Below are 114,428 nucleotides of genomic sequence, written 5' to 3' on the forward strand. Positions count from 1 at the left end.
TTTGACCGTTTCGCCGGTCTCGTTGATGCAAGCCTGCAGCACGACGGAGAAGCGCGAATGGTCGTCGAGCGCGGTCAGCGGATGCAGCCGGCCGCCCTGCCGCAATGCGACATGGCCCTTGAAGTCCATCTGCCACAGATCGTTGGGGGCGGCATGCTCGAAGCGCCCGAACGGCTTGGCTCCACCCCCGAGCAAACCCAGCTCGACGCCATTGCGGTGCAGGATCCCGGTCACCGTGGAAGGTGCAGGCGAACCGGTTCCCTCGCGCTGCAGGACCTTGGAGATCTTGCGTCCGCCCCAGGCCGGGTGCGCCCGGCGCATGCCAAGAACCGCCGCCTCGACTGCATCCGGGCTGCGCGCCGGGCTCGTCGCTGGACGGCGCGATTGCTCCGCAAGCCCGGCTTCGCCATAGGCGCGATACCGCGCGATCAACTTGTGACCACAGGTTCGGCCAATCCCGAAACGACGACAAAGCGCACTGACATTGCTGCCATCCTGCACCGCAAGACGCACAAACTCCAACTTCCCATCCATCACGCTGGTGTTCCCAAATGGCATCGCGAACCTCCCGGCGCAAAGCACGCCAAACTGTTCGCGATGTCCTCGCACACCTGTTCGCGATGTCTCCGGTCCAAACAGGGGGGAGATTGGATGTCGCGAATCCCTTCGCCAATCGCCAACGTTGCAGGAAGAGCCTTGGCGGCGAAGCTGCCGATCTCCCCCCTTGCGGGCCTGTTGCAAAATTGTGTGGATGTGATTCCCTGTTTTTGAAACGGGGATCTTGCGATGACGACGAAGCCGAGCGGTCAGTTCAGTTTTGTGGAGGCTCTGCTGCCGCAGGGTCTTGGTCGGAGCGGTCGCCTGGACCGGTTGTCGTTGCTGGTGAAGTGGTATCGCTTCGAGAAGATCCTGGCACGGCTGCGCTCGCCGGCCGGACCAGGCCGGCCTGCCTACAATTCGTTGGTGATGTTCAAGGCGCTTCTGCTGCAGTCCTTGTATGGACTGTCGGACAGCGAACTGGAGGAGGCGCTCGCCGATCGGCTGTCGTTCCGCCGCTTCGTTGGGCTGACGCTCGAAGAGACGGTGCCCGACCACACCACGCTCAACCGCTTTCGCAATCGTCTCGTCGAGGCGGGGCTTCTGGAGAAGCTGTTTGGCGAACTGGACCGTCAGTTGGACAAGGCCGGCTGATCCTGCGGCGCGGTACGATGCTCGATGCCACGGTGATCGAGACGGCGGCGGCACGGCCACCCAGTGGAACGGCGCACGAGGCCGGCGAGGCTGGCGATCCCGATGCCGGCTTTACACGCCGGCAGGGCAAGCCTGGCTCCTCCTATGGCTACAAGGCCCATGTCGGTGTCGACCAGGGCTCTGGCCTGATCCGCCGGGTGAGAACGACAGCGGCCAACGTCAACGACACGGTCGAGGCAGATCATCTGATCTGTGGCGACGAAGGCGCAGTGCTGGCGGATGCGGCCTATCACACCAAGGCGCGCCAGGTATTGCTGAGGGAGCGCGGGATCAAGCCAAGACTGATGCGGCGCGCCAACAAGCATCATCCGCATCTGCCAGCGCGCCTGAAGCATTTCAACCGGCTCATTGCGCGGCAACGCTTCGCCGTCGAGACGACCTTTGCCACCTTGAAGAACCGCATGCGGCTTTGCGCCATCCGCTACCGCGGCTTGGCCAAGGCGGCAGGACAGATCCTCATCGCCGCCATGGCCTTCAACATGCGCCGCTGGGTGACGCTGGCGACCTAATACAGGGTCGCATTGCGCCCGAAATCCGCCGAACCCGTCAAACCCCAGCCAATCCGGCCTCAAACCCGAGCCGCAAGGCACCCCACATTGGCCTGACCCTCCCTCCTTGCCCCTATAACTTAATAACGCAACGGGCCCGCAAGGGGGGAGATTGGCCGGCAGGCCAGAGGGGGGTGTGAAGGATCGCCAGCCTACGGAATGACGGAAGGCCGTTCAATCCTTCGACTGTTGGATCAGCCCATAGAGATTGGTGCAGCGGGCGCCGGAGCGGCAATAGGCGAAGACCGGGCCGTCGAGTTCGTCGAGCGCTTCGGCCTGATCCCCGACATTCTCGGCCGTAATCTGGCCGCTGATGACGGGGATGTAGCGGAAGGCAAGCCCTGCGGCTTCGACCGCTGCCTTGACGGTGTCGGCAGAAGGCTGGCCGGGCTGTTCGTCATCGGGCCGGTTGCAGATGACGCTCTTGAAGCCGGCTTCCTTGATGGCGGCGACGTCCTCAGGCTGGATCTGGCCCGAAACCGAATAGTCCTCGCTGATTTCGCGGTATTCCATGGCAGCATCCTCGCAAACTGGTCAGGCGGCAGTCTTGCCACTCCCCGACATGGGCGGCAATCCATACCGAAGGAATTCTCTGCCAAATAGACACTGCGTGCCGGAAAATCCAACCGGGCCGATGCGGCCCGGCTGGACAATCCTTCATACTCAGCTGCCGAGAATGGCGCCTTTGATCTGACGGATGTTGTTGTGCATCATGTCGATATAGGTCGCAGCCGGGCCGTCGGGCTGCGACAGCGCATCCGAATAGAGCGTGCCGCCGACCTTGATGCCGGTTTCGCTGGCGATCTGTTCGATCAGGCGCGGGTTGGTGATGTTCTCGACGAAGATCGCAGCCGCCTTGTCCTGCTTCACCTGATTGACCAGTTTGGCGACGTCTGCGGCGGATGGCTCGGAGTCGGTCGAGATGCCTTGCGGGGCGAGGAAGGTCAGGCCATACGCGTGTTCGAAATAGCCGAAGGCGTCATGCGAGGTGATGACGACGCGCTTGCTCTCCGGGATCGAGGCAATCGCAGTTTTCACTTCACCTTCGACCGCGTCGAGCTTCCTCGTGTAGGCGGCGGCATTGGTCTGGTAGCTGACGCAGCCGTCCGCATCCGCCGCGCAGAAAGCCTCGGCGATGTTCTTCACGTAGATCCTGGCGTTGGCGATCGACTGGAAGGCGTGCGGATCGGTGACCGTCTTGCCGCCGCCGGTGCCGGCACCTTCGGCCGCGTCGGCGTCGGCGAATTCAGGCTTGAAATCGATCGGCGTCACGCCCTTGGTCAAGGTAATGATAGACGCCTTGGTGGCGCTGGCATCGACCAGCCGCTGCAGGAAACCTTCGAAATGCAGGCCGTTGACCAGCACGATGTCGGCCTTGGCCATGGCCACAGCATCGGCCGGGCTCGGCTCGTAGACATGGGCGTCGCCATCCGGCCCGACAATGGTGGTGACGTCGATGCGGTCGCCGCCGACATTTTTGGCGAAATCGGCAATGACGGTGAAGCTGGCGACCACTTTCAGCGGTGCCGCCAAGGCCGACGATGCGCCAAAGGCGGTTAATGTTATAACGCTCATAGCCAAGGCGGCATGGATCGATTTCAGCATAGACGGGTCTCCTTCTAGGGGCGGGGATCAGGCCGTTCTGTGACGGTGATGGATGATGCGCGCGCGCAGAATGCCGCGCGTGCCAAACAGGATCGAGGCGAAATAGACGACGCCGGCCGACAGGATGATGGCCGGGCCGGACGGCAGCGACGCGTGATAGGACAAAAGCAGCCCGGCGACGCAGGACGCGAAGCCGATCAGCACCGCCAGCACGCACATCGGCTCGACGCGAACTGTCCAGAAGCGGGCGGCTGCGGCCGGCAGCATCATCAGCCCAACCGACAGAAGCGTGCCGAGTGCCTGGAAGCCGCCGACAAGGTTGAGCACGACAAGGCCGAGGAAGATGAAATGCACCGGACTGCCGAGCCGGCTGACCGAGCGCAGGAACAGCGGGTCGAGGCATTCGGCGACCAGCGCCCGCCAGAAGATCGCGAGGCTGACCAGCGTCACCGCGACGATGCCGCCGATCAGCGTCAGGGCCTCATCGTTGAGCGCCAGCACGGTGCCGAACAGCACGTGCATGAGATCGACGCTGGAACCGCGGATCGACACCATCAGCACGCCGATGGCGAGCGAAATCAGATAGAACGCCGCCATCGAGGCGTCCTCGCGCTGGATGGTGAAGCGCGAGACGGCGCCGGCGCCGAGCGCGACGATGACGCCGGCGATCAGGCCGCCGATGGTCATCGGCAGGATCTCCAGTCCATAGAACAGGAAGCCGGCGGCTGCACCGGGCAGGATGGCGTGCGCCATCGCGTCGCCCGACAGGCTCATGCGTCGCAGCATCAGGAAGACGCCGATAGGGCAGGCGCCGAGCGACAGCATCAGCGAACCGATCAAAGCCCGCTGCATGAAGCCGAAATCGGCGAAGGGCGCGATGACAAGACCGTAAAGCATGTCCATCAGGCAGCCCTCGGTCCGACGCCGTGTTGATGGTCATGGTGATCGTGGCCATGGTGATCGTGACCATGAGCGTCCTCGCCCGGCTCGCACCAGGGTGCATTTTCTTCCCAGGCTTCGTGGAAGCGGCGGGCGCGCAACAGGTTATCAGGCTTCAGCGTTTCCCTGGTTTCGCCCCAGGCGATCGGCTGGCGGGCGAGAAGCAGCGTTTCGGGGAAATTCTGCCGCACCAGGTCCAGATCGTGCACGACAACCATGATGGTGCGTTCCTCGCCATGCCAGTGCTTGATCAGGGCAATGAGGTCGCCGACCGTCTTGGCGTCGACAGCATTGAAGGGTTCGTCGAGCAGGATGAGGTCGGCGTCCTGCAGCAGGACACGCGCAAACAGCGTGCGCTGCAACTGGCCGCCCGACAGCGTGTCGATCGGCCGCTTCTCGAAACCGCCGAGGCCAACCGCCATCAGCGCCTTGCTGACGTCTTCGCGATCTTCCTTGGTGTAGCGGCCAAGCAGGCCGCGCCGTGGCCACAGGCCGAGCGAAACCAGATCCACCACCCGTGCCGGAAAGGAGCGGTCGAGCTCCGATTGCTGCGGCAGATAGGCGGCACGTACACCGGGCGCGCGGATAACCTCGCCGGCCATCGGCTTCAGGACGCCGACAATGCCTTTCATCAGCGTCGATTTGCCGGAGCCATTGGCGCCGACCACAGCGGTCAGCGAGCCCTTGCGGATGGTGCCGTCGAGATGATGGATCGCCGGATGGCTGCCGTAGCCAAGCGTCAGGTCGCGGAATGTCAGGCAGGTATTTGTCATTCTGCGATCCGTAGGCGGCGAAATCCGGCTGCTGGCAGCGGCCGACTGGATATGTGATGTTATTACATTAGTCAACAAGCCAATCCGGCGGAATTGCGGCCGCAGGGTCAACTTGCCGTGTTTGCACATCCATATGCCATTGGCCCAAGGGGATTCGACCTGACGATCTTGCCCGAAGCCGGTCGCGACTCTAAAGAAGCGCAACCGCCACAGGAAGGAACCATCCAATGAGCATTCGTCGCATCGATGTTGGCCCGCGCATGAGCCAGATCGTCATCCATGGCAATACCGTCTATCTGGCTGGTCAGGTTGGCCAGCCAACCGGCAACGTCGCTTCGCAGACCAGGGACATCCTGGCGGCCATCGACGAACTGCTGGCCAAGGCCGGTTCCGACAAGACCAAGATACTGCAGGCGATCATCTGGCTGGCCGACATGAGCACCTTTGCCGAGATGAACGCGGAGTGGGACAAGTGGGTGCCGCAGGGCAACACGCCAGCCCGCGCCACCGGCGAAGCAAAGCTCGCCACCCCGGATTATCTGGTCGAGATTATTATTACCGCGGCGATTTGATCGGCGGCCTTCTACCTCCCCCTTGTGGGGAGGTCGGACCGAAGGTCCGGGTGGGGGTCGGCGCCGCTGCCCTCCGCTATGGCTCCGGGCGTTCGGCGTTCGAAAAGCCAAATCGTTGGCTTTTCGCCAGCCTGCGGCTGGACACGCCTCACCCCTGCGACGGCCTGAACCTTGCCACCAGCGTGTGGCTCTCGGCTGCGTAGGTAAAGCGTACATGGGTGACCGGATGTTCGGCGCTCCATGTCCGTCGCTCTACCACCAGGCATGGCGCGCCGGCTTCGATGTCGAGTGCGGCCGCTATATGCCTGTCGGCGGCGACAGCGCGAATCCGGTGCTCGGCTTCGCTCCACGGCACGCGGCCGATCAGCCATGGCCCTGGCGCTATGGCCAGGAATTCCTCATCGGCTGCTTCAGGCACGGCGGTGAGGTTGATCAGCCGCTGCTCATGCGCGAACGGCCGCTCGCCGGCGAAATGCCCGCATTCCAGCGCCAGAACCGGTCCGGCCAAGCCCAATTCCAGCGAGGCGCGGTCCCCGGCGCTGCTGCGCCTTTTGTGTCGCATCACGCGCTCGTAGCGATAGGGCAGACCGAGCGCTTCGACCTCGATGCGGATATCGTGGATTTCCAGCACCGCCGCTTGCGACTGCGGCCGGCGCACAAAGCTGCCTGAGCGGCGGCGGCGTTCGATCAGCCCGGCCTTGGCAAGCTGTGACAGCGCCTTGTTCACCGTCATGCGCGAGCAATTGTATTGCACGCTCAATTCGTGCTCGAACGGGATGCGATGGCCGGGCGCCCAGGCCCCGGACGTGATCTTCTCGCTAATGTCGGTCAGGATGCGCTGGTGCAGCGAGCCGCCACCTTCCGCTACCACTGTGTCGGCCATGCTCATGCCGAAAGCGCCGTCATCACGCTGCGAAACCGCCCGGCGATGGCCTCTCGCTTCACATGCCTGCCGCCGCTGACCTGTTTGAGCCCATGCACCCAGACGCAGTCGACCTTGCCGCCATTGGCGAAGATCCAGGCGTCGAGAATTGCGTCGCCGGTCTTGCCGGCCAGCGAGGGATTTTTGGGATCGAGCGAGACGAGATCGGCCGAGGCGCCGGCGGCGATCGCGGAAGCACCGGCGCCAAGCGCGACGCTGCCACCGTCGAGTGCGGCGTCGAACAGCGCGCGGCCAGTCGAGCCGCCGGCGACCGCCAGCACATTACGGGCGCGGCGGGCGAGGCGCTGCGAATATTCGAGCTGGCGCAACTCGTCCGGGAGGCCGATGAGCACGTTGGAATCGGAGCCGACCCCGAAGCGGCCGCCATGGTCTCTGAACAGTGGCGCTGCAAAAGTGCCGTCGCCGAGATTGGCCTCGGTGATCGGGCAAAGGCCGGCGATGGCGCCACTCCTGGCCATGGCAACGGTTTCAGCATCGGTCATGTGCGTGGCGTGGATCAGGCACCAGCGCTTGTCGACCTTGGCATGCCCAAGCAGAAATTCGACCGGCCGCGCGCCCGACCAGGCAAGGCAATCCTCGACCTCTTTCACCTGCTCGGCAATGTGGATGTGGATAGGCCCATCCGGTGCTATGGCAGTCACCTCAATCAGTTCTTCCGGTGTCGCGGCGCGCAAACTGTGCGGAGCGACGCCGACGACAGCCTGATTCAGTGCACGAACCGATTCGCGGCATTTCTCAACAAGCCGCGAGAACCGATTCACATCGTTGATGAATCGCCGCTGGCCTTCGTTTGGCACGGCACCGCCGAAAGACGAGTGCGCATAAAACACCGGCAACAGCGTCAGGCCGATGCCCGTCTCGCCGGCCGCGGCCGCAATGCGTTCGGCCATCTCGGCGAGGTTGGCATAGGGTTTTCCATCGCGGTCGTGATGCAGATAGTGAAATTCGCCGACGCGGGAAAAACCGGCCTCCAGCAACTCGACATAGAGCTGCGCTGCAACCGCCTCGACCTGATTGGGCGTCATCGACAGGGCGAAGCGGTACATCACCTCTCGCCAGCTCCAGAAACTGTCGGCGGAGGGGCCGCGAAGCTCGGCAAGGCCGGCCATGCCGCGCTGGAAGGCGTGGCTGTGCAAATTGGGCATGCCGGGCAACAGGATCGCGTGGCGTTCGTCGTCGGCTGTCGCAGCGGCACCAGGCTGAACGGCTGTAATGCGCCCCTCGGCCAGGGTGATCCGCACATTATCGCGCCAGCCATTGGGAAGGAGCGCCTGTTCCGCAAAGATCGCTGCCACTTTTCTCTCCGGTTCTCTGTCTCTCATGCGATGATGGCACTTGCAGTGCGTTTCGATATGTATATACATAATCGTCATCGATTGAAACGGAAAAGATGATGGCTGGACAGAGCAAAAGCCGGGCAGGGGATCTTCGTCTGTGGCGCAATGCGCGGCTCGCGACCATGGCCGCAGGGTCTGCCGGACTTGGCATCGTCGAACACGGCGCGGTCGCTTCGCGTGACGGCCGCATTGTCTATGCCGGCCCCGAGTCGGAGCTGCCCCCAACACTTGCCCAGGGCGTCGAGACGATCGATTGCGAGGGCCGCTGGATCACACCCGGCCTGATCGACTGCCACACCCATCTGGTCCATGCCGGCAACCGCGCCAACGAATTCGAGATGCGGCTGGCCGGCTCCACCTATGAAGAGGTCGCCCGGGCCGGCGGCGGCATTGTCTCCTCGGTCAAGTCGCTGCGCGCCGCCAGCGAAGACGAACTGGTCACTCAATCGCTGCCGCGCCTCGATGCGCTGATCGCCGAAGGCGTGACCACCGTCGAGATCAAGTCCGGCTATGGCCTCGACCTCGAAAACGAGAAGAAGTCGCTGCGTGCCGCCCGCCAACTGGGCGAGCAACGGCCGGTGACGATCCGCACGACCTTCCTCGGCGCTCACGCGCTGCCGCCGGAAGCCAAGGGCGACAAGGACGCTTTTATCGATCTGGTCGCCAATGAGATTCTTCCTTCGGTTGCCGCCGAGGGGCTGGCCGATGCCGTCGACGGTTTCTGCGAGGGCATCGCCTTTTCGCCGGAACAGATGGCGCGCGTCTTCGATGCGGCCAAAGCGGCCGGCCTGCCGGTCAAGCTCCATGCCGACCAGCTGTCCAACCTGCATGGCGCCGAACTCGCCGCCCGCTACGGCGCTCTGTCGGCCGACCATCTCGAATACACCGATGATGCAGGTGCAGCGGCGATGGCCAAGGCCGGAACCGTGGCGACGATCCTGCCCGGCGCCTACTATTTCATCCGCGAAACCAAGAAGCCGCCGATCAGCCTGTTTCGCCAGCACGGCGTCAAGATGGCTGTCGCCACCGACAACAACCCCGGCACCTCGCCGCTGACCTCGCTGCTTCTGACCATGAACATGGCCGCGACCCTGTTCGGCCTGACCGTCGATGAATGTCTTGCCGGCGTCACCCGCGAGGCGGCCCGCGCGCTTGGTTTGCTGGAAGAAACCGGCACGCTTGAGGTCGGAAAGTCCGCCGACCTGGCGATCTGGGACATCGAGCGCCCCGCCGAACTCGTCTACCGCATGGGCTTCAACCCGCTGCATGCCCGCATTTGGAGAGGACAATGACCGAACTGACCCTGAAGCCCGGCAATGCGACGCTGGCGGACTGGCGCGCCATCTATCGTGGCGCCGTGCCCAAGCTGGACAACGCCTGCCGGCCAAAGATCAAGGCGAGCGCCGAGGCCGTCGCCAGGATCGTCGCCAAGGGCGAACCGGTCTATGGCATCAACACCGGTTTCGGCAAACTGGCCAGCGTCCGCATCCCGGCCGAGGATCTCGAGACCTTGCAGCGCAACATCGTTCTGTCGCACGCCGCCGGCGTCGGCGAGCCGATGCCGGTTGCTGTCTGCAGGCTGATGATGGCGCTGAAGCTCGCCAGCCTGGCGCAGGGCGCGTCCGGCGTGAGGCCGCAAACCATCGAATTGCTGGAAGCAATGCTGGCCAACGACGTCATCCCGGTGGTGCCGGCGCAGGGTTCGGTCGGCGCCTCCGGGGACCTTGCCCCGCTGTCGCACATGACCGCGGTGATGATCGGCGTCGGCGAATGTTTTACCCCGCATGGCCGTTTCCCGGCCAAGGTCGCCTTCGTCTCACATGGACTGGAGCCGGTGACACTGGGCGCCAAGGAAGGCCTGGCGCTGCTCAACGGCACCCAGTTTTCGACCGCCTATGCGCTGGCCGCCTTGTTCGAGGCCGAAGTGCTCTATCAATCGGCGCTGGTCGCTGGTGCCCTATCGACCGACGCGGCAAAAGGTTCTGACGCCCCCTTCGATCCGCGCATCCATGTGCTGAGAAAGCATCCCGGCCAGATCGAGACGGCCGACGCCCTGCGCAATCTGATGGCCGGCAGCGCCATCCGTGAATCACATCGGGTTGGCGACGAACGCGTGCAGGATCCCTATTGCCTGCGCTGCCAGCCGCAGGTCATGGGCGCCGCACTCACCGTGCTGCGCCAGGCGGCCGACACGCTGGGCACCGAAGCCAATGGCGTCACCGACAATCCGCTGATCTTCGCCGAGGACGACACCGCGCTTTCCGGCGGCAATTTCCACGCCGAGCCGGTGGCCTTCGCCGCCGACATGATCGCGCTCGCGGTCTGCGAGATCGGTTCGCTGTCGGAACGCCGCATCGCCATGCTTGTCGATCCGGCACTTTCGGGCATGCCGGCCTTCTTGACGCCGAAGCCCGGTCTGAACTCCGGCTTCATGATCCCGCAGGTGACGGCGGCGGCTCTCGTCTCGGAAAACAAGCAGAAAGCCTATCCGGCCAGCGTCGATTCGATCCCCACATCGGCCAACCAGGAAGACCATGTTTCGATGGCCGCGCACGGTGCGCGCCGGCTGATCGGCATGGTCGAGAACGCCACCGCGGTGATCGGCATCGAACTGCTGGCCGCGGCCCAAGGCTGCGATTTCCATGCGCCGCTGGCCTCGAGCGACGCCCTGGAGGCAGTGCGCAGGCTGGTCCGGGCCGAAGTGCCGCATCTCGACAATGACCGGCATTTCCACCCTGACATGGAAAAGGCCATCGCCATGGTCCGCACTGGCGCAACCATCAAGGCCGCTGGCGCGATAGCGCTGCCGTCGATTTCGGGAGCGGTATGATGACCGCCACGCCCTGGCTCACCGTCACGCCCGGCACGACCCCGCTGCTGGTGTCGATACCACACACCGGCATTGACCTCGCCGGCCTTGAGAATCGGCTGGTCTCGCCCTGGCTCGGCCGCCGCGACTGCGATTGGTGGATCGATAATCTCTATGACTTTGCTGCCGGCCTCGGGGCGACGGTAGTGCACACCGCGATCTCGCGCACCGTCATCGACGTCAACCGCGATCCCTCCGGCGCCTCGCTTTACCCCGGCCAGGCGACGACCGGCCTTTGCCCGACCGAGACTTTCGATGGCGACCCGCTCTATCGCGAGGGCGAAGAACCGGGGCCGTCGGAGATCGACGAACGTCGCGAGAAATTCTTCGTGCCCTACCATGCCGCCTTGCAGGTCGAGATCGACCGGTTGCGTGGCTTGCACGAAAAGATCGTGCTCTATGACTGCCACTCGATCCGTTCAGTGCTGCCGCGCCTCTTCGAAGGCACGCTGCCGGTTTTCAATCTCGGCACCAATGACGGCAGGAGCGCCGATCCGACGCTGCAGGCGATGGTCGGCCAGATCATGGCCGAAACCGGTGAAACCTCTGTCATCAACGGCCGCTTCAAAGGCGGCTGGATCACACGCCATTTTGGCCAGCCGCAGCAAGGTGTGCATGCGCTGCAGATGGAACTCTCCAACCGCGGCTATATGCGCGAGCCCGATGGCAAGGGCACGCCGGACAACTGGCCGGTGCCTTACGATGCAGAGTTCGCAGCACCGATCCGCGCCACCCTGCGGAAAATCCTCGAGACCGCGACATCCTGGGCGCGCGTCTGACATCAGGTCCTTTATGGAGTGACGCCATGAACAATCCTCGCCACAACATCCGCGAAGTCCGCAGCCCGCGCGGCACCGAAATCAGCGCGCGCTCCTGGCTGACGGAAGCGCCGCTGCGCATGCTGATGAACAATCTCGACCCGGATGTTGCAGAAAATCCCAACGAGCTGGTCGTCTATGGCGGCATCGGCCGGGCGGCGCGCACCTGGAACGACTTTGACCGCATCGTCGCCTCCTTGAGGACGCTGGCCGATGACGAGACTTTGCTGGTCCAGTCCGGCAAGCCGGTCGGCGTGTTCCGCACCCATCCCGACGCCCCACGCGTGCTGATCGCCAACTCCAATCTGGTGCCGCACTGGGCGAATTGGGAAAAGTTCAACGAGCTCGATAAGAAGGGCCTGATGATGTACGGCCAGATGACGGCCGGCTCGTGGATCTACATCGGCACGCAAGGCATCGTGCAGGGCACCTACGAGACCTTCGTCGAGGCCGGCTGCCAGCACTATGGCGGCAATCTCCGGGGAAAATGGATCCTGACCGGCGGTCTCGGCGGCATGGGTGGCGCCCAGCCGCTCGCCGCCGTCATGGCCGGCGCCTGCTGCCTCGCGATCGAATGCAACCCGGACTCGATCGATTTTCGCCTGCGCACCCGTTACGTCGACGAGCGCGCCGACACGCTCGACGAGGCGCTGGAAAAGATCGAGCGCTGGACCAAGGCCGGGGAGGCGAAATCGGTCGGCCTGCTTGGCAATACGGCCGAGATCGTGCCGGAGATATTCAGGCGTGGCATTCGCCCCGATATGGTCACCGACCAGACCTCGGCGCATGATCCCATCAACGGCTACCTGCCGAAGGGCTGGACGATGGCCGAGTGGCGCGAGAAGCGCGTCAGCGACCCCAAGGAAGTCGAGAAGGCAGCCCGCGCCTCCATGCGCGAACATGTCGAGGCGATGGTGGCGTTCTGGAACGCCGGCGTGCCGACGCTCGACTATGGCAACAACATCCGCCAAGTGGCCAAGGAGGAGGGCTTCGACAACGCTTTTGCCTTCCCCGGCTTCGTGCCGGCCTATATCCGTCCGCTGTTCTGCCGTGGCATCGGGCCGTTCCGCTGGGCAGCTCTGTCGGGCGATCCGGAAGATATCTACAAGACCGATGCCAAGGTGCGCGAACTGACACCTGGCAACACCCACCTGCACAACTGGTTGGACATGGCGCGTGAGCGCATTGCCTTCCAGGGGCTGCCGGCGCGCATCTGCTGGGTCGGCCTTGGCGACCGCCACAGGCTCGGCCTCGCCTTCAACGAAATGGTGGCCAAGGGTGAGCTGAAGGCGCCTGTCGTCATCGGTCGCGATCACCTCGATTCCGGCTCGGTCGCCTCGCCGAACCGCGAAACGGAATCGATGAAGGACGGCTCGGACGCCGTGTCCGACTGGCCGCTGCTCAACGCGCTGCTCAACACAGCGTCGGGTGCCACCTGGGTGTCGCTGCACCATGGCGGCGGCGTCGGCATGGGTTTCTCGCAGCACGCCGGCATGGTCATCGTCGCCGACGGCACGCGCGAAGCGGCCAGGCGCCTGGAGCGGGTGTTGTGGAACGACCCGGCGACCGGTGTCATGCGCCACGCCGATGCCGGCTACGACATTGCCGTCGAGTGCGCCAAGGAGCACCAGCTCAACCTGCCCGGTATTCTCGGCTGATTGGCTGAACCGATGCGCATCCTGCGGGCAGCCGAATACCGGTCGATGCCGTGGAAGAACGGCGGCGGCGTGACGACGGAAATCGCCGTCTCGCCCACTGGTGCCGGGCTCGACGATTTCGACTGGCGCGTGTCGATGGCGCGTGTCGAATTGAGCGGTCCTTTCTCGCAATTTGCCGGGATCGATCGCACCCTTGCCGTGCTCGAAGGCGAGGGCATCGTCCTCGAGATCGCCGGCCACCCGCCGACATCCATAAACAGGACGACTGCCCTGTTTTCTTTCTCTGCCGACGTGCAGACCTCGGCCGCGCTGATCGGCGGACCGATCACCGATCTCAATGTCATGACCCGCCGAAGCCGGATGACGCATTCGGTCGAACGCCTGGTGATTTCGGCCCCCGTGGAAATCCGGACTGGAGCCGGCACAACGCTCATCCTGTGCTTGAACGGCGACGTCAGCGTGCCCGCCGCTGAACCGGTTCGCCTCGGACCGCTCGATACGCTGCGGTCCGGTCCGGTCAGCACCGGCCTGCTTGTCCAGCCCGCCCATGAGGCAACGCTGTTCGTGATCCGGATCTGCGCCGTCGCCGGCAACGATTAACGCTTGTTTCCAAACATGATCGCGGTACCGGCGAAATATAGCGTAAGCTGCTGGCGGCATCACGAAAAAGCCTGAATCCTCTCCGCCGATCTGGCTTGGCGGGGAAGTAGGGTGCTTGTCTTTGAGTCTTGCTGAGAGATGACGCCCTGTCGCGGTGCGGAAACAAACTTTCGCCAAGTGGGGTTTATGCAACCAATTGCATTTGAACCGGTTTTAGGGCCATTGCCGTGGCGGTGACGCCGCTCAGTGCCCGCTTACGGAATTTTCAATGAATATTCAGACGAATCCTGCCCAAATCGAGAAGACAAGCGCAAGCTTCCCGGCCATTACCGAAGAGCCGATCCGTTCCAATTACCTGCCCGAAGAGCGCCTTCGGCTGCTTGGCGAAAGCCTGGCAAAAGGCGACCTCACGGACCTGTTCGGCCTGACGCCCTTTGATTTTCAGGCCCGTATCCGGGATAGCGCCAAGAAGATCCTGGAAGTCTACCGGTCGACCAATGCTGCGCAGGCGAGGGGCGAGACGATCACGCCGGCGGCACAATGGCTGCTCGACAACAATTACCTGGTCGAAGAGACCATTTTCCAGGTCAAGCGCGACCTGCCGCGCCGGTTCTATCGTCAGTTGCCGACGCTGAAACTGCCTGACAACGGCACTGTGCCGCGCGCGCTGGCGCTGGCCTGGACCTATGTGGCGCATTCGGACAGTTCCGTTTCGGCGACGATGTTCAAGTCCATCGTCCAGGGTTTCCAGTCGGTCGAGCCGCTGAAGATCGGCGAACTCTGGGCGCTGCCTTCGCTGTTGCGCTTCGTCCTGATCGAAAATCTCCGCCGGCTGGCCGTCAGGGTCAATCGCACCCGCCAGATGCGCCAGATCGCCAACGATGTGGCCGACAAGGTCCTGGCCACCGACGACAGCGCCGACCGGCAGGCGATCCTGTCCAACTTCAGCGCCCACGCGCAGGACACCACCTTCGCCACCCAGCTGCTCTATCGGTTGCGCGATGGATCGCAGAATGCCGGCAAGGCTCTGGAATGGCTGGAAGGCGAGCTTGAAAAGACCGGCTCCGATGCCGAGGAAATCATCATTTCCGAACATCACACGCTGTCCAGCGGCAATGTGACAACGGGCAACATCATCCGCGGCCTGCGCCTCATCAACGACGTCGACTGGACGGTGTGGTTCGAAGGCGTCAGCCGCATCGACACCGTGCTGCGCGAGCGCACCGATTTCGCCGCGCTCGACTTTTTTTCGCGCGATCAGTACCGGACCGCGATCGAGGAATTGGCGCGCCGCTCGAACCTTTCGGAATATCGCGTTGCCGAGAAGGCCATCGAGCTGGCCGGCCACGCTGCTAGTGATGGCGATGGCGACGTCGTTTTAACCGGGTCCGCCCACACCGATGTCGGCTTCTTTCTCGTCGGCCCACGCCGGCTAGAGCTGGAGAAGGCGATCGGCTACCGGCCCACCATCAGCCAGACGGTCAAGCGTGCCTTCCGCAAGACCGGGTGGCTCGGCATCGTCGTACCCGTGTTTGCGCTGACGGCCCTGCTTCTCGTCCTCTCCGGCAACGCGCTTGCCAATCTCGGCCTGTCGGTGCCCTCGATCGTCCTCATGCTGGCGCTTTTTGCCGTGCCGGCCAGCGAGGGCGCGCTCGCCTTCTTCAACACGGTCGTATCGCTGTTCCTGAAACCGACGCGCCTCGTCGGCTACGATTACCGACACGGCGTGCCGCCCGAGGCGCGCACGTTGGTGGTGGTGCCGTCGCTGATCGGCTCGCGCGACGATGTCGAGGAAAACATCCGCAACATCGAGGTGCATCATCTCGCCAACACGGCCGATGAAATCCATTTCGCGCTGCTGTCGGACTGGCCAGACTCGAAGACCGAGATCGATGCGGCGGACACCGAAATCCTCGAATTCGCCCGTACCGAAATCGCCCGTCTCAACGCCCGCTATCCCTCCGAAGGCGCGCCGCGTTTCTACATCCTGCACCGGCGCCGGCTCTTCAACGCGGCGCAAGGGGCCTGGATGGGCTGGGAGCGCAAGCGCGGCAAGCTGCACGAGCTCGATCTTCTGCTGCGCGGCGACAGCGACACCACGTTCCTGCCGCTCGACGTGCCGCTGCCGGAGAACGTCGTCCATGTGATGACGCTCGATGCCGACACGCGCACCACCCGTGACGCAGTCGCCACCCTCGTAGGCAAGCTCTGCCACCCGCTCAACCGGCCGCATTTCGATGCCAGCAAGCGCGTCGTCACCGCCGGCTACGCGATCCTGCAGCCGCGCATCACCGCGTCGCTGACATCGGGCGACGATGCGTCGTTCTTCCAGCGGGTGTTTTCGGCCAATCGCGGCCTCGACCCTTATGTCTTTGCCGTGTCCGATCTCTATCAGGACGTCTTCGGCGACGGGTCCTTCACCGGCAAGGGCCTCTATCATGTCGACGCCTTCGAGGCCGCGCTGCAGGGCCGCATCGAGGAAAACACCATCCTCAGCCACGATCTGCTGGAAGGCGCGCTGGCGCGCGCGGCGCTGGTCACCGACGTCGAACTGGTCGAGGACTATCCGACCCGATACTCGGTCGACGCCTCGCGCCACCATCGCTGGGCGCGCGGCGACTGGCAGCTGCTCGGCTTCATGCTCGATCCGCGCTCCGGCGTGCCGGCGCTGTCGCGCTGGAAGATGATCGACAATCTGCGCCGCTCATTGACGCCGATCTTCTGGGTGATGGCGGCGATCGCCGGCTGGACGCTGCTGCCCTTCACGCAGGCCGCGCAATGGCAGGCCCTGCTGATCCTCAGCCTGTTCATGGCGCCGACATTCGACATCGTCAACGCCATCCTGCCCAAGAGCGGCGACCAGACGCCGCGCGGTCATTTCTCGGCCCTGGCACGCGACGTCGCCTTCGGCACCGCCATGGTGGCGCTGAAGATCGTGCTGATGGCGCACAACGCCTGGATGATGGGCGATGCCATCGTGCGCACGCTCTACCGGCTGTTTGTCAGCCGCCAGAACCTTTTGGAATGGCGCACCGCCTCGCAGGCGCACAAGGCGGGCGACAACGATGTCGGTTCCTATTACGGCATGATGTATGGCGCCGTGATCATCGGCTTCGTCGGCCTTGCCATTCCGGTGCTGGCCGATTCGACCGGCGCCTTCGTGGCCTTCTTCTTCGCCCTGTTCTGGATTGGCTCGCCGGCCATCGCCAGCTGGATCAGCCGTTCGGCTGAAACCGAGGATCGGCTGCGCATATCGCAGGCCGACATCCACACGCTGCGCACGGTGGCGCGGCGCACGTGGCACTATTTCGAAAGCTTCGTGACGGCAGAACACCACCATCTGCCGCCCGATAATTTCCAGGAAAGCCCGGCGCCGGTGGTGGCGCCACGCACTTCGCCGACCAATATCGGTGTCTACCTGCTGTCCGTCGTTTCCGCCCGCGATTTCGGCTGGATCAGCCTGTCCGACGCCATCACCCGCATCGACGCCACCATGGCGACGATCGAGGGCATGCCGCGTGAGCGCGGCCACCTCTTCAACTGGTACGACACGACGACACTGAAGCCGCTCTATCCGCTTTACATCTCGGCTGTCGACAGCGGCAATCTCGCTGGCCATCTGGTGGCGGTGGCGGCGGCCTGCGCCGAATGGGCCGAAGCGCCCTCCGTCCATCTCCAGGGCGATTTCGAAGGCATTCTCGACACGGTCACCATCCTCAGCGAAAGCCTCGATGATTTGCCCGACGACCGCCGTCAGTTGCGCCCGCTGCGCCAGCGTCTCGCGGACCGTCTCGACGGCATGCGGCGCGCTGTCGACACCATCAAGGCGCAGCCCGAAATGGCGTCGATCCGCACCATCAACCTGGCTGTGCTGGCCGGCGAGATCCGCAAATTGGCCACCGCCATCCATACCGAGGCCGTGTCGCCCCAGAGCGACGTCATCGTCGACTGGGCGGCAAGGCTGGAAGCCACCTGCGAAGCGCATGTCCATGACGCGCACAGCGACGACAATGCCGTCGAGGCGCTGCGTGCCAAGCTGCTCACCTTGCGCGAGCGCACGCGCCGCTACGCCTTCGAGATGGATTTCTCCTTCCTGATGCGGCCGGAGCGCAAGCTGTTGTCGATCGGTTACCGGGTCGAGGAGCACCAGCTCGACGAAAGCTGCTACGACCTTCTGGCTTCCGAAGCGCGGCTGACCAGCCTGTTCGCCATCGCCAAGGGCGACCTGCCGACCGAGCACTGGTTCCGGCTTGGCCGGCCGATCGTCGAAATCGGTTTCCAGGGCGCCCTGATGTCCTGGTCCGGCTCGATGTTCGAATACCTGATGCCGCCGCTGGTGATGAAGGAGCCGCAGGGCTCGATCCTCAACCAGACCAGCAAGCTGATCATCAAGCGCCAGATCCAGTACGGCCGCCAGAAGAACGTGCCGTGGGGCATTTCGGAGGCCGCCTACAATGCGCGCGACCGCGAACTGACCTACCAATACACCAATTTCGGCGTTCCAGGTCTCGGGCTGAAGCGCGGCCTTGGCCAGAACACGGTGATCGCGCCTTACGCCACCATACTGGCGGCCCAGTTCAATCCGCGTGAAGCCGTGCTGAATCTCGCCCGATTGCGGGAGATCGGGGCGCTCGGCCGCCACGGTTACTACGATGCCGTCGATTTCACGCCGCAGCGCGTGCCGGAAGGCACGGATCATGTCGTCGTCCAGAACTACATGGCCCACCATTCGGGCATGTCGATCGCGGCGGTTGCCGACGCCATCTTCGAAGGCCGCATGCGCGACCGCTTCCACAGCGACCCGGTCATCGAATCGGCCGAACTCTTGCTGCAGGAGAGGGCGCCGCGCGACATTCCGACCGCGACCGTCAGGACCGAGGCCGACGAACGCTCCAAGGACGAGACCGAAGTCGACAGCCCCGACACCCGCATCGTGCTCAATCCGCTGCAGTCGCTGCGGTCGACCAACGTCATGTCGAACGGCCGCTATTCGGTGATGGTCACCGCGACCGGCTCGGGCTACAGCCGCTGGGGCGATCTCTCCGTCACACGCTGGCAGCCGGATCCGACCGAGGACCGGCTCGGCTCCTACATCTTCCTGCGTGACGCAGGCTCAGGTGACTGGTGGTCGGCTACAGCCGAACCGAAGCGCGCCGCCGAGGAAAAGGCGCAGACCTTGTTCTCCGACGACAAGGCGAGCTTCGTCAAATCGGTGGGCACGTTGCGCTCCGAGGTCGAATGCATCGTCATCTCGGAAGGCAATGGCGAGGGCCGTCGGGTCACGCTCTACAATGACGGTCCGTCCGACCGTCACATCGAAGTGACCTCCTTTGCCGAACTGGTGCTCGGCCTGGAGGCGTCCGACAACGCGCATCCGGCCTTCTCGAAGATGTTCGTGGAAACCGAAATCTCTGCGAACAACGCGGCGATCTTCGCCACGCGGCGCAAGCGCGAGACCAGCGAGCCCGATATCGCCATGGTGCATTTCGTCACCGATCCGTCCGGGTCGGCGCGCGATGCCGAGGCCGAGACCGACAGGCGCGCCTTCATCGGCCGTGGCCGTACCATCGTCGATGCGGCCGCTTTCGACCCGGGCGCCAGGCTGGGCGGCCATTCAGGCTTTACGCTCGATCCCGTCGCGTCGCTGCGCCGCCAAGTGCGCGTGCCGGCCAACAAGAAGATATCGCTGACCTTCTGGACCGTCGTCGGCGCTGGCCGCACCGAGCTGGACGAAGCCATCGCCCGCCTCGACCATCCGGAGAGCTTTGCCCGCCAAGCCATGCTTGCCTGGACGCGCAGCCAGGTGCAGACCCGCCATATGGGCCTCAGCCTGACCGATGCCGCCAATGTGCAGAAGCTGGCGCGCTACCTGATCTATCCGGATCCGTTCCTGCGTCTTCCCGCCGAATCCATCGCCTCGGGGCTGGGCAAGCAGTCGAGCCTGTGGCCGACAAGCATTTCCGGCGATTTCCCGATCTTCCTGGTCAGGATCGGCGATGTCGCCGATCTCGAAATCGTTGCCCAGGCGCTGCGTTTCCAGGAATATATGCGCACCCGCGGCATGATGATCGACTTCGTCGTCGTCAACGAGCAGGCGTCCTCCTATGTCCAGGACCTGCAACGGGCGGTCGAGACGCTGTGCGAAAACAGCCGCCTGCGCGGCAAGGAGCTCGGACCGCGCCAGCACATCTTCGCGGTGCGCCGCGACCTCATGGACGAGACCACCTACAAGACGCTGCTCGCTGTCGCCCGGGTGGTCCTGCACACGCGCAATGGCACCATCTTCGACCAGATCGAGCGCGCCGAGGCGGCGGCTCTGCAGGCGCGGGACGCTCTGGCAGCATTGCCGATTCCGCGTGAATTGCCGTCGCCGACACCCACGACGCATGCTCCTGCCTCGCAGGCGGTGGCCAATGTCAGCGCCGATGGCAGCGGGCTCAGCCAGTGGAACGGCTTTGGCGGTTTCGACGGCGACGGGCGGCACTATGTCGTGCGCCTGGCCGGCCGGCGCACGACGCCGCAGCCGTGGATCAACGTCGTCTCCAACGCCTCGTTCGGCTTCCATACCTCGGCCGAGGGCGCCGCCTTCACCTGGAGCCGAAACAGCCGCGACTACCAGTTGACGCCATGGTCGAATGATCCGGTCTCGAACCGGCCGGGCGAGGGCCTCTATATCTACGATCAGGCGAGCGGCAAGGCATTCTCGCCGCTCGCCGCCATGGTGCGCGATCCCTCGATGACCTACGAGGCTTGGCATGGCCAGGGTTTCTCGACCTTCCGCTCAAAGCGCGGACCATTGTCGATGGATCTCACCCATGTCGTCGATCCGGTCGATCCGCTGAAGATCTCACGGCTGCGCATCCAGAATTCCGGCTCGGTGCCGGCGCGGCTGCGTGTCTATGCCTATGCCGAATGGGTGCTCGGCGGGCACCGGTCGCGCACGGCGGCAACCATCGTCCCGTCGCGGGATGCCGCCAGCGGCGCGCTGCTGGCACAAAACCCCTACGGGCTGGATTTCGGCGAGCGCGTTGCTTTCCTCGCGGCCGACGGTGGCGTCCATTCGGTGACGACAGACCGATCGGAGTTCCTGGGCCGGCATGGTTCCAGCGAGCTACCCCAGGCGGTGCTGAGTGGTGCGGCGCTGTCTGGCCGTGTCGAGGCCGGTGACGATCCGTGCGCGGCGATTGCCCGCGATGTCGAGATTCCGGCTGGCGGCGACGTGACGCTGCTCTGGCTGCTCGGCGACGCCGAGTCCGCCGAGGAGGCTAGCGCGCTGGTGCAAGAGCACCGCGTCAAGGATTTCGACCAGCGGCTGGCCGACAATGAGCGCGAATGGCGCGGCTTTCTCGACACCATCCAGGTCGAGACGCCTGACAAGGCGCTCGACGCCATGGTCAATCACTGGCTGCCCTATCAGAGCCTGGCCTGCCGCATCCGTGCCCGCTCCGCCTTCTATCAGGCCAGCGGTGCCTTCGGCTTCCGCGACCAGTTGCAGGACACGCTGGCGCTGCTGGCGCATGACCCGCAACTGGCGCGCGACCAAATCCTCAACGCGGCGCGGCGGCAGTTCCCCGAAGGCGACGTGCAGCACTGGTGGCTGCCGCGCACGGGTGCTGGCGTACGCACGCTGATCTCCGACGACGTGGTCTGGCTTGCCCATGCCACGGCGCGCTATTTGCTGGTCACCGGCGATGCCACCATCCTCAAGGAACAATTGGCGTTCATCGATGGACAGCCGCTGGGCGAGGGCGAGCACGATGCCTTCTTCACCCCGGAAATCTCGAAGAAGACAGCGACGCTCTACGACCATTGCGCGCGTGCGCTCGATCTCGCCATTAAGCGCAGCAGCCCCGCGGGCCTGCCGCTGATCCTCGGCGGCGACTGGAACGACGGCATGAACCGCGTTGGCGAGCACGGCAAGGGCGAGAGCGTTTGGCTCGGCTGGTTCCTGCTGAAGACGCTGGGTGATTTCGCCCCCGTCGCCAAAGCCGAGGGCGACGCCAAGCGAGCACAGGCCTGGGCAAAGCATGCCGATGTTCTGAAGCGGGCGCTTGAGAGCACCGCATGGGACGGCGAATGGTACCGGCGCGGCAGTTTCGACGACGGCACCCCTTTGGGGTCTCGCAACTCGCAGGAGTGCAAGATCGACTCGATCGCCCAGTCCTGGAGCGTGCTTTCGGGAGAGGGCGATCCGGCACGGTCGACGACCGCGATGGAGCAAGCAACGAAGCTGCTCGTCGACGACAAGCTGAAGATCGTCAAGCTGTTCACGCCGCCCTTCGCAAGGACGGAAAAGGACCCGGGTTACATCAAGAGCTATCCGCCCGGCGTGCGCGAGAATGGCGGCCAGTACACCCACGCCGCCACATGGTTCGTCATCGCGCTTGCCGAGATGGGACAGGTCGACGAGGCCTATCGCTGTTTCTCGATGCTGAACCCCGTCAACCATGCGACCGACGAGGCCACGGCCGAGCACTATCGTGTCGAGCCCTATGTCGTGGCGGCCGATATCTATGCCGGCGACGACAATGCAGGCAACGGCAAGGGCGGCCGTGGCGGTTGGACCTGGTACACCGGCTCTGCCGGCTGGCTCTACAGGGCTGCGGTCGAAGGCATTCTGGGCATCGAACGGCGTGGCAAGCGTGTCCAGTTCAAGCCGAAGCTGCCGAGCCACTGGGACGGTTACTCGGCAAATCTCAAAATGCTGGGAGCGGAACTCAGGGTTCGCGTCATCCGCGACAATAAGGCCAAGGCCGTGTCGCTGGAGGTGAATGGGGCAAAGACCAAGGTTTCGGCAGTCGAACTGAAGGACGGCGAAGTTGCCGAGGTGGTCATCCGGATCCCGGCTTAATGCAATGTTGCTCAAAAACTATGCGCTCGGGCCTGGGATCCGGGGCGCGACTTTTGCCGCCACGGCGGGATGAGAGGCCGTCCCGCCTGGCGTTGCCGCCTGCCGATTGAAGGACATGCCACCGAGGAGTGCATGAAATCAAAGGCTTGAGGCATCCGACAGGGGCGCCACGAGCAGTGAGAGTTTGGCCTCCCTTCACCTGGAAGGGCGCCCTGCAGCTTTGTTTCGCTCTATACTTCGCAAAAGGCGATTTCGGCCTTAGTCATCCGCCCGACATTGTTGCTGATTAAAATTGTGGCAGCACGTGCCAACTGCCATGATTTCGCCGCATGCCTGACATTTTACCTGTCTTCTCAAACCGTTAGGTGATCACGGCAGATTTCGGAACGTCGCCATCTTTTGTTCGCTCTAAGGGAACTGAAGGGGTACACGGCCATTGTTTTGCGACGTATCAACCGGTACGAATAAAATGATGCAGTGCACAATAAACAGCGTGGCGGAGTAACTGGGGTGACCCTTCTGCAAATCTACTGGCGAGCTCTCGGTTATCTGGCCGCAGACAGGAAACGCGTTGCGTTGATCTGTTCGGCCAACGTGGCTCTCGCCATCGTAGCGCTTCTCGAGCCGATTATGTTCGGTCGCGTCATCGGCGCCATCTCCGAGCGTGGCTCTGTCTTCACCACGCTGGTCATGTGGGCCGGTCTCGGCGCCTTCAACATCGTTGCTTTCGTCATGGTGGCGCGCGGCGCTGACCGCTTCGCCCATGCTCGGCGCAGCGAAGTGCTGTGCCAGTCCTTCGAGCGTGTGATCACCATGCCGCTCGCCTGGCACCATCAGCACGGCACCTCCAATGCGCTGCACACGATGCTGCGCGCCGTCGAAACCCTGTTCAGCCTTTGGCTCGAATTCATGCGCCAGCATCTGTCCACGGCTGTCGCCCTCGTGCTGCTGGTTCCGACCGCGATCAGCATGGACCTGCGCATGTCGCTGGTGCTGCTTGGCCTCGGGCTGCTTTATGTCGGCATCGGCCGGATGGTCATGCGCCGCACCAAGGCGGGCCAGGCTGCGGTCGAGCGTCACTACCACAAGGTGTTCGCGCATGTGACCGACTCGGTCAGCAACGTTGCGGTGCTGCAGAGCTACAATCGCCTCGGCCACGAGGCCGATACGCTGCGCCGCTACGTCAAGAACCTGCTCGACGCGCAGAACCCCGTGCTCGACTGGTGGGCGCTGGCCAATGCCTTGCACCGTCTGTCATCGGCAATCTCGATGCTGATCGTGTTGTCGATCGGCTCCTATCTTGTGACTCGTGGTCAGTTGGGTGTCGGCGACGTCATTGCCTTCACCGGTTTTGCCACGATGTTGATCGCTCGCCTCGACCAGATGTCGGCTTTCGCCAACCAGATTTCCGAGGCCCGTGCCAAGCTCGAGGATTTCTACCATCTCGAGGACTCCGCGGCTGATGCCGCCGAGCCGGACGGCCTACGCGATCTTGCCAACGTTACCGGCCATGTCCGCTTCGAGAATGTCGGCTTCGAATTTGCCAATTCCGGCCAAGGCATCGACGACGTGTCCTTCGAGGTGCAGGCGGGCCAGACCGTCGCCATTGTGGGCCCGACGGGCGCCGGCAAGACCACGCTCATCAACCTGCTGCAGCGTGTCTTCTCGCCGTCCCATGGCCGTATCCTGATCGACGGCATCGACACCCGTACCGTGACCCGCAAGTCGGTGCGCCATTCGATCGCCACCGTGTTCCAGGATGCCGGGCTGCTCAACCGCTCGATCGAGGACAACATCCGTGTTGGCCGCGCCGATGCAAGCAATGACGAGATTCATGCCGCCGCCAATGCGGCTGCCGCACAGGACTTCATCCTGTCCAAGAGCAATGGCTACGACACGGTGGTTGGCGAACGTGGCGGCCAGCTGTCGGGCGGCGAACGTCAGCGCATCGCCATTGCCCGCGCCGTGTTGAAGGACGCACCGATCCTGGTGCTCGACGAGGCGACCAGCGCGCTCGACGTCGAGACCGAGGACCGCGTCAAGGAAGCGATCGACGAACTGCGCCGCGACCGCACCACCTTCATCATCGCCCACCGCCTGACCACCGTTCGCGACGCCGATCTGGTCGTGTTCATGGACAAGGGCAGGGTGGTCGAGATGGGCGGCTTCACCGAGCTGTCGCTGCGCAATGGCCGCTTTGCCAGCCTGTTGCGCGCCGGCGGCCTGCTCAACGACGAGGAAGTCCGCCGCCTCAGCCGCACCGTACAGCAACAGCAGGAAGCAGCCGCCTGAGCTTCTTTCTCCGACCTCCCCTTGTGGGAGGTCGGACCATAGGTCCAGGTGAGAGTACAGGCACGGCCGCCCCAATTGCGTCTGCGACACCACGCTCGATTGCCCCGAACGCCGCGGCGGTTTATGTAGAAACGCATGAGCGACACGACTTCACGCCTGACCGGCTGGATGGATCTCGCCAACCCGACGCGCTTCGTCGGGCTGGCGGACAAGGTCGTGCCGTGGCTGGCCACGATCGCCACACTCATCCTCGCCGTCGGGCTCTATATGAGCTTCGCCGCGCCTGAGGATTTCCAGCAGGGCATAACCGTCCGCATCATGTACATCCACGTGCCTTTCGCCTGGCTGGCCATGATGTGCTACACGCTGATGGCGGTCTCGGCGCTGGGCACGCTTGTCTGGCGGCACCCGCTGGCAGATGTCGCGCTGAAATCCGCAGCCCCCATCGGCGCCGTCTTCACCGCGCTGGCGCTGATCACCGGTTCGATCTGGGGTAAGCCGATGTGGGGCACCTGGTGGGTCTGGGATGCGCGTCTGACCTCGGTCTTCGTGCTGTTCCTGATGTATCTCGGCATCATCGCGCTGACCCGCGCACTCGACGACGCAAGCCGCGCCGCCTGGGCCGCCGCCATCATCACGCTGGTCGGCTTCATCAACATCCCGATCATCAAATTCTCGGTCGACTGGTGGAACACGCTGCATCAGCCGGCCTCGGTGTTCCGCATGGGCGGCTCGACCATCGATCCCAGCCTGCTATGGCCGCTACTGGTGATGGCGCTCGGCTTCACCGTGCTGTTCTTCGCGCTGCACCTGATGGCGATGCGCACCGAAATCCGCCGCCGCCGGGTGATTGCCACGCGCAGGGTTGCGGCACGGCAGGCCGAGCGGTCCGCCAACTGACGCGCGTCGACTGTAATTTTCGCTTTCGCCAACGTCTATCTCTGAGCAGTGAGTGGGGCGCTGAAGCTGCTGATCTCCCCACTTGAGGGGGAGATGGCCGGCAGGCCAGAGGGGGCGCTGTCCCGCCGGCGTGCTGAAGATACTGCGGCGTTTCGCTGGCCTTGACGATGACCCTCACCCCATCCTTCCCCGCGCCGCCACGGGCAACGTTTCCAGCACCGTGTCGCCGTCGACCAGATTGACCTCGTTGAACAGGTTTGTGACGACGCAGCAATGGTCGGGCACGACACGCACGCGCTCGCCGATGCGCAGCTTGCCGTCGCCCGAAAGCGTGACGGTGCCGTGCTCCTCGCTCAGGCCCGTCACCCGCGCTCCCGACACGCCGAGCAACTCGCCAAAATCGGCGAGACCCAGCGTATCGCTGGACAGCGCCTTGCTCCCGGCATCGAGGATAGCGCGCGTCGCTGTGGGATGGCTGACCACCGTCGACAGCACCGTCAGCGCGCAGTCGTCGAGGCCGCCGACGCCTTTGGCGACCTGATAGCGGTCGAGATAGATGTAGGTGCCTGGACGATACTCCGTGACAACAGATGTATCGCTGGAGCGCCACATATCCGGCGTGCCGCCGCTGGAGATGCGTTCGCAGGCGAGGCCCGACGCGGCAAGTGCCTGCTTGGCCTCGGTGAGCCAGGCTTCGGCCTCCGCTGCCCGCCCGGCGGCCGGGTAGGTCATCAGTCCGCCGAAGGCGAGGCCGCCGGCTCTGTCGATCTGTCTTGCCAGCGCGACCGCTTCATCAGCCGACTGCACGCCGCAGCGGCCCATGCCGGTGTCGCATTCGACCAGCACCTGCAAGCGATGACCGGCATCGGTGAAGGTGGTTGCCAGCCCTTCGAGCGTCTCCATGCTGTCCGCTGTCACCGACAGGGTGACGCGCCCGTGCAGCCCCAGAAGCCGCTCCAGCTTGGCGCGCCCAAGGATGTTGTAGGGAAGAAAAATATCGGTCAGCCCGGCATCCGCCATCACCTCGGCCTCGCCAATCTTCTGGCAGGTGATGCCGACGGCGCCGGCCGCCACCTGCTTCTTCGCCCAGTAGGGCAATTTGTGCGTCTTGATATGCGGCCTGAGCTTCAGCCCGTTCTTGTCGGCATGCGCCTGGGCGCGGGCAATGTTGGCTTCCGCGCGCGTGGTGTCGATCAGGATGGATGGCGTATCGAGATCGTGAACGGTCGGCATCATCTTTCACCCCATGAGGAATCCGCGGGTTTTATGGCCCTGAAAATCCGTGATGTCACGCGGCCAGCGAAGCGGATTTGTGGTCCATGCGCCTAAGCGCAACGCCGGACAGGCGGCGAGATGGATCGACACCGCATCGACGTTCGGCTATGCGATTTGCCAGACAAATCGATACGAAGGGGTCATGATCATGAAGCGCTCCGCCATCAACGACATCATCCGCGAAGCCGACGCTTTCATCCGCTCGTTCGGCTACATCATGCCGCCCTTCGCCTATTGGTCGCCGCAGGAGGCGAAGGCGCGTCAGGTCGACTCGTCGGCCGTATTCACCTCGCGGCTTGGCTGGGACATCACCGATTACGGGCAAGAGAAATTCAGGGAACTCGGCCTGTTCCTGTTCACCGTTCGCAACGGCCGCTACGAGGACATGAAGAAGGGCATGGGCATGCTCTATGCCGAAAAGATCATGATCTCGCGCAAGGACCAGCTGTCGCCGATGCACCGCCACAACATCAAGGCCGAGGACATCATCAACCGTGGCGGCGGCAAGCTGGTGCTGGAACTGTTCATGCATGACCGCGACGGCGGCATCGATCCCAAGGCCGAGGTCTCGGTGCCGGTCGACGGAACCATCCACAGGCTGCCTGCGGGTGGGCTCCTGAAGCTCGACCCGGGCCAGAGCGTCACGCTGCTGCCCGGCGTCTGGCATGCCTTCTGGGCCGAGGGCAAGGACGTGCTGATCGGCGAGGTCTCGACCGTCAATGACGATCTCACCGACAATGTGTTTCGCGAACCGATCGGCCGTTTTTCCAACATCGACGAAGACGTTGCCCCGATCCACCTGCTGGTGTCCGACTATGAGAAGTGGCTGGGGTAGGGGGCGCCGCCCCATGCCTTCGGTGACGCCAGCCCCACGATCGAAAGCGGGTTAGCCGGTAGCGCCTACCTACTGCGATCCTTGTTCGACCGATCCTGCCGCTTCGTCCTTGAAGACGACCTTTGTGCCTTTTTGCACTTCGGAGGCGAGGTCTTCGGCATCCCAGTTGGTCAGCCTGATGCAACCATGCGAGAAGGTCTTTCCGATCTTGCCTGGGTCCGGCGCCCCGTGAATGCCATAACTATCGATGGACAAATCGATCCAGACCGATCCCACCGGATTGTTTGGTCCGGCAGCGATCGTGAAGGGGCGCTTGGTCTTCACCCCCTTGAAGGCAAACTCTGGATCGTAGTGATAGGTTGGGTGGCGCACCACGCGTTTGACCTCTGCCTCGCCACTCGGCGCGGGCTTCTCCTGGCTCCCGATCGAGGCGGGGTACGTCGCAAGCACTTTGCCGGAAGGGTCGAGCACGCGAACCTGGCGAGCGCTCTTGTCGACCTCGACGTTCCCAATGTCTTGCGGCGGATCACCTCGGGCGACAGCTGGCACCAGCAGCTTTTGCCCCGCCTTTCTGAAGCCGATGCCGGGATTGAGCCGTTCAAGCAGCTGCTCGCTGATGTGGAAGCGCTCCGCCATCTTTTCCAAGGCATTGTGATAGGCGAGCCGGGGCAGGCGGGCCATCCTCTCCATGCGCGCCGGAATTCGCCTGGTGAACGGTCCACGCACATCCTTGCGCGTCAACTCGTAGGTCTCAAGCGCGGGGCGCGAGGATGTCGCGACCAGCTTGTCCCATGTCTCGCGGGTAAGCTTGCCGTCGGCAGGCAATCCGTTGGCCGCTTGAAACGCACTGACTGCCCGGGTGAAGTTCTCTGCTTGGCGGCCGTCGATCAGGCCTGGCGAGAAGCGTGCACGATCCAGGAGGATTTGCGCCTTCAGCACGGTCACACTGACGCCTTTCGCTTCGCTGCCGTCAAATTGGGCGTTGTTGACGGTGGCCGCGTCCAGTTTTGCCGCCGCCGTTGCATCGCATGCCATGACGAGCATGGCGGCCGCGGCAAGAACGAGCCTGATCATGGAGGTCACACTCCTGTATGAGCACCTGCTTCTATGACGTCGCACGGCCGATCTGGTTCCATTTCCCTGCATCTGAGTCCGGCTGCCGAGTGCCGATGCGCCGCAGCGAACCCGGACCAGGAGCACCCGGCGGTGGCGCGGGTGCATTGTTGATAAGGGTCCGCCATCATCAAGATGGATGGCGACTCTCGTCAGCGCCTGTGTTGGCAATGGGCCAAGGTCCCATTGAGCGCCTGTTTTCATAGGCTCAGTGACCGAGGAGAGCCAGGATGACATTTCCTGCCCAGAAGGACAGAAGACCGGCTCAACCAGCCGAGGATGAGCGCCAGGCACGGCTGGAGAAAACAGCCAGGCTCAAGCAGCTTCGGTCCTATGCTTCCTGGCTTTCGTCTGACCCAAACGCCCAGCTTCACGATGAGATAGACTGCTCCGTGCTGATCGACGAAGGCGTGGAACGACGCGGCATGGAGCCTTGGCTGATCGGCAGGTGACACGACCGGGCGGCGAGGTTTCCACCGCCAACGACGATCGGCCGACAATTTGTTTGGCGAGCCGATCGGCCGCAACAGTGGCGACAGGCTGACTTCGCGTCAGTGACAGCAGCCTTGCTGCGCGCTCGTCCTGCACAGGCAGGACGAGGTGATCGGCACATCCGCCTTGGCCATCGCCGCGGCAAGGCTTGTCTGCAATATCGGCAATTCATCAGTCTCGCCGCGCCGTTTCAGGCATTCTACCAGCCCGTGCAGTGCCCAGACATTGTTCGGATGTTGGGCGCAGCGCTGCACCGTGCCGCTCAGGCCCAGGTCGTCGCGATAGACCTGTTCTGCTTCTTGCGCGTTGCTCTGGTCGAGAAGCAGCGCCGCCAGCGCATGGCGCGGCGGGTGCATCCAGGCCCACGGTTCGGTGTAGGACAAATTGTCGTCAAGCTCGACCGCCTGCCGCAAATGGCCATAGGCCTCGTCATGCCGGCCCTGGTGGTACGCCAGCTCGCCGTCGAGCAGAGGGACACCGACAGCCAGCGAAGCCTGCGCCGGGTTGCTGAGGAAGCGCCGCTCGGGCGCAATACCTTTCAGATGCCGATGGAACTCTTCGCGCTCGCGCTCGGCCTCAGCAAATTGCCCAAGCGTCGCATGCGCGACGCCCTTGGCGTAGTGCTGCATGGCCGCCGTCAGCACATAGAGGCCGGGCTCCGCGGTTACAGGCTCGTCGATGATCTCCTGCCAGCGGCCGAAGCGCACTTGCACATGCGATTTCATCGCATGGTAGCCTTCCACCGTCTGCGTGAGCTTGGGCCGGCCCTGGATGGCGACCACCTCGCGCGTGACCAGGCTGCGCACTCTGTCGGCGGCCCACAGTGCAGGCCGGTACTGGCCCGACAACATGCAGGTAAACATCATCAGGTGCAGATCGTGGCAGCAGCCCAGCAAATAGTAGGTCGGCTCGTCCGCATAGGCCAGATAGAGGTCGTTGGCGCGCACCGCCTTTTCGCTGGCACGTTTGGCTTTCTCATACTCGCCGCACAGCACATAGATGTGCCCCGGCATGTGGTTCATATGTCCGGCATCGGGGCACATCTCGCCGAGCAGATCCGCCGAGCGCATGCCGCGCTCCGGCATGGTGGACATTTCCAGGAGATGAATGTGCAGGTGGACGATCGCCGGATGTTGTGCCGCGCCGGCTTCATCGGCAAGCCGGATCGACCGCTCGCAGACATCGAGCGCCTCGACGACATCGGAATTCGGAGCCGGCGCGCCGGTCTTGAGGTTCCACAGCCGCCGCACCGTGCGCATCATCAGCGCTTCGACCAGCAGTGCCATCACATCATGGTCGTCGGGAAAGTCGCTGTACACAAGCCGCATCGCGGCGGCATAGGCGTCACCCCACCGTTCGAATTCCTCGGGGCTCACCCGGTGCGGCTTCTGGAAGCGGGCGGCCAACGCCTCGATCAGCCGCTTCTCGATTTCGTTGGCGGCAACCGCATTGGCCCGCGCAAGCTGGACATGCTCGAAGCAGCGCTTGGCCGCGCTGCCGGCCTCGGCCTCGCCATGCTCCTTCCAGGTCAGATTGTAGAAAGGTCCGGCGGCATAGGCGATGCCCCAATGAACCATCGGACAGTCAGGATCCGTCTCCAGCGCCTTCTGAAAACACTTGATGCCTTCCTCATGGTTGAAGCCGTAGCACCAGTTGAGGCCGATATCGAACCAACGCTGGGTTTCTGCCGAGCGAGTGGAGATGGGGCGGCGGTAGGTGCCGAGGTCGAAGCGGTCCATGTCTTCCATTCAAGTTTGGGCTGTTGTTCTAGATATTGCCACCACTGCTAGCTGGTCCTTAAGCGGCGCTTCATTTTTGCCAGCCGGCTAGCTCTGGCAGGTCGTCGAGCCAACTTTTTTCCGTCATCAAGACATCGCCGGGCTGCGGGTCAGTGGCGTTTTGAATGAGCCAGTCCATCCACTTCCGATAGGCAGCCGGGTCCAACTGAGGCGGCAACACCTTGGCCTTGGCCAGCATGCGTTTGCGGAAACTCACCTGCCTGCGGAGTTTGGTCGTCGTGAATTTGATGGCCTTGCCCTGGTATTCGACCGTCCAGCGCTCATCGCCATGGCTGGTCAGCCTGTCGATGGCGAAACCGACGTCCACCGGCCTATCCCGCCACGGAAGCTCGATGGCATTCTTCCTCAGATCGAGTGCCCATCGCCTGTAGTCGGTTCCGGCACGCTGGGGCGGCAGCACCCCAGCCTGTTCGAGTATCTTCCTGCGGAAGGTCGGCTGCTTCTTGAGCTGGCCTGTCGTCAGCTCGACGCGATGCCCACGGAATTCGACATGCCATCGGATCCTCCCATTGCCGAAATACTTCACCAGCCTGTCGATGACGAACTCGTCATCGGAGAGCGTCAAGCAGCCCTCCTTGATGCTTTCGAAAATGTACTGGCTGTCAGTGAGCATGACGCGGCATTGTGCTGGAACCTTCATGAAGCTTAGCGAGTAGCACGCGCCGGCGGCAACGATCTTTTTCGCTCCGGGAATCTCGACCGGCTCAATTGCGGGCAACTGCGGGTAGCGCCCGTAAAAGCCCGGTACTGTGCGTAACTGACATAGCGATGCAGATGAAAACGATGCCAAATTGGCGTGCTAAATCATCGGTTTGCTTGTGGGATTTTGGCTGGGGAACCTGGATTCGAACCAGGACTAACGGAGTCAGAGTCCGTGGGTCTACCGTTAACCTATTCCCCAGCAGGCGCGGTCATGAACCGTGCGGGCCGAGCGGGCAAGCCGCTGTGAGCGCTGCCTTGTAGCCGCCAGCGGAAAATAGTCAAGCCTGCTCTGTGGTTCAATGGCAGGTTTCGTCAGGTGATTTCAGACACCACTCTTCAGATGCCGGCGCGCGGCCCCCAGTCCAATCCCGCGCCTCAAGGCTCCGTCCGGCTGAACTGCGAGCGTTCGAAGAACAGCACCACCCCCAGGCCCAGAATCAGCGGGATGATCAGGTAGAACAGCCGGAACACCAGCAGCGCCGCCAGCACGCCGACCGGATCCATGTCCGACAGGCCGGCGAGAAACACCACCTCGAACACGCCGAGCCCGCCCGGCGCATGCGAGATCTGTGCGATCGAGAAGGAGACGAGGAAGACGCCGAGAATGACGAAATAACCGGGATTGTGGGCTGCTGGCAGGGCAAAGAAGATGATCGCGGCGGCGGCCAGCAGTTCGATCGGGCCGATCAGCAACTGCCGGGCGACGATCGGCAGCGCCGGATAGTGGAGCTGAAAGCTGGCGATCTTCAGCGGGCGCAGATGCAGCCAGCTGCCGAAGACATAGGCGGCGACGAGCAGCAGCATCGCGATACCGGCCGCTTCCGACAGGCCATGATGAGCGATGCCGGAAAACCGGTCGAGTACCTCTGGCTCGAACACCAGAACGAGGCCAGAGGCGAGAATCGTCGATAGCACGAAGGTGATCCAGCAGATCGCCACCAGCACGCCGACATCCTGACCGGTCAGGCCTCTGGTGCCGTAGGCGCGATAGCGGATGACGGCGCCGGAAAACACCGAACCGCCAATGTTGTGCGACAGCGCATAGGTCGTGAAGGAGCACAGCGTGACGAACAGCCACGACACGCGCTTGCCGATATGCAGGAGCGCGATGTGGTCGTAGCCGGCAAGCGAGGCATAGGCGATGACCGAACACAGCGCGGCAAGGACCCAACCCCGGGTCGGAATGGCCGTGATACCGTCCCAGACGTCGTCGAGTGAAACGCCGCGCAGTTCGTGCCAGAGCAGCAGCAGCGAGAAGATCACGGCGGCGATGCCGACAACCGGCCAGAAATAGCGTCTCCAGTTCATTGCCTGCCAATTCATTGCCTGACTGCCATGCGTTGCGGGTCCGCTTCCTTTTCCGTGGCTGGTGGGAGGCCGGCTTGCCGGATTCTTCCGCTCATTTCAGAAATGCCTCATCGAAGCCGGCTATTCAACCGCGAACCCTTGTCGCAGCGGCGGCCGGCAAGATTTGTCCGTCGTGAGCGGCCGAAAGAGATGCCGGCAGGCGTAGCGCCGGCATCTGCGGCGTGCGGGTTCATTACGCGGCCGCACCGGAACGGCGGTTTGCGGCCTGCCGGCAAAATTCGGCACGCGGCTCTTGGTGATCGGGCGCGGCGCTGTTAGTCTGGCGGCAACTTAAAACACTGAAGCGCCTGCTGCGTCCATCATAGGTTCGCGCGGCGCCGGAAGGAACGACAGTGGAAGACCACGACACCGGCGCCGGCGCGCCGGAGGTGGGCGTGTCCAGCGCTTCCCAGGGGTCGGCTGGCCCGGGGAACGCAAGCTGGCAGCAACGCCGCCCGACGGAGCTCCGCTCCGCGGACGGGCAGGCGGGCGACGCACCCCACAAAGGCAAGCCCAAGAAGCGGCGCAAGCGAAGGCGCGGGCGCAAGGTTTTTGCGCGCGACGAAGCACGTCCCACGGAGAATCGATCGCCGGCGCCGGGCAAAACCGGTGTCCCGGCGGCGGAGTCCCACAGACCGGCGGAATCGGTGGCCTCGCCCGCCGCTGTAGTGCCACGGCCGGAACAGAGCGCCCGTCGGCCGCCGGTCCAGGAGCTTCCGGTGTTTGCGGCTCTTGACCTCGGCACCAACAATTGCCGGCTGCTGGTCGCCGTGCCGACGCGGCATGGCCAGTTCCGCGTCATCGACGCTTTTTCTCGCATCGTCCGGCTGGGCGAGGGGCTCACCGCCAATGGCCGGCTCGGCCAGCCGGCGATGGACCGCGCGGTCGAGGCGCTGAAAATCTGCGGCGACAAATTGCGCAACCGCAAAATCAGGAAAGCCCGGCTGATCGCCACCGAGGCCTGCCGCACGGCCGAAAACGGCGTCGAGTTCATCGACCGTGTCGAACGCGAGGCCGGCCTGAAGCTTGAGATCATCGACCGCCAGACCGAGGCGCGGCTGGCGGTGTCCGGCTGCGGCTCGCTGGTCGAGCGGGACACCCAAGGCGTCGTCCTGTTCGATATTGGCGGTGGTTCGTCGGAAATCGCGCTCATCGATCTCGCAGGCCGCCGTTCGCCAAGGCTGGCCAATCATATCGTGTCGTGGACGTCGCTGCCGGTCGGCGTCGTCTCGCTGGCTGAGCGCTTTGGCGGCCGCACGGTGACGCGCGAGATCTTCGCCGCCATGGTCGACGATGTTGCCGGCCGGCTGGCCAGCTTCGACGGTCGCGATCGGCTGAGCCATCTCAAGGCCAGCCCGAATTTCCATCTGCTGGGTACGTCAGGCACGGTGACGACGCTGGCCGGTGTCCACCTTGAACTCGAGCGCTATGATCGCCGCCGTGTCGACGGGCTGTGGATGGACCGCGACAGCGTCGACCGCATGGTCGAAAGACTGGTTGGCTGGGATTTCCAGCAGCGCTGCGCCAACCCTTGCATCGGTGCCGATCGCGCCGATCTGGTGCTGGCCGGCTGTGCTATCCTCGAAGCGATCCGCGCCGTGTGGCCGTCCGAGCGGCTGCGAGTCGCCGATCGTGGCCTGCGCGAAGGTATTTTGAGCGAGCTGATGGCCGATGATGGCGTCTGGCGCAACGATGGGCGTGGCAGAGCGTGAGCCCGAACCGAAGAAATAAGCAATGACCAAGAAACCGGAAAAACCAGGATCAGCCAGCATTCGCGTGCTGAAGACGCGGATCAAGAAGAAGAGCGGGCTGAAGGAATCGTCGCGCCGCTGGCTGCAGCGCCACATCAACGATCCCTATGTCCAGCGCTCCAAGGCTGACGGCTATCGCTCGCGCGCGGCCTACAAGCTGATCGAGATCGACGACAAGCACCATCTGCTGAAACCCGGTATGAAGGTCATCGACCTCGGCGCCGCCCCCGGCGGCTGGTGCCAGGTCGCGGCAGCGCGGACGAAATCGACGGCCGACAAGCCGCATGTCATCGGCATCGATTATCTCGAAATGGACGCCGTGCCCGGCGCCCCGGTGCTGTTGATGGATTTCCTCGATCCGCTGGCGCCGCAAAAGCTGGCCGAGGCGCTGGGTGGGGATCCGGACATCGTGCTGTCCGACATGGCGGCACCGACCACCGGCCACAAGCGGACCGACCATATTCGCACCATGCATCTGTGCGAGGTGGCAGCCGATTTTGCGCTGTCGGTGCTGAAGCCGGGCGGGCATTTCCTCGCCAAGACTTTCCAGGGCGGCGCCGAAAACGAGTTGCTCTCCATGCTCAAGAAGAACTTCCGCTCCGTGCATCACGTCAAGCCGCCGGCGTCGCGGGATGAATCGGTCGAGCTCTATTTGCTGGCCAAGGATTTTAAAGGGCGAGAGGCCGGTCCGCCGCCAGGCGGATCGGAACGTCCAGTGGACGTTCCGAAGGACTCGAGCGCCCGGAGCCATAGCGAAGGGCCGGAGGACGACGAGACGTAAAGCCAGCCGCATCAGTTGCCGGGCGGGCTCACCGTTTCCAGCGTCTTGGGCACGGTCAGCCGGCCATGGCCCGAGATGGCGTTTCCGGCATCGGGCGCCAGCCGCATGAACGACAGGGACGCGGCGGCGGAAATCGCCGCGACGACGAAGAACGCGGTGTGGAAATCCGCCAGTGTCAATGACCTGTCGTTCAGGCTCGTCGATACTTCCAGGATTCCGCCGGCCAGCGCCACGCCGAGCGCGACCGACAACTGCTGGAACACCGCTGTAATCGGCGTCGCCTTGCTGGTGTCTTCAGCCGAAACCTCGGCATAGGCGAGCGCATTGACGCCAGTGAAGAACATCGAGCGGATGAAGCCGCCGACGAGCAGCATGGCCAGCATCAAGAGATAGGGTGTGTCGGGTGTGAACAGGCCGTTGATGGCGATCGAGGCGGCGGCGACCAGCGAACCGACAACCAGAACGCGGCGGAAGCCGGCGACGCGGAAGATCAGCGCGGTGACGAATTTCATGCCGATGGCGCCGATTGCAGAGACGAAGGTGATCATGCCGGACTGGAACGGCGTCAGCCCAAAGCCGATCTGGAACATCAGCGGCAGCAGGAACGGCACAGCACCAATGCCGATGCGGAACAGCCCGCCGCCAAGCACCGAGGAGCGGAACACCTGGTTGTGGAACAATTCGAGCGCCAGCAGCGGGTTTTTGGCGTGGCGCGCATGCAGCAGATAGAGCGCGCCCGATACGAGGCCGACCGCTACGGTGAGGACACCGACGATTGGCGGCAGATAGGGCAAGCTGACCACCGACAGGCCGAACACCACGCCGGATGCCGCCAGCCCGCTCAGCACGAAGCCGATGAAATCAAGTGGTGGGGTCTGCGCGGGTTCGGTCTCCGGCAGGAAACGCGTCGCCAGCCAGATGCCGATCAGACCGATCGGCACATTGATCAGGAAAATCCAGTGCCAGGTGAAGTAGGTGGTGATGAAGCCGCCGACCGGCGGGCCCACCAGCGGTCCGACCAGCGCCGGAACGGTCAGCCAGGACATCGCCGCGACGAGTTCGCTTTTCGGTGTCGCGCGCACCAGCACCAGCCGCCCGACCGGCGTCATCATGGCGCCGCCGATGCCTTGCAGGAAGCGCGACACCACGAAAGCCGGCAGTGAACCGGAGAGGGCGCAGGCGATCGACCCGACGATGAAGACCGCGATCGCGGCGCGAAAGATATTCTTGGCGCCGAAACGGTCTGCCATCCAGCCGCTGATCGGAATGAAGATCGCCAGCGATACCAGATAGGCAGTCAGCGCCAGCTTGAGCGCGATCGGGCTGGTGTGGATGTCGACGGCGATCGCCGGCAGCGATGTCGCGATGACGGTCGAATCCATGTTTTCCATGAAAAGGGCGACCGCCAGTATAAGCGGAATGGTGCGGTTCAAGGAACGCGTCCAGACTTGAATGTTGCGTTGCCGGTTGCATGTCGGCCTTGAGGCGGGCGGTTACCATGCCTTCGCCGGCATGTCGCATTAATTTGCTGTCACTTTTGTGCGACCGGCAACCACAGGTCGCATCCCTTCGCCGAAAAGTCACCTTTCCGGGAGCGTGAAATCATCGGCTTTTCATCGGCGCCCGGACGTGGTACCAGCCAGCGCCAATCCTGAAAGGGAAGAAACGAGTCGGCGCTGTCCATTCCGGTCCAGCGCTTTTTTGTATTCCCCCACCGCGTTTTATATTCAAGGGACTGGCTATGGCAAAAATCATCGAAACGTCCACCGGCGCATTGGCGCTGACCTTTGACGACGTGCTGCTACAGCCCGGTCATTCCGAGGTCATGCCCGGCGAAACCGATGTCCGCACCCGCATCGCCGGCGACATCGACCTCAACGTGCCGATCCTCTCGGCGGCGATGGACACCGTCACCGAGGCGCGGCTCGCCATCGCCATGGCCCAAGCCGGCGGCATTGGCGTCATCCACCGTAATTTCTCGCCGGCCGAACAGGCCGAGCAGGTGCGGCAGGTCAAGAAATTCGAATCCGGCATGGTGGTCAATCCCGTCACCATCGGCCCCGACGCGACGCTCGCCGACGCGCTTGGCCTGATGCGCAGCTATTCGATCTCGGGCATTCCGGTGGTGGAGAACGGCGGCAGCGGCGGCCACAAGATCGGACGGCTGGTCGGTATCCTGACCAATCGCGACGTGCGCTTTGCGTCCGATCCGGCGCAGAAGGTCCATGAGCTGATGACCCGTGACAACCTGATCACAGTCAAGGAGAACGTCGACCAGGACGAGGCCAAGCGGCTTCTGCATCAGCACCGCATCGAAAAGCTGGTGGTCGTCGACAGGCAGGGCAATTGCGTCGGATTGATCACCGTCAAGGACATCGAGAAGTCGCAGCTCAACCCGCACGCCAGCAAGGACTCGCAGGGCCGCTTGCGTGCCGCCGCCGCCACCAGCGTTGGCGATGACGGTTTCGAACGCGCCGAGCGCCTCATCGATGCCGGCGTCGACCTTCTGGTGATCGACACCGCGCATGGCCACTCGCAGCGCGTGCTGGACGCGGTGACGCGCGCCAAGAAGCTCTCCAACTCGGTTCGCATCCTGGCCGGCAACGTCGCCACCGCCGCGGGCACGCAGGCGCTGATCGACGCCGGTGCCGACGCCGTCAAGGTCGGCATCGGTCCGGGTTCCATCTGCACCACCCGCATCGTTGCCGGCGTCGGCGTGCCGCAGCTTTCCGCCATCATGTCGGCTGTCGAGACGGCGCACAAATCCGGCGTCTCGGTGATCGCCGATGGCGGCATCAAATATTCCGGCGATCTTGCCAAGGCGCTGGCCGCCGGCGCCAGTGCCGCCATGATCGGCTCGCTGCTGGCTGGAACCGACGAAAGCCCTGGCGAGGTCTATCTGCACCAGGGCCGCTCCTTCAAGGCCTATCGCGGCATGGGCTCGGTCGGCGCCATGGCCCGTGGCTCGGCCGATCGCTACTTCCAGGCCGAGGTGCGCGACACGCTGAAACTGGTCCCGGAAGGCATCGAAGGGCAGGTTCCCTACAAAGGACCTGTGTCCGGCGTGCTGCACCAGCTTGCGGGCGGCTTGAAAGCCGCTATGGGTTATGTTGGTGGCCGTGATCTTGCCGATTTCCGCGAGCGCGCCACTTTTGTGCGCATATCCAATGCCGGACTTCGTGAAAGCCACGCCCATGACGTCACGATTACCCGCGAAAGCCCGAACTATCCCGGCGGAGCCTGACCAGTACGAGCTCGGGCGGAACCTGACGGCAACGATCCTGCGGCTATCGCGCCACGCAGGCGCGCTCTGTTTCCTGTCAGGGGTGGTTTTCATCGCCATGACGGCGCTGGAATTCTTCTATTTCCGCCAGTTGAGCGGCGGCTTGCCGTCACTCGACATGCGCATTTTAGGGTTTACGCCGGACGAAGGCATGGCCTGGCTGACGGCGCTCGGCCGGCGCGGCGGCGAGATCATTCTCGTCTGGCATTATCTGACCTTCGATCTGTTGTTCCCGGCGCTGTTGTCGGTCACGCTGGTCAGCCTCATCCTGGCCACCGGCCGGCGATTGAAGGCTTTCCGCGTGCTGCCGGCGCAGCTGCAGTCGATTTTCGCGTTGGTCCTGGTGCTTCCCTACACGCTTGCACATTACGTTCAGAACTTTGCGGTGGCGCGGCTTCTGTCCGATTTCCTGTCGGCCAACCCGGACTCGCTGTCTTTCGCCTCGGCGCTCACCGTCACCAAATTCGCGCTTTTCGCCATACCGGTGATCGTCATTGCGGCCTTCTGGCTTGCAGGCCAGAAACGCCAGGCCTGATGCCGCACGCGAAGCCCAACCGGGCAGGGGGCACTTGATGAACCAGACCACGATCTTCTGGCCCGTTCTCGCGCATGTGCTGCTGATCTACATCGTATACTGCGTCCTGGGTCGCCGCAGATACGGCGCAGTCAGGTCAGGCGAGGCGAAACCCGGTCAGTTCAAGGTGCGTTCGACCGAGCCGGCCTCCAGCGTCACCGTTGCCGCCAATCTCACCAACCAGTTCGAACTGCCGGTGCTGTTCTATGTGCTGTGCCTGACGCTGCACCTGACCAACGGCGTCAACTATCTGACCCTGGCGCTGATGTGGATTTTCGTCGCGTCGCGCTATTTCCATGCCTGGGTTCACCTGACCAGCAACAATCTGCTGCTGCGCAGCCGGTCATTCTTCGTCAGTGCGGTGATTCTTCTGCTGGGATGGATCTGGTTCGCGCTGCACCTGCTCGGCGCGGTCTGAGCAGAGCAGCTCTCCCTTCCCCATTTGCGGGAGAAGGAAAGAACGCTCGTCTACAGATCGAACACCGCTATCTTGCGTTTGTCGAACTTGATGCCGATCTCGCCGCGCACCAGCTTGAGCGCGGCCTCGCCGAACACCGCGCGGCGCCAACCCTGCAGGGCCGGTACGTCGGCCTCCTCGCCCTCGGCGGCGATACGGTCGATGTCGTCGCTGGAGGCCAGCACCTTCGAGGCGACGCCTTCCTTTTCGGCGACGATCCGCAGCAGCACCTTCAACAGTTCCGCCGCGGCGCTCGAGCCCTCGGGCGGCTGGAAACTCTTCGGCAATTTCGGCATCTGCTCCTTGGGCAAGGCAAGTGCGGTGTTGACCGCGCCGAGCAGCGCCGTTGCCGTCGACGAGCGCTCCCAGCCCTTCGGTGTCGTGCGCAGCTTGCCGAGGGCTGCCGTGTCGCGCGGCGCCTGCTGCGCCACCTCGTAGATCGCGTCGTCCTTGAGCACGCGGCCGCGCGGGACGTCGCGTTCGCGCGCCTCGCGCTCACGCCACGCCGCAACGCCCTGCACGATCGCCAATTCCTGCGGTTTGCGCAGCCGCATCTTCAGCCGCTTCCAGGCGTCCTCGGGATGCGGATCATAGGTTTCGCGTGAGGTCAGCACCTCCATCTCCTCGTTGAGCCAATGGGCGCGGTTTTCCCGCTCCAATTCGGCGCTGAGGTGCTGATAGACCTCGATGAGATGCGTGACGTCGGCCAGCGCGTAGTCGAGCTGCTTGTCGGAAAGCGGCCGGTGGCGCCAGTCGGTGAAGCGCGACGACTTGTCGAGCCGCGCGCCGGTAATGCGCTGCACGAGCTGATCGTAGGAAACACTGTCACCGAAGCCGCAGACCATCGCCGCCACTTGCGTGTCGAACACCGGATGCGGAACCAGATCGCCGAGGTGGACGATGATTTCGATGTCCTGCCGCGCGGCGTGGAAGACTTTGACCACCGCTTCATTGGCCATCAGCCTGAAGAACGGCTTCAGGTCGATATCGGGCGACAGGGGATCGATGAGTGCTGTCACGCCGGGTGCAGCCATCTGGATCAGGCACAGGATCGGCCAAAAGGTCGTTTCCCGAATGAATTCGGTGTCGACGGTGACGAAATCCGACTTTTCGAAAGCGGCGAGAACGGTCTCGAGTTCTTTCTGGGTGGTGATGACGTTCATCAAATCGCTTTTGACAGGAGTAAGGTCTTCCTAGATTTCAGCCGCCGGGGCTTTCGTCAAGCTTTGGCACCGCCATCATCAGGTTCCCGGACCATCGGAATCGTCGTTTCTCCTGGCCAGCCGCGCGAAAACCGTCGAAGTGCGCAGGAGCGCGGTGAAGCGGCCGCGCCTGCCTGCCGGCACACCGGACCGGGCCTGCATGCGGTAAAGGATGACGGCGATGAAGATCGCATAGACCACCGCGCTGAATACAAACAGGGCGCCCGGTCCGAAATATTGCATCGCGGTCGAGGCGGCGAACGGGCCGCCAATGGCGCCGAAGGAATAGAACAGCATCAGCGCCGCGTTGATCAGCACGAACTCGCCCGTGTCGGCGCGATCGTTGGAATGCGCCGCCGACAGCGAATAGAGCGGCATGGCGAAACAGCCGAAGATGAAGATGAGGATGAAGTTGAGCGCCGGATTGCTGCCGGCGATGAACACCAGCGCCAGCGCCGAAAACATCGCACAGCAGGTCGTCATCAGCAGCACCCGGCGCCGGTCCCAGCGGTCGGAGAGGTAACCCAGCGGATACTGGATGATGGCGCCGCCGAAAATGCCGACGCTGACGAAGGTGACGACATCGGCGACCGACATGCCGATCTGCTCGGCGTAGACCGGCGACAGGGTGCGAAAGGCGCTGTTGGTGACGCCGACGGCGACGCAGCCGAAGCAGCCCAGCGGCGAAATCCGCCAGACGCGCGCCAGGTCGAGCTTGACCTCTTCGGGTGGTGCCGGGTTGGAGCGGTCGCCGAGCGACACCGGCACCAGCGACAAGGTGATCATCATCGACATGATGGCGAATATGGCGAAACCGCCGGCGCCGAAGACCGGGATCAGGAACTGGGCTGATGTCACCGAACCGATGTCGACCATCCGGTAGATCGCCAGCACGCGTGCCCGATCGTGATTGCCGACGCCGGAATTCAGCCAGCTTTCGACGATGGTGAACAGCCCGGCGAAGCAGAAGCCGCCGGCAAGGCGCACCGCGCACCACATCACCGGATCGATGACCAGCACCAGAAGCAAGGTGCCCACCGAGGCGATCGCCGCCAGCGCCGAAAACGCCCTGATATGGCCAACCGCCTTCATGATGCGGGTGATGGCCAGGCAGCCGAGCAGGAAGCCGGCAAAGTAGAAGGTGCCCATCAGGCCGATGTCGGAAGCCGAAAACCCTTCCTGCGCGCCGCGCAGCGCGATCAGCGTGCTCTGCAGCCCATTGCCGCCGAGCAAAATGCCGGCGGCGAGAAGGAGCGGGATCATCGGGCGGATGGAGGACATGAAGAGGCGATCACGTGTCGGTGATCCCTTCTTGGACCATCACCCTGGCCAACGCCAGCAGCAATTCCCTGCGCCAACAGGGATGATCGCTATATTTGCCTGGATTCGTTTCCGCGTTTTGCTTGGTCAGCGCTCAAGGCTGCCGGCGACGTGACTGCCGATCGTCGGGCCACAGGCTGAGCCGCTCGGCTGCTCCCGTTGCGATGCCTATGCCTGCGAGGACTGCCACCAGCCCGACAATCAGGTTCGCGCTTACTTGTTCGCCCAGGAAGACAACACCAAAGATCGATGCCGTCACCGGATTAACCGCAACGGAGACGGCAACCAGTGTCGGCGACGCGCGCTCGAGCGCGAATGCCCAGAGGAAGAAAATGAAGGCGCCGCAAATTATGGCCAGATATGCGCTTGCGATCCACTGAGGTGCGCTGAGAGTGGCAAGTCGCGCGAAGCCTCCGCTCGAAACCATCAGGACCGATAGGCAGACCGCGCCTACGCCCATGCCAAACGCCACGAATGGGATTGGCGCGGTGCGGGATAGAAATGGTTTCGACCAGACGTTGTAGAGCGCCATGCAGAAAGCGGCCGCGACCATGAGAAGATCTCCGCGCCAGGCATCTGGGGGAGCAGTCGTCAGGCTCGTGCCGAGCGCTACGGCCACCCCTGCCATTGCGATCAGGACACCGACGATCTTGCGGATGGTCGGCGGCTCGATCCTCAGAACTGCCGCGGCAAGCATTGTGAGCAGAGGCAGTGTCGAAAGCGCAAGCGCACCTCGCGCGGCCGTCGTGTAGACAAGGGCTCCATTGAAGAGCACCGGAAACAGCCCGAAGAACAGAAGACCCAATGCACCAGTGCCGAGCCAGTCGCTCTTCGGCGGCCACCTGTCTCGTCGCCAGAGAGCTACGGCGGCCAAAACCAGAAAGCCGCCGCCGAACCGGACCGCACCGATAGCGAGAGGATCGAGCGTGCCCGCGAGATATCGCGTTGCGCCAACGGCGGTGCCCCCAAAAGCGCTGGAGAGAATCGCGGCGAGCACTCCTGTGATTTCCATGGTTCCCGACCTTGCTGGCTCGGAACCGGGGATATCGGAAGACGGGCCATAAGGAATCGAATATGCTCAATGAGTTTGATAACATTCCACTATGAGTATCCCGAATCTCGATCCGGACCTTCTGCGGGCCTTTGTCGTCGTTGCCGAGCGACTCTCGTTCACGCGAGCCGCCGAGCAGCTCAATAGAACGCAGGCGGCCGTCAGCTTGCAGGTGAAACGTCTTGAGGAGCGCATCGAGACCATCTTGTTCCGGCGCTCGACAGCCCGCGTTGAACTCACCGCCGCCGGGGAGGGCTTTCTGATCGATGCCCGCCGCCTTGTTCCGGCGCTCGACAGCCCGCGTTGAACTCACCGCCGCCGGGGAGGGCTTTCTGATCGATGCCCGCCGCATACTTGCTCTCAATGAGCAGGCGATTGCGCGTGTTTCCGGTCAGCAGGTGGCCGGACAGGTTCGCATCGGGGTCATGGAAGATTATGGCACCAAGATCCTGCCGCGCCTCCTTTCTGGCATCGCCGAGCGATTTCCGTTGGTGCAGGTCGAAATGGAGATTGGTCTCACCGCCCGGCTCCTGAAACGGCTTGGGTCGTCGTTCGACGCCGTCATCGCCATGCACCCGGAAGGCACGACCGAGGGGGATCTGATATGCCGCGAAAGGGCGATTTGGGCGGCGGCGGCGACGCGGGCCGTCGAGGAACTCGATCTGCTGCCCGTCGCTCTGTCGAGCCCCGATTGCCTGTTTCGTTCCTGGGCCATTGAGGCGCTCAACAAGGCAGGCCGGCCATGGCGGTTGGCCTATGTCAGCCCGAGCCTCTCAGCCACGGAGGCAATTGTCGAACAGGGCCTGGCGGTCACCGTGGTCAAAGGCAGCATGCTTGCGCCAGGCCTGCGAGATGTCCATCCCGGCCGGCATGTGCCGCCGCTGCCGGGGGCGGAGATACGCCTTCATCATGCCGCAACGTCGTCCGCCAGCGCTGCATTGGTCGTCGAACACCTTGCTCAGCGTCTTCGGCTATCGGCACTGGGCTCGTAGGTCGCCTGGGAAAGCGGAACCGAGATACCAACCCGGGCCACTTACCTTGACAAATCCAACCTCCCATGCGCTTTTCGCGCAAATTTTCAGGCTGAGCTGTGATGCTTCGGCCCCAGCACCCCGGACTTTACCAATGACAATGCACCGTTACCGCAGCCATACCTGTGCCCAGTTGAGGAAGAGCGACGTTGGCTCGACCGTTCGCCTGTCCGGCTGGGTGCATCGCGTGCGCGATCATGGCGGCCTGCTCTTCATCGACCTGCGCGACAATTATGGCCTGACCCAGATCGTCGCAGATCCCGATTCTCCGGCCTTCAAGGTAGCCGAGACGGTGCGCGGCGAGTGGGTCATCCGCGTCGACGGCGAGGTGAAGGCGCGCTTGCCCGAGACCACCAACGCCAATTTGCCGACCGGCGAGATCGAGATTTTCGCCCGCGAGATCGAGGTGCTGTCGGCGGCCAAGGAATTGCCGCTGCCGGTGTTCGGCGAGCCGGACTATCCCGAGGATATCAGGCTGAAATACCGCTTTCTCGACCTGCGCCGCGAGACGCTGCACAAGAACATCATTGCGCGAACGAAAATCATCGCCGAAATGCGCAAGCGCATGGGCGATGTCGGCTTCACCGAATTCTCGACGCCGATCCTCACCGCCTCGTCGCCGGAAGGCGCGCGCGACTTCCTGGTGCCGTCGCGCATCCACCCCGGCACCTTCTACGCGCTGCCGCAGGCGCCGCAGCAGTACAAGCAGCTGATCATGGTGTCGGGCTTCGACCGCTATTTCCAGATCGCGCCCTGCTTCCGCGACGAGGATCCGCGCGCCGATCGTCTGCCCGGCGAATTCTACCAGCTCGACCTCGAAATGAGCTTCGTCGAACAGGACGACGTGCTGTCGACCATGGAGCCGGTCATGCGCGGGGTCTTCGAGACCTTCGCCAACGGCAAGCCGGTGACGCAGAAATTCCAGCGCATCCCCTATGATGTCGCCATGCGCAAGTACGGTTCCGACAAGCCGGACCTGCGCAACCCGATCGAGATGCAGGCCGTTTCCGACCATTTTCGCGATTCCGGCTTCAAGGTGTTCGCCAACATCCTGGCCAACGATCCGAAGGCCGAAGTATGGGGCATTCCGGCCAAGACCGGCGGCAGCCGCGCCTTCTGCGACCGCATGAATTCCTGGGCGCAGGGCGAGGGCCAGCCGGGGCTGGGCTATATCTTCTGGCGCAAGGAGGGCGACAAGCTCGAAGGCGCCGGCCCGCTCGCCAAGAACATCGGCGAGGAGCGCACCGAGGCGATCCGCGCTCAACTCGGCCTTGCCGATGGCGACGCCGCCTTCTTCGTTGCAGGCGATCCGAAGAAATTCGTCTCCTTTGCGGGTGCCGCGCGCACGCGCGCCGGCGAGGAACTGAACCTTGTCGATCGCGAGCGTTTCGAACTGTGCTGGATCGTCGACTTCCCGTTCTTCGAGTGGAACGAGGAAGAGAAGAAGATCGACTTCGCCCACAACCCGTTCTCGATGCCGCAAGGTGGCATCGATGCGCTGAATGGCGAGGACCTGCTCGGCATCAAGGCGTTCCAGTACGATATGGTCTGCAACGGGTTCGAGATCGCCAGCGGCGGTATCCGCAACCATCTGCCCGAAACCATGGTCAAGGCGTTCGAGACGGTCGGGCTGGATCGCGCCACGGTCGAGGAGCGCTTCGGCGGCCTCTATCGTGCCTTCCAGTATGGCGCGCCGCCGCATGGCGGCATGGCCGCCGGTGTCGACCGCGTCGTCATGCTGCTGCTCGGCGCCAAGAACCTGCGTGAGATCACCATGTTCCCGATGAACCAGCAGGCCTACGATCTGTTGATGAACGCACCGTCGGAAGCGAGCCCGCAGCAGCTTCGCGAGCTGGCGCTGCGCGTTGCCGTGCCCAAGAAGGACGCCTGATCGCGCTTCGGGCGATGCCTTAAAGAACCGCCCGAACCGATTCTTTCGATTCGCTGATCCCGACAAAAAAAGCCCGGCATGCCGGGCTTTTCGCATATTGAGATCGCTTCGATCAGTCTTCGTTGGCCTTGACGGTGACGCCGAGCGTCTTCGGCAGGTCGAGCGGGTTGGACATGGCGCCCGCCATGATCAGTGCGAACGGCACGGATGCCGGCGGCTCGGCCGAGATTTCGAGGCTCTTCGGATCGTCGAGGAATTTGCTGACCGCGGCCGTAACCTGCGCCGTCAGTTCCGGATTGTTGAGCTGCGCCATGCCGAACGGCACGATCGCCTTGGCCTGGTTGGCGATGTCCTTGCCGGACATGCCTTGCTGCTTGCCGACATAGTCCAGAACCTTGTTGGTCAGCGAATCGTCGTCGAAGCGGATCGAGGCGCTGTTGAACGAAAGCTGCTGCAACAGGCCGAGCATGGCCATGCCTTGCGCCGAATTGTCGGCGCCTTCAGGCTGTGCCGCCATCTTCTTCTGCATTTCCTGCAGCGACTTGATAAAATCCAGCGTGTAGCCGCCGAGATTGAAGGTCATGCCGAGCGTGCCGGCATTCTCGACCGAGATGTCGTATTTCGACAGTTCCATCTTGCCGTCCGTGGGCTGCCAGGTGCCGGCCATTTCGAGATTGCCCGCGATGTTCTGGTAGCCGAGCGCGTTGATGACTTCCTTGGACTTGGGATCGTCCACCAGCGTCAGGTCGGCGTTGAATTTCTCCGTGGTGGCGGTGAATTCCATTGCCTTGCCGTCCGCCGGCGGCGTGATTTCGATGGCAAGCCCGTCCATCGAGAAGGCGGTCTTGTCGGCGACCTTGACGGTCATGTTCGAGAGTTCGGCGGACTTGTACATCATCAGCGAGCCGAGCGGGCCGGTGGCGCCGTCGGCCGGAACTGTCATGTCATGGATGACGAAGGGGCTGAGGTCGAGGGTGACGCCGTCCTTGCTGTGTGTGAAGGCAGCCGTCGATACGGTGGCGATGTCATAGCCGCCATTTGCCTCGGTCACACCTTCGAGTTTGACGTCGCCGATGGGAAGCGCTTCCTTCTCCGCCGCCGGTTTGATGGCAACGCCCTGCAGCACCATGCTGGTGTTGTCGCCGGTCACGCCGGTCCAGGTGATGTCGACACCTTGTGCGACAAGCGCGGCCTTCAGCCGGTCGGCCACTGCCGTATCCTGTGCGAGGGCCGCATTCAGCGGCAGCGTGAGCAAGAAGGTCGAAAGGGCTAATTTCCTAAGAGTTGAGCGTTTGATTGTCATCGCAAGGTCCCTGAGAGTGTCCTGAAATTGTTTTTCAATTATTTGCGCCATCACCATTCCGTGACGAACTGGACCGGAAAAAGGCGTGTCCCGGCACAATGGTCAAAAATCGCGGTGAAAGGCAAACCTGATCCCGCCGTCTTTGCGCAAACCGGTGAATTTGTCATGAAGAGCCGATAGCCGGATACTCGTCACGCTTGGCCATAGAACCCGCATGTAACAGCCTGATGTTGGCCGACATCCCCCGCGGTGCGGTTTCATGTTGCAGAAGGGCCGGTATCTCTGTCGGGCTCTTGCCGCGAATCACCCGCTCGGCTAGTCCGAGCCCATGGGAAAAAGGCTTTTGCCGCCTGAAAATGGCGGTGGCGATCATATCGAGCCGGTCGATCTGAAGAAGGCGCTGGAAGAGCGCTATCTCGCCTATGCGCTGTCGACCATCATGCACCGGGCGCTGCCCGACGTGCGCGACGGACTGAAGCCGGTCCATCGCCGCATCATGCACGCCATGCGCCTGCTGCGGCTCAACCCCGACCAGGGCTTTGCCAAATGCGCCCGCATCGTCGGCGAGGTGATGGGCAAGTTCCACCCGCATGGCGACCAGTCGATCTATGACGCGCTGGTGCGGTTGGCGCAGGATTTTTCGATGCGCTATCCCCTGGTCGACGGGCAGGGCAATTTCGGCAACATCGACGGTGATAACGCCGCCGCCATGCGCTACACCGAAGCGCGCATGACCGATGTGGCGACCGAACTGTTGTCCGGCATCACCGAGGATGCCGTCGATTATCGGCCGACCTACAATGAAGAAGACGAGGAGCCGGTGGTTTTGCCCGGCGCCTTTCCGAATCTGCTGGCCAACGGCTCGTCCGGCATCGCGGTGGGCATGGCGACATCGATCCCGCCCCACAACGCCGCGGAGCTTTGCGATGCCGCACTTCACCTGATCGAAAACCGGGACGCGCCGGTGGCGAAGCTGATGGACTTTGTCCAGGGGCCGGATTTCCCGACCGGCGGTATCATCGTCGACAGCCGCGCCTCGATCCTCGAAGCCTACGAAACCGGCCGCGGTGGCTTTCGCGTGCGCTCGAAGTGGTTCCAGGAGGACCAGGGCAGGGGTACCTGGAGCATCGTCGTCACCGAAATTCCCTATGGCGTGCAGAAGGCGCGGCTGATCGAGAAGATCGCCGAGCTGCTGATGGCGCGCAAGCTGCCGCTGCTCGAGGACATCAGGGACGAAAGCGCCGAGGACATCCGCGTCGTGCTGGTGCCGAAGAGCCGTTCGGTCGACCCCGGCATCCTGATGGAATCGCTGTTCAAGCTCACCGAACTCGAAAGCCGCTTCCCGCTCAACATGAATGTGCTGTCGCGCGGTAAGGTGCCCAATGTGCTGTCGCTGAAGGGCGTGCTGCAGGAATGGCTCGAGCATCGCCGCGACGTTTTGGTCCGCCGCTCGAAACACCGCCTCGGTGAGATCGAACGGCGCCTGGAAATCCTTGCCGGTTACCTGATCGCCTACCTCAACATCGACGAGGTGATCAGGATCATCCGCGAGGAGGATGAGCCAAAGCAGGTCATGATGGCCCGTTGGTCGCTCACCGACACCCAGGCCGAAGCCATCCTCAACATGCGGCTGCGCGCTTTGCGCAAGCTGGAAGAATTCGAGATCCGCAAGGAATTCGACGGACTGAGCGCCGAGAAGAAGCAGATCGAGGCACTGCTTGCTTCGAACGAGAAGCAGTGGGCGACGATCAAATGGGAAGTCACCAACATCCGCGACAAGTTCGGTCCGGAGACCGAACTCGGCAAGCGCCGCACCCAGTTCGCCGACGCGCCCGAGCATGATCTGACCGACATCGCACATGCCATGATCGAGCGCGAGCCGGTCACCGTCGTCGTCTCGGAAAAGGGCTGGCTGCGGGCGATGAAGGGGCATCTGGCCGATCTCTCGACGCTGACCTTCAAGGAGGGCGACAGCCTCAAGCTCGCCTTCCATGCCCAGACCACCGACAAGGTGCTGGTCTTCACCACCGGCGGCAAATTCTACACCATCGGCGCCGACCGGCTGCCTGGCGGGCGAGGCCATGGCGAGCCGATCCGCATCATCGTCGACATGGACAATGACCAGGACATCGTCACCGCCTTCGTTCACGACCCAAAGCGCAAGCTGCTGCTGGCCTCGCACGACGCCAACGGTTTCATCGTGCCGGAGGAGGAAGTCGTCGCCAACACCCGCAAGGGCAAGCAGGTGATGAACGTCAAGGCGCCGGACGAAGCCAAGCGCTGCATCCCGGTCACCGGTGACCATCTCGCCATCGTCGGCGAGAACCGAAAGATGCTGGTGTTCGCGCTCGCCGAGATTCCGGAGATGGGCCGCGGCAAGGGCGTGCGCCTGCAGAAATACAAGGATGGCGGCCTTCTCGACCTCAAGCCGTTCACGCTGGAGACCGGCCTATCCTGGCAGGATTCGGCCGACCGCACTTTCATCCGGTCGCGTGAGGAACTGACTGAGTGGATCGGCGCTCGCGCCTCAGCCGGACGCATGGTGCCGAAGGGATTCCCGAGGACGGGGAAATTTGGGTAGCGGCAGTTTTCAGGTTTGAAAATCTCAGGCGCTAGCAATCCTTCACACCCCCCTCTGTCCTGCCGGACATCTCCCCCGCAAGGGGGGAGATCGGAAGCTTCGCCCTTTCTGCCCGCTTTTCCAATGTTGGCGATTTGCGAAAGCCGACATGACAGCCAATCTCCCTCCTTGCGGGGGAGATGTCCGGCAGGACAGAGGGGGATGCTGGCCCGCGGCGACGCCAATGGCGCGCGCAGCTCCATCACCATTTGGACTATCGTCACGATTGCTGCACTATATCAGTGCATAGACAGGAGGGGTGTTTGGGAGAGCCAGGCGTTTGAAGGAAGCAAGAATCCAGAAACCGGAACGGCAGCAGCGCCTGTTCGGCCTGTCGACGCCGCTCAGGTCCGCCGTCATCCCGCCGCTGTCGGCGGCGCGCTGGCTGCTGGTGCTGATCGTCGCCGCCGGCGTTTATTTCTTCCACGGCTTCCTGTTTCCGGTGCTGGCGGCGCTCGTCATCGCTTTCGCCAGCTGGCCGCTCTACCGCCGCCTGCTTGTCGCGGTCAGTGGCAACCGCACCATCGCCGCGACCTTAGCCATCCTCTTCATCCTTGCCTTCCTGGTGATCCCGATCGCGCTCGCCGGCACCTATGCGATCAACGAGGTCCGCGAATGGGTCGCCTGGGCGATCGAGACCAACCGTCATGGCGCGGTGACACCGCACTGGATCGTCACGCTGCCTGTCGTGGGCGAGTGGCTGAACCAGCAGTGGACGACCAATTTCGGCCATCCGGGCGGCATTGGTGAACTGATCCAGCTGGTCAGCGGCGCCAATATCGGCAGCATCTATCGCGGTGTGCTGGCGGCTGGCGGCAGCGCGTTCGGGCTGCTGTTGACGCTTTTGTTCATGATGATCGCGCTGTTCTTCGCCTATCGCGACGGCGAGCATTTTGCCGGCCAGGTCGACCGTCTCGGCGAGCGCATCCTGCCGACCAGATGGGAGCGGATCTCGCGCGTCGTGCCGGCAACGATCTCGTCGACGGTGACCGGCATGACGGTCATCGCCATCGGCGAAGGCCTGGTGCTGGGCATTGCCTACTGGCTGGCCGGCGTGCCGTCACCGGTAACACTCGGCGCCCTGACCGGCGTCATGGCGCTGATCCCCGGCGGTGCACCGCTGTCCTTCACGCTGGTCTCGATCTACCTCGCCGCCAGCGGCTCGCCGATGGCCGGGTTGGCGCTGTTCATCTGGGGCGCGGTCGAACTGTTCATCGTCGACAAGACACTGCGCCCGAAGCTCGTCGGCGGGCCGATAAAACTGCCCTTCCTGCCGACGTTTTTCGGCCTGATCGGCGGCGTCAAGACCATGGGATTTCTCGGCCTGTTCATCGGTCCGGTGCTGATGGCGCTGCTGGTCGCGATCTGGCGCGAATGGCTGCGCGAGGTCGAACTGGCCGATGACGTCGCTCCCGATGCCGTGGCCGAGATCGAAGGCGGGCCACCACAGATCGAGATTGTCGCCGAGAAAAAGGCCAGAGTCTGATCTTCAGGATCACAACACGGCTCACCTGGCATCGCGTTTGGGGAGTATCCTGCGCATGTTTTTGCGATTCGTTCGGCCAAGAATCATTGAGGGCACGCAGGCGCGCGAAGGTTTTTTTGCCGCTGCCTACGAATTGCGAGGCCAAACGGATGTTGATCAACACACGTTGGATCGGCTGGAAGATAGTCTTGCCTGGTTTCGACAGAACCTTCCGATACCGCACGTTTCAACCTTTCAAGATCGAAAGGTTTTTACCGGAAACAGACGACCCAGGGAATAAGCTGGTTCAAGCCAACAGCAACTGAACATTTGGCAAGGGCTTATGATCTCGCGGCGTTCCTTGCGCAGCATGGGCATCATGTCGAGGTCATGAAGAGTTCCCGTCTAGGATATGTCGTCTACGAGGACGAATACCAGATCGTTGCAGAGCCTTTTTCAGATACTGCAACGCGTTGAGTGCACTGAGGGTCTGGAACGACGGCTGTCCACCCTCTAAGTCGGGTAAGCGACGGCGAGTGCCGCCCGGCGCTTGCGCCCCTCCTGCAGTTGCCACAGCGAATGGGCGATCAGCGTCACGATCAGGATCCCGCCGCCGACCAGGCTGTTGCGCGTCGGCGTTTCGGCAAAGATCATCCACACCCAGACCGGCGCCAGCACCGTTTCGAGCAGGTAGAACATCGCCACTTCAGGCCCCGAAATGTATTTCGGTCCATTGGCGAGGCAGAAGAACGAGATCGGCATGATGACGGCGCCGTTGAGGATGATCCACCACGGCGCCTCCACCCGAAAGCCGGTCCTGGAAACCATGAACGCCGCCAGCCCGAAAGGCAGGATGACGCCGATCAGCGCGGTAAAGCCCATGTCCTTGCCGCTGGCGCGCGAGATGGTGATGGCGCAAGCGATCAGGAAGGCCGAACACAACGCCATCACGTCGCCGAACAGATTTCCGGTGCCGACGGAATCGCCGACGATGATGGCGACGCCGACGATCATCATTGCCAGTGCCGCAAGGGTCAGCGGCCGCGGCCGCTCCTTCAGGAACACCCACGACAGCAGCGCGGCGAACATGGTGGTGAAGGCCAGGATGAAAACCAGGTTGGCGGTCGAAGTGTTGTAGACGCCGGTGATGAAGGCAATCGCGCCGAGCCCGTAGATCGCGGCAACGATCAGACCAGACCAGCCCGGGACAAGCTGCGGCGCATTCTTGCTGAACGAGCGCCAGATGGTCCACATGATCAGTGCCGCGGCCAAGGTGCAGCCGGTGCGCAGCAGCAAGATTGTCCACGCCTCGCCATGGGCGAGCCGGATCAGCGGGATATCCACGGTCAGCGTCAGCCCGCCAAATGCGGTGAGCAGAAGTCCTTTGGTGTGAGTATCGTGAGACGACATGCAGCGACTTTCACAATGAATTCGGGAGAGGATGGCGGACCGGCGCAATCTCACGCTCTCCGCCAACCAGCGGAAAGACCAGCATCGTCTCGATTGAAAATGTTTAAGCCCGGACTTGGGAAAGACTAATCAGCGCGCGACCGCTTCGTTGGTGTAGCGCTCCCAGCCCTTCGGGCCGAGATGCTCCTGCGGCATGAAGCGCATCTTATAATTCATCTTGCGCGAGCCGTTGACCCAGTAGCCGAGATAGACATGGGGCAGGCCCATCGCCCTGGCGCGGGCGATGTGGTCGAGGATCATGAACGTGCCGAGCGACCGTTCCTCGAAATCGGGATTGAAGTAGGAATAGACCATGGACAGGCCGTCGGCCATCTTGTCGGTGAGCGCCACCGCGATCAGCTCGCCCTGTCCCTTGCCGGTGATGAACGTATCGGGTCCACGCCGCCGGTACTCGATCACCTTGGTGTCGACATGGGTATCCTCGACCATCATCGCATAGTCGAGCACCGTCATGTCGGACATGCCGCCACGGCGGTGGCGGGCGTCGAGATAGCTGCGGAACAGGGAATATTGTTCGGTCGAAGGCTCGGCATTGTGCATGTGGCCGACGAGGTCGGAATTGTGCTGCAGCACGCGCTTCATGTTGCGGCTGGCGACGAATTCCTGGGCGAGGATGCGTACCGAAACACAGGCGCGGCAGGTCTCGCAGGCCGGCCTGTAAGCGATATTCTGCGAGCGCCGGAAGCCGCCTTGCGTCAAGAGGTCGTTCATCTCCGCCGCCTTGTCGCCAACCAGGTGCGTGAACACCTTGCGCTCGAACTGGCCGTCGAGATAGGGGCACGGCGATGGCGCGGTCAGGAAGAACTGCGGCGACTGGGTCGGATGCTGCGTCATCGAGCCTTGGAAACACTCCTTCGAATCGCTCTACCTTTGGCGCGGACGGCGAAAAATTCAACAGGATTGTGTGGGCGTGGTCGACTCGACGCCTTCACATTTGTGCTCAATCAGTTGCGACTGCTCTTCAGAGGGCCGTTTCAGCGGTCGGTGCGGCTGACGACCGTGCCAAGCAAAAGATCGTGCAAGGTGCGCTTGCGGTCGGAAAACAGCGTCACCAGCAGGACGAGCGGCGACAGGATGACATTGCCGGCCCAGAACAGCACCGAATGGACGACCGCGGTGAGGCCGTCGATCGGCCTGCCGTCGAGCCGGTCAAGGCGGATGCCCATCATCTTCATGCCCGTGGTGGCCTGGTCGGTGCTGCCCAGCGTGTTCCAGATGTAGAGGATGGCCACAGTCGGTACCAGGATGCCGAACAGCATCCAGCCAAGCCCGAGGGTCAAAAGCCCGAGGAAGAACACCAGAATGGCAAACGGAATGGTAAGCAGCGCGACGATGACATAGTCGATTACGAAAGCCAGAATGCGCTTCGTGCGCACACCGTCATAGGCCCTGACATCGTCGAGCCTACTGGTGGTGATTTCGCCGTCGAGAACGCGCGCGTCCATGTCATTTCCTCGTAACAGGTCCGACATAGGGTGCGGACCGCTCAGCCATGAAATGGTGAAGGCCTGTGGCGGAATCAAGATCGGGCTTCTTGCGGTGCGCCGGCCTTCAAGGCGCCAGGCGCAATCTGAACCGGTTGAATTTGCGGCGCGGATAGCATTAGCTTGCTGCGGCGCAGCAAAAGCGCACATGGCAGGGGACGGGGCAATATGGACTACGACATGCTGGTCATCGGCAGCGGCCCTTCCGGTCGCCGGGCCGCGGTGCAGTCGGCCAAGCTCGGCAAGTCGGTGCTGGTGGTCGATCGCGGCCGGCGTCTGGGCGGTGTCTCGGTGCATACCGGCACCATCCCGTCGAAAACGCTGCGCGAAACTGTGCTCAACCTTTCGGGTTGGCGTGAGCGCGGCTTCTACGGGCGCGGCTACCGGGCCAAGCAGGATATCTCGGTCGGCGATCTGGTCGAGCGCCTGCACAAGACGCTCGACCATGAGGTCGAGGTGCTGCAGCACCAGTTCATGCGCAACACGGTCAAGAGCGCCCGGGCTGCGGTGAAATTCCTTGGCCCCGACAAGGTCAGCCTGACCACCGACACCGGCGATTACAGCGAGGTCGGTTTTGCCAATGCGCTGATCGCGGTCGGCACAAGGCCGCACCGGCCGCGCGACGTGCCTTTCGACAAGACCCGCGTCTTCGACAGTGACGAGATGCTGGAGCTTGATCGCTTGCCGCGCACGCTGACCGTGATCGGCGCCGGCGTCATCGGGGTCGAATATGCCACGATCTTTTCCGCGCTTGACGTGCCGGTAACCTTGGTCGAGCCGCGCAACTCCATCCTCGATTTCGTCGACCGCGAGATCGTCGACGATTTCATTCACCAGATGCGCGATCGTGGCATGACCATCCGGCTGGGCAGCGCGGTCAAGGAAATCCGCTCCAAGCCTGATGCCGCCGAGGTGGAACTGGCCGATGGCCGCACTATCCGTTCCGAGGTCGTGCTCTACGCCGCCGGTCGCACCGGCAATGTCGGCAGCCTGGGCCTCGATGTGGTCGGTATCGACGCCGATTCCAGGGGCCGTATCAAGGTCGATCCGCATACGTTCCAGACCAGAGTGCCGAACATCTACGCCGCCGGCGACGTCATCGGCTTTCCGAGCCTGGCCTCGACGTCGATGGAGCAGGGCAGGGTGGCCGCCTGCCATGCCTTCGGCGTGCCTTTGCCGCCGCCACCAGAAACATTCCCCTATGGCATCTATGCGGTGCCGGAAATCTCGACGGTTGGCCAGTCCGAGGAACAGGTGCGTGAAAGCGGTGCGGCCTATGAGGTCGGCGTAGCGCGCTTTCGCGAAACCTCGCGCGGCCACATCATGGGCGTCAACACCGGTTTCCTGAAGCTGCTCTTTTCGATCGAAACGCGCCGTCTGCTCGGCGCGCACATCATCGGCGAGGGCGCCACCGAGCTCATCCACATCGGCCAGGCGGTGATCAATCTCGGCGGCACCGTCGACTTCTTCGTCAACAACACCTTCAACTATCCGACGCTTGCCGAAGCCTACAAGATCGCCGGACTGGATGCCTGGAACAGGATGGGACGAGGGTAGGCGGCTGGTCATGCTGGTGAGTCCGTCAACCTGCCTGCGCCGCCGATCCCGGCCGCCATTGCCTGACGATTGCGGCGTCGGCGCTGCCGAATTCATGACCTGACGGGACAATCCTGGCGTCGATCTCGGCGCCATGCCGGCTGAGCAATGTCACCAGAGCAGGGGCGAAAGGCGCATAGGTGAGGTCGGTGGCGCCGGCGATCATCAGCACCCGCACCTTTGACAGATCCGTCGCCGGCACGTCATCGAGCACCGGCATCGGCCGCAGCAGCGCGGCGCGCTCGACAAGGCCCGGATGCAGCAGCATCAGGCTCGAAACCAGATTGGCACCGTTCGAATAGCCGAGGAAAATTGTGCGCGAGAGGTCGAGATGGTGATGTGTGGCCGCGTCGGCGACGAAGCCCGCAAAGGCCTCGGTTTCGGTGCGGATGCTTGCCTGTTCGAAGCGCGTCGGCGTGATGCGCGCGAACCAGCGGAAACCATCCTCCTGGACAACGCGGCCGCGCACCGCGATGAGCGTGGCACGCGGTGCGATCTCTCGCGCCAGCGGCACCAGTGTCGTCTCGTCGACACCCGACCCATGCAGCAGGAAGAGACATTCGCCGGTTGAATCCGCCGGGCTGTAAAGCCGGTAGCTGAAGGCGAGATCACGCCCCAGCGCACCATCTTGTGAGGTCTCTTCGATCATCGCGCATCCTCTTGATTATATGAGGTTTCGCTCAATTTGCCGGCTTCAAAACGCAATATTTTCAAGCTCCGCGAAAGTTGATTGAACCGGGCACATTACAGTCCGTTTCTCCGCCGATAACATTCCTTCGGGAGGAATCGAAGCGGTGCGCCCGGGGGTCGCATTGCCCGGTATGAACAACCAGCTTTGAGGCCTTTTTGTCGATGACCACCCAGATTTCCCCGGACCGCGATGCGCGTGTCCCGGATCGCACTGAGCGCGACACGCGCATAGACGTGCTCCGTGCTCTCGCTTTGCTGACCATCTATGTCGACCATGTGCCAGGTACCGCCTTCGAGTATCTGACCTACAAGAATTTCGGCTTTTCCGATGCGGCGGAAGTCTTCGTACTGATCTCCGGCATCTCGGTCGCACTTGCCTATGGCAGGAAATTCCAACCTGGTAACCGGCTGCTGGCAACGTTGAAGATGTGGCGCCGCGCCGGTGTCCTCTATGCCGCCCACATCGTCACCACCATGGTGGTGATGGCCATCTTCTGCGCGGCGGCAGTGTTCGTCAGGCGGCCGGAGCTTCTGACGATGATCAACATCGAGCCGTTGATCAAGAATACGCCGCAGGTGCTGATCGGCATCGTGACGCTCGGCCACCAACTCGGCTACAACAACATACTGCCCGTCTATGCGGTGCTGCTCTTGCTGACGCCGGTGTTCCTGCTCATTGTCAGCTATCGGCCGGTCTCGGCACTGGTCGCCTCCGGCGCCCTGTGGCTGGTCGCGGGGGTTTATCAAATTGCTCCGCCCAACTATCCCGAGCCCGGCTTCTGGTTTCTCAACCCGTTGTCGTGGCAGTTCCTTTTCAACATCGGCCTGGCAGGCACGCTGCATGTGCGTCGCGGCGGCATCATCCCGGTCAATCGCTGGCTGGTTGGCGCTGCCTTGGCCTACACCGCAACCGCGCTGGTCTGGGTGCACAGCCCGCTTTGGGGGCATATCTCCTGGTTGGGCCTGCCTCCGGTGCTGACCGGCTTCGACAAGACATTTCTGTCGCTGCCGAGGCTGCTGCATATATTGGCGGTGAGCTACCTGATCGTGGCATTCCCCGCCATCTCGAACCTGTTTCGCACCGGGCGCGATCATCCGCTTGCCATATTGGGCAAACGATCGTTGCCGGTTTTCATTGCCGGCACGGTGCTCGCGATGGCGGCGCAGGTGCTGAAGCTGATCAATCCGGGCGGATTTGCCTATGACAGCCTGTTGATATCGGCCGGCATCGTCATGCAGTTCGCGCTTGCCTACTATCTCGAATGGCTTTCGGGACTTGGCTGGTCCGCCAAAAGCAGGCCGGCTCACGCCGCACCGCCCGTCCATGCTGCATCCTTCGCGATGCCGACCATGGCGACAAGAATGGGCCGTTGAGCTTAGGCGGGCGAGGGGCCGGATGAAGCTCGCACCACGAGTTGGACCGGCAGCGATTGCCGGCTGAATGAGCCATCATTTTCAAGGATCGCCTTGACGGCAAGACGGCCCATCTCGGCGATCGGCTGGACGATCGTGGTCAGCGGCGGACTGGAAACCGCTCCTTCCGGAACACCGTCGAAGCCGACGATCGAAACGTCGCCGGGTACCGTGACGCCACGCTGCCGCAGCCAGTCCAATGCATGCAAGGCCATCCTGTCTGACATAGCCAGGATGGCGGTCGGGGTCTCGGCGCCGGCGAAAATATGATCGAGGCCGGCCCGCACGCTTTCCTCGTCATTGACGGTTTCGTAGATCGGCACACGCTCGACGTCGATGTCGACGCGGGAGAGTTCCGCGAAATAGCCACGCAGGCGGTCGCGCGTCCCGGAATAGAGGGCCTTCTCCATCTGCTCCCTTGTGGTGGGGCCGAAGCCGGAGTCCGCGACGGGCAGGGCAAGCACGGCAAAGCGGCGATGTCCGAGTTCGGTCAGGTGGCGGGCCGCCAGGCCAGCCCCGGCGATGTTGTCGACGCCGATCGCTGCAACGGCGTCGTCGTCGTCCGAATCGAGATCGAGCGCGACAAAGGGGAGTTTGCGTTCACGCGCCAGTTCGACCAGCCTTGAACCGCCATCGACGCAAAAGACGATGAAACCGTCGACCAGCGCACTCTGTATGTTCCAGGCAAGCTGTTCGTTGTTGGCTGCGGAGACCAGCGAAATCCCCGCACCGGTCGCGTCGCAAGCCTGCGAGATGCTGGCCATCATCACCCGGGCAAAGGGGTCGTCGAAGAAATAGGAGAGGGGTTCCGCGGTCGCGACACCGATGGCATTGACCTTGCCGGCGCGCAGCAGCCGGCCCTTGGGATCGGGGCCGCCATATCCCATGGCCTCGGCTGCCGCCTTGACCCGCTCGCGGACCTCCTCGCGCACGATCTCCGGACGGGCGAACACGTTGGACGCGGTGCCGTGCGATACGCCGGCTGCCTTGGCGATGTCCGCCAACCGGACCGGTCTTGTCTTTGCAGAGATAAGTGGCGCCATCTTCGTCTCCTGAATTCTTCCCATCTAACACTTTCGTTGGATCGGTTCAAATTTTGACTTGATCGAAGCCTCGATAAGGCCTATGTTTGAATCGATCCAAGGGAATGCCGGTCGTCAGGATTGGATCGATTCAACATCAAGCAGGGAGTTGTGTCATGCATCCCGTCAATTTTCTGTTCGAAGACATTTACCGCAACGACTGGAGCATCTCGTCGAACACCGCGACGCAGAGGCGTCGTGGCAAAGCCGGTCCATGGGTCCGCGAGCTGCGGTTCCTTGTGGAGCGCAAGCGGAGCTGAGCGGGGCGGTTTTTCGTGCCCATCGATTGGATCGATTCAAACACTGGAAGGAGTGCACATCATGCATCCCGTGAGCTATCTATTTGAAGACATCTATCGCAACTATTGGGGCATCGCGCCGGCTTCCGAACGGCCGGAGCGGCGTCGGTTGGCAAGGTTCCGGCGGCGCAATCGCGAATTGGTCATCCAGCCCGAGCCCCGGCAGAACTAACGGCCCGGCAAACGACGTTTGACAGGCGGAGGTCTGTTTATCGGGCAGGGCGCCCAGAGGCGTTCAGGAACGTGCGCGCACCAGTGCCGAGGCAGCGATCGCCAGCCAGCCGGCGATGAGCAGGGTGCCGCCGATCGGCGCCGACAGCGGGAACAGTCGCGACCCGATGAAATCGCGGGCTAGCAGATCGCCGCAGAAAAGCAGAAGCCCAACCAGCAGGATCAGGCTGGCGATGCGCAGGATCCGGTTTGCGCCAAGCAGTCCGGCGGCAAGGAAGACCGGCGCGTGCATCAGCAGGAACGATGCCGCGGTGCCGACGAAGGCGCCACCCAGATGCGCCGCCGCGGCCGACAGCGCCACACCCGCCGCGCCGCAGAGGCCGCTGGCCAGCACGAGGATACGGCTGCTGGCGCCGGAAAATTGCTCGGCCGTGCTCATGTCCGTGGCTCCGTGGCATCCGAGGGATATGCCTGACTCGGTCAGGGCTTGCCGGGGTTGGCGAGCATGTCCTGCGCGCGGCGTGATTGCGCCAGCCAGTTATACACCGCGCCCCCGCCCATCAAGACGGATGTGCCCAGAAACACCGAGCGCATGCCGAAATGACCACTGGCAAAGCCGCCCAGCAAGGGGCCGGCGACTTGCCCGACATACTGGGCGGAAATCGACAACCCGAGCACATTCCCGCCGACGCCATCGGGAACATTGTGGCGGATCACGCTGGTGATGCAGGGCAACAGACCGCCCAGCGCCAAGCCCATCAGGAAGCGCAGGCCGATGAGTTGCCAGCTTTGTGTGACGAAGGCCTGCGGGATCAGCAGCAGCGCCGAGACGGCAAGTGCGCCGATGATGACGTTCCAGTGGCCGACGCGGTCGGCGAGCTTGCCGAGGCGCGAGGCCGACAGGATGGCGCCAAGGGCCGCCGCCGACATGACGACGCCTGATATCATCGTGACGCGGCTTTGGTCCGCAATCAACTGCTGCACATAGACGGTGATGATCGGCTCGATCGACATGGTGGCGAAGCTCAACAGCATGCCGGTCGCCAGCATGGCGACGACAGGCCGCTTGTCGGGGATTTGTGCCCAGCCGCCTTTCTGCTTCTGCTTCGACGCGGCGTCTGCTGTTTTCGGCCGGGGATTCTCCTTGATTAGAAACGTGGTCGCCAGGAACGCCAGGAAGATGACGCCGCCGGAGAGGAGAAAGGTGGCGCGGATGCCGATCAGCGGCGGCAGGGCGCCGCCAACCAGCGGGCCGACCAGAGCCCCGCCCGTGATACCGGCCGACAGCAGGCCCAGCGCCCAGCCGGAACGCTCCTTGGGTGTCTGCATGGCGACGAGGATGGTCGACCCCGAGGAATAGCCGCCGGCAAAACCGATCAGCAGCCGCAGCAGCACCAGTTGCCAGACCGTCTGCACCATGCCGGTCAGCGACATGCATATGGCCATGCCAAAGCTGGCGCGAACCAGCATCACCTTGCGGCCGTAGCGGTCACCGAGACGTCCCCAGAGCGGCGCCACCAGCGCCGCAGCGAAGAACGTCGCGCCATAGGCGATCCCTGACCATTGCACGATCGCCGCGTGGCCCTCGGCACCCAGCTGCTCGATATAGAGCGGCAGGAATGGCAAAAGCAGCGTCATGGCGACAAGCGTCGAGAACGAGCCGGCAAAGCACACGAACAGGTTGCGCCGCCAGTGGATGTTGTAGGTGCTGTCGGTTGCCGGGGGCGTGCTCTGCTGCATGTCATATGTCCTGTCCCAGCAACTCTTTTATCGATGGTTGCTGCGGATACCAATTTGGGATACCAAGATGGTTCACGTCATGGACGCAAGCTTGGCCGCTGTCAATGCAACCTCAAATGTGATCGTCGTCAACGGTCGGAAGCCATCGGAAACCGGGAGCAAAAATGTCGCAGATGCAGAGCGTCGAGAAACAGCTTCGGCAAATGATCCTGGGCCTCGAGATCGGTCCCGGCGAGAAGCTGACCGAGCGCTGGATCGAGAGCCGCTTCGGCGCGTCGCGAACCCCGGTCAGGGCAGCACTGCTGCGGCTTGAGACCGAGGGCCTGGTCGGCAGGGACGGACGTGGCTGGACGGTGTCGCCGATCAATCTGGCTGAACTCGAGCAGATCGCCGTCTACAGGGAGGCGGTCGAGGTTGCGGCGCTTCGCCTGACATGCAGCCTGGCGGACCGGAGCGCCGTCGATGTCATCGAGGCGATGCTCGAGTCCTGCGACAACGACACGCCGCGCGAGGAATGGCATCGCGTCGGCATGGATTTTCACATCGAACTGGCGCGTCTGTCGGGCAATGAATTCCTGTTTAGGGCGGTGCGCGATGCCATGACGCGCCTGTCGCGGGCGCGCTGGCTGGAGGTTCGCGACGAAGCGGCCCTTGCCCGCGCCTGGGCTGAACATCGCGCCATTCTGGCGGCCACGCGCCTTGGCGACGCCGATGAAGCCGCGCGCCTGCTCTCGGTCCACATCGTCAGCAGCCGCGACCGGCTGGTGACGTCGCTCGCCAACGATCGGCGCGGTCTTCGCGCCAGAGGCTTTGCCGTCGTTGCTGCTTAAGAGTGGATGAAGGAGCGCAAAGCGGCGTCTGGACGTATGCGCACTTTCGCCTCGCTTCGCAGACGCCGATGGCGTAAGGAGCGGCCATGGAAAACAACCGATTTGAAACACCTGTGACTGTGAAGTCAGTCGCGGCGGGAAGCACTCAGCTCTTGCGCACGGCGCGTGAGGCTTCCGACTACCTCCTCAACAGCTGGCCCGGCAAGCGCAGCCCCAAGCATCGCGCGGCCCTGCAGGCCTGCCATGACGCACTCGCCGGCGACAAGCCGGCGATGAACGCCAGGCGCGCCTTCATCGCGGCAGCACGCGAAGTGGACGTGTTCGTCAGCGACAAGGCGCCGGCCTGACACAAGGCGACATCCGGGGCGGCAATCCGAATTGAGGCGCGGCCCGCATCTGCGGGCCGTTTGCCGTCACTTTGCCGTTTCGGTTTCGGCTTCAGTCTCGTCTTCGGGCTTCGAACGTTCCCTCGCTGCAACCTTGGCTGCCAGCTTCTCGGCCTTCTTGGCCGCCTTCTGGCGGTCGCGTTCCTTGCGTTCCTGATCGTAATTTGGTGGTCGCGCCATATCGGCTCCTTTTCACTGCCTCGCGGCTCTGGTCCTGCCTAGGAGCATTAGCCGTCAAACACAACAGCTGAAGCGATAGTGCGTCGATGATGGCCAGGCTTGCAAGATGCGCGTTGCAATGAAGGGGCCAGGCTCATCATTGCGGCGGCCGATACCTATCGCCGTCGATTTGCCGATCAGATGCCGCTTCGGTCAATCACCAGATCGGCGGCGCCAAACCGGTCCTTTGCCGTCAATTGCTGGTGCCAGTAGGGATAGAGCAAGGGCGGCCGGCTGACCGCGTCGAGGCGCTCGCGCTCCTCGCCGGAAAGCACCAGGCTTGCCGCCGCGATGTTGTCCCGGAACTGCGTTTCCGTCCTGCCGCCGATCACCAGCGAACTGACGGCCGCCCGGCCAAGCAGCCAGGCCAGCGCCACCTGCGCTGCCGACACGCCGCGCTGCGCGCCGATCTCGACAAGCACATCGACGATCCGCCACAGCCGGTCCTCGTCGCGGATCGGCGGTTCGGACCAGCCGGCAAGCTGGCGGGCGGTGGGGCTGTCGCGGCGGTATTTGCCGGACAGCAATCCGCCGGCAAGCGGGCTCCAGACCAGAACGCCCAACCCCTGGTCGACGGAAATCGGCAGCAGTTCGTACTCCGCTTCGCGCGCTTCCAGCGTGTAGTGGATCTGCTGCGTGACGAAGCGCGGCTGATGATGGCTGTCGCTGACGCCGAGCGCCTTCATCACCTGCCAGCCGGAATAGTTCGAGCAGCCGACATAGCGGATCTTGCCCTGGGCAACCAGCGTGTCGAGCGCGGCGATGGTTTCCTCCAGCGGTGTCACACCATCCCACTCGTGCAGGAAATAGATGTCGATGACGTCTGTCCTGAGCCGCTTCAGGCTCTTCTCGCATTCGCGGATCAGGTGATGGCGCGACAGGCCTTCATCGTTGGGACCTTTGCCGATCCGCATCCGTGCCTTGGAGGCGATCAGCACGTCGCCCTTGCGCTTGCCGCCGAGCGCTTCGCCGATGATTTCTTCGGAAATGCCGTTCGAATAGACGTTGGCAGTGTCGATGACATTGATGCCGGCGTCGATGCAGAGATCGATCATCCGGCGCGCCTCGTCGAGGTCGGTCTTGCCGACAGCCGAAAATGCGCCGGCGCCGCCGAAAGTCATGGTGCCCATGGTCAGCGTCGATACTTTCAGGCCGGAACGGCCGAGAGTGCGGTATTCCATGTCGGTCCTCGCGATTGCATTGAGAAGGGGTTGGGAAGGGCGCCCGAATGTGGCTGCTATTTGTAGGACAATTTGCGCGGTATGTCTCCATGCCAGGGCGGCGGATCGATCATGCCTCGCGGGTTTTTGCAGTGATGGCGATCAGGTCAGGCTGCAATAAAACCGTCATTGCGGGCCTATATTGAAGTCGGCTCAGGCGTTGCCGTTCCGGGCTGTAAGCCGGGAGTTTGGGGCGCCGATCGACAGAGCTTGCAAGTGGAGCAGCCGATAATGGCCGAGCTAAAACAGAATTCTGCGGCCAGGGATTGGCTTGAAGCCGAACTCGCCGACACGCTCGACGAAGACTATGAGCTCGAAATGTCGGAGCCGGCGCTGTCGATGGAGATCGCCAGGATCTACAAGAATTCGCATCCGCCTTCGATCGATCGCATGCAATATTTTCGCGACCTGATCAGCCTGCAGTCCGAATTGATCAAGCTGCAGTCCTGGGTCGCCTACCACAAGAAGAAGCTGGTGGTGATCTTCGAGGGACGCGACTCGGCCGGCAAGGGCGGCGTCATCAAGCGCATCACCCAGCGGCTCAATCCGCGCATCTGCCGTGTCGTGGCACTGCCGGCGCCGACCGAGCGCGAAAAGTCGCAATGGTATTTCCAGCGCTATGTCCCGCATCTGCCGGCCGGCGGCGAGATCGTGCTGTTCGACCGCTCATGGTACAACCGCTCGGGCGTCGAGCGGGTGATGGGTTTTGCCCAGCCCGATCAGGTCGAAGAATTCTTTCACGACGTGCCGGAGTTCGAGCGCATGCTGGTCCGCTCGGGCATTACCGTGGTCAAATACTGGTTCTCGATCACCGACGAGGAACAGCAGATGCGCTTCCTGATGCGCATCCATGATCCGATGAAGCAGTGGAAACTGTCGCCGATGGACCTGCAGTCGCGCGTGCGCTGGGAGCAATACACCAAGGCCAAGGAAGAGACCTTCGCCCGCACCAACATCTCGGAAGCGCCCTGGTTCATCGTCGAGGGCAACGACAAGAAGCGCGCGCGGCTGAACTGCATCGGCCATCTGCTCAAGCAGATGCCGTATGAAGAGGTCCCGCACGAGGAGATCACGCTGCCGGAGCGTGTGTTCAATCCCGAATACGAGCGCCAGACGTTGCCGCGTGAGCTCTACGTGCCGGAGAAGTACTGAGATAGACGAAGCTGCAATCTCCCTCCTTGTGGGGGAGATGCCCGGCAGGGCAAGAGGGGGGCGTGCAGGATCGCCAGCCTCTCCACAGCCTGTCGAAAACAGGCCAAAGGCAAAGCCGCTATGGATTGAAGCGCTGGAGGGACAGCGCCCCCTCTGGCCTGCCGGCCATCTCCCCCACGTGGGGGGAGATTGGCTCTCCACCTAAGCCCGCTTGACGGTGACGTGCGTGGCGAGCGGCGTCGCAACCTGCTCGCTGCAGACATAGCCGAGCTTGATCATGTCTAGGCCGGCAAAAAGGTTCTCGCCCGTACCGAGCAGCACCGGCGCGATCGCCAGATGCATCTCGTCGATCAGCTTCTCCTGGAGGTATTGCCGGATTGTGGCGACGCCGCCGCCGACGCGCACGTCCTTGCCATCAGCCGCTGCTTTTGCCTGTTCAAGCGCTGAGTGGATGCCCTCGGTGATGAAATAGAAGGTCGTGCCGCCCTCCATGACGATCGGTTCGCGCTTGTGATGGGTCAACACGAAAACCGGCACATGGTAGGGAGGGTTATCGCCCCACCAGCCTTTCCAGCTGTCATCGGGCCATTCGCCGCGGATCGGCCCGAACATGTTGCGGCCGAGGATCCATGCGCCGACATTCTCGAAACTGCGCGCCGCGAACGCCTCGTTGATATCGGTGGTGCCGCCATCTTGTCCGAGCACCATCTCACGGAAAGTGCGGGTGTCGACAAACCACTTGTGCAAGGATTCCCCACCGACGCCAAGAGGATTTTGCAGATCCTGATCGGGACCGGCGCCATAGCCGTCGAGCGACAGGGTGAAAGCGTTGACGCGAAGTTTGGACATGCGAGCCTCCTCGATAACCAGTTGTATTTTGCAAGCAGTTGTTTTGTATCAAACTGGTTTTTAATTGCAAGCAGTTTTCTGGCGGCAGCAATCTCCCAACGTAGCGGACCTGCAACGCTGGGGTACGAAAGGCGGGGTGCAGCCTTGTCAGCTCAACTCGACTTTACTGTCCCGTTTAGCGATCAAATGGTCCCGCAAGAGGGACAACACCGTCCCGGCAAGCTCGTCGGGCGCCTCGCAATGCGCCGACGTCCGGTAGTATCGGTCGACGGCAAAGCCCAGACCAACGGCCAGCAATTCGATATCTCCGGCTGCCTCAACCTGCCCAATCACCTGCAAAATATGGTCTTGGAGATAGTGCGCTCCATTTGCCAGCAGCGTGGCGTCGTCAACGGGTGCTCCGTCTGAGACAACAAGCAGAACCTTACGGGCCTCGGGTCGTTCTCGCAGACGCCCAACGGCCCACTCGATGGCTTCGCCGTCGATGTTCTCCTTGGGAAGGTCCGGCCGTAACATCGGCTTGAGAACATGACCCAAACTGCTCTGACGGCTGTCGTCGGCCTGCCGGTAGATAATGTGCAGCAGGTCGTTCAGCCTTCCCGGATTTTTGGGCCGGCCATCTTCATTCCAGATGCGCCGCGATTCCCCACCGCGCCAATTGCGCGTGGTGAACCCAAGGATATCGACCTTTATGCCGAGTGTCCGCAGAAACTCCTGTGCAATGTCGACTGAAGCAGCCGCGTACAGCATTTTCTGGCCGCGCATCGATCCGGACTGGTCGACGAGAATGGAGACGACCGTATCAGCGCGGTCAGGCGCCGATACGCTATCCCGGACTTCAGTGGCAATATCCGCTGCCAGAATCAGATGCTTCGTCCTCCAGCCGGCGAGGCCGCTCTCCAGCTCTGCCCATATCGCCTCGACCGCGGATTTATGTTTGTCCGAAAGCTGCCCGATAGCGTTTGACAGTTTTAGGCTCGGCACAATCCAGTCATGGAGCGTGACGTAGGCGTGATAGCCGGGCGTAGCAGTGTCGCCGCGTGGCACGGGGACAAACAATGATCTGAAATGCTTGCCCAGCCTTCGCAGCAATGTCGGCTATCCCTTCAGCAGTTCCGCCACTTCGGGCGCGAAATAGGTCAAGATGCCGTCGCAGCCGGCGCGCTTGAAGGCGAGCAGCGATTCCAGCATTGCCTTCTCGCCGTCGATCCAGCCATTGGCGCCTGCCGCCTTGATCATCGAATATTCGCCCGACACCTGGTAGGCGAAGGTCGGCATCTGGAACTCGTCTTTCAGCCGTCGGATGATGTCGAGATAGGGCAGGCCGGGCTTGACCATCAGCATGTCGGCGCCCTCGGCAATGTCCTGTTCGGCCTCTCTCACCGCTTCGTCGGAATTGGCATGGTCGATGTAATAGGTCTTCTTGTCGCCCTTGAGCAGGCCGGCGGTGCCCACCGCCTCGCGATAGGGGCCGTAGAAGGCCGAAGCGAATTTGGTCGCATAGGACATGATCGCGACGTCCTGAAAACCATTGGCGTCAAGCGCGTCCCGGATGGCGCCGATGCGGCCGTCCATCATGTCGGACGGCGCGATGATGTCGGCACCGGCGGCCGCCTGGATGACAGCAGCGGCGGTCACCTGTTCCACTGTCTCGTCGTTGACGATGATGCCGTCGCGCAGGATGCCGTCATGGCCGTGGCTGGTGAACGGGTCGAGCGCGGCGTCGGTGATGATGCCGATCTGCGGCACTACATCCTTGATCGCACGGGTGGCGCGGTTGATGACATTGTTGGGATCGAGGATGTGCGAGCCGGTCTGGTCGCGCAGCGAGATGTCCACATTGGGGAAGGTGGCGAGTGCCGGAATGCCGAGTTTTGCCGCGCGCTCGGCCTCTTTGACGGCGAGATCGATCGACAGGCGGAAGACGCCGGGCATGGCGGCGATCGGCTCGCGGATATTCTTGCCGTCAACGACGAAGATCGGCCAGATCAGATCGTCGACCGAAAGCCTGTTCTCCTGCACGAGGCGGCGCGACCAGTCGGCCTTGCGCATGCGGCGCAGACGGCGGCTGCCGGTGATCTCGTCGACGCCGCGCGCGCCGGCGGGCTTTGCGGGGGTGAATTTGTTCATCGCCAATACTCTCGTTCGGCGGCTTTTTACCACGACCCTTTGCCGCTGACCAATGCGACACGTTTGTGCCAGCGATCCGGTCGAGGCCTATTCGGGCTGCCCATTGCCCGACAGGATCTGCGTCGCGCCCTTGATAGCAACGCGGAAGGCCTCATCGAAGCTGACACCGCGCACCTGCCAGATGTAGGTCTTGCCGGCCGTGGCCAGCCGCCAGTCGGCGATCCAGCCGAACTCCTTGTCGCTCCAGACGAGGCTGCCCAAAAGTGCCTGATCGGCGCCGGCCTTTTTCGCAATGGTGTCGAGCTTCGCCATCTCGGCGTTACGAAGCGCCTGATCGGCCAATCCGGCCCGCGACAGCTGTGCTGCCGTGGGAAAAGTCACCTGCATGGCCAGCGGGGCTGCGGCATTGCCGAACGATTCGCGCATCAACACGCCGCGCTCGTCATCTGCTTCGAGCGCGAAATGCTGGGTGCCGCGTTCGGTTGCCAAAAACACCGCCAGCCGTGGCCGCTCGGTCAGCCACGGCCTGCTGCCGAGCGACGCCAGCACCGGGTCGATGTCAGCAGGCTTGTACTGGCAGTAAAGATTATGGGGCCGATCGTACGTGCCCTGATCGTCATGGTTGGGAATGCCTTCCATGCGGTCGCGGTAACTAAAGCTGGCAACGAAGCTGCCGGCCTTGTCGCGCAGTGCCGCCATCTCCGGTTTCGCCGGCAGGCGCTGATCGCCGGAAACCCGGACCAGAACCGCGTCGAGACAGCGCTTGAAGCCGGCCTGCCGGTTTTTCTCGTACTTGCCGTTGACGATGGTCTGCGAACTGTAGAGGTCTTCCAAAGTCCCCGCCATGACAGGGTGAACAGCCAAGCAGATGCTCAGCCCAATTGCCACCGGCGCAAAGCGTGAAAATCGAGTCATAACCAATCGTCCCGTTCGAAGACCCGCCAGAGCTGCGCTGCAATGAACTCTATCCAGTTTTTCAGTATTGCAGCTCGATTTTTAGTACCGGCTCCTGGTCCGGGCCAGAGCTTGCACCGGTGTGCTCGCCATTGACGCACCCATGCGCCACGCTTTAGCACTTCAGTCCCGGCGGCCGGGGGAGGGATTCTTCACGATGGATTTTGGCGGAGGCGACGAGATCCGCTTCGAACATCTGGGCCGGGCCGGCGTCGTCACCTTGACGCGGCCGCAGGCGCTCAATGCCTTGACGCACCGCATGATCGGGGCGCTCGACGCTGCTCTTTCCGCCTGGGAGGCCGACCAGGGCATCGACGTCATCGTCGTCAAGGCAGAGGGCAGGGCCTTTTCGGCCGGCGGCGATATCCTGCATGTCTATGAGACAGGCCGGGCGGGAAAACCGCCGGTCGAGTTCTTCGCCGACGAATATCGCCTCAACGCCCGCATCAACAGTTATAGGAAACCTTACGTGGCCCTGATTGACGGCATCGTCATGGGCGGTGGTGTCGGCATCTCCTTCCACGGCTCGCACCGGGTGATGACCGAGAATGCCCAATTTGCCATGCCGGAAGTCGGCATCGGCTTCTTTCCGGATGTTGGCGCCAGCCACCTGCTGCCTGACCTCGGCGGCTCCTTCGGTATGTATCTGGCGCTGACCGGCAATCGCATCCGCTATGGCGATGCGCTGTGGTCGGGGCTGGCCACCCATACCATCAAGGCCGAGGACCAGGCTGGCTTCCTCGACCGCCTGGCGCTGACCGGCGATCCGGAATCGGTGCTGCGCGGCTTCTTCGTGCAGGCAAGGCGAGAAACCGACAGGCCGACGCTGGAGGCGATTGTCCGCCATTTTTCGCAACCGTCCCTGAACCGCGTCATCGACAGCCTCGAGCGTGCGGCCGCCGCCGACGAGTTCGCGGCAAAGACACTGGCGACGATCCGCACCCGCTCGCCGACCAGCCTGCGCGTCGCCTGGCGGCAGATCAGCGCCGGACTGACGCTGTCCATGGAAGCCTGCATGAAAATGGAGTTCCGCATCCTCAACCGGATGCTCGCCGGCCATGATTTCTACGAAGGTATCCGCGCCGCCATCATCGACAAGGGCTCGAAGCCGCAATGGCGGCCGGCAAGCCTCGCTGCGGTCAGCGAAGCGGATGTCGATGCCTATTTCGCTCCGCTCGGCGAACGGGAACTCTTGATATGAGCGAGGTGACCTCGAGGCGCGTCGTGCTGCAGCCCTCCGGGGTGGAGGTGATCTTCGCCTGGTTCCAGCGCGTCATATCGGGCTACTGCCTGCTGTTCGGCATTCTCTACTGGATCAGGTTGATCGGCTTTTATCCGGGTACGCTGTGGCGGTTCGACCTGATGCCCGTGCACTGGCAGGTCGCGGCGGTGGTGCTCGCCGTGTTCTTCCCCTTTGCCGCTGCCGGCCTGTGGATGCTGGCGTCCTGGGGCCCGGTGATCTGGTTCATTTGCGCGGTGACCGAGACGGTCATGTATGCCGGCTTTCCCGAGCTATTCGGCCATCGCTTGCTGATTGTCGTCTCGCATGCGGCGGTGGCGGTGCTCTACATCGTCTTCCGCGTCGTCATCTACCTGCAGAAGCGCCCGGTCCGCCACTAAGCCCTTGAGCACATTGGCGGCCCCGCTGTCGCCTCGAATGAGCCCCGCAATCGTTGCCGAAATCTTTAGGTTAATTATCCTTGCTCGGGTGACCGTTCGTTAAGCCTCTTGCGAAACCTCTTACCGGTAAGCTCTTGTTAGCCCTAGCGTTTAAGTCGAATTTTATGAGTATTCGATAGTGTCGCGATCAAGGTGAAAAACAAAAAATCACCAGGGCGACAAACGAGAGGCAAAGACAATGATCAATTCGCGTCCGGCGGCGAAGACCGCCAACGTATCCGACGATCGCCGCGAGGCTATCCGTTCCCTGTACATGGAATCGCTGCAGCTTGTTGAGCGGCTGCACCGCCGCCTGCTTGATGTGATCAAGGACGAATTCGACCGCAACGGCCGTTCCGACATCAATGCCATCCAGGCGCTGCTGCTGTTCAATATCGGCAATTCCGAGCTGACCGCCGGCGAGCTGCGCTCGCGTGGCTACTATCTCGGCTCGAACGTCTCCTATAATCTGAAGAAGCTGGTCGATCTCGGCTTCATCAACCACCAGCGCTCGCGCATCGACCGCCGTTCGGTCCGTGTCTCGCTGACGCCGAAGGGCAACGAGGTGGCGGAGGTCGTTGCCGGCCTCTACGAGCGTCATGTCGGCTCGATCGAACAGGTCGGCGGCATCAACACCGACGAGTTCAAGCAGATGAACCGCGCTTTGCAGCGGCTCGACCGCTTCTGGAACGACACCATCGCCTACCGGATGTAAGGCGTCGCATCGGATCCGGCCCGCGCCACAGAAGCGCGGCCGAAATATCGACCTTCAGTCAGGGCCGGTGCCGAGAGGCATCGGCCTTTTCTTTTCCTGATCCCAAAGCCCAAATATCCGGCCAGGTTTGCTTTCGCTGCAGCAGTGCCTAATGTCACGGCCTGGAGGTGCGCGTTATGGGTGAGGGAAAACGCACGAAGATTTGCTCGGTTGCCGCAGTGCTTTTGTTGGTCTCGCAAACGGCTTTTGCCGAGGAATGGTGGAAGGATTCTTTCGCTGGGGAAGGCAGCGAGCCCTGTGACAACAATGACTCGATAGTGACGTTTACCGACAAAGCAATGGAAATGTGGGAGGTCCGCTGCACGTTGGACAAGGTTCAGAAGATCAACCGCCTGGATGTCGTCATCCTGGATATGAGGTGTACGGACGGCGAGAGCACAGACAAGAGGCGGGAGCTGCTGCTCAAACTCGAGGACAACAAAGTCCTGCGCTACCCCCAGCATGAGGTGTTGCAACGATGTTCGGAATTGAAGGCGAAGCCAGGTCCGGGCCCAAAGGTTGAAACCTCACACTGAGGGATCGTGAGGATAGGCAGCGCGTCTCGTGGAGCGGCCGAACCGCCGTCTGCTTGACGCGATCAAGGATGCCGATCGATACCGAAAAAGCACGGGCCTTTCATTTCGCTGCGGCGCCCGATGCAAATCGCGGGCCAAGGCCACGTTGCCGCCATATTCCAATGGAACCGAGAGTGGCAGTGATGCTGGTGTGAAGACCATGCGTTCACCCGCAATCCGTATCGCGCCTGGGCGCTGTCACACCAAGGTGATACGGAGCATGGTTGGCTAATTGTTAAGATTGCCAATTTTACAGTGCGGGCGAGATCGCCCGGTGATCAACGCAGCAAGTGATCGAACTGCTACAAATGTCTGGAACGTCCATGAGAACCAGCCGTCGTTTTTTCCTCTCCGGAGCCTCCGCGCTCGCAGCCGCGGTGGTCGCCGGCGGCGCCAATGCGCAGGATGTGATCGGTGATATCCTGAAATCCTCGGCGCGCGGCAATTGGGACGACCAGTTCGACGCCCGCGCCAGCGAGGGCGGCAAGGTGGCCTCGACGCTGCCGATCTTCAGCCCGCAGACCGTCGTCTTCACGGAACAGGCGGTCGGGCAATACCAGAACATTGTCGGGCAGGGTGGCTGGGTCGAAGTTCCCGCAACCAAGAAGCTGCAGCTTGGCGTCGACGACCCGGATGTGGTGCCGTTGCGCAAGCGGCTGATGGTTTCCGGCGACCTGTCGCAGAGCGCCGGCATTTCGACGGCCTTCGATTCCTATGTCGACTCGGCGGTCAAGCGCTTCCAGCTGCGCCACGGCCTGCCTGCCGATGGTGCGCTCGGCAAATACACCTATGCGGCGATGAACGTTTCGGCGCAGATCCGGCTCGGCCAGCTGCAGACCAATCTGCAGCGGCTGCGCGAGAAGGCCGGCACGCTGGGCAGCCGTTACGTGCTGGTCGACATTCCGGCAGCGCAGGTCGAAGCGGTCGAGAACGACCGTGTCGTGCTTCGCCACACCGCGATCGTCGGCAAGATCGACCGGCAGACGCCGATCGTCAATTCCAAGATCAACGAGATCATCGTCAATCCATACTGGAATGCGCCCGTCTCGATCGTGCGCAAGGACATCATTCCGCTGATGCGGAAAAATCCCGATTATCTCAAGAACAGCCACATCCGCCTGTTCGCGCCCGATGGCAGCGAAGTCGATCCGATGAATGTGGACTGGTCGACCGACGACGCCGCCAAGTACCGTTTCCGCCAGGATCCCGGCTCGGAAAACGCCATGGCCTCGGTGAAGATCAATTTCCCGAGCCCTGACGGCGTCTACATGCACGACACGCCGCAGCAGAGCCTGTTCGGCAAGATGTTGCGTTTCGATTCCTCGGGCTGCGTGCGCGTGCAGAATGTGCGCGACCTCGTCACCTGGATCCTGCGTGACACGCCCGGCTGGGACCGCCAGCATTTCGAGGCGGCGATCAAGACCGGTGAAAACACGCCGATCCAGGTCACCAATCCGGTGCCGGTCCACTTTCTCTATCTCTCGGCCTGGTCGACCGGTCCGGGTGTCGTGCAGTTCCGCGACGACGTCTACGCGCTTGACGGCAACAACGAACTGCAGATCACGTCTGCGCTGTAAGCGTTTGATTCTTATCTAAAAAGGCCGCCTCTCAGGGCGGCCTTTTTATTGATTGGGTGCCGCGGCGTTTTCACGGGACGGGCGGCTGGACGGATCGGCCGGCTTTGCGCATGGTCGGCGGAAAGCCTGGAACCGGACCATGGAAGTCGCCGTCTTCATTCTGGTCGTGCTCGTCTTCGTGGCGCTTTCCGGCGCTCTGGTTCGCCTGGTGCGGGTGCCGTTGCCGGTGCTGCAGATTGCGATCGGTGCCGCGCTCGCCTGGCCGGTGCGCGGCATCCATGTCGAGATCAATCCGGAACTGTTTCTGCTGGTGTTCATTCCGCCGCTGCTGTTCGGCGATGCCTATGGCGCACCGAAGCGTGAACTGATGGCGCTGCGCGGACCGATCCTGGATCTGGCCATAGGGCTGGTCTTCTTCACCATCGTCGGCTTCGGCTACGCCTTGCACTGGCTGGTGCCGAGCATCCCGCTGGTGGTCGCTTTTGCGCTTGCCGCGGTGCTGTCGCCGACCGACGCGGTGGCCGTGTCCTCGATCGTCGACAAGAATGTCGTTCCGGCGCGGCTGATGCACATCCTCGAAGGCGAGTCGCTGCTCAACGATGCTTCGGGCCTCGTCATGTTCCGCTTTGCCGTGGCAGCGGCGCTGACCGGCAGCTTTTCCTTTGTCGCGGCTTCGCTCAGTTTCCTCTATGCCGTGGCTGTCGGCATCCTGATCGGCGTGGCGGCGTTGTTCGTCGCCGCCAAGCTGCTGCAACTGCTCAACCGCATCGGCGGCGTGCCGGCCGAGGCGCAGGTGCTGGTGATGGTCCTGCTGCCCTTCATCGCCTATCTCGGCGCCGAGCATGTCGGAGCTTCCGGCATCCTGGCGGCTGTCACCGCCGGCCTGCTCACCGGCGGCTCCGGCGTGTTTCGCTTCCTCGGTGTCTCGGCGCGCATGCAGACGATGTCGCTGTGGACGACGCTTTCCTTCGTTTTCAACGGCGCTCTCTTCATCGTGCTCGGCCTGCAGCTTCCCGACATCATCCGCCATGTGCCGCCGGAACTCATGAGCCTGCACCCGATCATCCAGCCGATCGCGACCGTCATCGCGCTGACGCTGTGCCTGATCGCGTTGCGCTTCCTGTGGATCTGGGTGGGCGATATCGCGGCCGGCATCGCCGCGCGTCTGGGCAAGCGCAAGGTGGAGCCGTTCGGGTTGGGCGTGCGGCTTGCCGGTTCGGTGGCCGGCGTGCGCGGCGCCATTACGCTGGCCGGCATCCTGTCACTGCCGCTCGCCATGCCGGACGGCTCGCCGTTTCCGGCGCGCGACCTGGTCATTTTTCTGGCCGCCGGCGTCATCATCTGCTCGCTGGTCATCGCCAGCCTCGCTCTGCCGACGATCGCCAGGGGACTGGTCGAGCCCGGTGAGGATGCCGGCGCCGCCGAGGAGCGCCTGGCGCGCGTCGGCGCCGCCAAGGCGGCAATCGCGCGCATCGAGAGCATTGCCGGAGCCGCTGATGATGAGGGAGGCGATGTGCCCGGCGCCAGGCTTGCCGCTGCCGACAGCATCGTCGCTGGCTACCGGCGCCGCATCGCCGCCTCGGACGAAGCCGATGAGGCCCGCGCTGAGGCGCGCGAAGCCGGAAGGCTGGAACTCGAGCTGAGATTTGCGGGCATCGAAGCCGAGCGCGAGGCCGTACGCGCCATGTTTCGCCGGGGCGAGATCAACGACCACACGTCGCAGGCGCTGTTTACCGAGATCACGCTCACCGAGGCCTTGCTGAGAGGCCGCAAGGCGAGGAAATAGCGACCTGAAGGCTTCGCTGGCGCAATCCGGCCAGCAAATTTCGCGCCGCAAACGTGGCGGGGCGAAAACAACTGTGTTAATGGCCCGGCAAATGCAGGTCGCCCAAAAGTGTGCAGTTGGGACAACGACTTGCATAAATCGAAAATTGCCCCCGAACCCCGAGGATTTCAGGCCATGGCAACAGCAGCGGCAGTGTCGAACAAATTCGAATCCTTCTTCGAAACCACGCTGGCCGATGCCGATCCGGAGATTTTCGGCGCCATCCGCAACGAACTCGGTCGCCAGCGTCACGAGATCGAGCTGATCGCCTCGGAAAACATTGTTTCCCGCGCGGTGCTTGAGGCGCAGGGCTCGATCATGACCAACAAATATGCCGAGGGCTACCCGGGCAAGCGCTACTATGGCGGCTGCCAGTTCGTCGACGTGGCCGAGGAACTGGCCATCGAGCGCGCCAAGAAGCTGTTCGGCTGCAACTTCGCCAACGTCCAGCCGAATTCCGGCAGCCAGATGAACCAGGCGGTGTTCCTGGCGCTCTTGCAGCCCGGCGACACGTTCATGGGCCTCGACCTCAATTCCGGCGGCCATCTGACCCATGGTTCGCCGGTCAACATGAGCGGCAAATGGTTCAAGGTCGTCTCCTATGGCGTGCGCCAGGACGACCATCTGCTCGACATGGACGCCATCGAGAAGACCGCGCACGAGACCAAGCCGAAGCTGATCCTGGCCGGCGGCACCGCCTATTCGCGCGTCTGGGACTGGAAGCGGTTTCGCGAGATCGCCGATGCGGTCGGCGCCTATCTGATGGTCGACATGGCGCACATCGCCGGCCTGGTCGCCGGCGGCGTGCATCCGTCGCCGCTGCCGCATGCCCATGTCGTGACCACCACGACGCACAAATCGCTGCGCGGCCCGCGCGGCGGCATGATCCTGTGCAATGACGAGGACATCGCCAAGAAGATGAATTCGGCGGTGTTCCCAGGCCTGCAGGGCGGCCCGCTGATGCATGTCATCGCCGCCAAGGCTGTCGCTTTCGGCGAAGCGCTGAAGCCAGGCTTCAAGGTCTATGCCGAGAGCGTTGCCGCCAACGCCAAGGCGCTCGCCTCAAGCCTCAAGGAGACCGGTCTCGACATCGTCTCCGGCGGCACCGACAACCATCTGATGCTGGTCGATCTGCGCCCGAAGAACGCCACCGGCAAGCGCGCCGAGGCAGCGCTCGGCCGCGCCAACATCACCTGCAACAAGAACGGCATTCCGTTCGACCCGGAAAAGCCTTTCGTCACATCCGGCGTGCGTCTCGGCACCCCGGCCGGCACCACGCGCGGCTTCGGCCAGGCCGAATTCCGCGAGATCGGCAAGCTGATCGCCGAAGTGCTGGACGGTCTCAAGGTCGCCAATTCCGACGAGGGCAATGCCGCTGTCGAAGCTGCGGTCAAGGCCAAGGTCGTGGCGCTGACCGATCGTTTCCCGCTCTATCCCTATCTCGGCTGACGCGATAGGAAGTCTTACCGCCTGCTGCAACCACAAGCGTCGTTGCAGCAGGCCGGGGCGGCCGGCAGGAGCCTTGATGATGCGACCATTTCGTTTCGCCGACCTTGGCGCCGTTGGCGCTCTGGCCGCTTTGATCGCCGTGCCTTTCCCCGGCATCGCCTTGGCGCAAACCGGCTCTGCTCAATCCGCGCCCGCGCAACCCGCACCTCAGGCCGAGCCGGCGGCGGCGGCCCAGGCGGCACCCAAGCTCGAAACTTTCGGCAGATGGTCGACCCTGGTCGACGAGGTCGACACCGGTGAGGATCTGCGCAAGACCTGCGCTGCCTCGACCGCCTTTATCGGCGCGGGCGGCGTGCCCGGTACCTTGACGCTCGTCATCACGAACGGCGATGCACTGCCGCCGGATGCCTACCCGTCCGTAACGATCGCCGTCGACAACAAGGATCTGCCGGCCGGCAAGTCCGTCGCCGCCACCTTCGACGACGACAAGGGCCGTGTCGCCGCAAAACTCCATTCCGATGGCGCCGTCAACGGCCGGCTCAGCTGGACCGTGGACAATCAGGCCAAGACCAGCCTGGCGCTCCTGCGCGCCATGCGGCGGGCATCGGTGCTTGACGTCTTCTTCGGCGACGCGCCGGTCGGAAGCATATCCATGGACGGCTTCACCAAGGCCTATCGCAGTCTCGGCACATCATGCGGATTTCCGACCGCCGACGTCGCTCCCTGAAGACATCGGTACGCTGTGCGGCTGCCTGGCGAGGCTGGCAATCCTGCTTGCGCCTCGCTATCTCTGTGCGACGAGGGGCTCTGAAGGGCGAGGGGCTGTTGGCGACACTTTGCCATCGCTGCAAAAACCTCTAAGCCTTTCGCTTCACCAGATTCGCCAACCAAAGGCTTCTCCATGCGCTGTCCCTATTGCCAGTCGGAAGATACGCAGGTGAAGGATTCGCGCCCCGCCGAGGATGGCGCGGCGATCCGCAGGCGGCGCGTCTGCCCCGATTGCGGCGGTCGCTTCACCACCTTCGAGCGCGTGCAGTTGCGCGACCTCGTCGTGGTCAAGAAATCGGGCCGCAAAGTACCCTTCGACCGCGACAAGCTGCTGCGTTCGGTGGAGATCGCCGTGCGCAAACGCAATGTCGATCCCGAGCGCATCGACCGCGCGGTGACCGGCATCGTGCGCCAGCTCGAAAGTTCCGGCGAGACTGAGGTTGCTTCGGGAGAAGTCGGCCGGCTGGTCATGGAAGCGCTGAAATCGCTCGACGATGTCGCCTATGTGCGTTTCGCCTCGGTCTACCGCAATTTTCGCGAGGCCAAGGATTTCCACGAACTGCTGGGCGAGCTCAAGGGCGACGAAATCAAGGGTGAAGAGGAAGCCAGCTGAGCATGACTGCAAGCGAACAGGCCGCCCTTGATCGCCGCTTCATGGCGGCGGCACTCAGACTGTCGCGAAAAAATGCCGGGCGCACCGGGACCAACCCCTCCGTCGGCACGCTGATCGTACGCGATGACGGCAATGGCCCGATGATCGTCGGCACCGGCGTCACCGCTGTCGGCGGCCGCCCGCATGCCGAGACCGAGGCCTTGGCCGAGGCCGGCGACCTCGCGCGCGGCGCCACCGCTTACGTCACGCTGGAGCCTTGCGCCCATCACGGCCGCACGCCGCCTTGCGCCAATGCGCTGGTCAATGCCGGTGTCGCACGCGTCGTCGGTGCGGCCAGCGATCCCGATTCGCGCGTATCCGGCAAGGGTTACGCGATCCTGCGTGCCGCCGGTGTCGAGGTGGTCGAGAAGGTGTTGGCCGAGCAAGCCGCCGAGCAGATGGCCGGCTATTTGATCCGATCATTGAGAAAACGCCCGGAAGTGATTCTCAAGCTTGCGCTTTCCAGCGACGGCAAGATCGGCAGGGAAGGCGGTGGGCAGGTGTCGATCACCGGAGATATCGCGCGCCGCGAAGTGTATCTGATGCGGGCCGAGGCGGATGGCATACTGGTTGGTATCGGGACGGCCCTTGAGGATGATCCGGCCCTGACGGTGCGTTTGCCGGGGCTGGAGAACCGTTCGCCTGCCCGCATCGTGCTCGACCGCCAGATCCGGTTGCCGGAGGCCTCGAAGCTGGTTTCGGGCGTTGACCGGGTGCCGCTCTATGTCGCCGCCTGCCTGGAGGCCGATCCGCTGCGGCGGGCAGCACTCGACCGCGCAGGCGTGCGCTTCATCGGCACTGAAACACATGAGGGCGGCATCGCTCTGCCGGAACTGCTCGAGGATCTGGCCGCGCTCGGCATGGGCAGCGTGCTGGTCGAGGGCGGCGCCAAGGTGGCGAGCGCCTTCCTGGCCGATGGGCTGGTCGACCGCATTGTGTTGTTCCAGGGGCCGGAAGCGATCGGCGACGACGGCATTGCATCGCCGATCGACGCCGACCATATCCCGGCAGGATTTCGCAAACTGCGCGACATGCGTTTCGGCGAAGACAGCTACGCCGAGTGGATAAGGGATATCTGATGTTTACCGGGATTGTCACCGATGTCGGCACTGTCGCTTCCGTCAAGCCGCTCAGGGAAGGGGTGGGGTTGCGCATCGACACCGCCTATGACCCGCAGACCATCGCCATCGGCGCCTCGATTTCCTGCGGCGGCGTCTGCCTGACGGTTACGGGCTTGCCCGACAGCGGCTCGAACGCGCGCTGGTTCGAGGTCGAGGCCTGGGAAGAGGCGCTCAGGCTGACGACGGCGATGGGGTGGAAATCGGGCACGCGGATCAATCTGGAGCGGGCGCTGAAGATTGGCGACGAGCTCGGCGGTCACATCGTTTCGGGTCATGTCGACGGCATGGCCGAGATCGTCGAGCGCAAGGATGAGGGTGACGCCGTGCGCTTCACGCTGGAGGCGCCGCGCGACCTGGCGAAGTTCATCGCGCCCAAGGGCTCCGTCGCGCTCGACGGCACCTCGCTCACCGTCAACAAGGTCGAAGGCATGCGCTTCGACGTACTTTTGATCCACCACTCGCTGACCGTGACCACCTGGGGCGAGCGCAAGGTCGGTGACCGCGTCAATCTCGAGATCGACACCATGGCCCGCTACGCGGCGCGGCTGGTGGAGGCCGCGAAAGGGGGGCTTTGATGACCAAGAACAGAGTCAATTCCACGCAGGCAAAAAGCCGATGCGTGAGACACAGACCGGTGTGAACACCGAAGAACACTCGCGGTTTGATCTGTCCGTCAACGACAGCAGAGTCTTCGTTGAAGCCTTGATCAATCCTCGATCGGTGAACGATCGTCTGCGCGATACCGTGCGTGGCTACCGTCACAATACAGGCGTGTGAGCACTGGAAACCAATAAGTTCTGCGGACCTTCGGCAACGTGGACAATCTTCCGCTTGCGATGAACCCGGCTTCGGCCTAAGTCACCGGCAACTCCCCGGAGACTTTTATGGCTGGTACATCCCAACACGGCAAAGCCTTCATTCGTCCGAAGGCGAAGGCGCATCTGCTCATTGTCGAAGCGCGCTTTCACGACGACCTTGCCGACGCGCTGCTCGATGGCGCGACAAGCGCGCTCGATGAAGCGGGCGCGACTTATGATGTCGTCACCGTTCCAGGTTCGCTCGAGATCCCCGCGGTGATTACCTTCGCGTTGGACGGCGCGACGGAAGGCGGCACGAGTTATGACGGCTTTGTCGCGCTCGGCACCGTCGTCCGCGGCGACACCTATCATTTCGACATTGTCGCCAATGAATCCAGCCGCGCGCTCATGGATTTGAGCGTGCAGGACTCGGTCTGCATAGGCAATGGCATCCTCACCACCGAGAACGACGCACAGGCGTGGACGCGGGCCAAGCGCTCGGAGGGTGACAAGGGTGGTTTCGCGGCGCGTGCGGCGCTGACCATGATCGCCCTCAAAGAACAATTGGGAGCGCGATCGTGAGCGAACCCGCTTCGCCCGGCCAGCCTGCGGTGCGCCACGCCAACAAGCGCGGTGCTGCCCGTCTGGCCGCCGTACAGGCGCTCTACCAGATGGATGTGGCCGGTAGCGGCGTCTTCGAGATCACCGCCGAATACGAGGCGTTTCGCCTTGGCAAGGAAGTCGACGGTGCGCTCTACCGCGAGGCCGATGCGCAATGGTTTCGCGCTATTCTGGCGGGTGTCGTCGAGAACCAGAAGACCATCGATCCGATCATCCGCCAGGCGCTGACCGAGGACTGGCCATTGTCGCGGCTCGATTCGACGCTGCGTGCCATTCTGCGTGCCGGCGTCTACGAGTTGATGAAGCGCGAGGATGTCCCCGTCGCGGTCATCGTCTCCGAATATGTCGACATCGCCAAGGCCTTCTACGAGGAGGACGAGCCGAAGCTGGTCAATGCCGTGCTCGACCGTGTGTCACGCCGGGTGCGTGGCGAAGGGCGCGGCAAGGACGCATCATGACGGCCATCGCCTTCGAGGCTGGTCAGGAGGCGCGCCGCACCGCTTTGATCCTCGCCGCCTCGCAGGCGATCATCGGCTCGGCGGCCCCCATCGCCATCTCCGTGGGGGCGCTGGCCGGGCAATATCTGCTTGGTCCCGACAAATCATTGGCGACAGCGCCGATCACCGGCTTCAACATCGGCGTGGCGCTCGGCGCGCTGCCTGCGGCGGCTATCATCCGTAGTATGGGCCAGCGCGGCGGTTTCATGACCGGCACGATCGTCACGGCGCTCGGTGGCCTGATCGCCACGCTAGCGCTTTTTCAAGGCAGCTTCTGGCTGTTTGCCTTTGGCTTGCTCACGATCGGTGTCGGCGGCGCCTTCGTCCAGCAGTTCCGCTTCGCCGCCGCCGACAACGCACCGCCTGAATTCAAGGCGCGCGCCATCTCCTTCGTGCTGGCCGGCGGCATCGTCACCGCCATCCTCGGACCGCAGATCGTCATCTTCACCCGCGAATTGCTTGCGCCGGTCATGTTTGCCGGTTCGTTCGTCTCCATCCTGCCGCTGGCAGCGGTCGGCGCCATCATCCTGTCGTTCCTGCGGCTGCCGACGAAAGCATCCGGCAAGGTGGAGATCGCCGACAGCGACGCCAGGCCGCTGGCTGAAATCGTCACGCAGCCGCGTTTCGTCGCCGCGCTTTTCTGCGCGGTTGGCAGCTATGCGCTGATGAGCTTCGTCATGACGGGCGCACCGCTGGCCATGGTCGGTTGCGGCCTGTCGGAGAACGACGCGACGCTCGGCATCTCCTGGCACGTCATGGCGATGTTCGCGCCAAGCTTCTTCACCGGCTCGCTGATCCATCGCTTCGGCGCCGAACGCATTGTGGCCACCGGCCTGATCCTGCTCATCGGCTGCGCCATTGTCGCTCTGTCGGGCCTGGCGCTGTGGCAGTTCTGGACGTCGCTGATCCTGCTAGGCCTTGGCTGGAACTTCGGCTTCATTGGCGCGACCGCGATGGTGGCCGCCACCTACCGGCCGTCGGAAAAGGGCAAGGTGCAAGGCTTCCACGACTTCGTCCTGTTCGGCTCCGTCGCCTGCGCCTCGCTGATGTCGGGCATGGTCTACAATGCCTGGGGCTGGGAGATGCTGAACTGGATAGTCTTTCCGGTCACCGTCCTGTGCTTCGTGGCGCTCGGCGCGCTCAAGCTGACGAGCTTGCGCAAAGCCGAAGCCTGATCCATCCGCCGTTTCACCTGACGGCGCTGTCAGCACGATGTCGGTCGAATTTACCGCTCCGTAACAAAATATTGCGTCTGTACCTATTGTTATGAAACCGTGTGCCCCGACTGGCCGTTGAAGCCATGCTCATATGCGGTCACCGCGTTTCGGTTCATAGCAAGGGGTTTCACAATGTTTTCAGTCAAGTTTCTGGCCGGCGCGGCATTGGCGCTCGGCATTACGGTGGCTACCGCCAATGCCCAGGTGGTTGTCTCTTCCAAGATCGACACAGAGGGCGGCGTGCTCGGCAACATCATCCAGCTCGTGCTCAACGCCAACAACATCAAGACATCGGACCGTATCCAGCTCGGTGGCACGCCGGTGGTGCGCAAGGCGATCACCGCCGGCGAGATCGACATCTATCCCGAATATACCGGCAACGCCGCTTTCTTCTTCGAAAAGGCCGACGACCCGGTCTGGAAAGACGCCGCCAAGGCCTATGAAACGGCCAAGAAGCTCGACTATGACGCCAACAAGATCGTCTGGCTGTCGCCGTCGCCCGCAAACAACACCTGGGCGATCGCGCTGCGCAAGGAAGTCGCCGAGACCAACAAACTTGCCACGCTCACCGACTTCGGCAAATATGTCGCGGGCGGCGGTCAGGTGGTGCTGGCGGCTTCCGCCGAGTTCGTCAATTCGGCGGCTGCGCTTCCGGCTTTCCAGACCACCTATGGCTTCACGCTGAAGCCGGACCAACTGATCACCCTTTCGGGCGGCGACACGGCGGCAACCATCGCAGCGGCCGCCAACCAGACCAACGGCGCCAACGCGGCCATGGTCTACGGCACCGATGGCGGCATCGCACCGTCCGGCCTCGTCGTGCTCGACGACGACAAGGGCGTGCAGCCGGTCTACCAGCCGGCGCCGATCATCCGCGAAGCGGTGCTGAAGGAACATCCCGAGATCGAGACGCTGCTGAAGCCGGTCTTCGCCAAGCTCGACCTCGTCACGCTGCAGGAGCTGAACGGTCGCGTGCAGGTCGGCGGCGAGCCGGTCAAGGGCGTCGCCGAGGACTTTTTGAAGAAGAACGGGTTTTTGAAGTAGTCAGTGACACCGGTGCAAGGCACCCCCCTCTGGAAGCTGCTGATCTCCCCCCTTGCGGGGGAGATGTCCGGCAGGACAGAGGGGGGTGCTGTCCCGCCGACCTCCCAACCCGTCAAAGGTGCGTGCCTCGACAGGGTTGCTTCTGAACAAGCCGACACCCGAAAGTTGGCGATCCTTCACACCCCCCTCTGGCCTGCCGGCCGTCTCCCCCGCAAGGGGGGAGATCGGATATCGCGTCGGTTTTCGCCAATCCCCAAAGAAAGCTGCGCGATGTGGCAAATCGCCCCTCATGAGGGGCAACCATGACTCCCCGCTTCGACAAGCTCGGCGTGGTCATCGCCGCGATATCAGCCTACGCGGCTTTTGCCGCGCCCTTTGCCACGTTCCGTGCCAACCGCATCGTCCCCGGCCAGGCGCGCTCGATTCTCGAGGCGCTGCCGGCAACGACCGGGACGCTGCTGCTCGCCATCATTGTCGCCGCAGCACTCATCGCGCTGTTCAAGACACCACTTGTGCTGCGCCTTGCCGCCAGCGTGATGGCGCTTGCCGCGCTCGCGCTGCTGATCGGTGTCGCCGGAACATTTCTCACGCCGGCGGGCAACACCTTCGCCAGAGTTTCGCCAGCCTCCGGTTTCTGGATTCTGATCTTTGCCTTCACGCTTTTGCTCGCCGACGTGCTGACAAGGCTGAACCTGTCGCCATTGGCGCGGGTTGGCGTGCTTGTGGTCGCGGCTTTGGCGATCGGGCTGCTGTTGATTTCGGGAAGCTGGGACAATCTGTCGATCCTGAAGGAATATTTCAACCGCGCCGACAGTTTCTGGGCGGAGGGCTCCAAGCATGTGACGCTGGCGCTCGGTTCGCTGGCCGCCGCGGTGATCGTCGGCCTGCCGCTCGGCATCCTGTGCCATCGCGTCGAAAATCTGCGGGCCGGGGTTCTCAACGTGCTCAACATCATCCAGACCATTCCCTCGATCGCGCTGTTCGGCCTGCTGATCGCGCCGCTCGGCTGGGTTGCCGCGCATGTGCCGGGGGCTGCCGCGCTCGGTATTCGCGGCATCGGCACCGCTCCCGCCTTCGTCGCGTTGTTCCTTTACTCGCTGCTACCGGTGGTGGCCAACACGGTGGTCGGTCTCGCCGGCGTGCCGCGCGCGGCCAACGACGCGGCGCGCGGCATGGGCATGACCGACAGGCAGCGCCTGTTCGGCATCGAGTTTCCGCTGGCTTTTCCTGTCATCCTCACCGGCATCCGTATCGTTTTGGTGCAGAACATCGGCCTCGCCACCATTGCCGCGCTGATCGGCGGCGGCGGTTTCGGCGTGTTCGTCTTCCAGGGTGTGGGTCAGACGGCAATGGACCTTGTGCTGCTCGGCGCCGTGCCGACGGTCGCGCTCGCCTTTGCCGCCGCCATCATCCTCGATGCGGTGATCGAAATGACCGCCACCAAGCGCAGGGTTGAAACGGCATGATCGAGATCGAAGGCATCACTAAGCGCTATGACGCGACGACCGTGGTCGATGACGTGTCGATGGTCATCGAGCCGCGCACCATCGCCGTCATTGTCGGCACGTCCGGTTCCGGCAAGACGACGCTGCTGCGCATGATCAACCGGCTGGTCGAGCCGACCTCGGGCATCATCAAGCTCGACGGCGCCGACAATCGTTCGCTGCCCGGTTACGAGCTGCGCCGCAGCATCGGCTACGCCATCCAGGGCCACGGCCTGTTTCCACATCGCACGGTGGCACAGAACATTGCCACCGTGCCGGTGCTGCTTGGCTGGGACAAGGACCGTATCAAGGCCCGGGTCGACGAGCTGATGACGCTCTATCAGCTAGATCCCGAAGCCTTCGGGCCGCGCTATCCGCACGAACTGTCCGGCGGCCAGCAGCAGCGCGTCGGCGTTGCCCGCGCACTCGCCGCCGAGCCCAACGTGCTGTTGATGGACGAACCGTTCGGCGCCCTTGACCCGATCATCCGCACCAAGGCGCAGGAGGATCTGCTGGCGATCCAGAAGCGCTTCGGCACCACCATCATCCTCGTCACCCACGACATGGAAGAGGCCGTGCATATGGGCGACAAGATCGCGGTCATGGATGCCGGCAAGCTGGTGCAATACGCCAAGCCAGCCGAGATCCTGGCAAAGCCGGCAAGCGCCTTCGTCGAGACCCTGGTTGGCGCCAGCGAGAGGCCGTTCCGGTTGCTGTCGCTCGGCCGGGCCCGCGATGCCGTGGAGAAGGGCTCCGCCGAAGGCGAGGCGATCCCCGGCGATGCCAGCCAGCGCGACGCGCTGGCCGAATTGCTGTGGTCGGGCCGGCCGGCGCTGCCGGTCTCAGGCACCGACGGCAAGCCGCTTGGCCGCGTGACCATCGACGGGCTGGTGAAGCGCGCGGCGAGGCCGGCATGAAGGCCTGGCTTCCATCGCTGCTCAGGCTAGCCTTGGTGGTGCTGCTCGTTGCCTTCGTCACCAATCCGGGCTGGTTCGAGCCGCTGCTGAAGCCGCTGACCGAAAACAATGCGCCGGTGATCTACAATCAGGGCAGCCTGCTGACACTGACATTGCTGCATTTGCGCACGGTTCTGATCGCCACCGTGGCCGCAACCATCGTCGCGGTGGCGCTTGCCATCCTGGTCACCAGGCCGGCCGGCGCCGAATTCCTGCCGCTATCGCGCAGCCTGGTCAACATCGGCCAGACCTTTCCGCCGGTGGCGGTGCTGGCGCTTGCGGTGCCGGCCGTCGGCTTCGGCGAGAAGCCGACGCTGATCGCCCTGTTTCTCTACGGCCTGTTGCCGATCTTCGAAAATGCGCTGACCGGCCTGACGACGCTGCCGGCCAATGTCGTCGAAGCGGCGCGCGGCGCCGGCATGACCGGTTGGCAAAGGCTCACCAAGGTCGAGCTGCCGCTCAGCGCCCCGATCATTCTCGGCGGCATCAGGCTGTCGGTGGTGATCAGTCTTGCCACCGCGACCATCGGTTCGACCGTGGCAGCCAAAACGCTGGGCGAAGTGATCATCGCCGGGCTGTTGTCCAACAATCTCGCCTTCGTCCTGCAGGGCGGCCTGATCGTGGCAGCCCTTGCCGTGCTGATCTATGACGGTCTATCGGCGATCGAGCGCTACACGGCGCGCCGCATGGGCCGGGAGACCGAGTAGCCGCGTCTTGCGTCAAGGCCAATTTCAATCGATCTAATAGGAGAGTGCTAACGGCAGCCGCCGCTTGGCCCCAACCATTTAGGCGAAAGCCGGGCAAAAACCGAACAATATCTTGACGTTCGCAGCCCTGTTTCGCATACACCGCTGCGAAGAGGCGGATTCCGTGCACGGAATCCGGTCTTTGTCTCAACGGCCCAGGGAGGGGTTCTTTTGGGCCATCAATCGAGGAAAATCCGGCAATGACAATTATTTCCGCCGTCATCGCCTGCGGCCTGCTTTCAATCCTTTACGCCATCTGGGCGACACGTTCGGTCCTTGCGGCCGATCAGGGCAATGCACGCATGCAGGAAATCTCCGCAGCTATCCGCGAGGGCGCACAGGCCTATCTGGCGCGTCAGTACACCACCATCGCCATCGTTGGCGTCGTCGTCCTCGTGCTCGCCTGGTGGCTGCTGTCCATCACCGCCGCGATCGGCTTCCTGATCGGTGCAGTGCTTTCAGGCGCCGCCGGCTTCATCGGCATGCATGTCTCCGTTCGCGCGAATGTTCGTACGGCGCAGGCCGCATCGAACAGCCTCGCTGCCGGCCTCGACATCGCGTTCAAATCGGGCGCCATCACCGGCATGCTGGTTGCTGGCCTGGCCTTGCTCGGCGTTTCGATCTACTACCTCATCCTGACCCACTTCATGGGCCTCCAGCCCAATGATCGCATCGTCATCGACTCGCTGGTCTCGCTCGGCTTCGGCGCATCGCTGATCTCGATCTTCGCCCGTCTCGGCGGCGGCATCTTCACCAAGGGCGCCGACGTCGGCGGCGATCTCGTCGGCAAGGTCGAAGCCGGTATTCCCGAAGACGATCCGCGCAACCCGGCCACCATCGCCGACAATGTCGGCGACAATGTCGGCGACTGCGCCGGCATGGCCGCTGACCTGTTCGAAACCTATGCGGTGACCGTTGTCGCCACCATGGTTCTGGCTGCCATCTTCTTTGGCGGTACCGCCGTTCTGGGTGCAGCCATGCTTTATCCGCTCGCTATCTGCGGCGCCTGCATCCTGACCTCGATCGTCGGCACCTTCTTCGTCAAGCTCGGTTCCAACGGCTCGATCATGGGCGCACTCTACAAGGGCCTGATCGTCACCGGCCTGCTGTCCATCGTCGGCCTCGGCGTCGCCACCCATGTCACCCTCGGCTGGGGCGAGATCGGCACCGTCGCCGGCATGGTCATCACCGGCAAGAACCTGTTCATATGCGGCCTGGTCGGCCTCGTGGTGACCGGTCTCATCGTGGTCATTACCGAATACTACACCGGCACCAACAAGCGCCCGGTCAACTCTATCGCCCAGGCGTCGGTCACCGGTCACGGCACCAACGTCATCCAGGGCCTTGCGGTCTCGCTGGAATCGACGGCGCTGCCGGCGATCGTCATTGTCGGCGGCATCATCTCGACCTATCAGCTTGCCGGCCTCTTCGGTACGGCGATCGCCGTCACGACGATGCTCGGTCTTGCCGGTATGATCGTTGCGCTCGATGCCTTCGGCCCGGTCACCGACAATGCCGGCGGCATTGCCGAAATGGCCGGCCTGCCCAAGGAAGTGCGCCAGTCCACCGACGCGCTCGACGCGGTCGGCAACACCACCAAGGCGGTGACCAAGGGTTACGCCATCGGTTCGGCCGGTCTCGGCGCACTGGTGCTGTTTGCCGCCTACTCTAACGACCTGAAGTTCTTTGCCGCCAATGGCGACAAATATCCCTACTTCCAGGGCATGGGCGAGATCTCCTTCGATCTCTCCAACCCATACGTCGTCGCTGGCCTGATCTTCGGCGGTCTGATCCCGTATCTGTTCGGCGGCATCGCCATGACGGCCGTCGGCCGCGCGGCGGGCGCCATCGTCGAGGAAGTGCGCAAGCAGTTCCGCGAGGATCCGGGCATCATGGCTGGCACCTCGAAGCCGAACTACGCACGCGCGGTCGACCTGCTGACCAAGGCGGCAATCAGGGAAATGATCATCCCGTCGCTGCTGCCGGTGCTGGCGCCGCTCGTCGTCTATTTCGGCGTGCTGCTGATCTCGGGCTCGAAGGCGTCCGCCTTTGCCGCCCTTGGTGCCTCGCTGCTCGGCGTCATCGTCAACGGCCTGTTCGTCGCCATCTCGATGACCTCTGGCGGCGGTGCCTGGGACAACGCCAAGAAGTCCTTCGAAGACGGCTTTGTCGACAAGGACGGCGTCAAGCATCTCAAGGGTTCCGAGGCGCACAAGGCTTCGGTGACCGGCGACACGGTCGGCGATCCCTACAAGGACACCGCTGGCCCGGCCGTCAACCCGGCGATCAAGATCACCAACATCGTCGCGCTCTTGCTGCTGGCCGTGCTCGCGCACGGCTGATCAAAAGCATCCACTCGAAAACAGAACCCGCGGGAGCGATCCCGCGGGTTTTTTGTTGAAGCGATGACAACGTCGACCCTTCAGCGCTTCGCTTCGCCTGGGTCCTCCAGTGCGTGGTGTGCAAGCATCTCATCCAGGCTCGGCTCGCGTTTCCTTGGCCACGGCCACACCGGTGACCGATCCCCATAACAAAAACCCGCAGGATCGCTCCCGCGGGTTTTTGGTCGCCTGAGATGATGAGGCTTCCGGAATGAAAGCCGAAAGGAATTAGACGCCGCCGCCCGGAATGCTGGGTGCCAGCTTGCTGGCACCGTTGATGATCTGGCTGAGGAAGTTCTGGTCCTTGCCGCCGGTCGGTGTGGTGCGCGAGATGAAGTCGAACATCTTGCCGTCCTTCATCCCGTAATTGGCGATCTGGGTGACGCGGCCATCGGCGCCGAAATAGACCGCCAGCACATGCTGGTCAATCAGCCGTGGCTTGTCGAAGGCGACGTAGCGCTTGCGCGTCTGCGAAATGTAATAGAAGGCCTCGTTGTCGAAGGTCGCGGTCGTCGACGGCGTGCCGAGCGCCAGAAGCACCTGCTCGCGGCTCGAACCGACCGGCACCAGGTCGATTGCCTGCTGGTCTATGACGTAACCTTGCGTCAGCGTCTCACTTGGGCTGAGGTCGCCGATCATCTTGGAGGTGTGGCAGGCGGACAGTGCCGAAACGATCATCAGCAGCGAGATCGCGCCGGCGGGCCTGGACGAGAAGGTCGACTTGAAATTCAGCGCGCGCAACAACAACTCCATTAGCTGGCCGCAACTTGCGCTGGGCCGCGAAACCGGTAAACCAGCTTGCTTGCCGATGCAACAAGCCCACTTCAACAAACGGTCCCCAGGAGACCATCCCCAATGTTCCAGCGCTTTTTTGGCCGCGAACGCTACGCCAACCGCGCTATCACCGAGGCGCTTTACGCACAAATCGTGGCGGCGGCGCGGCAGACCGTGTTTTATTCCCACTGGAATGTGCCAGACACGCCGCTTGGCCGTTTCGAGATGCTGTCGCTGCACATGTTCCTGTTCCAGCACAGGTTGCGCGGGGAGGGCGGTGCGGCGCAAGAGGTCGCCCAGGTGCTGATCGACGAGTTCTTCCTCGACGTCGACCATTCGTTGCGGGAATTGGGCATTGGCGACGTGGGCGTGCCCAAACGCATGAAAAAGCTGGCAAAGATGTTTTATGGCCGAACCGCTGCCTATGACGATGCCCTGAAAAGAAACGACCATGAAGGGCTGACCGCGGCTCTTGCCCGCAATGTCCGGCCCGACGCGGGCGCCTGGCTGGAAGCATCGCTGCTGGCCAACTATGTTACCGACGCGCGCAGTCATCTGGCCGCGCAGACATCCGAATCGATTGTCTCCGGCACGCTGACCTTTCCCGCCGCCAAGGAGGTTGAACAATGAAGCATGTTGACCCGCAAAGCCCGGTCTCCTTCCGGGCAAACGTTACGCGCCTGCCGCAGAAGGGCCTGCCGCTGGTTATCGAGGCCGATGCCGCGCAGCGTGCGGCACTGGCCGAGGAGCACGGGCTGATTTCGGTCGAATCCTATCGCGCCGAGCTTCTGGTCGCGTCGTGGAAGCGCAATGGCGTGAAGATAAGCGGTCGCGTCGAAGCCGACATCACCCAGGCCTGCATCGTCACGCTCGAGCCTGTCGAGGCGCATATCGACGAACCGGTCGAAGCGCTGCTGCTGCCCGAGGATTCCAAGCTTGGACGGCAGGGTTTCGATGGTGGCGGCGAGATCCTGCTCGACGCGGAAGGCCCTGACAGTCCAGAGACATTTTCCGGTGACACGATCGATGTCGGGGCAATCGCCGAACAGTATTTCGGGCTCGCCATCGACCCCTATCCGCGCAAGCAGGGCGCATCGCTCAACACCGGCAGCGAGAACGAACCGGCGGAGAATGAATTTCAGCAAAAACTGCGATCCTTGCTGGGAAAATCCTGAAAAGCTCGCCCGCGACGGAAAAGTCGGTTGTGCGGCAGCCCAAAACCGTTATTTTCGCCGAACCTTCGCGGTCGCTAAAGCGACCTGCCGCCTAACCGTGAGATAAATACCGCGTGATCAGGATTTCCATCGATGCCATGGGCGGCGATCACGGACCAGCCGTGGTCATTCCAGCGCTCATGACGGTCGCGACCCGTCGTCCCGACATCCGCTTCGTCATCTTCGGGCGTGAGGAGGTCGTGCGCCCGGAGCTTGCCAAATTTCCCAAGCTCGCCGAGATCAGTGAATTCTTCCATTGCGAAATTGCGGTCAGGATGGACGACAAGCCGAGCCAGGCGCTGCGCCACGGCCGCTGGAAGTCATCAATGTGGAAGGCCGTCGAAGCGGTCAAGGCCGGCACGGCCGACGCCTGCATTTCCGCCGGCAACACCGGCGCGCTGATGGCGATGTCGAAATTTTGCCTGCGCACCATGGCCACCATCGATCGCCCGGCGATCGCAGCCCTTTGGCCGACATTGCGCGGCGAAAGCGTGGTGCTGGACGTCGGCGCGACCATTGGGGCCGATGCACAACAGCTCATTGATTTTGCCATTCTCGGCACCGGCATGGCGCGCTCGGTCTTCGGCATAGCCCGGCCCAGCGTCGGCCTGCTCAATGTCGGCGTCGAGGAGATCAAGGGCCAGGAAGAGGTCAAGGAGGCCGGGCGCATGCTGCGCGAAGCCAACATGGCCTCGATGAACTATCACGGTTTCGTCGAGGGTGACGATATCGGCAAGGGCGTGGTCGACGTCGTCGTCACCGAAGGCTTTGCCGGCAACATCGCGCTGAAGACGGCGGAAGGCACGGTGCGCCAGATCGGTGGCTATCTGCGCGCCGCGATGAGCCGGACTCTGATGGCCAGGATCGGCTATATCTTCGCCAAGGGCGCCTTCGATCGCCTGCGCGAAAAGATGGATGTCGGCCGCTCCAATGGCGGCGTTTTCCTGGGGCTGAGCGGCATCGTCGTCAAAAGCCATGGCGGTGCTGATTCTGACGGGTTCGCCGCCGCGATCGAACTCGGCTATGACATGGTCCGCAACAACCTACTCGACCGCATCGAGGCCGATCTGGACCTGTTTCATGCGCGCAACCCGCGTGCCCTGTCAGCTAGGAAATCCGACGTCGTCACCGACGCAAAGGAATAGGAAAGAACTTTGATCAGATCAGTCGTGCGCGGCACGGGCGCCGCGCTGCCCCGCCGAATCATGAAGAATGCCGATTTCGAAGGCATGGTCGAGACCTCTGACGAGTGGATCGCCCAGCGTACCGGTATTCGCCAGCGACATATCGCTGGTGACGACGAGACCACGGCTTCGCTCGGGGAAGCAGCGGCACGTGCCGCACTTGCCAATGCGGGCCTCACGCCCGCCGACATCGATCTGATCGTGCTGGCGACCTCGACGCCAAACAACACATTCCCGGCCACCGCCGTCGAGATCCAGAACCGGCTCGGCATGCATCACGGCTTTGCCTTCGACCTGCAGGCGGTCTGTTCGGGCTTCGTCTATGCCGTGACCACCGCCGATCTCTACATCCGCGGCGGCCTGGCCAAGCGTGTCCTGGTGATCGGTTCGGAAACATTCTCGCGCATCCTCGACTGGAGCAACCGCTCGACCTGTGTGCTGTTCGGCGACGGCGCCGGCGCCATGATTCTGGAAGCAGGCGAGGGGGCGGGCACGATCGCCGACCATGGCGTTCTGGCGGCCAGCCTGCGCTCCGATGGCACGCACAAGGACAAGCTTTTCGTCGACGGCGGGCCGTCGACCACGGGTACGGTTGGCCATCTCCGGATGGAGGGTCGCGAAGTCTTCAAGCATGCGGTCGGCATGATCACCGACGTCATCGAGGCGACGTTCGCGCAAGCCGGTATCTCGGCCGATGATCTCGACTGGTTCGTGCCCCACCAGGCCAATAAACGAATTATTGACGCTTCCGCCAAGAAGCTCGGGATAGCTGAGCAAAAGGTGGTGGTTACGGTCGATTTGCACGGTAACACCTCGGCTGCTTCCGTGCCGTTGGCGCTGTCGGTGGCCGTCGCCGACGGCCGCATCAAGAAGGGCGATCTCGTCCTCCTGGAAGCGATGGGTGGCGGCTTCACCTGGGGCGCTGTCCTGGTTCGCTGGTAAGTGCCGAACGGTCCAGTTTCGGTCCTTGACCTTGACGGATCAATTACTTAGGCTCTGCCGTTGTTGTGCCGAATTTTATGTTTTGAGCTGATGGGACGGTCGCATGGGGGGAAAGACACTTACGCGCGCCGACCTTGCCGAGGCAGTTTACCGGAAGGTCGGCCTGTCGCGCACTGAATCGGCCGAGCTCGTCGAAGCGGTGCTGGATGAAATCTGCGAAGCCATCGTGCGCGGCGAAACGGTGAAGCTGTCGTCCTTCGCGACATTCCACGTCCGCTCCAAGAACGAACGCATCGGCCGCAATCCCAAGACCGGCGAGGAAGTGCCGATCCTGCCGCGTCGGGTGATGACCTTCAAGTCGTCGAATGTGCTGAAGAGCCGTATCTTGCGCTCCCATCAGAGCGGCAAGGCCAAAAGCGGCAAGTAGTCCATTGCGCGGTTGAAAACTGCCGCCGCCATGACGCCGGGCTTGAATATTGCTTCATAAACCGCTGAAATAAGCCCCGATTCGGCAGGTAGGCCGGATCATCGTCCAGCGTGAGGATTCGCCCATGGACAAGAGCCCCGACGCCTTTCGTACCATCAGCGAGGTCGCCGAAGATCTCGATCTGCCGCAGCATGTGCTGCGTTTCTGGGAAACGCGTTTCAACCAGATCAAGCCGATGAAGCGCGGCGGCGGCCGTCGTTACTACCGGCCGCAGGATGTCGAACTGATCAAGGGCATTCGCCACATGCTCTACGACCAGGGCTACACCATCAAGGGCGTGCAGAAGCTGTTGCGCGAGAACGGCAACCATTTCCTGGTTGCCATCGGCAATGGCGACATGGCCGCCGTCGAGGCGATCTCACAGCGAAGGCAGGCTGACCAAGTGCCGCTGACGCCGGCGGCCCAGCCGCGTGGCATGGACGACGAACTGGTCGGCCAGCCGCGGGTGAAGCCCAGCCGCCGCTTTTTCGGCCTGGGCAAGAGCGACGAGGACGGTCCGGTGCAGCCGGATGCATCGAAACTCTCGCGCGACAACAGGGCCTTGCTGCAGGAGGCGCTGTTCGACCTCCTGGAATGCAAGCGCCTGCTTGACCAGGTGCGCTGACCGCAGCCCGACGCGACATCGATAGTTCGAAACCGGAACCCGTCTTCCGGTGAGGCGTTACGTTTCCTTCTGCAAGTGAAGGAAACACATCATGGCATCATTTTCGACCCTCTCGGACATCGATCTCGACAGGCAGGTCGCGGTTCTCAGCAAGGAACTGGCCAGCTTGAAGAGGGCTGTGGCGAAGCGAGGCGGCGCCTACTACGAGGACGGTCGCGATGCCGCGCTCGACACCTATTCCGATCTTGCCGGCCGCCTGCACGATGCCATGCCTGCAATCCGCAAACAGGGCAGGGTGATCGAGAAGTCGGCCCGCGACCATCCGGCGGCTGCCGCCGCGGTGGGCCTTGTGGTGCTCGGTCTTGTCGCCAGTCTGCTGTTCAGCCGGCGCTGAATTCTAAAACCCAAATCCCACAGATACGAGCAAGAAGAAGTGACGGCTCGCCCTAAGGTGATCCGTCATTTTCCTTGCGATCGGCCATGTCTGTTGTCGCTCCGGCATCTGGCGAGGAGCGTGTCGGCATAGAGGCGCCCAGCACCTCTGTGTCGCCGGCGCAGGAATGCGGATTGGTCAAGCCGCCAGGGCCGCTCGATTTCGCCGGTGAACGCCGGATTGGTGGTGGTGCCATAGCCAGCGCCGGGATAGACGACGATCTCACCGGCGTCGCGCATTGGATTTGCGTGAATTGTCGATCCGCGATCGAGCCTCGCGGGGCGGAGTAGCGGGCCTTGGACAGGAAGCCAAGGCCGGTCTTCTCGGTGGCGGTCTGCGGAGCTTAGGCCTTGTTTCCGATCACATGGTGGTGGTGGCGGTGATGATGGTGGTGGCGGACATGGTGGCGATGATGATGGTGGTGACGATGGTGGTGACGATGATGCTTTGCCATCGGGGCGGCATCCGCACTCGTCGCACCGATGACGGGCACCGTGAAAGCCAATGCAACTGCAAGCCCGAGGGCCGAGAGGAGGGACTTCTTCATGGATCGTTTCCTTTTGTTTCGCGGGCGTATGGATCGGGGCGATAGCCCGGCCGCCGCGAATGGAATTACGCGCCTAAATTTTTTCGTCAGTATTTCCCGATTGTAGAATTTTGTTTCTGTACTGTTTCTGCCCAATTCAGCCTCCCGCCACCATGCACGGCAAGATCGAGAGGCGGCCATTGGCCGCCCGTCCCACTACATCGGCGGCACGACGCCGTTGTTTCCGACCACGACGCGGCTGGCGCTCAGCGCGCCGTCACTGCCCCGCTCAACGGTGACAAAGACCGTCGCACCCGGCTTGAGGTCGGTCGGCGTCGCCGGCGCGAAGGTCACGACGGGCGTGGTGTCGGGGATCGAAATCTTCTTGGTCTGGCCATTGTCATAGGTCAGCGTGACCGATCGCCCGCTTATGTCGGTAACGTCGGCGACTGTGCCGTTGGTCATCCGGCTGTTTGGCTGCAGGTCCCAGGGGCGGTCACCCTCGCCAGTGCCTTTCAGCGCGGCCGGAAAGACCACCACCTCCAGGGCGCCGCTGCCGCCATCCGCTTTCGAAACGGAGGCAATGCCGAGGAAATCCCCCTGCTTAATGCCCTTTGCCGAGGCGTTGGCGACGCCCGAGATCTTCCAGCCGGCCTTGAGCTTGATCGCGTCGGTATCGCCCCGGCGGGTTTTCACGGTGAGCAGCGTGGGCTCAAAACTGACCACCGTGCCGCGCACACGCAGCGCGTCTGCGGCTTGGGCGGCGCCCGCGCCGGCGACGGAAAGGCTGGAAATCGTGCCGAGCACGACCATGACTGTCTTCAAGTTCATTGCAAAAAATCCTTCCGGGAACGAGCTGGCTGGAACCGGATGGTTTCACGCCAGCGACCCGGAGATAACGAATGGGCGCGGCGAAACTGCCGGCAAAAGCCCGATCAGGCCTTCAAAACAACTTGATCGCGACGTGTACGCGAGAGGATCGCGCCAAGCACCTGGTTCACGATCCCGTGACGGCCCTTTTGGCTCTTGGCAAATCGCCGGCGAGAGGGCATCTTCCCGACCGTCTCAGGCAACACTCCTCATTTGATCAAACTCTTTCAGTCATGGAGTTGCCAATGCCCCATAATGCGAAAAGCGAACCCCACTCCGAACCGGCAACCAACGGGAGCGGGCCAGATTACAACACCCTCAGAGCGATGCGGGAGACCCGCGGTTACAGCGTGGAAGAGCTCTCCCTGACATGCGGCCTGGCGGTGGACGAAATTGAGGATATCGAAAGCGGGAGAGTGACCGACCCGTCGAAGCTGCGTCGTATTGTGTCCGCGCTTCACCTTCCCCAGGAGGCCCTGATCACCCCGGCTGCGCCGACGCCGGCGGCGCAAGGTCGATCGCTGGCTTAGATCCGCACCACGCATTCCAAAGAAACCCGCCAAGGCTCAGCGGGTTTCTTTGTACCTGCCGCAGCCTCTGCTTCAGCCTGGGGCTTGCCGATCCGTCTATCGCACGTGCTTATGCGTGCTGCGGCCGTGGCTGCTGGACCGTAATCCGCCGTCCATAACGTTTTTGAACCGTCGGTTTTTCGATATGAGCCTGGAATCCGTTCGTGCCTTCTTCGCCACCCATGCGCCCGACATCCATGTCATCGTCACGCAGGCGAGCTCGGCGACGGTGGCCCTGGCGGCTGAGGCGCATGGCGTGCTGCCGGCCCAGATCGCCAAGACGATCTGCCTGCGCGTCGGCGACCGCACCATGCTGGTGGTGACCAGCGGCATCGCCAGGCTGGACAACCGTAAGTTCAAGGACCAGTTCGGCGGCAAGCCGCGTATGCTCGACGCCACCGAGGTTGTCGAAGCAACCAGCCATCCGGTCGGCGGCGTCTGCCCGTTCGGCCTGCCGGCGCCGCTGCCGGTCTATTGCGACGTGTCGCTGCGCGAGTTTGAAGAGGTGGTGCCTGCGGCAGGCGCCACCAACGCCGCGGTGCGGATTGCACCGCAGCGCATGGTCGATCTCACCGGCGCTGAATGGGTGGATGTCTGTCAGGGCTAGGTTGAGGTCCCAGATTGGGCGTGAACAGCTGGCGCGGACACCGGCTGACGACGGCAGTCACAGCCTACCATGCCGATCAGAATTTGTAGCTCAAGCTCGCGGAAACCGTATGGGTGCTTGGCTTCAAGATGGTTGGCCCAAGCTGGTCGTTCGCAAAATCGTGACTGCCGAAATGAGCATATGCATAATCGACGCCGACAATCCACTTCTCGTTGAGCGCATAGTCGACACCGGCGCCAATGGTCCAGCCAATGTAGGTTCGGCTTTGAGGATCGCTGCGATCCCCCGTGGTGGAATAGAAGACGTCATCTGCGTGCAGAAAAGCGATGCCGCCCTTTACATAAGGCATGAACCTATCTGCCGCGTAGCCAACCTTTGCAACAATGTGAGCTTGCCAGTCCGAGTGTACATTGATCTCTTCGTCATCAAACGTACTGTCCGCACCCTCGTTGAAAACTGCAACCAGCGATGCCTCGCCGCCGAGTACGAAATTGTTCGCGAACTGATAATTGTATCCGACTTTGCCACCAATTTCGGCTGACGTGTTGTCGGCATTGTAGCCGGAAGGATCGTAGTTCGGGATGTCGAAATCGCCCTTCAGGTAGTTCACCCCGGCGACGATACCCACATAGCCCCCAGTCCAGATGAAACCGGCAGGCGCCACATCCTGCGATGGCACATTGATGATCGGGTCGGCGGCAAGCGCCCCGCCCGTGAGGGCCAAAAGCAGTGCTGAAGAGAGAATGATCGTCTTCATGATATCCCCAAGGTTCTACGCTGCTTAATCTACACACCAGCCCAAGCTTGAAAAGCGCTTCCATGTGATTGGAAACGTTTGGAATATGAGCGTTGTGAAACTGCCACACATTCGTGAATCGATTTGAACTCAAGGTTACAAGCGATTCAACGCGCCAATCGGCTTCCATCTCGTGCCGCCGACAGCCTCAATTCGTGTCTAAGAGCTGGAATTTTTGGTCTGTGCTACCCTTCGGGTGCCCGGAAAGGGTGTCTCGTGGAAAGGCGGAAAGGACTTCGGGGGCAAGTCCTGCTTTGAATTGGTCGGAGTGGCCGGATTCGAACCGACGACCCCTTGACCCCCAGTCAAGTGCGCTACCGGGCTGCGCTACACTCCGGACCGGTCGCGATGTATCGTGATAACCCCGTGCGGGTCAACCGAATTCCGCGACTTTTATCCCGCTGCGATTGCCGGTGCCGGCGAGCCCTGCAAGGCAGGCCGCAACAGCCGCTGATGGCTGTATTCCAGCGCGATGGCGCCCCAGATCAGGCCGAGCAGCAGATAGACGTGGCGCCAGTGGTCGATGTCGATGAAGGTGCCGAGCCCGATATTGCCGATAAAGGCGACATAGGCGCACAGGAGATAGGGCTGCCACGGCCGGTCGCGCAGCAGGATGCGGAAGCCGGCTGCTATCGTCCATAAGACGAGCGCCAGGAACGACACGAAGCCGAGCCAGCCATAATCCATCAGCATCTTCAGCCAGATGTCGTGGGTGTCTTCACCGAAGATCGTGCCGAAGACCAGCGGGCCGATGCCGAACGGATGCTCCATCGCCATTTGGAAGCCGATGCCGTAGCGGGCGAAACGGCCGAGGCGGGCGGTGTCGTAGCTCTGTTCGAGATGGGCACGGTTGGAGAACATCTCCGACACGCCGGGCAGCTGCAGGATGACGATCATGGCGACGACCAGCAGCGCCAGTGCTGCAATCGTCATCACCACCACGCGCAGCCGGAACTTGCCGCTGGCGCTTTGCAGGAACAGGCAGCCGGTGAGCAGGACGGCCGAAACGGCGAACATGCCCCAGGCACCGCGCGAGAAGGAAAAGAAGATGCCGGCGGTGATGATCAGCAGTGGTACCGCCAGCAGCGGCATGCGTGTCACCGGTCCAGTCAAAAGCAGATAGAGCAGATAGATGCCGGGCAGCACCAGGAAGGGGCCGAACACGTTCGGGTCCTGGAAGGCGCCGGCGGCACGATCGTATTTGGTGAACATCTCCGCGCCCGGAAAGGCATGGAAGTAGCCTGCAATGCCAAGCAGCGAGGTGGCCACGGCCGAAACCACATAGGCAATGAAGATCAATCGGTAGAGGCCCGGCTGTACGGCGGTGATCGATGCGAAGAACACCGCGCTGAAGGCGAGAAACAGCGAGACGGCGAGATAGAGCGGTGTGTTGGCGAGGTCCGCCATCTGCGTCATGGAGATCATGCCGCCGATGTTCATCGTCACCAGCAGCACCAGCAGCGGCGTGGCCGCGCGGGAAATCCGCAAGCCGAAAAGCGCCCAGATGGCAATCAGCCCGGCCATGTAGAGCTCATAGGGCGCCGGCTCGCTGATGACGAAGCCGGACAGCAGAATGCCGAGGAAGACCGCGCCCGAGGAAATCAGCGCGACCAGCTTGGCGTTGACCGCCGCGCGCGGCAGATCATGGCTGATCGCGCTCAATAGGCGTTTTCCGTGTTGAGCAGCCGGAGCGGCGTGAGGAACAGGATCCGCAAATCGAACAGCAGCGACCAGTTCTCGATGTAATAAAGATCATACTCCGTGCGCATGCGGATCTTCTCGTTGGTGTCCATCTCGCCGCGCCAGCCATTGATCTGCGCCCAGCCGGTGACGCCGGGCTTGACCTTGTGGCGGGCGAAATAGCCGTCGACAACCTCGTTGTAGAGCAAATTATGCGACTGTGCGGCGATGGCATGCGGGCGTGGACCGACCAGCGACAGCGAACCCAGCAGCGAGTTGAAGAACTGCGGCAGCTCGTCGATCGAGGTCTTGCGGATGAAGCGGCCGACGCGGGTGACGCGCGGGTCGTTCTTGGTCACCGTCTGCTTGGCGGTCGGATCGGCCTTGTCCGTATACATCGAACGGAACTTGTAGACCTCGATGATCTCATTGTTGAAACCGTGCCGCTTCTGATGGAACAGCACCGGCCCCTTGCTGTCGAGCTTGATGGCGATGCCGGTCGCCAGCATCACCGGCGAGAACACGACGATGCCGATCAGGCTGAAGACAATGTCGAAGGCGCGCTTGGCGACCGAATCCCAGTCGTTGATCGGCTTGTCGAAGATGTCGAGCATCGGCACCGCGCCGATGTAGGAATAGGCGCGCGGGCGAAACTGCAGCGCGTTGGAATGCGCCGAAAGCCGGATGTCGACCGGCAGCACCCACAGCTTCTTCAGCAACTGCAGAACGCGCGATTCGGCGGTCAGCGGCAGCGATACGATCAGCATGTCGATGTGGGCGATGCGGGCGAATTCGATCAGTTCCGAAATGGTGCCGAGCTTGGGGTAGCCGGCGACGATGGGCGGCGAGCGCTTGTCGCCGCGATCGTCGAAGATGCCGCAGATGCGGATATCGTTGTAGGGCTGCTTTTCGACCGAGCGGATCAGGATTTCCGCCGCCTTGCCGCCGCCGACGATGACGGCGCGCCGCTCCATGCGGCCATCGCGCGCCCAGGCCCGGATCAGCTTCGACATCACCAGCCTGAGGCCGAAGATGAGAACGAAGCCGATGACGAACCAGCTGCCGAACAAAAGGCGCGAATAGTCCTGCGACATCTTCATGACGAATGCCGTCAGCGCCATCAGGGCGAAAGTGCCGGCCCAGACGAGCAGCACGCGGCCGAAATTGGCGATGGGCCGCATCAGGGCGACGATCTGGTAGCAGTCGGTGACGTCGAGCAGCACCACGGCAAGGAACGAGCCCGCTGCGATCGTCACCGGATATTGCCAGGCGAGATAGTTGAAGAACCCGACATAGTGGAAATAGACGGCGAGTCCGGACAGGAACAGCAAGCCGAATTCGACCATGCGCAGGACACCGCTGACCATGATCGGCGACATCGTATCGCGCCGGTACTGCGAGGCGACCTGGCGGGCGACATCGTTCATGCCGCTTGGCGTGTCGCCGTCGGCCGGGCCGTCGAATTTACGCACCGCCTCTGCTGAAAAGCGGCGCGCGGGGTCGATCTCGTTCATGAGGGCTTTCCGCAAGCTTCCCCCCGGTCATAGCAAAAGAGAGCTAAGAAACCCTTGAAACAACGCATGGCTTTGGAACGGCTTGGTCCTGCGCCTACCTGTCGAGCGCGGCGAAATAGGCCTTCTCGATGTCGGCGGCCATCACATCGGCGCCGAAGCGTGCCTTGAGGTTGGCGCCGTCGGGCATCAGGACGCGATAGGCGGCGGGGTCGGCCAGCGCCTGGCTCATCCTGTCGGCGAGCTCGATCGGGTCAGGTCGGATCAGGGCAGGCGAACCGGTGTCGAATATCTCCGGAATGCCGCCGACCGCGGTTGCGATCATCGGCTTTCCCGCGGCAAGCGTTTCCAGGACGATATAGGGCATGGCTTCGGCGCGCGAGGGAACGATGATAAGCGCGGCAAGGGCAAAGGCCTCCCTGGCCGGCATCGGCGGCAGGAAGCGGACATGGCGCTCGAGCCCGAGGCGTTTCACTTGCCCGTGGTAACGCGGAAGGTCGTCGCCGTCGCCGACCATCACCGCGGTCAGCGCGCGGCCGAACCGTGGGCCGGCGAGCGCCAATGCGTCGATGAAGATGTCCGGCCCCTTCAGGTCGCGCATCATGCCGATATAAAGCAGGTCGGCTGCGTCCGGCGCGGTGATCACCGGCTCGAATTCAGTGGCGCGCAGGCCGTTATAGACGAGGGTGTTGGGAATGGGCGGCTCGCCGACCTTGTGGCGATAGGTCCGCCGCTCATAGTCCGAGACAAACAGCAGATAGTCGGTGAAGCGAGCCATGAAGCGCTCGAGCGCGAAGAACAGCTTTCCGGTGGTCGTGTTCTCGTCATAGTGGAGCGAGCCGCCATGCGGCGAATAAAGGCGGGCTACGCGAGACCTTGATACCCGCAACAATGAGCCGAACAGACGGGCATAGGCGCCACCCTTGGCGCCGTGCCCATGCAGTACGTCCGGCCGCAATTCCTTGATGATCCTGTACGTGCGCCAGGCCGAGGCAAGGTCGCCGGGACCGACGTGGCGCTGCATCGGCGTGCGATGAATGCCGAGCGCCAGCAAGTCCTTCATCTGCTCGAACAAATGTTCCTCGAACGTGCCGCCTGTCGTCGAATCGCAGACGATGCCGACGGAATGCCCGGCGGCGACCTGCGCCTCGGCCAGGTCGCGCACATGCCGGAAAATTCCTCCGACGGGTGAGCGAAAGCAATGGACGATCCTCAGCCTGTCCGCCACGTGGTATCTGTCAGAACAGACGTTCGCGGACGTAGACCGTATCGCCCGGCAGCAGCGGATCGGAGGTGACCACGCGGCCGGTCATCACCTTGCCATTGATGTCGCGGGTGATGTCGACGCTTTCCTGGTTGGCGCGCGGCGTGAAGCCGCCGGCAATGGCGATCGCCTTCTGCACCGTCAGGCCGGGGACATAGGAGTATTGGCCGGCGGCACCCACTTCGCCCATGACGAAGATCGGGCGGTAGCGGTCGATCTCGACCGAAACGTCGGGATCGCGCAGATAGCCTTGCCGCAATTTGTCGGCGATCTCCTTTTCCATTTGCTGCGCGGTGTGGCCGCGCGCTGGTATGGCGCCGACAAGCGGGAAGGAGAGATATCCGGATTGATCGACACTGTAGGTGTTGGTCAGCCCGTCCTGCTCGAATACGGTGACGCGGACGCGGTCGCCGGCGCCAAGACGGTAGGGCTGATCGAGCACCTCATGGAAGGCGGCCGGCGTCGGCCGGTAGCTGGAACAGCCAGCCAGCATCGATACGGCAAGCAGCGCGCGAAACAGGGAAGCAGTGCTTTTCATGGCCGGACAGGTACCTTCGACTGGTCGCTGCAACGTCGCAGCAACTCTAGGGATCGAGGTCCGTTATCATCCTGTTAGGGTTAATGGCCGGTAAAGGGAGCGGCCGACACGTGGCGCATCGGCAAGAGTTTTTGTGATTTTTGGCGGTTTTGTTTGTCACCCGCCAGTAAACCCTAACGGAAACTTACCACGATCTTAACGGCTGAGTTACCATAGTTGTTTACGGTGCGTGCTGACCAAGTATCGGAGTAGGGATGCATGTCCGTTCAGTCCGCGGCCGCAGATGTCGATGTCGATCTCAGGCAGCTCTTCGCCAGCCTGGCGAGGAACTGGCTGCGTATAGTCCTCGTCGTCCTGTTGGCAACCGGGCTGGCCTTCGCTTTCGCCTCGCTGGCAACCCGGCACTACAAGGCCGAGACGCAGGTGGAGATCGCGCCGCGCGAATCCATCTACACGCGGCCGGCCAGCAACAACAACGACACCGACAAGCCTATTCTCGACGAACAGGGCGTCGCCACCCAGGTCCAGATCATTTCCTCCAACGAAATCCTCAAGCAGGTCTCGCAAAAGCTCGGTCTGGAAAAACTGCCCGAGTTCAATGAAGCGCTCGACATGTCGGCGCTGAGCCGCGCTCTGGTCCTGGTCGGCCTGAAAAGCGACCCGATGGAAATTCCGACGGAAGAGCGCGTGCTCAAGAAAATGCACGAGAAGCTCAACGTCTATGGCGTCGAGAAGACCCGCATCATTGCCATCGAGTTCTCATCGGAAGATCCCAAGCTCGCGGCCGCCATACCAGACGCCATCGCCGCCGCCTATATAGCGGGGCAAGGGGCGGCCAAGCTCGAATCGAACAGCGCCGCCGCCGACTTCCTGGCGCCCGAGATCGCCGACCTGCAGCGGCAGGTCAAGGATGCCGAGGCGAAGGTCGCCGCTTATCGCGCCCAGTCCGATCTTCTGATGGGTGGCAACAATTCGGTGCTGGCCACCCAGCAGCTTTCAGAACTGTCGAGCGAACTGTCGAAAGTGCGCGCCAACCGCGCCGCTGCGGAAGCGACCGCCGACGGTGTGCGCAGGGCGCTGCAGAATGGCGGTTCGCTGGATGCCGTGCCGGAGGTTCTGTCATCGGACCTGATCCAACGCTTGCGTGAGCGACAGGTCGAATTGCGCTCCAACATCGCCGATCTGTCGACGACACTGCTTGGCAATCATCCGCGCATTCGCGCGCTGAAATCGCAACTGTCCGATCTCGACGCGCAGATCCGCAGCGAGGCCCAGAAGATCATGAAAGGCCTGTTGATGCAGGCCGAGACCGCAAAGGCCCGCGAGAACCAGCTTGTCGCAGACGTCAACACGTTGAAGGCCGCTTCGGCGCAGGCCGGCGAACAGCAGGTCGATCTCGACGCACTGCAGCGCGACGCGACCGCCAAGCGACAGCAACTCGAGCTCTACCTGACCAACTACCGCGAAGCGGCATCGCGCCAGGATCGCAACTATCTGCCGGTCGACGCCCGGATCGCCTCGAAGGCTTCTGTTCCCTCCGAGGCCTATTTCCCGAAGGTCGGGCCGATCGTCGGCGCGGCTTTCGCCGCATCGCTGCTGATCATGGCCATCGTGACGCTTCTGCGGGAGCTGTTTTCAGGCCGCGCGATGCGGCCGGCGAGCGGTTCCCGTTTCGAACGGATCGATGAGGTCGCAATGCCCCATGTGGCGCAGGCGCCGGTCGCCAAGCCATTTCTCCGCCAGGAGCCTGCCGTTTTGCAGGAACCCGTCGTTCGCCAGGAGCTGCCTGAACCTGCGGATGAAGCAGATGCGGAGCCCTATGCCGCCGCGATGCCGGCCATGGCCGAGGCGCCGGATGTGGTCGCAATGCCCGCAACTGCGGCGACAGAGCAAACGGCTGTCGAGCCCGAACCGGCGCGTTCCACCTTGGGCGAGATCGATATCGAGAAAGCTGCCGAAAAGCTGATCTCCAGCGGTGCGGCGCGCGCCATATTCGTCTCGCCGGAAGGCGACGAGGCGGCTGCATCCGCGATCCTGGTGGCGCGCGAGGTCGCCGACGCCGGGCTGCGCGTGCTGTTGCTGGACCTCACCGCGTCGGGGGCCGCCTCGCGGCCGATGCTGGACAGCGGCCTTTTCCCGGGCATCACCAACCTGCTCGCTTCGGAAGCGCAGTTCAGCGACGTCATCCACGCCGATCTCTACTCGGACTGTCACGTCATTCCCGTCGGAACCGCCGATCCGGTTCGTGCCATGCGTGCCGCCGACCGGCTGCCGATCATCATGCAGTCGCTGACGACAGCCTACGACCTGGTCGTGGTCGAGTGCGGACCGGCCGACGCGCAAGGCATCGGCCGCCTGACCGGCGATGCCACCGAGGTCTTTCTCTCCATGCTGGAGGCCGACGATGAGGTGACGCAGGCTGCGGTCAAGCTGATCGAGAACGGCTACCCCGACCTGACGCTGGTGACGCCGCTCGGCCACGAACCGCCCGGCAATCCGGTCCCGGGACGGCGCACTGCCGCTGCCTGAGGGAGCCGCGGATCGCTTGGCGGAGCCGTTCAGCGGTTCGCCCGATCTATCCCAGTTCCAGGGTCGTTACGCCGAACACCCTTTGCAGGTCCAGTTCCGGGGCAGGACCTTTGTACATGCGCGTGGTGGTGAAGGTCGGCGCAAAGCCGGCCGCATCGAGCGCAGTTATGAAGCCGGTGTTGTCGGCGGGGACGTCGATGTGCAGCTCGCCACCGTCACAGGCACCGGCCAGTCCCTCCAGGAGTTGCAAAGCGGTTTCCATATCGTCGGCAAACAGCGGGCCGATCTTGAAGCCGGATCGACAGCGGCGCGCCACGCCAAAGCCGGTGACGCCGCGCGAACCGATTGTCGCCAGCCCATGATGCGGTTCCTGCAGCCATCGCTTCAGGAAGGTGCCTCGGGGCGCCGGAAAACAATGGGAGTCATAGGCGATGACATCGGACAGGAGCTGCGTTGTAATCATCCGCAACCCATCGTCCCTGACCGCCGGGCCTGCCTTGCGCCCGGTGAAGCGGATGGTCTCGTAGGCCGGTGCGAAGCCCTTGCGCCGGTAATTGGCCTGCTGCTCGGCGACGCCGTCAAGGCCGACGGTCCGGCCAGCGAGCCTTTTCATGCCGGCGTCCCACACCGTCTTGCCGTAGCCCATGCCGCGCATGTCAGGCCGGGAGATGTAGAGGCCGATGAAACCGAATTCGCTTCCATAGGCCACGGCCGAAATTGCCGCGGCCATGTCGTCGCCGACAAAGGCGCCGATGAAGCCTTCGGGGTCCGCCGCCTGGAGCATCGCCGGGTCTTCAAGACCTGGGTTCCAGCCTTCCGCGGCCGCCCAGTCGACGAGAAGCCCCAGTTCCTGCAGGGACAGTGTGCGGATGATCGGCTTCATGGCGTCAGCTATCTTCTTCCGAGGGCGCTGCCTGACCGGCGGCTTTGCGGCGCAGCACCTTGGTCAGCTTCCAGATCATCGGGCTGTTCTTGACGAAGGCTTTCAGCCGCGCGCCTTGCCGAAGCGTCAGCGCCAGCATGCGGCCCTTCACGGTCAACGGGACCAGCACTTCGAAATGCCGCGTTTCGATATCGCACCACAGCCGCTTGTAAGGCTCATCTCCGACCGAAAAGTCATAGACCTCGAAACCGGTCTCGCAGGCTTCCTGGATGTTGTCGAAGAACAGGAAGTCGCCGGGGCTGGCGTGCCCGAGATCGTCCTCGGCGATCGCTCCGAATTCGCAGATCAGGCGTTTGCCCGAGCGGCTTGAACCGGTGATGGCGCGCAGCTTGCCGGCAACCTCAAGTCCGTGCAGCACGAACGAAGGCTTGTCCTCGGCAAGCGCCTGCATGAACAGCGCGCGGAAGAAGCCGCGTACCTGCGCGTCGCCAAAAACATTGGCGATGCCCATCTTGCGGAAGCGGAGCTCCTTCATCTCGAAGAAGGCGTCGAGCAGCGTGTCCACCTCGTCCGGGGTGCGGGCCTCGATGCGCCGATAGCTGCCTACGGCCTCGAATTTCCGGATCTGCGACCGGTGCTTCTTGCGTTTGCGTTTGCCGCTCGCGCGGGAAAGCAGCGCATCGAAGCCGCCGGCGAGATCGACGGCCAGCGACAGATTGGGGCTGGAAAAATGGTCGAGCGATGCGAGCGGATTGGCGACGCCGTCGAGATCGGGCAGCAACCGCTCGAGCGCGACCAGATCGATGTCCGGGCGTGCCTTGGCGATGGCCGCCAGTACCGATCGGAGGGCCGGTATATCCGCCTTGGCCAGCCAGTTCGGGTCCGCGGCGACGAAGTTGCCGTTGGCGTGGCGCCCACCCATGAAGCGGGCGATCCGGAACAGCCCCTTGGAGGCAACCTCCAGCGCCAGCGAAAAAACCGGTTTGCCCTCGACACTCAGCGTCGCGACAAGCAGGTCCGGTCGTGTCTCGGCCGCCCAATTCTGGACCCAGGCAGCACTCTGCGCCGGCCCAAACAAAGCCGAGCGGCAGAACTCGGCATAGGCCGCGAGTCCGTCCGCGGACGCCACTGAAATCGACAGGTCGGCATGGTCCCGTGGCAAGGCCCGCGACGATGCCTCGGTCGCCGCAAGCCGATTGCCGTCGAATGACGCAGTTGCGTCAACCATACCTCAATCCTTAGGGCGTATTGATCGCGATTTGGGGGTTCGCATAGGCGCATTCCGTGCTTGGATCAGCCTAGGCGCAAAAGGTGAATGAATGATCGACGGCGGGGAGGCAATCCGGAAACTGGCGCTGAACGTCGCCCGCTATACCGGCCTTGCACCGCTGGCCAAGCCGTTCATCGGCGGCATTGGCGCCATCCTGATGCTGCACCGTGTTACCGCGACGCCGGAAAAGCCGGACAGCGTCAACCGGCATCTGAATATCGCGCCCGGCTTCCTTGACGCCATGATCGCCGACATGAAGGCGCATGGCTATGCCTTCGTCTCCATGGACGAAGCGGTGGAGTGCATCAAGGTGGGCGGCAAAGGCGGTCAGTTTGCCACGATCACCGCCGACGATGCCTATCGCGACAACATGGTCGAGGCGCTGCCGGTGCTCGAGAAGCACGGCGCGCCGATCACCATCTATGTCGCGCCCGGGCTGATCAACGGCACAGCCGACCTGTGGTGGGACGTTGTCGAGGACATCGTCAACGCGCGCGATACCCTCACTCTGACGCGGCTGAACGGTCCCCTGACAATCGATTGCTCGACCCCCGCGAAGAAGCTGCAGGCCAATGCACGCCTGCACGCCTATCTCACCGCCGAAATCCGCGAGGAGGACCTGCAGGCTGTGTTGCGTGACCTAGCTCGCGCAAACGGCATCGACTCCGACGGCCCACGCTTGCGCACATTGATGAGCTGGGATGAAATCCGTCGCATCGCCGCGCATCCGCTGGTGACGATCGGCGCCCATACGATCAACCACAGCAACCTGAAGCGGCTCTCCGAAGCCGATGCCCGGCACGAGGTTGGCGCCGTGCGCGCCATGTTGCAGGCCGAACTGGGCGAAATGCCCCGCCATTTCGCTTATCCCTATGGCTATGCCAGCGCCGTCGGCTGCCGCGAAGTGGGCTTTGCCCGCGACGCCGGCTATACCTCCGCCGTGACGACGCGCCACGGCGTGCTGCGCGCCGAGCATGCCGGGTTCCTGCACGCCTTGCCGCGCATCTCCGTCAACGGCCGCTACCAGAGCCTCGCCCACATCCGCACCATGCTGTCGGGCGTGACGACGCCGCTCGCCAATGCCGGCAAGATGGTCGTCACCATCTGACGCTGGCGGTTTCGCCTAGCGCTTGGCTCTCGGCTCCAGCATCAGCCATTTGATGATGCCCATTGCCGGCAGCACCCAGAGCAGGCCGCTGAGCAGGAAGAAAAGGAAATGCACCCACGGACCCGACTCCGACAGCCGGGCGACCGCGAAGATCGATGCGACCAGCGCATAGACGATGACCAGCGCCACCAGCAGAAACATTCCGATCAGCTTTTTCAGACGCAGGGGCATGGTTGGTCTCCTGATCGAGCATGCCGGAATTTGCACAGGCGGCTTGGCAGGCTCAAGGGGTATTGGCCTCGCATATGCCTTGAGGCGAGACTGTGCAACCGGTGAGACGCGGCGCGACGGCGTGCCGCGCCGTATGGTCTTGCCAGCACGGGTGCGATGGTCCACCAATCCGCCAAATCAACCTGCCGGGACAAGATCATGGCTGCCATATCAGCTGCCGCGCCATACGTCGCCCGCGACCGCGACCTGCATAACCGGGCGCTGCTGCGCGGCTGGCTCTATGTGGTGCTTCTGGTGCTGTTTGCGCTGGTGCTGGTCGGCGGCGCCACCAGGCTCACCGATTCCGGCCTGTCGATTACGCAGTGGAAGCCGATCCATGGCGTGATCCCGCCGCTCAACGACGCCGAGTGGCAAGAGGAATTCCAGCTCTATCAGCAGATCCCGCAATATGCCGAGCTCAACAAGGGCATGAGCATCGAGGCCTTCAAGTCGATCTTCTGGTGGGAATGGGCGCACCGCATCCTGGCGCGCAGCGTCGGTCTGGTCTTTGCGTTGCCGCTGCTGGTTTTCTGGGCGACGCGCCGCATCGAGCGCGGCCTGGGCCCGAAACTCGTGGGCATTCTCCTGCTTGGCGGCCTGCAGGGCGCCATCGGCTGGTGGATGGTGGCTTCAGGACTGGTCGACCGTGTGTCCGTGAGCCAGTACCGGCTGGCGACCCACCTGACGCTTGCCGCGCTGATCTTCACCGCCACCATGGTGGTCGCGCGAGGGTTGGCGCCGCATTCCGAGCCTGCCGCCGATGGATCGACGCAGAGGCTGGCCGGCTTCATCGTGCTGCTGGCGCTGATCCAGATCTATCTCGGCGGCCTGGTCGCCGGGCTCGACGCGGGCTTGAGCTACAACACCTGGCCGTTGATGGACGGCAAGATCATCCCGGGCGATCTGCTGATCCTCGATCCGGCGTGGCGCAACTTCTTCGAAAGCCCGAAGACGGTGCAGTTCGTCCATAGGCTCGGCGCCTATACGGTGTTCATCGTGGCCTTGTGGCACATGATCGCCACGCGCCAGCGGCTGCCTGGCTCGACACATGCGCGACGCGCGACGTTGCTGTTTTTGGCTGTGCTGGTGCAGGCCTCGATCGGCATCGGCACGCTGCTGATGCATGTGCCGCTGCATATGGCGCTGACCCATCAGGGATTTGCGCTGATCGTGCTGGGCTTTGCAGCAGCGCATTGGCGCGGCACCAAGGGCGCCTATCCCTTGCCGCATGCAATCGCGCTCAGGGGCTGATCCCGAGCCGATCGACCGGTCACATCCAGAATTCGCCAGTTACATCCAGAATTCGTTTGAAGATGTCGTCTTGTCGCCGTCGAATTCCGCCTGCCGCAACGCCGCGGCGGACGGCGCGGACTGGTCCTGAGCGGCTTTGGCTACCTTGTCGGCGGCCTTGAGCGCATCGAGCCTGGCCTGGGCCACGGCGATATCCTGCTGCACCTGGGCAGCCTTTACCTGATCCGTGATCGCCTTGGCCTGGTCTTCCAGGTCCTGGATCTGCTTTTCGAGCGCGGCCTCCTGGGCTGCATTGCTCGAGGAACTCGACGAGGAATACTGGGCTGCCTGGGAGGAACCCGAAATCGCGCTGACCATGACAAATCCCGAAGTGGAGCCGAGGCCAGTCAGTAGCCCATCGCTGTGAACAAGCGATTACCGCACCGCAGCCCCGCGATCACAAGCTTGCCCGCACCGCCCGGATCGCCCCGGCGATCGACAATTCGCGGTTCTCCTCGACCGCATTGTCGTCCTCATGATGCCAGGCAGCCGACAGGCAACCATAGGCGATGGCATGATCAAGGACGGCTGGTGGCGTCTGGCCCAGTGTTTTGGCGAAGATCTCGGCCATATACGCGATCCGCTCCGGATCGAGGCAAAGCTCGTCCCGGTCGAGCGGGTTGTAGAACATGTTCGCGGCGTCGAAGCCGGGGTCGCCGAGAACGCCCTTCGGATCGATGGCCAGCCAGCCGCGCGGCCCGTGCAGGATGTTTTCGTGATGCAGGTCGCCATGCAGGGGCCTGATATCGTGCGGATTGGCCAACAGTCGATCGGCGATGATGGCGGCCTCGACATAGAGGCTGTCATGGCCCGAATCGCGGTCGATTGTCGCCTTCTTGAACAGGCTTGAAAACCGTTCCCGGAGCGACTGAAGCTCGGGCGGGAAGGGGTCTTTCCCCTGTGAAAATAGTTTCGCCATCACCTCGGCCGCGATTTCGGTGGCGGCGTTGTCGCCCTGTCCGTCGAGCACCTCTGAAAGCAGGGTTTCACCCGCATATTCGAGCAGCATGCTGTGGCCGTCGCGGCCGAGCAGGCGCACCGCGCCTTCGCCGCGCCGCCAGGCGAGATAGTGCTCGCCGCGCAACTCGTCGGCGACATCATCGAAAGGCTTGAGCGCCTTGACGATCGCCGGCGATCCATCTTCGCGCAAAACCTTCCAGATGCGGCTCGAAAAGGTCTCGGCAATGAGTTCGGGCGCGCTGACGTTCCAGCGCACCGGAAAGGCGGGCGTGTCCATCAGAGGCCGAGCATCAGGTCCATGTTCTGCACGGCGGCGCCCGAGGCACCCTTGCCGAGATTGTCATAGACCGCCAGCAGCAGGGCCTGCGCCCGTTTGTCATTGGCGAAGACATAGACCTTCATCCGGTTGGTGCCGTTGTAGACCTCGGGATCGATCTCCGGCATGCGCTCCGAATGCGCATAGGGCGCCACCTCGACCACGCCGCCCTTGATGGCGGCGAAATGGTCGGCAATCGCCGCATGCAGCTCCGCACCGGTCGGCACATGGTCGAGGCCGCCAAGCTGCAACGGCACGACAGTGATCATGCCTTGCGCGAAATTGCCGACCGCCGGCTGCATGATCGGATCATGCGACAGCCTGGCATAGGCCCTCAATTCCGGCACGTGCTTGTGCTGAAGGGTGAGGCCGTAGGGCAGGAATTCCGAGGCGTCCTCGCCCTTGGCGACATAGTCCTCGATCATCGGCCGTCCGCCGCCCGAATAGCCCGAAATGCCGTTGACGGTGATCGGGAAATCCGCCGGCAGCAAGCCGGCGGTGACGAGGGGCCGCAACGTCGCGATCGGTCCCTGCGGCCAGCAGCCTGGATTGGCGACGCGTTTTGCCGAGGCGATCGCCTTTGCCTGGTCCTTGTCCATCTCGGCGAAACCATACGCCCAGCCTTCCGCCACGCGATGCGCGGTCGACGCATCGATGACTTTGGTGGTGTCGTTGGCGATCAGCGAGACGCTTTCCTTCGCCGCGTCGTCGGGCAGGCACAGGATCGCGACATCGGCGGCGTTGAGGAACTCGGCGCGTGCCGCCGTTTCCTTGCGGCGTTCGGTCGGGATGGAAATGATCTCCAGATCACTGCGCTCGGTAAGCAGCGCCCTGATCTGCAGGCCTGTGGTGCCGTGTTCGCCGTCGATGAAGATTTTCGGTTTCATGGGTTGATCAAATTCCTTGATATTTCAAGACTATATGCCCTGACCTTGAATCACTGCGGCACCATTGTGGTTGCCGTTGTTCAACTCTTCAAGCCGGGCCTTTCGCTCAGCCAGCAGGCCGAGATATTGCATAGCCACCATCGAGCCGGCGATCGCCGTTATATCGGCGTGATCATAGGCCGGCGCAACCTCTACGACATCGGCGCCGACAATATCGATCTGGTTGAGCTGGCGCAGCGTTGACAGGATTTTCGCCGAGGACGGTCCGCCGGCGACCGGCGTGCCGGTTCCCGGCGCATAGGCCGGATCGAGGCAGTCGATGTCGAAGGTGAGATAGGTCTTCTTGCCGCCGGTGCGGTCGACGATGGCGTAGGCGATATCGGACGCCCGCATCTCCTCGATTTCATGGCCATGGAGGATCTTGATGCCGAACGTGTCGGGCGCATGGGTGCGGATGCCGATCTGGATCGAACGGTCGGGATCGATGATGCCTTCCTTGACGGCACGGCCAACGAAGGATCCGTGGTCGATGCGCTTGCCGTCGTCCGGCCAGGTATCCTGATGGGCGTCGAACTGCACCAGTGCGAGCGGACCATGGATGGCGGCATGCGCCTTGAGCAGCGGCCAGGTGACGAAATGGTCGCCGCCGAGCGTCAGCAGGAAGGCGCCGGATTTGAGGATCTTGGCCGCTTCGCGCTCGATCGTGCCGGGGGTCTTCTGGTGATTGCCCGAATCGAGCAGGCAATCGCCATAGTCGACGACCGCCAGATGCTCGAACAGATCGCGTGAAAACGGATATTGCGGGTCGTTGTCGAGGATCGCCGAGGCGCGGCGGATGGCCTGCGGCCCGAAGCGGGCGC

The 114,428-nt window shown here is 63.0% G+C and carries 104 protein-coding genes, 2 tRNA genes and 1 pseudogene (1 of these 107 running past the window's edge); 60 read left to right on the forward strand and 47 right to left on the reverse strand.

Features of this window, described 5'->3' with window-relative positions; translation table 11 throughout:
- A partial coding sequence (locus NKJ37_RS19285) for a helix-turn-helix domain-containing protein (RefSeq protein ID WP_352774763.1) occupies positions 1–558 on the reverse strand: 558 nt, incomplete at its 3' end.
- Between the two features lie 228 nt (positions 559–786).
- Between NKJ37_RS19285 and NKJ37_RS19290 the strand changes: the two are divergent.
- Positions 787–1,760 (forward strand): annotated as a pseudogene (locus tag NKJ37_RS19290) (IS5 family transposase).
- Between the two features lie 213 nt (positions 1,761–1,973).
- Here NKJ37_RS19290 and NKJ37_RS19295 read toward each other — a convergent pair.
- From NKJ37_RS19295 to aztA, 4 genes are all read right to left on the reverse strand, one after another.
- Positions 1,974–2,312, reverse strand: a complete 339-nt coding sequence (locus tag NKJ37_RS19295; protein ID WP_023810166.1) for a protein tyrosine phosphatase family protein — start codon at positions 2,310–2,312, stop codon at positions 1,974–1,976.
- A 150-nt stretch (positions 2,313–2,462) separates the two neighbouring features.
- Complete coding sequence (aztC, locus tag NKJ37_RS19300; RefSeq protein WP_023810167.1) at positions 2,463–3,404, reverse strand: zinc ABC transporter substrate-binding protein AztC; 942 nt, start codon at positions 3,402–3,404, stop codon at positions 2,463–2,465.
- A 27-nt stretch (positions 3,405–3,431) separates the two neighbouring features.
- Positions 3,432–4,307, reverse strand: a complete 876-nt coding sequence (gene aztB / locus NKJ37_RS19305; protein ID WP_031212890.1) for a zinc ABC transporter permease AztB — start codon at positions 4,305–4,307, stop codon at positions 3,432–3,434.
- Positions 4,307–5,116: a zinc ABC transporter ATP-binding protein AztA gene (aztA, locus tag NKJ37_RS19310; protein ID WP_023810169.1), complete on the reverse strand. Its 810-nt coding sequence runs from the start codon at positions 5,114–5,116 to the stop codon at positions 4,307–4,309. Before aztA ends, aztB begins: the two co-directional genes overlap by 1 nt.
- A 227-nt stretch (positions 5,117–5,343) precedes the next feature.
- Between aztA and NKJ37_RS19315 the strand changes: the two genes are divergently transcribed.
- The gene (locus NKJ37_RS19315; protein WP_023810170.1) at positions 5,344–5,688 is read left to right on the forward strand and encodes a RidA family protein; all 345 of its coding nucleotides are present in this window, start codon (positions 5,344–5,346) and stop codon (positions 5,686–5,688) included.
- Positions 5,689–5,836: 148 nt separating this feature from the next.
- On the opposite strand, the gene hutC is transcribed toward NKJ37_RS19315, so the two are convergent.
- Both hutC and NKJ37_RS19325 read right to left on the reverse strand, forming a co-directional pair.
- Positions 5,837–6,577 carry a histidine utilization transcriptional repressor HutC gene (hutC, locus tag NKJ37_RS19320; protein WP_023810171.1) on the reverse strand — a complete coding sequence of 247 codons (741 nt, stop codon included), beginning with the start codon at positions 6,575–6,577 and terminating at the stop codon, positions 5,837–5,839.
- Complete coding sequence (locus tag NKJ37_RS19325) at positions 6,574–7,926, reverse strand: formimidoylglutamate deiminase (RefSeq protein WP_023810172.1); 1,353 nt, start codon at positions 7,924–7,926, stop codon at positions 6,574–6,576. Before NKJ37_RS19325 ends, hutC begins: the two co-directional genes overlap by 4 nt.
- A 98-nt stretch (positions 7,927–8,024) precedes the next feature.
- Between NKJ37_RS19325 and hutI the strand changes: the two genes are divergently transcribed.
- The 8 genes from hutI (at position 8,025) to NKJ37_RS19365 (ending at position 25,956) form a co-directional block, all read left to right on the forward strand.
- Complete coding sequence (hutI, locus tag NKJ37_RS19330; protein WP_023810173.1) at positions 8,025–9,260, forward strand: imidazolonepropionase; 1,236 nt, start codon at positions 8,025–8,027, stop codon at positions 9,258–9,260.
- Positions 9,257–10,798 carry a histidine ammonia-lyase gene (hutH, locus tag NKJ37_RS19335; protein WP_352442514.1) on the forward strand — a complete coding sequence of 514 codons (1,542 nt, stop codon included), beginning with the start codon at positions 9,257–9,259 and terminating at the stop codon, positions 10,796–10,798. The genes hutI and hutH overlap by 4 nt, the downstream gene beginning before the upstream one ends.
- Positions 10,798–11,616, forward strand: coding sequence for an N-formylglutamate deformylase (gene hutG, locus NKJ37_RS19340; RefSeq protein WP_352442515.1), 819 nt, complete (start codon positions 10,798–10,800; stop codon positions 11,614–11,616). Before hutH ends, hutG begins: the two co-directional genes overlap by 1 nt.
- Positions 11,617–11,642: 26 nt before the next feature.
- Positions 11,643–13,313: a urocanate hydratase gene (gene hutU, locus NKJ37_RS19345; RefSeq protein ID WP_352442516.1), complete on the forward strand. Its 1,671-nt coding sequence runs from the start codon at positions 11,643–11,645 to the stop codon at positions 13,311–13,313.
- Between the two features lie 12 nt (positions 13,314–13,325).
- Complete coding sequence (locus NKJ37_RS19350) at positions 13,326–13,913, forward strand: HutD/Ves family protein (protein WP_352442545.1); 588 nt, start codon at positions 13,326–13,328, stop codon at positions 13,911–13,913.
- A gap of 268 nt (positions 13,914–14,181) precedes the next feature.
- Positions 14,182–22,764, forward strand: a complete 8,583-nt coding sequence (locus NKJ37_RS19355) for a glycoside hydrolase family 94 protein (protein WP_352442517.1) — start codon at positions 14,182–14,184, stop codon at positions 22,762–22,764.
- Between the two features lie 510 nt (positions 22,765–23,274).
- Positions 23,275–25,056 (forward strand): glucan ABC transporter ATP-binding protein/ permease, encoded by a 1,782-nt coding sequence (locus NKJ37_RS19360; protein WP_352442518.1) that lies wholly within the window; start codon positions 23,275–23,277, stop codon positions 25,054–25,056.
- Between the two features lie 135 nt (positions 25,057–25,191).
- A complete protein-coding gene (locus NKJ37_RS19365; protein WP_023810180.1) occupies positions 25,192–25,956 on the forward strand; it encodes a heme ABC transporter permease in 765 nt (254 codons plus the stop codon).
- Positions 25,957–26,130: 174 nt separating this feature from the next.
- Here the strand turns inward: NKJ37_RS19365 and NKJ37_RS19370 are convergent, their stop codons facing one another.
- The gene (locus NKJ37_RS19370; protein WP_023810181.1) at positions 26,131–27,189 is read right to left on the reverse strand and encodes a D-TA family PLP-dependent enzyme; all 1,059 of its coding nucleotides are present in this window, start codon (positions 27,187–27,189) and stop codon (positions 26,131–26,133) included.
- 190 nt (positions 27,190–27,379) lie between these two features.
- Here NKJ37_RS19370 and NKJ37_RS19375 point away from each other — a divergent pair, with 190 nt between their 5' ends.
- Entirely contained in the window at positions 27,380–28,066 is a 687-nt protein-coding gene (locus NKJ37_RS19375) for a D-lyxose/D-mannose family sugar isomerase (protein ID WP_013532294.1), read from the forward strand.
- Between the two features lie 69 nt (positions 28,067–28,135).
- Here NKJ37_RS19375 and NKJ37_RS19380 read toward each other — a convergent pair whose 3' ends face one another.
- On the reverse strand, positions 28,136–29,140 hold the full coding sequence (locus tag NKJ37_RS19380) for a L,D-transpeptidase family protein (protein ID WP_023810182.1): 1,005 nt from the start codon (positions 29,138–29,140) through the stop codon (positions 28,136–28,138).
- A gap of 269 nt (positions 29,141–29,409) precedes the next feature.
- Here NKJ37_RS19380 and NKJ37_RS19385 point away from each other — a divergent pair, with 269 nt between their 5' ends.
- Complete coding sequence (locus NKJ37_RS19385) at positions 29,410–29,631, forward strand: hypothetical protein (RefSeq protein ID WP_023810183.1); 222 nt, start codon at positions 29,410–29,412, stop codon at positions 29,629–29,631.
- A gap of 99 nt (positions 29,632–29,730) precedes the next feature.
- Here the strand turns inward: NKJ37_RS19385 and NKJ37_RS19390 are convergent, their stop codons facing one another.
- The 4 genes from NKJ37_RS19390 to NKJ37_RS19405 all read right to left on the reverse strand — a co-directional run bounded on the left by NKJ37_RS19390 (position 29,731) and on the right by NKJ37_RS19405 (position 33,480).
- Positions 29,731–31,410: a hypothetical protein gene (locus tag NKJ37_RS19390; RefSeq protein WP_352774696.1), complete on the reverse strand. Its 1,680-nt coding sequence runs from the start codon at positions 31,408–31,410 to the stop codon at positions 29,731–29,733.
- A gap of 70 nt (positions 31,411–31,480) precedes the next feature.
- Complete coding sequence (locus NKJ37_RS19395; RefSeq protein ID WP_023810185.1) at positions 31,481–32,083, reverse strand: hypothetical protein; 603 nt, start codon at positions 32,081–32,083, stop codon at positions 31,481–31,483.
- Positions 32,084–32,297: 214 nt separating this feature from the next.
- Positions 32,298–32,371, reverse strand: a tRNA-Gln gene (locus tag NKJ37_RS19400).
- A 176-nt stretch (positions 32,372–32,547) separates the two neighbouring features.
- A complete protein-coding gene (locus NKJ37_RS19405; protein WP_023810186.1) occupies positions 32,548–33,480 on the reverse strand; it encodes a lysylphosphatidylglycerol synthase domain-containing protein in 933 nt (310 codons plus the stop codon).
- 392 nt (positions 33,481–33,872) lie between these two features.
- Between NKJ37_RS19405 and NKJ37_RS19410 the strand changes: the two genes are divergently transcribed.
- Both NKJ37_RS19410 and NKJ37_RS19415 read left to right on the forward strand, forming a co-directional pair.
- A complete protein-coding gene (locus NKJ37_RS19410; RefSeq protein ID WP_352442520.1) occupies positions 33,873–35,231 on the forward strand; it encodes a Ppx/GppA phosphatase family protein in 1,359 nt (452 codons plus the stop codon).
- A gap of 22 nt (positions 35,232–35,253) precedes the next feature.
- Positions 35,254–36,051: an RlmE family RNA methyltransferase gene (locus NKJ37_RS19415; RefSeq protein ID WP_352442521.1), complete on the forward strand. Its 798-nt coding sequence runs from the start codon at positions 35,254–35,256 to the stop codon at positions 36,049–36,051.
- Between the two features lie 11 nt (positions 36,052–36,062).
- On the opposite strand, the gene NKJ37_RS19420 is transcribed toward NKJ37_RS19415, so the two are convergent.
- Positions 36,063–37,484 (reverse strand): MFS transporter, encoded by a 1,422-nt coding sequence (locus NKJ37_RS19420; protein ID WP_352442523.1) that lies wholly within the window; start codon positions 37,482–37,484, stop codon positions 36,063–36,065.
- A 308-nt stretch (positions 37,485–37,792) separates the two neighbouring features.
- Here NKJ37_RS19420 and guaB point away from each other — a divergent pair, with 308 nt between their 5' ends.
- Genes guaB through NKJ37_RS19435 form a run of 3 tightly spaced genes read left to right on the forward strand, consistent with a single transcriptional unit; the run spans position 37,793 to position 40,326 of the window.
- Complete coding sequence (guaB, locus tag NKJ37_RS19425) at positions 37,793–39,295, forward strand: IMP dehydrogenase (protein WP_023810190.1); 1,503 nt, start codon at positions 37,793–37,795, stop codon at positions 39,293–39,295.
- Positions 39,246–39,869: a hypothetical protein gene (locus tag NKJ37_RS19430; RefSeq protein WP_352774699.1), complete on the forward strand. Its 624-nt coding sequence runs from the start codon at positions 39,246–39,248 to the stop codon at positions 39,867–39,869. Before guaB ends, NKJ37_RS19430 begins: the two co-directional genes overlap by 50 nt.
- A 37-nt stretch (positions 39,870–39,906) precedes the next feature.
- A complete protein-coding gene (locus tag NKJ37_RS19435) occupies positions 39,907–40,326 on the forward strand; it encodes an MAPEG family protein (protein WP_127288888.1) in 420 nt (139 codons plus the stop codon).
- A gap of 50 nt (positions 40,327–40,376) precedes the next feature.
- Here NKJ37_RS19435 and rnd read toward each other — a convergent pair whose 3' ends face one another.
- The 3 genes from rnd to NKJ37_RS19450 form a co-directional block, all read right to left on the reverse strand.
- Positions 40,377–41,528 (reverse strand): ribonuclease D, encoded by a 1,152-nt coding sequence (gene rnd, locus NKJ37_RS19440; RefSeq protein WP_023810193.1) that lies wholly within the window; start codon positions 41,526–41,528, stop codon positions 40,377–40,379.
- A gap of 78 nt (positions 41,529–41,606) precedes the next feature.
- Positions 41,607–42,848, reverse strand: a complete 1,242-nt coding sequence (locus NKJ37_RS19445; protein WP_352442525.1) for an MFS transporter — start codon at positions 42,846–42,848, stop codon at positions 41,607–41,609.
- A 133-nt stretch (positions 42,849–42,981) separates the two neighbouring features.
- On the reverse strand, positions 42,982–43,899 hold the full coding sequence (locus NKJ37_RS19450) for a DMT family transporter (protein WP_352774702.1): 918 nt from the start codon (positions 43,897–43,899) through the stop codon (positions 42,982–42,984).
- 91 nt (positions 43,900–43,990) lie between these two features.
- On the opposite strand from NKJ37_RS19450, the gene NKJ37_RS19455 reads away from it, so the two are divergent.
- The 3 genes from NKJ37_RS19455 (at position 43,991) to aspS (ending at position 46,860) form a co-directional block, all read left to right on the forward strand.
- Complete coding sequence (locus tag NKJ37_RS19455; protein ID WP_352774704.1) at positions 43,991–44,245, forward strand: LysR family transcriptional regulator; 255 nt, start codon at positions 43,991–43,993, stop codon at positions 44,243–44,245.
- Positions 44,205–44,930 carry a LysR substrate-binding domain-containing protein gene (locus NKJ37_RS19460; protein ID WP_352774706.1) on the forward strand — a complete coding sequence of 242 codons (726 nt, stop codon included), beginning with the start codon at positions 44,205–44,207 and terminating at the stop codon, positions 44,928–44,930. The genes NKJ37_RS19455 and NKJ37_RS19460 overlap by 41 nt, the downstream gene beginning before the upstream one ends.
- A 139-nt stretch (positions 44,931–45,069) precedes the next feature.
- The gene (aspS, locus tag NKJ37_RS19465; RefSeq protein WP_352629822.1) at positions 45,070–46,860 is read left to right on the forward strand and encodes an aspartate--tRNA ligase; all 1,791 of its coding nucleotides are present in this window, start codon (positions 45,070–45,072) and stop codon (positions 46,858–46,860) included.
- 112 nt (positions 46,861–46,972) lie between these two features.
- Here aspS and NKJ37_RS19470 read toward each other — a convergent pair whose 3' ends face one another.
- The gene (locus NKJ37_RS19470; RefSeq protein ID WP_127267503.1) at positions 46,973–48,163 is read right to left on the reverse strand and encodes an aq_1923 C-terminal domain; all 1,191 of its coding nucleotides are present in this window, start codon (positions 48,161–48,163) and stop codon (positions 46,973–46,975) included.
- Between the two features lie 328 nt (positions 48,164–48,491).
- On the opposite strand from NKJ37_RS19470, the gene parC reads away from it, so the two are divergent.
- A complete protein-coding gene (gene parC / locus NKJ37_RS19475) occupies positions 48,492–50,744 on the forward strand; it encodes a DNA topoisomerase IV subunit A (RefSeq protein ID WP_352774708.1) in 2,253 nt (750 codons plus the stop codon).
- Positions 50,745–51,063: 319 nt separating this feature from the next.
- Complete coding sequence (locus tag NKJ37_RS19480; protein ID WP_352774710.1) at positions 51,064–52,269, forward strand: AI-2E family transporter; 1,206 nt, start codon at positions 51,064–51,066, stop codon at positions 52,267–52,269.
- Positions 52,270–52,761: 492 nt separating this feature from the next.
- Here NKJ37_RS19480 and NKJ37_RS19485 read toward each other — a convergent pair whose 3' ends face one another.
- From NKJ37_RS19485 to NKJ37_RS19495, 3 genes are all read right to left on the reverse strand, one after another.
- A complete protein-coding gene (locus tag NKJ37_RS19485; RefSeq protein ID WP_352774712.1) occupies positions 52,762–53,658 on the reverse strand; it encodes a DMT family transporter in 897 nt (298 codons plus the stop codon).
- A 129-nt stretch (positions 53,659–53,787) separates the two neighbouring features.
- The gene (locus NKJ37_RS19490; RefSeq protein WP_023810205.1) at positions 53,788–54,552 is read right to left on the reverse strand and encodes an arginyltransferase; all 765 of its coding nucleotides are present in this window, start codon (positions 54,550–54,552) and stop codon (positions 53,788–53,790) included.
- A 140-nt stretch (positions 54,553–54,692) separates the two neighbouring features.
- Entirely contained in the window at positions 54,693–55,163 is a 471-nt protein-coding gene (locus NKJ37_RS19495; protein ID WP_352774714.1) for an RDD family protein, read from the reverse strand.
- A gap of 207 nt (positions 55,164–55,370) precedes the next feature.
- On the opposite strand from NKJ37_RS19495, the gene sthA reads away from it, so the two are divergent.
- Positions 55,371–56,759: a Si-specific NAD(P)(+) transhydrogenase gene (gene sthA / locus NKJ37_RS19500; RefSeq protein ID WP_352774716.1), complete on the forward strand. Its 1,389-nt coding sequence runs from the start codon at positions 55,371–55,373 to the stop codon at positions 56,757–56,759.
- Between the two features lie 25 nt (positions 56,760–56,784).
- On the opposite strand, the gene NKJ37_RS19505 is transcribed toward sthA, so the two are convergent.
- Positions 56,785–57,447 carry an alpha/beta hydrolase gene (locus NKJ37_RS19505; protein ID WP_352721243.1) on the reverse strand — a complete coding sequence of 221 codons (663 nt, stop codon included), beginning with the start codon at positions 57,445–57,447 and terminating at the stop codon, positions 56,785–56,787.
- Between the two features lie 203 nt (positions 57,448–57,650).
- On the opposite strand from NKJ37_RS19505, the gene NKJ37_RS19510 reads away from it, so the two are divergent.
- On the forward strand, positions 57,651–58,862 hold the full coding sequence (locus tag NKJ37_RS19510) for an OpgC family protein (RefSeq protein WP_128305701.1): 1,212 nt from the start codon (positions 57,651–57,653) through the stop codon (positions 58,860–58,862).
- Between the two features lie 2 nt (positions 58,863–58,864).
- On the opposite strand, the gene NKJ37_RS19515 is transcribed toward NKJ37_RS19510, so the two are convergent.
- Complete coding sequence (locus NKJ37_RS19515) at positions 58,865–59,944, reverse strand: LacI family DNA-binding transcriptional regulator (RefSeq protein WP_128305702.1); 1,080 nt, start codon at positions 59,942–59,944, stop codon at positions 58,865–58,867.
- Positions 59,945–60,099: 155 nt separating this feature from the next.
- On the opposite strand from NKJ37_RS19515, the gene NKJ37_RS19520 reads away from it, so the two are divergent.
- Positions 60,100–60,243, forward strand: coding sequence for a hypothetical protein (locus NKJ37_RS19520; RefSeq protein WP_127258133.1), 144 nt, complete (start codon positions 60,100–60,102; stop codon positions 60,241–60,243).
- 274 nt (positions 60,244–60,517) lie between these two features.
- Here the strand turns inward: NKJ37_RS19520 and NKJ37_RS19525 are convergent, their stop codons facing one another.
- Both NKJ37_RS19525 and NKJ37_RS19530 read right to left on the reverse strand, forming a co-directional pair.
- The gene (locus tag NKJ37_RS19525; RefSeq protein WP_127258136.1) at positions 60,518–60,892 is read right to left on the reverse strand and encodes a DUF423 domain-containing protein; all 375 of its coding nucleotides are present in this window, start codon (positions 60,890–60,892) and stop codon (positions 60,518–60,520) included.
- A gap of 41 nt (positions 60,893–60,933) precedes the next feature.
- Positions 60,934–62,193: a multidrug efflux MFS transporter gene (locus NKJ37_RS19530; protein ID WP_352611693.1), complete on the reverse strand. Its 1,260-nt coding sequence runs from the start codon at positions 62,191–62,193 to the stop codon at positions 60,934–60,936.
- Positions 62,194–62,357: 164 nt separating this feature from the next.
- Here NKJ37_RS19530 and NKJ37_RS19535 point away from each other — a divergent pair, with 164 nt between their 5' ends.
- Together NKJ37_RS19535 and NKJ37_RS19540 are read left to right on the forward strand one after the other, a co-directional pair.
- Positions 62,358–63,023: a GntR family transcriptional regulator gene (locus NKJ37_RS19535; RefSeq protein WP_352556269.1), complete on the forward strand. Its 666-nt coding sequence runs from the start codon at positions 62,358–62,360 to the stop codon at positions 63,021–63,023.
- Between the two features lie 113 nt (positions 63,024–63,136).
- Positions 63,137–63,370, forward strand: a complete 234-nt coding sequence (locus NKJ37_RS19540; RefSeq protein ID WP_244506945.1) for a DUF982 domain-containing protein — start codon at positions 63,137–63,139, stop codon at positions 63,368–63,370.
- A 66-nt stretch (positions 63,371–63,436) separates the two neighbouring features.
- Here NKJ37_RS19540 and NKJ37_RS19545 read toward each other — a convergent pair whose 3' ends face one another.
- Complete coding sequence (locus tag NKJ37_RS19545) at positions 63,437–63,589, reverse strand: hypothetical protein (protein WP_013532262.1); 153 nt, start codon at positions 63,587–63,589, stop codon at positions 63,437–63,439.
- A 176-nt stretch (positions 63,590–63,765) separates the two neighbouring features.
- Positions 63,766–64,809 (reverse strand): aldo/keto reductase, encoded by a 1,044-nt coding sequence (locus NKJ37_RS19550; RefSeq protein ID WP_352556267.1) that lies wholly within the window; start codon positions 64,807–64,809, stop codon positions 63,766–63,768.
- 270 nt (positions 64,810–65,079) lie between these two features.
- On the opposite strand from NKJ37_RS19550, the gene ppk2 reads away from it, so the two are divergent.
- Positions 65,080–66,000, forward strand: coding sequence for a polyphosphate kinase 2 (gene ppk2 / locus NKJ37_RS19555; RefSeq protein WP_352774719.1), 921 nt, complete (start codon positions 65,080–65,082; stop codon positions 65,998–66,000).
- Between the two features lie 201 nt (positions 66,001–66,201).
- Here ppk2 and NKJ37_RS19560 read toward each other — a convergent pair whose 3' ends face one another.
- From NKJ37_RS19560 to NKJ37_RS19575, 4 genes are all read right to left on the reverse strand, one after another.
- Positions 66,202–66,849 carry a dihydrofolate reductase family protein gene (locus tag NKJ37_RS19560; protein WP_352556312.1) on the reverse strand — a complete coding sequence of 216 codons (648 nt, stop codon included), beginning with the start codon at positions 66,847–66,849 and terminating at the stop codon, positions 66,202–66,204.
- A gap of 147 nt (positions 66,850–66,996) precedes the next feature.
- Complete coding sequence (locus tag NKJ37_RS19565; RefSeq protein ID WP_352556310.1) at positions 66,997–67,941, reverse strand: cobaltochelatase CobT-related protein; 945 nt, start codon at positions 67,939–67,941, stop codon at positions 66,997–66,999.
- A gap of 6 nt (positions 67,942–67,947) precedes the next feature.
- Entirely contained in the window at positions 67,948–68,979 is a 1,032-nt protein-coding gene (gene hemB, locus NKJ37_RS19570) for a porphobilinogen synthase (RefSeq protein ID WP_352556308.1), read from the reverse strand.
- An 87-nt stretch (positions 68,980–69,066) separates the two neighbouring features.
- Entirely contained in the window at positions 69,067–69,843 is a 777-nt protein-coding gene (locus NKJ37_RS19575) for a DUF8605 domain-containing protein (RefSeq protein ID WP_352556306.1), read from the reverse strand.
- Positions 69,844–70,090: 247 nt separating this feature from the next.
- On the opposite strand from NKJ37_RS19575, the gene NKJ37_RS19580 reads away from it, so the two are divergent.
- The 20 genes from NKJ37_RS19580 to NKJ37_RS19675 all read left to right on the forward strand — a co-directional run bounded on the left by NKJ37_RS19580 (position 70,091) and on the right by NKJ37_RS19675 (position 90,017).
- Positions 70,091–71,134, forward strand: coding sequence for an enoyl-CoA hydratase/isomerase family protein (locus tag NKJ37_RS19580; RefSeq protein ID WP_127288842.1), 1,044 nt, complete (start codon positions 70,091–70,093; stop codon positions 71,132–71,134).
- Positions 71,131–71,553, forward strand: coding sequence for a DUF6163 family protein (locus NKJ37_RS19585; RefSeq protein ID WP_023810222.1), 423 nt, complete (start codon positions 71,131–71,133; stop codon positions 71,551–71,553). Before NKJ37_RS19580 ends, NKJ37_RS19585 begins: the two co-directional genes overlap by 4 nt.
- Positions 71,554–71,791: 238 nt before the next feature.
- A complete protein-coding gene (gene ldtR / locus NKJ37_RS19590; protein WP_008875359.1) occupies positions 71,792–72,307 on the forward strand; it encodes a transcriptional regulator LdtR in 516 nt (171 codons plus the stop codon).
- A gap of 176 nt (positions 72,308–72,483) precedes the next feature.
- Positions 72,484–72,882 (forward strand): hypothetical protein, encoded by a 399-nt coding sequence (locus NKJ37_RS19595; protein WP_352556303.1) that lies wholly within the window; start codon positions 72,484–72,486, stop codon positions 72,880–72,882.
- 362 nt (positions 72,883–73,244) lie between these two features.
- Positions 73,245–74,498: a L,D-transpeptidase family protein gene (locus NKJ37_RS19600; protein WP_352611699.1), complete on the forward strand. Its 1,254-nt coding sequence runs from the start codon at positions 73,245–73,247 to the stop codon at positions 74,496–74,498.
- A gap of 139 nt (positions 74,499–74,637) precedes the next feature.
- Positions 74,638–76,284, forward strand: a complete 1,647-nt coding sequence (locus NKJ37_RS19605; RefSeq protein ID WP_352611700.1) for a Na+/H+ antiporter — start codon at positions 74,638–74,640, stop codon at positions 76,282–76,284.
- Positions 76,285–76,458: 174 nt separating this feature from the next.
- A complete protein-coding gene (glyA, locus tag NKJ37_RS19610) occupies positions 76,459–77,772 on the forward strand; it encodes a serine hydroxymethyltransferase (RefSeq protein ID WP_023810225.1) in 1,314 nt (437 codons plus the stop codon).
- Positions 77,773–77,848: 76 nt separating this feature from the next.
- Positions 77,849–78,499: a hypothetical protein gene (locus tag NKJ37_RS19615; protein WP_352774723.1), complete on the forward strand. Its 651-nt coding sequence runs from the start codon at positions 77,849–77,851 to the stop codon at positions 78,497–78,499.
- 174 nt (positions 78,500–78,673) lie between these two features.
- Positions 78,674–79,153, forward strand: a complete 480-nt coding sequence (gene nrdR, locus NKJ37_RS19620) for a transcriptional regulator NrdR (RefSeq protein ID WP_023810227.1) — start codon at positions 78,674–78,676, stop codon at positions 79,151–79,153.
- A gap of 2 nt (positions 79,154–79,155) precedes the next feature.
- Positions 79,156–80,271 carry a bifunctional diaminohydroxyphosphoribosylaminopyrimidine deaminase/5-amino-6-(5-phosphoribosylamino)uracil reductase RibD gene (gene ribD, locus NKJ37_RS19625; RefSeq protein WP_128305714.1) on the forward strand — a complete coding sequence of 372 codons (1,116 nt, stop codon included), beginning with the start codon at positions 79,156–79,158 and terminating at the stop codon, positions 80,269–80,271.
- A complete protein-coding gene (locus NKJ37_RS19630) occupies positions 80,271–80,888 on the forward strand; it encodes a riboflavin synthase (protein WP_128305715.1) in 618 nt (205 codons plus the stop codon). The genes ribD and NKJ37_RS19630 overlap by 1 nt, the downstream gene beginning before the upstream one ends.
- Before the next feature lie 40 nt (positions 80,889–80,928).
- The gene (locus NKJ37_RS19635) at positions 80,929–81,090 is read left to right on the forward strand and encodes a type II toxin -antitoxin system TacA 1-like antitoxin (protein WP_128305716.1); all 162 of its coding nucleotides are present in this window, start codon (positions 80,929–80,931) and stop codon (positions 81,088–81,090) included.
- A gap of 107 nt (positions 81,091–81,197) precedes the next feature.
- Positions 81,198–81,692 (forward strand): 6,7-dimethyl-8-ribityllumazine synthase, encoded by a 495-nt coding sequence (gene ribH / locus NKJ37_RS19640; protein WP_128305717.1) that lies wholly within the window; start codon positions 81,198–81,200, stop codon positions 81,690–81,692.
- The gene (gene nusB / locus NKJ37_RS19645; RefSeq protein WP_023798402.1) at positions 81,689–82,189 is read left to right on the forward strand and encodes a transcription antitermination factor NusB; all 501 of its coding nucleotides are present in this window, start codon (positions 81,689–81,691) and stop codon (positions 82,187–82,189) included. The genes ribH and nusB overlap by 4 nt, the downstream gene beginning before the upstream one ends.
- Positions 82,186–83,403, forward strand: a complete 1,218-nt coding sequence (locus NKJ37_RS19650; RefSeq protein ID WP_128305718.1) for an MFS transporter — start codon at positions 82,186–82,188, stop codon at positions 83,401–83,403. The genes nusB and NKJ37_RS19650 overlap by 4 nt, the downstream gene beginning before the upstream one ends.
- Before the next feature lie 174 nt (positions 83,404–83,577).
- Positions 83,578–84,489 carry a glycine betaine ABC transporter substrate-binding protein OsmF gene (gene osmF / locus NKJ37_RS19655; protein WP_128305719.1) on the forward strand — a complete coding sequence of 304 codons (912 nt, stop codon included), beginning with the start codon at positions 83,578–83,580 and terminating at the stop codon, positions 84,487–84,489.
- 302 nt (positions 84,490–84,791) lie between these two features.
- Complete coding sequence (locus NKJ37_RS19660) at positions 84,792–85,955, forward strand: ABC transporter permease (protein WP_023810234.1); 1,164 nt, start codon at positions 84,792–84,794, stop codon at positions 85,953–85,955.
- Positions 85,952–86,890, forward strand: a complete 939-nt coding sequence (locus NKJ37_RS19665) for an ABC transporter ATP-binding protein (RefSeq protein WP_352761494.1) — start codon at positions 85,952–85,954, stop codon at positions 86,888–86,890. The genes NKJ37_RS19660 and NKJ37_RS19665 overlap by 4 nt, the downstream gene beginning before the upstream one ends.
- The gene (locus NKJ37_RS19670) at positions 86,887–87,636 is read left to right on the forward strand and encodes an ABC transporter permease (RefSeq protein ID WP_128305720.1); all 750 of its coding nucleotides are present in this window, start codon (positions 86,887–86,889) and stop codon (positions 87,634–87,636) included. Before NKJ37_RS19665 ends, NKJ37_RS19670 begins: the two co-directional genes overlap by 4 nt.
- 239 nt (positions 87,637–87,875) lie before the next feature.
- Complete coding sequence (locus NKJ37_RS19675) at positions 87,876–90,017, forward strand: sodium-translocating pyrophosphatase (protein ID WP_128305721.1); 2,142 nt, start codon at positions 87,876–87,878, stop codon at positions 90,015–90,017.
- A gap of 267 nt (positions 90,018–90,284) precedes the next feature.
- Here the strand turns inward: NKJ37_RS19675 and NKJ37_RS19680 are convergent, their stop codons facing one another.
- The gene (locus NKJ37_RS19680) at positions 90,285–90,797 is read right to left on the reverse strand and encodes an outer membrane protein assembly factor BamE (protein WP_023810238.1); all 513 of its coding nucleotides are present in this window, start codon (positions 90,795–90,797) and stop codon (positions 90,285–90,287) included.
- Positions 90,798–90,911: 114 nt separating this feature from the next.
- Here NKJ37_RS19680 and NKJ37_RS19685 point away from each other — a divergent pair, with 114 nt between their 5' ends.
- From NKJ37_RS19685 to NKJ37_RS19715, 7 genes are all read left to right on the forward strand, one after another.
- Positions 90,912–91,460 carry a ubiquinol-cytochrome C chaperone family protein gene (locus NKJ37_RS19685; RefSeq protein WP_023810239.1) on the forward strand — a complete coding sequence of 183 codons (549 nt, stop codon included), beginning with the start codon at positions 90,912–90,914 and terminating at the stop codon, positions 91,458–91,460.
- Positions 91,457–92,005, forward strand: coding sequence for a YceD family protein (locus tag NKJ37_RS19690; RefSeq protein WP_023810240.1), 549 nt, complete (start codon positions 91,457–91,459; stop codon positions 92,003–92,005). Before NKJ37_RS19685 ends, NKJ37_RS19690 begins: the two co-directional genes overlap by 4 nt.
- A 113-nt stretch (positions 92,006–92,118) precedes the next feature.
- Positions 92,119–93,189 (forward strand): phosphate acyltransferase PlsX, encoded by a 1,071-nt coding sequence (gene plsX, locus NKJ37_RS19695; protein ID WP_023810241.1) that lies wholly within the window; start codon positions 92,119–92,121, stop codon positions 93,187–93,189.
- Positions 93,190–93,198: 9 nt separating this feature from the next.
- Positions 93,199–94,170 (forward strand): beta-ketoacyl-ACP synthase III, encoded by a 972-nt coding sequence (locus NKJ37_RS19700; protein ID WP_352774726.1) that lies wholly within the window; start codon positions 93,199–93,201, stop codon positions 94,168–94,170.
- A gap of 103 nt (positions 94,171–94,273) precedes the next feature.
- Positions 94,274–94,597: an integration host factor subunit alpha gene (locus tag NKJ37_RS19705; RefSeq protein WP_013532231.1), complete on the forward strand. Its 324-nt coding sequence runs from the start codon at positions 94,274–94,276 to the stop codon at positions 94,595–94,597.
- A 124-nt stretch (positions 94,598–94,721) separates the two neighbouring features.
- Positions 94,722–95,261, forward strand: a complete 540-nt coding sequence (locus NKJ37_RS19710) for a MerR family transcriptional regulator (RefSeq protein WP_023810244.1) — start codon at positions 94,722–94,724, stop codon at positions 95,259–95,261.
- A gap of 91 nt (positions 95,262–95,352) precedes the next feature.
- The gene (locus NKJ37_RS19715) at positions 95,353–95,655 is read left to right on the forward strand and encodes a hypothetical protein (protein ID WP_352629796.1); all 303 of its coding nucleotides are present in this window, start codon (positions 95,353–95,355) and stop codon (positions 95,653–95,655) included.
- Positions 95,656–95,720: 65 nt separating this feature from the next.
- Here the strand turns inward: NKJ37_RS19715 and NKJ37_RS19720 are convergent, their stop codons facing one another.
- Together NKJ37_RS19720 and NKJ37_RS19725 are read right to left on the reverse strand one after the other, a co-directional pair.
- On the reverse strand, positions 95,721–95,933 hold the full coding sequence (locus NKJ37_RS19720) for a hypothetical protein (protein ID WP_352629799.1): 213 nt from the start codon (positions 95,931–95,933) through the stop codon (positions 95,721–95,723).
- Positions 95,934–96,436: 503 nt separating this feature from the next.
- Complete coding sequence (locus NKJ37_RS19725; RefSeq protein WP_352774728.1) at positions 96,437–97,051, reverse strand: hypothetical protein; 615 nt, start codon at positions 97,049–97,051, stop codon at positions 96,437–96,439.
- Between the two features lie 71 nt (positions 97,052–97,122).
- Between NKJ37_RS19725 and NKJ37_RS31990 the strand changes: the two genes are divergently transcribed.
- Together NKJ37_RS31990 and NKJ37_RS19735 are read left to right on the forward strand one after the other, a co-directional pair.
- A complete protein-coding gene (locus NKJ37_RS31990) occupies positions 97,123–97,620 on the forward strand; it encodes a helix-turn-helix domain-containing protein (protein ID WP_502902004.1) in 498 nt (165 codons plus the stop codon).
- Between the two features lie 184 nt (positions 97,621–97,804).
- Positions 97,805–98,266 carry a YbaK/EbsC family protein gene (locus tag NKJ37_RS19735; RefSeq protein WP_352774730.1) on the forward strand — a complete coding sequence of 154 codons (462 nt, stop codon included), beginning with the start codon at positions 97,805–97,807 and terminating at the stop codon, positions 98,264–98,266.
- Between the two features lie 76 nt (positions 98,267–98,342).
- On the opposite strand, the gene NKJ37_RS19740 is transcribed toward NKJ37_RS19735, so the two are convergent.
- The 6 genes from NKJ37_RS19740 to NKJ37_RS19765 all read right to left on the reverse strand — a co-directional run bounded on the left by NKJ37_RS19740 (position 98,343) and on the right by NKJ37_RS19765 (position 104,055).
- The gene (locus NKJ37_RS19740) at positions 98,343–99,023 is read right to left on the reverse strand and encodes an outer membrane protein (RefSeq protein ID WP_352774731.1); all 681 of its coding nucleotides are present in this window, start codon (positions 99,021–99,023) and stop codon (positions 98,343–98,345) included.
- A gap of 299 nt (positions 99,024–99,322) precedes the next feature.
- A tRNA-Pro gene (locus tag NKJ37_RS19745) sits at positions 99,323–99,399 on the reverse strand.
- Positions 99,400–99,455: 56 nt separating this feature from the next.
- Positions 99,456–100,724 carry an O-antigen ligase family protein gene (locus NKJ37_RS19750; RefSeq protein ID WP_352629803.1) on the reverse strand — a complete coding sequence of 423 codons (1,269 nt, stop codon included), beginning with the start codon at positions 100,722–100,724 and terminating at the stop codon, positions 99,456–99,458.
- Positions 100,721–102,256 carry an undecaprenyl-phosphate glucose phosphotransferase gene (locus NKJ37_RS19755; RefSeq protein WP_352774733.1) on the reverse strand — a complete coding sequence of 512 codons (1,536 nt, stop codon included), beginning with the start codon at positions 102,254–102,256 and terminating at the stop codon, positions 100,721–100,723. The genes NKJ37_RS19750 and NKJ37_RS19755 overlap by 4 nt, the downstream gene beginning before the upstream one ends.
- Positions 102,257–102,350: 94 nt before the next feature.
- A complete protein-coding gene (locus NKJ37_RS19760; RefSeq protein ID WP_352774735.1) occupies positions 102,351–103,481 on the reverse strand; it encodes a glycosyltransferase family 4 protein in 1,131 nt (376 codons plus the stop codon).
- Positions 103,482–103,491: 10 nt separating this feature from the next.
- On the reverse strand, positions 103,492–104,055 hold the full coding sequence (locus NKJ37_RS19765; RefSeq protein WP_013532220.1) for a polysaccharide biosynthesis/export family protein: 564 nt from the start codon (positions 104,053–104,055) through the stop codon (positions 103,492–103,494).
- A 258-nt stretch (positions 104,056–104,313) separates the two neighbouring features.
- On the opposite strand from NKJ37_RS19765, the gene NKJ37_RS19770 reads away from it, so the two are divergent.
- On the forward strand, positions 104,314–106,584 hold the full coding sequence (locus NKJ37_RS19770; protein ID WP_352774737.1) for a GumC family protein: 2,271 nt from the start codon (positions 104,314–104,316) through the stop codon (positions 106,582–106,584).
- A 46-nt stretch (positions 106,585–106,630) separates the two neighbouring features.
- Here the strand turns inward: NKJ37_RS19770 and NKJ37_RS19775 are convergent, their stop codons facing one another.
- Positions 106,631–107,467: a GNAT family N-acetyltransferase gene (locus NKJ37_RS19775; protein ID WP_352611707.1), complete on the reverse strand. Its 837-nt coding sequence runs from the start codon at positions 107,465–107,467 to the stop codon at positions 106,631–106,633.
- A gap of 4 nt (positions 107,468–107,471) precedes the next feature.
- Complete coding sequence (locus NKJ37_RS19780; protein WP_352774739.1) at positions 107,472–108,695, reverse strand: GNAT family N-acetyltransferase; 1,224 nt, start codon at positions 108,693–108,695, stop codon at positions 107,472–107,474.
- A 91-nt stretch (positions 108,696–108,786) separates the two neighbouring features.
- Between NKJ37_RS19780 and NKJ37_RS19785 the strand changes: the two genes are divergently transcribed.
- Positions 108,787–109,845: a polysaccharide deacetylase family protein gene (locus NKJ37_RS19785; RefSeq protein WP_128305460.1), complete on the forward strand. Its 1,059-nt coding sequence runs from the start codon at positions 108,787–108,789 to the stop codon at positions 109,843–109,845.
- 15 nt (positions 109,846–109,860) lie between these two features.
- Here NKJ37_RS19785 and NKJ37_RS19790 read toward each other — a convergent pair whose 3' ends face one another.
- Positions 109,861–110,076: a DUF2842 domain-containing protein gene (locus tag NKJ37_RS19790; RefSeq protein ID WP_023810263.1), complete on the reverse strand. Its 216-nt coding sequence runs from the start codon at positions 110,074–110,076 to the stop codon at positions 109,861–109,863.
- 198 nt (positions 110,077–110,274) lie between these two features.
- Between NKJ37_RS19790 and NKJ37_RS19795 the strand changes: the two genes are divergently transcribed.
- Entirely contained in the window at positions 110,275–111,366 is a 1,092-nt protein-coding gene (locus NKJ37_RS19795) for a COX15/CtaA family protein (protein WP_352774740.1), read from the forward strand.
- 39 nt (positions 111,367–111,405) lie between these two features.
- Here NKJ37_RS19795 and NKJ37_RS19800 read toward each other — a convergent pair whose 3' ends face one another.
- The 4 genes from NKJ37_RS19800 to speB all read right to left on the reverse strand — a co-directional run.
- Entirely contained in the window at positions 111,406–111,723 is a 318-nt protein-coding gene (locus NKJ37_RS19800) for a hypothetical protein (protein ID WP_352774742.1), read from the reverse strand.
- Positions 111,724–111,802: 79 nt separating this feature from the next.
- On the reverse strand, positions 111,803–112,645 hold the full coding sequence (locus tag NKJ37_RS19805; protein WP_352774765.1) for an aminoglycoside phosphotransferase family protein: 843 nt from the start codon (positions 112,643–112,645) through the stop codon (positions 111,803–111,805).
- Positions 112,642–113,568: an N-acetyl-gamma-glutamyl-phosphate reductase gene (gene argC, locus NKJ37_RS19810; protein ID WP_352774744.1), complete on the reverse strand. Its 927-nt coding sequence runs from the start codon at positions 113,566–113,568 to the stop codon at positions 112,642–112,644. The genes NKJ37_RS19805 and argC overlap by 4 nt, the downstream gene beginning before the upstream one ends.
- A gap of 30 nt (positions 113,569–113,598) precedes the next feature.
- Positions 113,599–114,428 carry the 3' portion of an agmatinase gene (gene speB / locus NKJ37_RS19815; protein ID WP_023810267.1) on the reverse strand. Its footprint extends 178 nt past the window's final position, so the window shows 830 of its 1,008 coding nt (coding positions 179–1,008); its start codon lies off the right edge, out of view; its stop codon occupies positions 113,599–113,601.

The organism is Mesorhizobium sp. M0140 (genome assembly GCF_040322475.1).
Classification (GTDB): domain Bacteria; phylum Pseudomonadota; class Alphaproteobacteria; order Rhizobiales; family Rhizobiaceae; genus Mesorhizobium.

Bases quoted from the DNA above. Each gene is read 5' to 3' on its own strand.
- NKJ37_RS19295 (WP_023810166.1), bottom strand. From the start codon at position 2,312: ATGGAATACCGCGAAATCAGCGAGGACTATTCGGTTTCGGGCCAGATC.
- aztC (WP_023810167.1), bottom strand. From the start codon at position 3,404: ATGCTGAAATCGATCCATGCCGCCTTGGCTATGAGCGTTATAACATTA.
- aztB (WP_031212890.1), bottom strand. From the start codon at position 4,307: ATGGACATGCTTTACGGTCTTGTCATCGCGCCCTTCGCCGATTTCGGC.
- aztA (WP_023810169.1), bottom strand. From the start codon at position 5,116: ATGACAAATACCTGCCTGACATTCCGCGACCTGACGCTTGGCTACGGC.
- NKJ37_RS19315 (WP_023810170.1), top strand. From the start codon at position 5,344: ATGAGCATTCGTCGCATCGATGTTGGCCCGCGCATGAGCCAGATCGTC.
- hutC (WP_023810171.1), bottom strand. From the start codon at position 6,577: ATGAGCATGGCCGACACAGTGGTAGCGGAAGGTGGCGGCTCGCTGCAC.
- hutI (WP_023810173.1), top strand. From the start codon at position 8,025: ATGGCTGGACAGAGCAAAAGCCGGGCAGGGGATCTTCGTCTGTGGCGC.
- hutH (WP_352442514.1), top strand. From the start codon at position 9,257: ATGACCGAACTGACCCTGAAGCCCGGCAATGCGACGCTGGCGGACTGG.
- hutG (WP_352442515.1), top strand. From the start codon at position 10,798: ATGACCGCCACGCCCTGGCTCACCGTCACGCCCGGCACGACCCCGCTG.
- hutU (WP_352442516.1), top strand. From the start codon at position 11,643: ATGAACAATCCTCGCCACAACATCCGCGAAGTCCGCAGCCCGCGCGGC.
- NKJ37_RS19350 (WP_352442545.1), top strand. From the start codon at position 13,326: ATGCGCATCCTGCGGGCAGCCGAATACCGGTCGATGCCGTGGAAGAAC.
- NKJ37_RS19355 (WP_352442517.1), top strand. From the start codon at position 14,182: ATGAATATTCAGACGAATCCTGCCCAAATCGAGAAGACAAGCGCAAGC.
- NKJ37_RS19365 (WP_023810180.1), top strand. From the start codon at position 25,192: ATGAGCGACACGACTTCACGCCTGACCGGCTGGATGGATCTCGCCAAC.
- NKJ37_RS19370 (WP_023810181.1), bottom strand. From the start codon at position 27,189: ATGCCGACCGTTCACGATCTCGATACGCCATCCATCCTGATCGACACC.
- NKJ37_RS19375 (WP_013532294.1), top strand. From the start codon at position 27,380: ATGAAGCGCTCCGCCATCAACGACATCATCCGCGAAGCCGACGCTTTC.
- NKJ37_RS19380 (WP_023810182.1), bottom strand. From the start codon at position 29,140: ATGATCAGGCTCGTTCTTGCCGCGGCCGCCATGCTCGTCATGGCATGC.
- NKJ37_RS19385 (WP_023810183.1), top strand. From the start codon at position 29,410: ATGACATTTCCTGCCCAGAAGGACAGAAGACCGGCTCAACCAGCCGAG.
- NKJ37_RS19390 (WP_352774696.1), bottom strand. From the start codon at position 31,410: ATGGACCGCTTCGACCTCGGCACCTACCGCCGCCCCATCTCCACTCGC.
- NKJ37_RS19395 (WP_023810185.1), bottom strand. From the start codon at position 32,083: ATGCTCACTGACAGCCAGTACATTTTCGAAAGCATCAAGGAGGGCTGC.
- NKJ37_RS19405 (WP_023810186.1), bottom strand. From the start codon at position 33,480: ATGAACTGGAGACGCTATTTCTGGCCGGTTGTCGGCATCGCCGCCGTG.
- NKJ37_RS19415 (WP_352442521.1), top strand. From the start codon at position 35,254: ATGACCAAGAAACCGGAAAAACCAGGATCAGCCAGCATTCGCGTGCTG.
- guaB (WP_023810190.1), top strand. From the start codon at position 37,793: ATGGCAAAAATCATCGAAACGTCCACCGGCGCATTGGCGCTGACCTTT.
- NKJ37_RS19430 (WP_352774699.1), top strand. From the start codon at position 39,246: ATGACGTCACGATTACCCGCGAAAGCCCGAACTATCCCGGCGGAGCCT.
- NKJ37_RS19435 (WP_127288888.1), top strand. From the start codon at position 39,907: ATGAACCAGACCACGATCTTCTGGCCCGTTCTCGCGCATGTGCTGCTG.
- rnd (WP_023810193.1), bottom strand. From the start codon at position 41,528: ATGAACGTCATCACCACCCAGAAAGAACTCGAGACCGTTCTCGCCGCT.
- NKJ37_RS19445 (WP_352442525.1), bottom strand. From the start codon at position 42,848: ATGTCCTCCATCCGCCCGATGATCCCGCTCCTTCTCGCCGCCGGCATT.
- NKJ37_RS19450 (WP_352774702.1), bottom strand. From the start codon at position 43,899: ATGGAAATCACAGGAGTGCTCGCCGCGATTCTCTCCAGCGCTTTTGGG.
- NKJ37_RS19455 (WP_352774704.1), top strand. From the start codon at position 43,991: ATGAGTATCCCGAATCTCGATCCGGACCTTCTGCGGGCCTTTGTCGTC.
- NKJ37_RS19460 (WP_352774706.1), top strand. From the start codon at position 44,205: ATGCCCGCCGCCTTGTTCCGGCGCTCGACAGCCCGCGTTGAACTCACC.
- aspS (WP_352629822.1), top strand. From the start codon at position 45,070: ATGCACCGTTACCGCAGCCATACCTGTGCCCAGTTGAGGAAGAGCGAC.
- NKJ37_RS19470 (WP_127267503.1), bottom strand. From the start codon at position 48,163: ATGACAATCAAACGCTCAACTCTTAGGAAATTAGCCCTTTCGACCTTC.
- parC (WP_352774708.1), top strand. From the start codon at position 48,492: ATGGGAAAAAGGCTTTTGCCGCCTGAAAATGGCGGTGGCGATCATATC.
- NKJ37_RS19485 (WP_352774712.1), bottom strand. From the start codon at position 53,658: ATGTCGTCTCACGATACTCACACCAAAGGACTTCTGCTCACCGCATTT.
- NKJ37_RS19490 (WP_023810205.1), bottom strand. From the start codon at position 54,552: ATGACGCAGCATCCGACCCAGTCGCCGCAGTTCTTCCTGACCGCGCCA.
- NKJ37_RS19495 (WP_352774714.1), bottom strand. From the start codon at position 55,163: ATGGACGCGCGCGTTCTCGACGGCGAAATCACCACCAGTAGGCTCGAC.
- sthA (WP_352774716.1), top strand. From the start codon at position 55,371: ATGGACTACGACATGCTGGTCATCGGCAGCGGCCCTTCCGGTCGCCGG.
- NKJ37_RS19505 (WP_352721243.1), bottom strand. From the start codon at position 57,447: ATGATCGAAGAGACCTCACAAGATGGTGCGCTGGGGCGTGATCTCGCC.
- NKJ37_RS19510 (WP_128305701.1), top strand. From the start codon at position 57,651: ATGACCACCCAGATTTCCCCGGACCGCGATGCGCGTGTCCCGGATCGC.
- NKJ37_RS19515 (WP_128305702.1), bottom strand. From the start codon at position 59,944: ATGGCGCCACTTATCTCTGCAAAGACAAGACCGGTCCGGTTGGCGGAC.
- NKJ37_RS19520 (WP_127258133.1), top strand. From the start codon at position 60,100: ATGCATCCCGTCAATTTTCTGTTCGAAGACATTTACCGCAACGACTGG.
- NKJ37_RS19525 (WP_127258136.1), bottom strand. From the start codon at position 60,892: ATGAGCACGGCCGAGCAATTTTCCGGCGCCAGCAGCCGTATCCTCGTG.
- NKJ37_RS19530 (WP_352611693.1), bottom strand. From the start codon at position 62,193: ATGCAGCAGAGCACGCCCCCGGCAACCGACAGCACCTACAACATCCAC.
- NKJ37_RS19535 (WP_352556269.1), top strand. From the start codon at position 62,358: ATGTCGCAGATGCAGAGCGTCGAGAAACAGCTTCGGCAAATGATCCTG.
- NKJ37_RS19545 (WP_013532262.1), bottom strand. From the start codon at position 63,589: ATGGCGCGACCACCAAATTACGATCAGGAACGCAAGGAACGCGACCGC.
- NKJ37_RS19550 (WP_352556267.1), bottom strand. From the start codon at position 64,809: ATGGAATACCGCACTCTCGGCCGTTCCGGCCTGAAAGTATCGACGCTG.
- ppk2 (WP_352774719.1), top strand. From the start codon at position 65,080: ATGGCCGAGCTAAAACAGAATTCTGCGGCCAGGGATTGGCTTGAAGCC.
- NKJ37_RS19560 (WP_352556312.1), bottom strand. From the start codon at position 66,849: ATGTCCAAACTTCGCGTCAACGCTTTCACCCTGTCGCTCGACGGCTAT.
- hemB (WP_352556308.1), bottom strand. From the start codon at position 68,979: ATGAACAAATTCACCCCCGCAAAGCCCGCCGGCGCGCGCGGCGTCGAC.
- NKJ37_RS19580 (WP_127288842.1), top strand. From the start codon at position 70,091: ATGGATTTTGGCGGAGGCGACGAGATCCGCTTCGAACATCTGGGCCGG.
- NKJ37_RS19585 (WP_023810222.1), top strand. From the start codon at position 71,131: ATGAGCGAGGTGACCTCGAGGCGCGTCGTGCTGCAGCCCTCCGGGGTG.
- ldtR (WP_008875359.1), top strand. From the start codon at position 71,792: ATGATCAATTCGCGTCCGGCGGCGAAGACCGCCAACGTATCCGACGAT.
- NKJ37_RS19595 (WP_352556303.1), top strand. From the start codon at position 72,484: ATGGGTGAGGGAAAACGCACGAAGATTTGCTCGGTTGCCGCAGTGCTT.
- NKJ37_RS19600 (WP_352611699.1), top strand. From the start codon at position 73,245: ATGAGAACCAGCCGTCGTTTTTTCCTCTCCGGAGCCTCCGCGCTCGCA.
- NKJ37_RS19605 (WP_352611700.1), top strand. From the start codon at position 74,638: ATGGAAGTCGCCGTCTTCATTCTGGTCGTGCTCGTCTTCGTGGCGCTT.
- glyA (WP_023810225.1), top strand. From the start codon at position 76,459: ATGGCAACAGCAGCGGCAGTGTCGAACAAATTCGAATCCTTCTTCGAA.
- NKJ37_RS19615 (WP_352774723.1), top strand. From the start codon at position 77,849: ATGATGCGACCATTTCGTTTCGCCGACCTTGGCGCCGTTGGCGCTCTG.
- nrdR (WP_023810227.1), top strand. From the start codon at position 78,674: ATGCGCTGTCCCTATTGCCAGTCGGAAGATACGCAGGTGAAGGATTCG.
- ribD (WP_128305714.1), top strand. From the start codon at position 79,156: ATGACTGCAAGCGAACAGGCCGCCCTTGATCGCCGCTTCATGGCGGCG.
- NKJ37_RS19630 (WP_128305715.1), top strand. From the start codon at position 80,271: ATGTTTACCGGGATTGTCACCGATGTCGGCACTGTCGCTTCCGTCAAG.
- NKJ37_RS19635 (WP_128305716.1), top strand. From the start codon at position 80,929: ATGCGTGAGACACAGACCGGTGTGAACACCGAAGAACACTCGCGGTTT.
- ribH (WP_128305717.1), top strand. From the start codon at position 81,198: ATGGCTGGTACATCCCAACACGGCAAAGCCTTCATTCGTCCGAAGGCG.
- NKJ37_RS19650 (WP_128305718.1), top strand. From the start codon at position 82,186: ATGACGGCCATCGCCTTCGAGGCTGGTCAGGAGGCGCGCCGCACCGCT.
- osmF (WP_128305719.1), top strand. From the start codon at position 83,578: ATGTTTTCAGTCAAGTTTCTGGCCGGCGCGGCATTGGCGCTCGGCATT.
- NKJ37_RS19660 (WP_023810234.1), top strand. From the start codon at position 84,792: ATGACTCCCCGCTTCGACAAGCTCGGCGTGGTCATCGCCGCGATATCA.
- NKJ37_RS19665 (WP_352761494.1), top strand. From the start codon at position 85,952: ATGATCGAGATCGAAGGCATCACTAAGCGCTATGACGCGACGACCGTG.
- NKJ37_RS19670 (WP_128305720.1), top strand. From the start codon at position 86,887: ATGAAGGCCTGGCTTCCATCGCTGCTCAGGCTAGCCTTGGTGGTGCTG.
- NKJ37_RS19675 (WP_128305721.1), top strand. From the start codon at position 87,876: ATGACAATTATTTCCGCCGTCATCGCCTGCGGCCTGCTTTCAATCCTT.
- NKJ37_RS19685 (WP_023810239.1), top strand. From the start codon at position 90,912: ATGTTCCAGCGCTTTTTTGGCCGCGAACGCTACGCCAACCGCGCTATC.
- NKJ37_RS19690 (WP_023810240.1), top strand. From the start codon at position 91,457: ATGAAGCATGTTGACCCGCAAAGCCCGGTCTCCTTCCGGGCAAACGTT.
- NKJ37_RS19705 (WP_013532231.1), top strand. From the start codon at position 94,274: ATGGGGGGAAAGACACTTACGCGCGCCGACCTTGCCGAGGCAGTTTAC.
- NKJ37_RS19710 (WP_023810244.1), top strand. From the start codon at position 94,722: ATGGACAAGAGCCCCGACGCCTTTCGTACCATCAGCGAGGTCGCCGAA.
- NKJ37_RS19715 (WP_352629796.1), top strand. From the start codon at position 95,353: ATGGCATCATTTTCGACCCTCTCGGACATCGATCTCGACAGGCAGGTC.
- NKJ37_RS19720 (WP_352629799.1), bottom strand. From the start codon at position 95,933: ATGCGCGACGCCGGTGAGATCGTCGTCTATCCCGGCGCTGGCTATGGC.
- NKJ37_RS19725 (WP_352774728.1), bottom strand. From the start codon at position 97,051: ATGAACTTGAAGACAGTCATGGTCGTGCTCGGCACGATTTCCAGCCTT.
- NKJ37_RS31990 (WP_502902004.1), top strand. From the start codon at position 97,123: ATGGGCGCGGCGAAACTGCCGGCAAAAGCCCGATCAGGCCTTCAAAAC.
- NKJ37_RS19735 (WP_352774730.1), top strand. From the start codon at position 97,805: ATGAGCCTGGAATCCGTTCGTGCCTTCTTCGCCACCCATGCGCCCGAC.
- NKJ37_RS19740 (WP_352774731.1), bottom strand. From the start codon at position 99,023: ATGAAGACGATCATTCTCTCTTCAGCACTGCTTTTGGCCCTCACGGGC.
- NKJ37_RS19755 (WP_352774733.1), bottom strand. From the start codon at position 102,256: ATGAACGAGATCGACCCCGCGCGCCGCTTTTCAGCAGAGGCGGTGCGT.
- NKJ37_RS19765 (WP_013532220.1), bottom strand. From the start codon at position 104,055: ATGAAAAGCACTGCTTCCCTGTTTCGCGCGCTGCTTGCCGTATCGATG.
- NKJ37_RS19770 (WP_352774737.1), top strand. From the start codon at position 104,314: ATGTCCGTTCAGTCCGCGGCCGCAGATGTCGATGTCGATCTCAGGCAG.
- NKJ37_RS19775 (WP_352611707.1), bottom strand. From the start codon at position 107,467: ATGAAGCCGATCATCCGCACACTGTCCCTGCAGGAACTGGGGCTTCTC.
- NKJ37_RS19780 (WP_352774739.1), bottom strand. From the start codon at position 108,695: ATGGTTGACGCAACTGCGTCATTCGACGGCAATCGGCTTGCGGCGACC.
- NKJ37_RS19785 (WP_128305460.1), top strand. From the start codon at position 108,787: ATGATCGACGGCGGGGAGGCAATCCGGAAACTGGCGCTGAACGTCGCC.
- NKJ37_RS19790 (WP_023810263.1), bottom strand. From the start codon at position 110,076: ATGCCCCTGCGTCTGAAAAAGCTGATCGGAATGTTTCTGCTGGTGGCG.
- NKJ37_RS19795 (WP_352774740.1), top strand. From the start codon at position 110,275: ATGGCTGCCATATCAGCTGCCGCGCCATACGTCGCCCGCGACCGCGAC.
- NKJ37_RS19800 (WP_352774742.1), bottom strand. From the start codon at position 111,723: ATGGTCAGCGCGATTTCGGGTTCCTCCCAGGCAGCCCAGTATTCCTCG.
- argC (WP_352774744.1), bottom strand. From the start codon at position 113,568: ATGAAACCGAAAATCTTCATCGACGGCGAACACGGCACCACAGGCCTG.